General features: G+C 42.5%; 91 protein-coding genes and 3 pseudogenes (2 of these 94 cut by a window edge). 33 read left to right on the forward strand and 61 right to left on the reverse strand.

Annotation, left to right across the window (positions count from 1 at the left end):
• The 4 genes from aat to trxB all read right to left on the reverse strand — a co-directional run.
• Positions 1-577: the 5' portion of a leucyl/phenylalanyl-tRNA--protein transferase gene (aat, locus tag PluTT01m_RS08310; RefSeq protein WP_041380764.1), read on the reverse strand. The gene continues 116 nt to the left of window position 1, outside the view; only the first 577 of its 693 coding nucleotides appear in the window; it begins with the start codon at positions 575-577; the stop codon falls past the left edge of the window.
• A gap of 6 nt (positions 578-583) precedes the next feature.
• Positions 584-2332, reverse strand: a complete 1749-nt coding sequence (gene cydC / locus PluTT01m_RS08315; protein WP_011145893.1) for a heme ABC transporter ATP-binding protein/permease CydC — start codon at positions 2330-2332, stop codon at positions 584-586.
• Between the two features lie 2 nt (positions 2333-2334).
• Positions 2335-4104: a heme ABC transporter permease/ATP-binding protein CydD gene (gene cydD, locus PluTT01m_RS08320; protein ID WP_011145894.1), complete on the reverse strand. Its 1770-nt coding sequence runs from the start codon at positions 4102-4104 to the stop codon at positions 2335-2337.
• Between the two features lie 134 nt (positions 4105-4238).
• Positions 4239-5198 carry a thioredoxin-disulfide reductase gene (gene trxB, locus PluTT01m_RS08325; RefSeq protein WP_011145895.1) on the reverse strand — a complete coding sequence of 320 codons (960 nt, stop codon included), beginning with the start codon at positions 5196-5198 and terminating at the stop codon, positions 4239-4241.
• A gap of 498 nt (positions 5199-5696) precedes the next feature.
• On the opposite strand from trxB, the gene lrp reads away from it, so the two are divergent.
• From lrp to serS, 5 genes are all read left to right on the forward strand, one after another.
• The gene (gene lrp / locus PluTT01m_RS08330; protein WP_011145896.1) at positions 5697-6191 is read left to right on the forward strand and encodes a leucine-responsive transcriptional regulator Lrp; all 495 of its coding nucleotides are present in this window, start codon (positions 5697-5699) and stop codon (positions 6189-6191) included.
• 130 nt (positions 6192-6321) lie between these two features.
• A complete protein-coding gene (locus tag PluTT01m_RS08335) occupies positions 6322-9756 on the forward strand; it encodes a DNA translocase FtsK (protein WP_011145897.1) in 3435 nt (1144 codons plus the stop codon).
• A 218-nt stretch (positions 9757-9974) separates the two neighbouring features.
• The gene (lolA, locus tag PluTT01m_RS08340; protein WP_011145898.1) at positions 9975-10586 is read left to right on the forward strand and encodes an outer membrane lipoprotein periplasmic chaperone LolA; all 612 of its coding nucleotides are present in this window, start codon (positions 9975-9977) and stop codon (positions 10584-10586) included.
• Between the two features lie 7 nt (positions 10587-10593).
• Positions 10594-11937: a replication-associated recombination protein A gene (locus PluTT01m_RS08345; RefSeq protein ID WP_011145899.1), complete on the forward strand. Its 1344-nt coding sequence runs from the start codon at positions 10594-10596 to the stop codon at positions 11935-11937.
• A 231-nt stretch (positions 11938-12168) separates the two neighbouring features.
• Positions 12169-13458 (forward strand): serine--tRNA ligase, encoded by a 1290-nt coding sequence (gene serS, locus PluTT01m_RS08350; protein ID WP_011145900.1) that lies wholly within the window; start codon positions 12169-12171, stop codon positions 13456-13458.
• A 95-nt stretch (positions 13459-13553) separates the two neighbouring features.
• Here serS and PluTT01m_RS08355 read toward each other — a convergent pair whose 3' ends face one another.
• Positions 13554-14258 carry a BPSS1780 family membrane protein gene (locus PluTT01m_RS08355; protein ID WP_202926091.1) on the reverse strand — a complete coding sequence of 235 codons (705 nt, stop codon included), beginning with the start codon at positions 14256-14258 and terminating at the stop codon, positions 13554-13556.
• 172 nt (positions 14259-14430) lie between these two features.
• On the opposite strand from PluTT01m_RS08355, the gene PluTT01m_RS08360 reads away from it, so the two are divergent.
• On the forward strand, positions 14431-16047 hold the full coding sequence (locus PluTT01m_RS08360) for an IS1634-like element ISPlu4 family transposase (protein WP_011144714.1): 1617 nt from the start codon (positions 14431-14433) through the stop codon (positions 16045-16047).
• A 1912-nt stretch (positions 16048-17959) separates the two neighbouring features.
• Here PluTT01m_RS08360 and PluTT01m_RS08365 read toward each other — a convergent pair.
• The 3 genes from PluTT01m_RS08365 to PluTT01m_RS08375 all read right to left on the reverse strand — a co-directional run bounded on the left by PluTT01m_RS08365 (position 17960) and on the right by PluTT01m_RS08375 (position 20045).
• Positions 17960-18562 carry a BPSS1780 family membrane protein gene (locus tag PluTT01m_RS08365; protein WP_049789764.1) on the reverse strand — a complete coding sequence of 201 codons (603 nt, stop codon included), beginning with the start codon at positions 18560-18562 and terminating at the stop codon, positions 17960-17962.
• An 8-nt stretch (positions 18563-18570) separates the two neighbouring features.
• Positions 18571-18882, reverse strand: coding sequence for a hypothetical protein (locus tag PluTT01m_RS27230; RefSeq protein ID WP_041380018.1), 312 nt, complete (start codon positions 18880-18882; stop codon positions 18571-18573).
• Positions 18883-19076: 194 nt separating this feature from the next.
• A complete protein-coding gene (locus tag PluTT01m_RS08375; protein WP_011145223.1) occupies positions 19077-20045 on the reverse strand; it encodes an IS30-like element ISPlu1 family transposase in 969 nt (322 codons plus the stop codon).
• A gap of 483 nt (positions 20046-20528) precedes the next feature.
• On the opposite strand from PluTT01m_RS08375, the pseudogene tssD reads away from it, so the two are divergent.
• Positions 20529-20810 (forward strand): annotated as a pseudogene (gene tssD / locus PluTT01m_RS08385) (type VI secretion system tube protein TssD); the annotation flags it as partial.
• Between the two features lie 498 nt (positions 20811-21308).
• Entirely contained in the window at positions 21309-22247 is a 939-nt protein-coding gene (locus tag PluTT01m_RS08390) for an Rpn family recombination-promoting nuclease/putative transposase (RefSeq protein WP_011145903.1), read from the forward strand.
• Between the two features lie 416 nt (positions 22248-22663).
• Here the strand turns inward: PluTT01m_RS08390 and pflA are convergent, their stop codons facing one another.
• From pflA to ycaO, 4 genes are all read right to left on the reverse strand, one after another.
• Positions 22664-23404 carry a pyruvate formate lyase 1-activating protein gene (gene pflA, locus PluTT01m_RS08400; protein WP_011145904.1) on the reverse strand — a complete coding sequence of 247 codons (741 nt, stop codon included), beginning with the start codon at positions 23402-23404 and terminating at the stop codon, positions 22664-22666.
• Positions 23405-23477: 73 nt separating this feature from the next.
• Positions 23478-25760, reverse strand: a complete 2283-nt coding sequence (gene pflB / locus PluTT01m_RS08405) for a formate C-acetyltransferase (RefSeq protein ID WP_011145905.1) — start codon at positions 25758-25760, stop codon at positions 23478-23480.
• A gap of 55 nt (positions 25761-25815) precedes the next feature.
• Positions 25816-26673, reverse strand: coding sequence for a formate transporter FocA (gene focA, locus PluTT01m_RS08410; RefSeq protein ID WP_011145906.1), 858 nt, complete (start codon positions 26671-26673; stop codon positions 25816-25818).
• Between the two features lie 319 nt (positions 26674-26992).
• Positions 26993-28756 carry a 30S ribosomal protein S12 methylthiotransferase accessory factor YcaO gene (gene ycaO / locus PluTT01m_RS08415; RefSeq protein ID WP_041380020.1) on the reverse strand — a complete coding sequence of 588 codons (1764 nt, stop codon included), beginning with the start codon at positions 28754-28756 and terminating at the stop codon, positions 26993-26995.
• Between the two features lie 138 nt (positions 28757-28894).
• Between ycaO and ansB the strand changes: the two genes are divergently transcribed.
• From ansB to PluTT01m_RS27455, 10 genes and pseudogenes are all read left to right on the forward strand, one after another.
• The gene (gene ansB, locus PluTT01m_RS08420) at positions 28895-29938 is read left to right on the forward strand and encodes an L-asparaginase 2 (protein ID WP_011145908.1); all 1044 of its coding nucleotides are present in this window, start codon (positions 28895-28897) and stop codon (positions 29936-29938) included.
• A 169-nt stretch (positions 29939-30107) separates the two neighbouring features.
• Positions 30108-30383: a type II toxin-antitoxin system TacA family antitoxin gene (locus PluTT01m_RS08425; protein WP_011145909.1), complete on the forward strand. Its 276-nt coding sequence runs from the start codon at positions 30108-30110 to the stop codon at positions 30381-30383.
• 8 nt (positions 30384-30391) lie between these two features.
• Positions 30392-30883 (forward strand): GNAT family N-acetyltransferase, encoded by a 492-nt coding sequence (locus PluTT01m_RS08430; protein ID WP_198408807.1) that lies wholly within the window; start codon positions 30392-30394, stop codon positions 30881-30883.
• Between the two features lie 171 nt (positions 30884-31054).
• The gene (gene serC / locus PluTT01m_RS08435) at positions 31055-32143 is read left to right on the forward strand and encodes a 3-phosphoserine/phosphohydroxythreonine transaminase (protein ID WP_011145911.1); all 1089 of its coding nucleotides are present in this window, start codon (positions 31055-31057) and stop codon (positions 32141-32143) included.
• A 249-nt stretch (positions 32144-32392) separates the two neighbouring features.
• Positions 32393-33679 carry a 3-phosphoshikimate 1-carboxyvinyltransferase gene (aroA, locus tag PluTT01m_RS08440; RefSeq protein WP_011145912.1) on the forward strand — a complete coding sequence of 429 codons (1287 nt, stop codon included), beginning with the start codon at positions 32393-32395 and terminating at the stop codon, positions 33677-33679.
• A gap of 304 nt (positions 33680-33983) precedes the next feature.
• The gene (gene cmk, locus PluTT01m_RS08445) at positions 33984-34667 is read left to right on the forward strand and encodes a (d)CMP kinase (protein WP_011145913.1); all 684 of its coding nucleotides are present in this window, start codon (positions 33984-33986) and stop codon (positions 34665-34667) included.
• A gap of 181 nt (positions 34668-34848) precedes the next feature.
• Positions 34849-36522 (forward strand): 30S ribosomal protein S1, encoded by a 1674-nt coding sequence (gene rpsA / locus PluTT01m_RS08450; RefSeq protein ID WP_011145914.1) that lies wholly within the window; start codon positions 34849-34851, stop codon positions 36520-36522.
• 65 nt (positions 36523-36587) lie between these two features.
• On the forward strand, positions 36588-36872 hold the full coding sequence (ihfB, locus tag PluTT01m_RS08455) for an integration host factor subunit beta (protein WP_011145915.1): 285 nt from the start codon (positions 36588-36590) through the stop codon (positions 36870-36872).
• Between the two features lie 454 nt (positions 36873-37326).
• Positions 37327-37545, forward strand: a pseudogene (locus PluTT01m_RS08460) (PAAR domain-containing protein); the annotation flags it as partial.
• Positions 37502-37744, forward strand: a complete 243-nt coding sequence (locus PluTT01m_RS27455; protein WP_109791439.1) for a bacteriocin immunity protein — start codon at positions 37502-37504, stop codon at positions 37742-37744. The pseudogene PluTT01m_RS08460 and the gene PluTT01m_RS27455, both read left to right, overlap by 44 nt.
• Before the next feature lie 91 nt (positions 37745-37835).
• Here the strand turns inward: PluTT01m_RS27455 and PluTT01m_RS08470 are convergent, their stop codons facing one another.
• The 4 genes from PluTT01m_RS08470 to PluTT01m_RS08480 form a co-directional block, all read right to left on the reverse strand.
• Positions 37836-38735 (reverse strand): hypothetical protein, encoded by a 900-nt coding sequence (locus tag PluTT01m_RS08470; protein WP_011145916.1) that lies wholly within the window; start codon positions 38733-38735, stop codon positions 37836-37838.
• Between the two features lie 63 nt (positions 38736-38798).
• Complete coding sequence (locus PluTT01m_RS26870; RefSeq protein WP_011145917.1) at positions 38799-38957, reverse strand: hypothetical protein; 159 nt, start codon at positions 38955-38957, stop codon at positions 38799-38801.
• Positions 38958-39467: 510 nt separating this feature from the next.
• Positions 39468-40103: a LysE family translocator gene (locus PluTT01m_RS08475; RefSeq protein WP_011145918.1), complete on the reverse strand. Its 636-nt coding sequence runs from the start codon at positions 40101-40103 to the stop codon at positions 39468-39470.
• 4 nt (positions 40104-40107) lie between these two features.
• Positions 40108-40920 (reverse strand): 2OG-Fe(II) oxygenase, encoded by an 813-nt coding sequence (locus PluTT01m_RS08480; RefSeq protein ID WP_011145919.1) that lies wholly within the window; start codon positions 40918-40920, stop codon positions 40108-40110.
• A gap of 908 nt (positions 40921-41828) precedes the next feature.
• Between PluTT01m_RS08480 and PluTT01m_RS08485 the strand changes: the two genes are divergently transcribed.
• From PluTT01m_RS08485 to kdsB, 6 genes are all read left to right on the forward strand, one after another.
• The gene (locus PluTT01m_RS08485) at positions 41829-44156 is read left to right on the forward strand and encodes a ComEC family protein (protein ID WP_011145920.1); all 2328 of its coding nucleotides are present in this window, start codon (positions 41829-41831) and stop codon (positions 44154-44156) included.
• 35 nt (positions 44157-44191) lie between these two features.
• Entirely contained in the window at positions 44192-45940 is a 1749-nt protein-coding gene (gene msbA / locus PluTT01m_RS08490; RefSeq protein ID WP_041380022.1) for a lipid A ABC transporter ATP-binding protein/permease MsbA, read from the forward strand.
• Positions 45937-46932: a tetraacyldisaccharide 4'-kinase gene (gene lpxK / locus PluTT01m_RS08495; RefSeq protein ID WP_011145922.1), complete on the forward strand. Its 996-nt coding sequence runs from the start codon at positions 45937-45939 to the stop codon at positions 46930-46932. The genes msbA and lpxK overlap by 4 nt, the downstream gene beginning before the upstream one ends.
• 581 nt (positions 46933-47513) lie before the next feature.
• Positions 47514-47729: a cold shock domain-containing protein gene (locus tag PluTT01m_RS08500; protein ID WP_041380023.1), complete on the forward strand. Its 216-nt coding sequence runs from the start codon at positions 47514-47516 to the stop codon at positions 47727-47729.
• A gap of 378 nt (positions 47730-48107) precedes the next feature.
• A complete protein-coding gene (locus PluTT01m_RS08505) occupies positions 48108-48287 on the forward strand; it encodes a Trm112 family protein (RefSeq protein WP_011145924.1) in 180 nt (59 codons plus the stop codon).
• Positions 48288-48290: 3 nt separating this feature from the next.
• Positions 48291-49040: a 3-deoxy-manno-octulosonate cytidylyltransferase gene (kdsB, locus tag PluTT01m_RS08510; protein ID WP_011145925.1), complete on the forward strand. Its 750-nt coding sequence runs from the start codon at positions 48291-48293 to the stop codon at positions 49038-49040.
• Between the two features lie 228 nt (positions 49041-49268).
• Here kdsB and elyC read toward each other — a convergent pair whose 3' ends face one another.
• Positions 49269-50108, reverse strand: coding sequence for an envelope biogenesis factor ElyC (elyC, locus tag PluTT01m_RS08515; protein ID WP_011145926.1), 840 nt, complete (start codon positions 50106-50108; stop codon positions 49269-49271).
• A 278-nt stretch (positions 50109-50386) separates the two neighbouring features.
• Between elyC and cmoM the strand changes: the two genes are divergently transcribed.
• The 5 genes from cmoM (at position 50387) to PluTT01m_RS08545 (ending at position 58638) form a co-directional block, all read left to right on the forward strand.
• Positions 50387-51166, forward strand: a complete 780-nt coding sequence (gene cmoM, locus PluTT01m_RS08525; protein ID WP_011145927.1) for a tRNA uridine 5-oxyacetic acid(34) methyltransferase CmoM — start codon at positions 50387-50389, stop codon at positions 51164-51166.
• Between the two features lie 10 nt (positions 51167-51176).
• On the forward strand, positions 51177-52499 hold the full coding sequence (mukF, locus tag PluTT01m_RS08530; RefSeq protein WP_011145928.1) for a chromosome partition protein MukF: 1323 nt from the start codon (positions 51177-51179) through the stop codon (positions 52497-52499).
• On the forward strand, positions 52480-53202 hold the full coding sequence (mukE, locus tag PluTT01m_RS08535; protein WP_041380024.1) for a chromosome partition protein MukE: 723 nt from the start codon (positions 52480-52482) through the stop codon (positions 53200-53202). Before mukF ends, mukE begins: the two co-directional genes overlap by 20 nt.
• Positions 53199-57647 (forward strand): chromosome partition protein MukB, encoded by a 4449-nt coding sequence (gene mukB / locus PluTT01m_RS08540; protein WP_011145930.1) that lies wholly within the window; start codon positions 53199-53201, stop codon positions 57645-57647. The genes mukE and mukB overlap by 4 nt, the downstream gene beginning before the upstream one ends.
• A gap of 307 nt (positions 57648-57954) precedes the next feature.
• The gene (locus tag PluTT01m_RS08545; protein WP_011145931.1) at positions 57955-58638 is read left to right on the forward strand and encodes an RES family NAD+ phosphorylase; all 684 of its coding nucleotides are present in this window, start codon (positions 57955-57957) and stop codon (positions 58636-58638) included.
• A gap of 38 nt (positions 58639-58676) precedes the next feature.
• On the opposite strand, the gene PluTT01m_RS08550 is transcribed toward PluTT01m_RS08545, so the two are convergent.
• Positions 58677-59297, reverse strand: a complete 621-nt coding sequence (locus PluTT01m_RS08550; protein ID WP_011145932.1) for a hypothetical protein — start codon at positions 59295-59297, stop codon at positions 58677-58679.
• A gap of 243 nt (positions 59298-59540) precedes the next feature.
• On the opposite strand from PluTT01m_RS08550, the gene PluTT01m_RS08555 reads away from it, so the two are divergent.
• The 3 genes from PluTT01m_RS08555 (at position 59541) to PluTT01m_RS08565 (ending at position 61161) form a co-directional block, all read left to right on the forward strand.
• Positions 59541-59780: a type II toxin-antitoxin system prevent-host-death family antitoxin gene (locus PluTT01m_RS08555; RefSeq protein WP_011145933.1), complete on the forward strand. Its 240-nt coding sequence runs from the start codon at positions 59541-59543 to the stop codon at positions 59778-59780.
• A 146-nt stretch (positions 59781-59926) separates the two neighbouring features.
• Positions 59927-60889: an Rpn family recombination-promoting nuclease/putative transposase gene (locus tag PluTT01m_RS08560; protein ID WP_011145934.1), complete on the forward strand. Its 963-nt coding sequence runs from the start codon at positions 59927-59929 to the stop codon at positions 60887-60889.
• Between the two features lie 44 nt (positions 60890-60933).
• Positions 60934-61161, forward strand: coding sequence for an Rpn/YhgA-type helix-turn-helix domain-containing protein (locus PluTT01m_RS08565; RefSeq protein WP_369931527.1), 228 nt, complete (start codon positions 60934-60936; stop codon positions 61159-61161).
• A 121-nt stretch (positions 61162-61282) separates the two neighbouring features.
• On the opposite strand, the gene PluTT01m_RS08570 is transcribed toward PluTT01m_RS08565, so the two are convergent.
• The 4 genes from PluTT01m_RS08570 to PluTT01m_RS27240 all read right to left on the reverse strand — a co-directional run bounded on the left by PluTT01m_RS08570 (position 61283) and on the right by PluTT01m_RS27240 (position 65588).
• Positions 61283-62239 carry a fucose-binding lectin II gene (locus PluTT01m_RS08570; protein WP_232507922.1) on the reverse strand — a complete coding sequence of 319 codons (957 nt, stop codon included), beginning with the start codon at positions 62237-62239 and terminating at the stop codon, positions 61283-61285.
• Positions 62191-63075, reverse strand: a complete 885-nt coding sequence (locus tag PluTT01m_RS08575; protein WP_011144786.1) for an IS982-like element ISPlu6 family transposase — start codon at positions 63073-63075, stop codon at positions 62191-62193. The genes PluTT01m_RS08570 and PluTT01m_RS08575 overlap by 49 nt, the downstream gene beginning before the upstream one ends.
• 309 nt (positions 63076-63384) lie before the next feature.
• Positions 63385-64182: a tail fiber protein gene (locus tag PluTT01m_RS08585; RefSeq protein ID WP_011145935.1), complete on the reverse strand. Its 798-nt coding sequence runs from the start codon at positions 64180-64182 to the stop codon at positions 63385-63387.
• 518 nt (positions 64183-64700) lie between these two features.
• Entirely contained in the window at positions 64701-65588 is an 888-nt protein-coding gene (locus tag PluTT01m_RS27240) for a hypothetical protein (protein ID WP_011145936.1), read from the reverse strand.
• A gap of 28 nt (positions 65589-65616) precedes the next feature.
• Between PluTT01m_RS27240 and PluTT01m_RS08595 the strand changes: the two genes are divergently transcribed.
• Positions 65617-66144, forward strand: coding sequence for a hypothetical protein (locus PluTT01m_RS08595; protein WP_228956787.1), 528 nt, complete (start codon positions 65617-65619; stop codon positions 66142-66144).
• A 467-nt stretch (positions 66145-66611) separates the two neighbouring features.
• On the opposite strand, the gene PluTT01m_RS08600 is transcribed toward PluTT01m_RS08595, so the two are convergent.
• The 39 genes and pseudogenes from PluTT01m_RS08600 to PluTT01m_RS08795 form a co-directional block, all read right to left on the reverse strand.
• Complete coding sequence (locus PluTT01m_RS08600; protein WP_011145938.1) at positions 66612-67598, reverse strand: hypothetical protein; 987 nt, start codon at positions 67596-67598, stop codon at positions 66612-66614.
• Between the two features lie 104 nt (positions 67599-67702).
• On the reverse strand, positions 67703-68605 hold the full coding sequence (locus tag PluTT01m_RS08605; protein WP_011145939.1) for a Pvc16 family protein: 903 nt from the start codon (positions 68603-68605) through the stop codon (positions 67703-67705).
• A 23-nt stretch (positions 68606-68628) separates the two neighbouring features.
• Positions 68629-70728 (reverse strand): ATP-binding protein, encoded by a 2100-nt coding sequence (locus PluTT01m_RS08610; protein WP_011145940.1) that lies wholly within the window; start codon positions 70726-70728, stop codon positions 68629-68631.
• Positions 70729-70737: 9 nt separating this feature from the next.
• Positions 70738-72702 carry a contractile injection system tape measure protein gene (locus PluTT01m_RS08615; RefSeq protein ID WP_011145941.1) on the reverse strand — a complete coding sequence of 655 codons (1965 nt, stop codon included), beginning with the start codon at positions 72700-72702 and terminating at the stop codon, positions 70738-70740.
• Positions 72703-72765: 63 nt separating this feature from the next.
• The gene (locus PluTT01m_RS08620) at positions 72766-73983 is read right to left on the reverse strand and encodes a tail fiber protein (protein ID WP_011145942.1); all 1218 of its coding nucleotides are present in this window, start codon (positions 73981-73983) and stop codon (positions 72766-72768) included.
• Positions 73984-74092: 109 nt separating this feature from the next.
• Positions 74093-77446, reverse strand: coding sequence for a baseplate wedge protein (locus tag PluTT01m_RS08625; RefSeq protein ID WP_011145943.1), 3354 nt, complete (start codon positions 77444-77446; stop codon positions 74093-74095).
• On the reverse strand, positions 77443-80151 hold the full coding sequence (locus PluTT01m_RS08630) for a baseplate J/gp47 family protein (protein WP_011145944.1): 2709 nt from the start codon (positions 80149-80151) through the stop codon (positions 77443-77445). Before PluTT01m_RS08630 ends, PluTT01m_RS08625 begins: the two co-directional genes overlap by 4 nt.
• Before the next feature lie 42 nt (positions 80152-80193).
• Positions 80194-80610 (reverse strand): hypothetical protein, encoded by a 417-nt coding sequence (locus PluTT01m_RS08635; RefSeq protein WP_011145945.1) that lies wholly within the window; start codon positions 80608-80610, stop codon positions 80194-80196.
• Entirely contained in the window at positions 80607-81098 is a 492-nt protein-coding gene (locus PluTT01m_RS08640; RefSeq protein ID WP_011145946.1) for a GPW/gp25 family protein, read from the reverse strand. Before PluTT01m_RS08640 ends, PluTT01m_RS08635 begins: the two co-directional genes overlap by 4 nt.
• Positions 81099-81110: 12 nt before the next feature.
• Positions 81111-82712, reverse strand: a complete 1602-nt coding sequence (locus PluTT01m_RS08645) for a phage baseplate assembly protein V (protein ID WP_011145947.1) — start codon at positions 82710-82712, stop codon at positions 81111-81113.
• Positions 82709-83392 (reverse strand): CIS tube protein, encoded by a 684-nt coding sequence (locus PluTT01m_RS08650; RefSeq protein WP_011145948.1) that lies wholly within the window; start codon positions 83390-83392, stop codon positions 82709-82711. Before PluTT01m_RS08650 ends, PluTT01m_RS08645 begins: the two co-directional genes overlap by 4 nt.
• Positions 83379-83558, reverse strand: coding sequence for a DUF5908 family protein (locus PluTT01m_RS08655; protein ID WP_011145949.1), 180 nt, complete (start codon positions 83556-83558; stop codon positions 83379-83381). Before PluTT01m_RS08655 ends, PluTT01m_RS08650 begins: the two co-directional genes overlap by 14 nt.
• Positions 83555-84013, reverse strand: a complete 459-nt coding sequence (locus PluTT01m_RS08660; protein WP_011145950.1) for a phage tail protein — start codon at positions 84011-84013, stop codon at positions 83555-83557. Before PluTT01m_RS08660 ends, PluTT01m_RS08655 begins: the two co-directional genes overlap by 4 nt.
• 13 nt (positions 84014-84026) lie before the next feature.
• Positions 84027-85262, reverse strand: a complete 1236-nt coding sequence (locus PluTT01m_RS08665; RefSeq protein WP_011145951.1) for a phage tail sheath C-terminal domain-containing protein — start codon at positions 85260-85262, stop codon at positions 84027-84029.
• A 47-nt stretch (positions 85263-85309) separates the two neighbouring features.
• Positions 85310-86743: a phage tail sheath family protein gene (locus PluTT01m_RS08670; protein WP_011145952.1), complete on the reverse strand. Its 1434-nt coding sequence runs from the start codon at positions 86741-86743 to the stop codon at positions 85310-85312.
• Positions 86744-86754: 11 nt separating this feature from the next.
• Positions 86755-87837, reverse strand: coding sequence for a phage tail sheath family protein (locus tag PluTT01m_RS08675; protein WP_011145953.1), 1083 nt, complete (start codon positions 87835-87837; stop codon positions 86755-86757).
• 53 nt (positions 87838-87890) lie between these two features.
• Positions 87891-88340, reverse strand: a complete 450-nt coding sequence (locus tag PluTT01m_RS08680) for a phage tail protein (protein WP_011145954.1) — start codon at positions 88338-88340, stop codon at positions 87891-87893.
• Positions 88341-89088: 748 nt separating this feature from the next.
• Positions 89089-90015, reverse strand: a complete 927-nt coding sequence (locus tag PluTT01m_RS08685) for an Rpn family recombination-promoting nuclease/putative transposase (protein ID WP_011145956.1) — start codon at positions 90013-90015, stop codon at positions 89089-89091.
• Between the two features lie 100 nt (positions 90016-90115).
• Positions 90116-90412 (reverse strand): hypothetical protein, encoded by a 297-nt coding sequence (locus tag PluTT01m_RS28235; protein ID WP_082302904.1) that lies wholly within the window; start codon positions 90410-90412, stop codon positions 90116-90118.
• Positions 90413-90442: 30 nt separating this feature from the next.
• Positions 90443-91417, reverse strand: coding sequence for a hypothetical protein (locus PluTT01m_RS08695; RefSeq protein WP_011145957.1), 975 nt, complete (start codon positions 91415-91417; stop codon positions 90443-90445).
• Between the two features lie 73 nt (positions 91418-91490).
• Complete coding sequence (locus PluTT01m_RS08700) at positions 91491-92501, reverse strand: hypothetical protein (protein WP_011145958.1); 1011 nt, start codon at positions 92499-92501, stop codon at positions 91491-91493.
• 330 nt (positions 92502-92831) lie between these two features.
• A pseudogene (locus tag PluTT01m_RS08710) lies at positions 92832-93731 on the reverse strand (hypothetical protein); the annotation flags it as partial.
• A 24-nt stretch (positions 93732-93755) separates the two neighbouring features.
• Positions 93756-95840, reverse strand: coding sequence for an ATP-binding protein (locus PluTT01m_RS08715; protein WP_011145959.1), 2085 nt, complete (start codon positions 95838-95840; stop codon positions 93756-93758).
• 9 nt (positions 95841-95849) lie between these two features.
• Entirely contained in the window at positions 95850-97529 is a 1680-nt protein-coding gene (locus PluTT01m_RS08720; RefSeq protein WP_011145960.1) for a contractile injection system tape measure protein, read from the reverse strand.
• A gap of 56 nt (positions 97530-97585) precedes the next feature.
• Positions 97586-98617, reverse strand: coding sequence for a tail fiber protein (locus tag PluTT01m_RS08725; protein ID WP_011145961.1), 1032 nt, complete (start codon positions 98615-98617; stop codon positions 97586-97588).
• A gap of 142 nt (positions 98618-98759) precedes the next feature.
• On the reverse strand, positions 98760-101639 hold the full coding sequence (locus tag PluTT01m_RS08730) for a baseplate wedge protein (RefSeq protein ID WP_011145962.1): 2880 nt from the start codon (positions 101637-101639) through the stop codon (positions 98760-98762).
• Positions 101632-104334 carry a baseplate J/gp47 family protein gene (locus tag PluTT01m_RS08735; protein WP_011145963.1) on the reverse strand — a complete coding sequence of 901 codons (2703 nt, stop codon included), beginning with the start codon at positions 104332-104334 and terminating at the stop codon, positions 101632-101634. Before PluTT01m_RS08735 ends, PluTT01m_RS08730 begins: the two co-directional genes overlap by 8 nt.
• Positions 104335-104410: 76 nt before the next feature.
• Positions 104411-104827: a hypothetical protein gene (locus tag PluTT01m_RS08740; protein ID WP_011145964.1), complete on the reverse strand. Its 417-nt coding sequence runs from the start codon at positions 104825-104827 to the stop codon at positions 104411-104413.
• On the reverse strand, positions 104824-105270 hold the full coding sequence (locus PluTT01m_RS08745) for a GPW/gp25 family protein (RefSeq protein ID WP_011145965.1): 447 nt from the start codon (positions 105268-105270) through the stop codon (positions 104824-104826). Before PluTT01m_RS08745 ends, PluTT01m_RS08740 begins: the two co-directional genes overlap by 4 nt.
• Positions 105271-105282: 12 nt before the next feature.
• Positions 105283-106884, reverse strand: a complete 1602-nt coding sequence (locus PluTT01m_RS08750) for a phage baseplate assembly protein V (protein WP_011145966.1) — start codon at positions 106882-106884, stop codon at positions 105283-105285.
• Positions 106881-107564, reverse strand: coding sequence for a CIS tube protein (locus tag PluTT01m_RS08755; protein WP_011145967.1), 684 nt, complete (start codon positions 107562-107564; stop codon positions 106881-106883). Before PluTT01m_RS08755 ends, PluTT01m_RS08750 begins: the two co-directional genes overlap by 4 nt.
• Positions 107551-107730, reverse strand: a complete 180-nt coding sequence (locus PluTT01m_RS08760) for a DUF5908 family protein (RefSeq protein ID WP_011145968.1) — start codon at positions 107728-107730, stop codon at positions 107551-107553. Before PluTT01m_RS08760 ends, PluTT01m_RS08755 begins: the two co-directional genes overlap by 14 nt.
• Positions 107727-108185 carry a phage tail protein gene (locus PluTT01m_RS08765; protein WP_011145969.1) on the reverse strand — a complete coding sequence of 153 codons (459 nt, stop codon included), beginning with the start codon at positions 108183-108185 and terminating at the stop codon, positions 107727-107729. Before PluTT01m_RS08765 ends, PluTT01m_RS08760 begins: the two co-directional genes overlap by 4 nt.
• Positions 108186-108220: 35 nt before the next feature.
• A complete protein-coding gene (locus PluTT01m_RS08770; RefSeq protein ID WP_011145970.1) occupies positions 108221-109396 on the reverse strand; it encodes a phage tail sheath family protein in 1176 nt (391 codons plus the stop codon).
• A 55-nt stretch (positions 109397-109451) separates the two neighbouring features.
• Entirely contained in the window at positions 109452-110837 is a 1386-nt protein-coding gene (locus PluTT01m_RS08775) for a phage tail sheath family protein (protein ID WP_011145971.1), read from the reverse strand.
• Positions 110838-110848: 11 nt separating this feature from the next.
• Positions 110849-111931 (reverse strand): phage tail sheath family protein, encoded by a 1083-nt coding sequence (locus PluTT01m_RS08780; RefSeq protein ID WP_011145972.1) that lies wholly within the window; start codon positions 111929-111931, stop codon positions 110849-110851.
• A gap of 175 nt (positions 111932-112106) precedes the next feature.
• Positions 112107-112556: a phage tail protein gene (locus PluTT01m_RS08785; RefSeq protein WP_011145973.1), complete on the reverse strand. Its 450-nt coding sequence runs from the start codon at positions 112554-112556 to the stop codon at positions 112107-112109.
• 930 nt (positions 112557-113486) lie between these two features.
• Positions 113487-114434 carry a hypothetical protein gene (locus PluTT01m_RS08790; RefSeq protein ID WP_011145974.1) on the reverse strand — a complete coding sequence of 316 codons (948 nt, stop codon included), beginning with the start codon at positions 114432-114434 and terminating at the stop codon, positions 113487-113489.
• Positions 114435-114625: 191 nt separating this feature from the next.
• Positions 114626-115343, reverse strand: partial view of a hypothetical protein gene (locus tag PluTT01m_RS08795; RefSeq protein WP_011145975.1) — the 3' portion only. The gene runs 212 nt beyond the window's last position; the window shows 718 of its 930 coding nt (coding positions 213-930); the start codon falls outside the window, past its right edge; the stop codon is at positions 114626-114628.

Genomic DNA, 115343 nt, shown 5'->3' on the forward strand with positions numbered 1-115343 from the left:
TGTGATGGTTAAGCACTTGGCAGTCCAGTAATTCACCACCGTGTCGCAGAAAATGGTGATAGAAGGCAATGAACGCACATTTGGATGCATTCTCCATTCTGCTGAACATAGACTCACCGCAGAATAGTGTGCCAACGCTGACACCGTACAAACCACCAACAATCCGCTCATTGTGCCAGACTTCTACTGAATGTGCTTGTCCTGTCTGATATAATTTTTTATAGCCTTGTTGGATATCTTTGCCTATCCATGTTCCTTCCTGCCGTTGAGCGCAGAAATGGACCACCTGTTCAAAAGCATGATTCACCGTAATATGGTATGGGGTATTGCGCAGAAACCGGCGTAGGGTTCGGCCGATATGCAATTCACCCGGAATGATTACCGCACGTGGATCGGGGGACCACCAAAGTGGCATTTCACTGGGTAAAAACCAGGGAAAAATACCTTGATGGTAGGCTGCATTTAATCGCTTAGCGGATAAATCTCCCCCGACTGCCAGTAAGCCGTTAGGCTCCGTTAATGCTTCTTTCGGGTGAGGGAAATCATATGAATCAGCATTCAATTGAATTATTGGCATCATGTGCTACTGCCCCGGTTCAAGACGAATCTGATGTTGCCGCTGATAAAACTGATAATAACGACCCTGCTGAGCCAGTAATTCATTATGCTGCCCTTGTTCAATAATAGTGCCGCCATCCATGATGTAAATACAGTCCATATGGTCAAGCCCGTACAGGCGGTGGGTGACAATAATCAGTGACTTATGCTGACAATGCTGACGCAATAGAGATAGAATTTGCTGTTCAGTATCCGCATCGAGCCCTTCCGTAGGTTCATCCAGTAACATCAGTGGTGCCGAGTGCAGTAACGCTCTGGCAATTCCCAAGCGGCGCTGTTCACCGCCTGACAACTGACGACCGCCTTCGCCCATCCAGCAGTTTAGGCCCTCATTGGTTTCCAGTAGATTGCTTAAACCTACCTGTTTCAGCACAGTTTCTAGTTCATTATCGGTTGCATTTGGTTTTGCCAGTAATAAATTCTGTCGTAAAGTATGACTGAACACATGAACACGTTGTGAAACAACCGATATCATACTGCGCAGAGTTGATTCGTCATAAGCAGTAATAGCATGCTGATTCAGACAGATTGAGCCTGAATCAATATCCCAGGCCCGGGTCAGTAATTGTAGCAAGGTAGATTTACCACAACCGGTTTTGCCTAACAGTGCGATATGTTCCCCTGCTTTCAAACAGAGAGAAACATTTTTCAGGACGGCCATTGGCTGATCAGGATAAGTGAAACTGATATTTTTGATATCAATACTGGCTTGAGCTGAACTTTCCGGCCCTGATGTAGGAAACATGACTTCCGGTTCTTGTTGCATCAATTGAGAAACACGGGTTGCAGAGGTAATGACCTGTCCTAGATGTTGGAATGCAACAGTGACAGGGCCCAGGGTTTCAAATGCGGCAAGAGAGCAGAAGACAAACAGTGCAATTAGTGCCCCCGGCTGGCTGTTTCCCCCCACGCCGTTAGCTGCCAGCCATAATATCAATGTGACAGTCATACCGGTGGCAAAAATCATGATTGCCTGTGACAAGCCGGTTAGGTTCGCTTGCTGTTGCTGGCATCTTAACCAACGTGACTCGATATCAGCCATTGACTTGCGGAAACGGCCAACAGCACTGAATACCATCAATTCGGCTTGCCCTTGTAATGCCGCTGTGAGTTGGGTGCGGTATTGACCACGCAGAATAGTCAGATTGCGACCAACGGATTTACCTGCGTTATAAAATACTGATGGCAGCAGGATCAACAGAGCCAGCATAATACCGCCAAGGGTATAGGCTAATGTGAGATCGAGAAAGCCAAGGCCGAAAGTGAGGACCATGATAACGATAAAAGCTGATAATATCGGCGAAATCACTCGTAAATAGAGGTGATCCAGTGTTTCAACATCAGCAACTAGTCGGTTTAATAATTCGCCTTGGCGAAAACGAGCTATTCCTCCCGGTGAAAGTGGCAAAATTTTCTGAAAGGCAAAAACCCGTAAATGTGCCAATACCCGGAAAGTGGCATCATGGCTAACCAACCGTTCAGCATAGCGTCCGGCAGTTCGAAGAATGGCTGAGCCACGGACACCGGCAGCCGGTAGCATATAGTTGAATGTATAACCGGCAAGACCTGCTAGTGCTGCGCCTGCAAGGAACCAGCCAGAGAGGGTCAGTAAACTTATGCTGGCGAGTAGTGTAACAGTGGCCAGAACCATGCCTAAACTGATAAGAAACCAATGACGACGATAGAGCGCCAGAAAAGGAAGCAATACCCGCATAACTACAGCTCCTCACTTCGATGGGATAACAGGCGGGTGAATACCCCTTGAGATTGGCTTAGCGTCTGGTAATCTCCCTGTTCAATAATCAACCCCTTTTGCATGACCCAAATCTGATCATATTCCAGCGTTTCTTCCACTTGATGGGTAACTAGCAGGGTCGTCTGATGATGAGATGCCTGATTGAGTGTTGCCATCACCTGTTGTTCGCTATGCGCATCCAGGCTGGCACCAGGCTCATCCAGTAATAATAACCGGCAAGGTTTCAATAGGGCACGGGCAACCGCGATACGTTGGGCCTGACCAACGGATAATCGTGCTGCATTATCACCGATAATGGTATTCAGCCCATCGGGTAAATCGTGAATAAATTCGGTGACGCATGCTTGTTCCATAACCTGATGGATTTGTTGTTGATTGGCATTAGGTTGGTTCAGACGAATATTATCAAGCAAAGTCTGCTCAGGCAGATGTGGATTTTGTCCAACCCAGCTCAGTTGGTTACGCCATCTCTGTTGATCCAACTCACGCAGTTCGGTGCCATTAATTTGTATTGAACCACGATAGGGCAGAAACCCTAACAGTAAATTCAAGAGGGAACTTTTACCTGCTCCGCTTTGACCAACTAATGCCACCCGTTGATTTTTCTCTATAGTAAAATTCAACGGGCCAGCAAGCCGGTTGCCGTCGTGGGCCAAAATTTCCAGATTATTAGCAATGATGGTCAACGGATCTTGGGGGGGAAGTGTTTTATCACCACTAGCAGGTGCATATTCACCATCACTGCTCAATAAAGTCACTAATGCTTCGGCGGCCCCAACCGCTTGGGCTTTAGCGTGATAATAAGTACCCAGATCGCGTAATGGCTGGAAAAACTCTGGGGCGAGGGTTAACACCAGAAAACCGGCAAACAGAGTAACGCCCATCCCGTAACTGCCAAAATTAAGCTCCCCCAAATAGGAGAAACCGAAATAGACAGCGACAACGGCAATAGAAATGGCAGCAAAGAACTCCAGCACCGCAGAAGAAAGGAACGCTAATCTCAGCACTTCCATCGTCCTGTAACGGAAGTTTTCGGTGGATTCGCTGATTTGTTGTGTTTCTGCTTTGCCGCGATAAAACAGGCGCAACGTTTCTAACCCACGTAGCCTATCAAGAAAATTACCGCTTAACCGCCCTAGTGCGACAAAATTACGCCGATTAGCGTCTGCGGCACCTAAACCAACCAGTGCCATAAATAGCGGGATCAGAGGAGCAGTAGCGAATAAAATTAGCCCGGCAGCCCAGTTAACAGGGAATAGGGTGATCAGAATAAGAATCGGGATTATGACGGCAAGAGACATCTGTGGCAGATAGCGAGAGTAATAATCCTGCATATCTTCTATCTGCTCAAGAATAATGGTTGCCCAGCTACCGGCTGGTTTGCCTTTAACCCACATTGGGCCAAGTTGTTCCAGCTTATCCAATACCATAGCGCGAATTTTCTGACGCACGATTTTGCCACAAATAAAACCGATTCGTTCCCGAATAGCACTGATGATAGCTCGTAACGCAAAGGTGGCTGCTAGCAACCAAAATTCGTTCGTGATGTGCTCGCGTGGAAGATTATCCATGATTAAAGCTTGCAGAATTGAGGCCAGTAGCCAGGCTTGAGCAATAATCAATAATCCACTGATTAAGCCAAATAACATGGACAGGCGGAGCCAGCGTTGGGCCGGGGCACTTTGCTGTTTCAGCCAGCGAACCAATTCATACTGTCTTGTTTTATCCATAAGGAAAAATTCTAATTCAACAGGTGAGGGTAATGGTGTACCAAAAGGCTGGACATATCCTATGTGTCAGCATCCTGCTGATATGTTACATGTTAAAAAGCGCTACCGAAATAGCGCCTTGAAAGAAAAAGAATTTATTTAGCGGCTAGCCCATCCAGGAAACGTTCTGCGTCGAGGGCTGCCATACAACCTGTACCAGCGGAGGTAATTGCCTGTCGGTAAGTATGATCCATGACATCACCGGCGGCGAATACACCGGGAATGGAGGTCTGAGTGGCGTTACCCTGTAAACCGGATTGAACTTTAATGTAACCATTATCCAATTCTAATTGGCTTTCAAAAATAGCGGTATTGGGAGTATGGCCGATGGCAATGAAGGTGCCGGTAACAGCCAATTCTTCTGTAGCGCCACTTTTGGTATCGCGTAGGCGAACACCGGTAACGCCCATATCATCACCGAGTACTTCATCCAGAATCCGATCAGTATGCAGGATGATATTGCCATTTTTGACTTTATCCATCAGGCGACTGATCAAGATCTTCTCTGAACGGAATGTATCACGGCGATGAATTAGGTGAACTTCCGCTGCAATATTTGCCAGATATAAGGCCTCTTCTACCGCGGTATTACCACCGCCGACAACGGCGACTTTTTGGTTACGATAAAAGAAACCATCACAGGTTGCACAGGCTGAAATACCACGACCTTTGAATGCCTCTTCAGAAGGTAAACCTAAATAACGGGCAGAAGCACCTGTTGCGATAATCAGTGCGTCACAGGTATATTCTTGCTCATCACCATAAAGGCGTAAAGGCCGGCTTTGCAGATCAACTTTTTGAATATGGTCAGAAATGATTTCGGTTTGGAATTTTTCAGCATGTTGGTGCATGCGTTCCATTAACCCTGGGCCGGTCAGACCTTCTGGATCACCGGGCCAATTTTCGACCTCGGTGGTTGTAGTCAATTGACCGCCTCTTTCAACCCCGGTAATAAGAACCGGATTTAAATTTGCTCTGGCAGCGTAAACCGCGGCAGTATAGCCTGCTGGACCGGAGCCAAGAATAATAAGTTTGTGGTGTTTGGCGGCGCTCATGAATACCTCATTTCCATATTATCACCTATCGAATATCGAACGATTGTAGGAGAAATAGGAGGGTAAAAAAAGTTAAAAGACTCATGTTACTAACGATTTTACCGATAGATATTAACTAACAATGATTTTAACCTGAGAAAAGTGTCCTTTTAGTGCGGTTTGGATTTTATTTGCTCATTTTCAATTAATGGTAGACTATCGAAACGATTAACTGAAAATTTGTTCCACAGGTTGTTCTGATTTTTGCTCATTTACTTTGACAATCGGCTGTGCATTTGCGAAAACATCACTGTAAGAGATAATTATCCACCTCGCTAAATTCGTTTCTATAAAAATCGACATGCGGATAATTCCCTCTAGTAGCATTAAAAAAATGGCCTGTGAGTTGCTTTACGCTGTATAGAGCGAGGCTTTAACTTTAAGACATCTTTTCCAACTCAAACTCAAGAGATAGGGGAAAATGTTATGGGTGTAGGAAAATAAAGAGAGATCAACAAGATGATAGATAATAAAAAACGTCCGGGAAAAGATCTTGATCGCATAGATCGTAATATCCTAAATGAGCTACAGAAAGATGGGCGAATTTCTAACGTAGAACTGTCTAAACGGGTAGGTTTATCTCCAACCCCATGTTTGGAGCGAGTTCGTCGTCTGGAACGTCAAGGGTTTATTACTGGATACACGGCATTGCTGAATCCTCACTATTTGGATGCATCTTTGCTGGTATTTGTTGAAATTACCTTAAACCGCGGCGCTCCAGATGTTTTTGAACAATTCAACGCTGCTGTACAAAAATTGGAAGAGATTCAGGAATGCCACTTAGTTTCTGGTGATTTCGACTATCTATTGAAAACTCGCGTACCAGACATGTCAGCTTATCGTAAGTTGCTAGGCGAAACTTTGTTGCGTTTGCCAGGTGTTAATGACACTCGCACATATGTTGTGATGGAAGAAGTTAAGCAGAGCAATCGTCTGGTCATTAAGACTCGCTAAAATCTTACCAAAAATGTACAGGTGCAAAACTGGAAAAACTTAGGTACACTCCTGTTTATGCATACAGTTCCAACGCTGAGCTATCTCGGCGTTGTTCCGTTAAATCAACAGGAAACCTGGAGAGCCTTTCTTGAGCCAGGAATATACAGAAGATAAAAATATTAAATTAAAGAGACTGAGTAGTGGGCGCAGGCTGTTAGAAGCTGTGCTGCTTGTCATTGTTATCCTAGCAGCTTATCTGCTGGTCGCACTTGTCAGTTTTAACCCTTCTGATCCCAGTTGGTCTCAGACTGCATGGCATGAGCCGGTGCATAATTTGGGGGGTGGTGTGGGGGCATGGCTGGCCGATACGCTGTTTTCTGCATTTGGCATTCTGGCTTATGTCATCCCCCCAGTGATGATATTGGGTTGCTGGACTGCTTTTAAGCAACATGATGACCGAGAGTATGTTGATTTCTTTGCGTTGGCTTTGCGCGTTATTGGTGCATTGGCAATCGTTTTGACTTCATGTGGATTAGCGGCACTGAATGTTGACGATCTCCATTACTTTGCTTCCGGCGGTATTATTGGCAGTCTGTTTAGTAGTGCGATGTTGCCTTGGTTTAATGAATTAGGTGCAACTTTGGTCTTGCTGTGTATTTGGGCAATTGGGTTGACGTTATTTACTGGTTGGTCATGGTTAACCATTGCTGAAAAGACGGGAGCAATCATTCTGGGAGCAATAGGATTGATTACCAACCGCAGCCGTAATGAACAAGAATATACGCCATACGATGAAACGGCTATTGCGCGGGAAGATCTCGCCGATGATAAAACAGAACCTGAATTCACAGCGGCTGGTATTGATCATGATGATGTGCTATTTACAGCACCTTCAGCCGTAGAGTTAGCAAAAGCTGAACTGGACGAACCCGAATCGGTGAAAGCAGAAATCGAAATCGAACAAGAACAGCCAATAGATATTCCTACCACTAATATGGCTAATATTGATGCTGAACCTGAAATTCGGGTTAATACATCAGATGATGGTATTGTCCAGTCTCAGCCATTAGTGGAAGAGAGTGAAAAGAATAATAACGACGAACCTGTTCGTTATACGTTTGAAATTCCTGCTGAGTACCATTTTGAGCCTATATCTGAATTTAACCGTCAAGGGACGCCGACATTTGAACCCGTCGAAAATAGCCGGAACAGCAGCGACACCTTCACTTTTATGCCTGAAACAGAACCAAAAAATGTTGTAGCAGCAACTTCTGCAACGGTTATAACAGGCAATTCTCAGGTTAAGCAAGGAATCGGGCCAGAACTGCCTCGTCCTAATCCTGTCCGTATTCCAACCCGCCGTGAACTGTATGGCATTAAAGTGCCTTCACAACGTCTTGCAGAACAACAGCGTGAAGAAGAGGTCAAACAACAAGTCGGTGGAGCGGATGATGATATTGAGTCTGATAAACAGCAAGAAGTGTTGCTGAGTCAGCAGTTTCTTGAACAACAGCGCGAGCGTTATCGTATTACGACGGATACAGAAGAACAGGCCCCAATCCAGCCTCAGATAAGACAGAATCCATTTGAGCCGGAAAATCAGCCTTCGGTGGAAGAACGGGCTCAAACAGCGACCGAGACTGTTAAACAGACAGTTGAGCAGCCGCAATATAAGCGTTATCAGGAGCAAGGTCATCAGGAGAAAAAAGAGCTTTCTGCTCTGGAGAGTTTATCGATTTTAAATAATTTTTCACCGGTTGAAGATTTAGTTGAAAAAGAGCCAGCAGAGCCGCTATTTATGCCTTCTGTTCACTCAGCACCGGAAAATCAATTAGAACGGCCTACAGAAATTGCTTTTGCGCCAGCACCTGTACACAATGTTGTGCAGCAACCGCAGCAACCGCAGCAACCGCAGCAACCGCAGCAACCGCAGCAACCGCAGCAACCGCAGCAACCGCAGCAACCGCAGCAACCGCAGCAACCGCAGCAACCGCAGCAACCGCAGCAACCGCAGCAACCGCAGCAACCGCAGCAACCGCAGCAAGATAGCTTATTTCATCCGTTTTTGGTTCGTAACGATCAACCGTTGCCAAAACCGACGACACCAATGCCTTCGCTCGATCTGCTAACCAGTCCTTTAGCGGAAGAGGAACCCGTTGATATGTTTGCCCTTGAGCAAACGTCCCGTTTGATTGAAGCGCGTCTGAGTGATTATCGAGTTAAAGCTGATGTCGTGGGTTTTTCACCCGGTCCGGTGATTACCCGGTTTGAATTGGATTTGGCTCCAGGTGTTAAAGCATCACGTATTTCCAACTTATCAAGAGATTTAGCACGTTCTCTATCAGCGGTTGCTGTGCGTATTGTTGAAGTGATTCCGGGTAAACCTTATGTTGGCTTGGAATTGCCGAATAAAAAGCGCCAGACGGTCTATTTGCGTGAAGTATTGGATTGTGAAAAATTCCGCGATAATCCATCCCCACTGACAATTGTGTTGGGTAAAGATATTGGCGGCCAGCCGGTTGTTGCTGATTTAGGTAAAATGCCGCACTTGCTGGTGGCGGGTACAACCGGTTCGGGTAAATCTGTTGGTGTTAACGCCATGATCCTCAGTATCCTCTATAAAGCAAAACCAGAGGATGTCCGCTTTATTATGATTGACCCGAAAATGTTGGAGTTGTCGGTTTATGAAGGCATTCCTCACCTGTTAACCGAAGTTGTTACCGATATGAAAGATGCCGCTAATGCACTGCGCTGGAGTGTCGGTGAAATGGAACGCCGTTATAAACTGATGTCTGCATTGGGTGTGCGTAATCTGGCGGGTTATAACGAAAAAGTTAAGCAGGCAGAAGAGATGGGACGCCCAATTCCTCATCCATTCTGGAAGCCGGGTGACAGCATGGATGTTATTCATCCGGTGCTGAAAAAAGAGCCGTACATTGTTGTCATGGTCGATGAATTTGCTGACTTAATGATGACCGTCGGCAAAAAAGTTGAAGAGCTGATTGCCCGATTAGCACAGAAAGCACGTGCTGCTGGTATTCATCTGGTTCTGGCGACTCAACGCCCATCTGTCGATATTATTACCGGCTTGATTAAAGCGAATATTCCGACTCGTATTGCCTTTACGGTTTCCAGCAAAATCGATTCCCGCACCATTCTTGATCAAGGCGGAGCTGAATCCCTGTTGGGCATGGGAGATATGCTTTATCTGGCACCAAACTCCTCGATTCCGGTGCGTGTTCATGGTGCATTTGTTCGGGATCAGGAAGTTCATGAAGTGGTGAATGATTGGAAAGCCCGCGGCCGTCCAGAGTATGTTGACAGCATTCTCAGTGGTGGTGATGATGCTGAGGGGGGCTCAGGTTTTGATAGTGATGAAGAGCTAGACGCCCTGTTTGATCAGGCCGTTCAATTCGTGACGGAAAAGCGACGAGTTTCGATTTCTGGTGTCCAGCGTCAATTCCGTATTGGTTATAACCGAGCGGCGCGTATTGTGGAACAGATGGAGGCACAGCAGATTGTCAGCGCTCCGGGTCATAATGGTAATCGTGAAGTATTAGCGCCACCACCACATGAGAGCTGATATACCCGTTATCTTTCAAGTTGCCTCTTTGTTGGCTGCACTCGCTCACCCCGGTCACATAGTTCGCTATGCTCCCGGGGATTCGCTCCCTTGCCGTCGCGATGCATCTTGAAATCCATAGGGTATATGAATATTGAACGTTGAAGACCCTGATAATGGATCACTTGAAGTAATAACGTTGAGAAAGAAGTAATAACGCTGAGAAAGGTATCTCTGACATGAAAAAGCTGATATTGATTGGTTGTTTAATGGCTGGCATGAATATCAATGTGGCATGGGCGAATGCTAGCCAAAATTTGCAGGAACGTTTGGGTAAAGTAAATAGTTTTCATGCTAGCTTTACTCAAACCGTCACCAGTGATGATGGGGCAACAATTCAGGAAGGTGAGGGGCAATTATGGGTTAAACGTCCAAACCTATTTAATTGGCATATGACATCACCTGATGAAAGTGTTTTGGTATCGGATGGTAAAACATTGTGGTTCTATAATCCGTTTGTTGAGCAGGTAACGGCTAATTGGTTGAAAGATGCCACAGGTAATACGCCATTTATGCTAATTACTCGTAACGATGCTAAAGAATGGTCTCAATATAAAATTAGCCAGCAAGGGAATGATTTTGAACTGACGCCGAATAATGTCACTGGTAATCTGAAACGTTTCTCGATTACCGTTACGACGGATGGCACTATCCAAAAATTTTCTGCTATTGAGCAGGATGGACAAAAGAGTGCTTATCAACTAAAAGGGCAGCAAAATACCCACGTAGATGCGGCAAAGTTCAGTTTTACGTTACCGAAAGGCGTTACGCTGGATGATCAGCGCCAGTGAGGTTTAAGTGAACAACCTGTCACTCGATTTTTCTCAAAATGAATTCCGGCCATTGGCCGCGCGTATGCGGCCGATGACATTAGAGCAATATATCGGCCAGCGGCATTTACTTGCTGAGGGAAAACCTCTGCCAAGGGCTATCCGGGCTGGACAACTGCACTCCATGATTTTATGGGGGCCACCGGGGACGGGCAAAACAACATTAGCTGAAATTATTGGGCATTATGCTCAGGCTGATGTTGAACGGATATCTGCGGTCACTTCCGGCATCAAAGAGATACGTGAATCGATTGAAAAAGCGCGTCAGAACCGGAATGCAGGGCGTAGAACTATCCTGTTTGTTGATGAAGTACATCGATTTAACAAAAGCCAACAGGATGCTTTTCTGCCACACATTGAAGATGGCACGATCACCTTTATCGGCGCTACGACAGAAAACCCCTCTTTTGAACTGAATTCTGCATTACTTTCACGGGCACGTGTCTATCTGCTTAAATCATTGACAACAGAAGAGATTGAGCAGGTGCTTGAGCAGGCCATGAGTGATAAAGAGCGCGGTTATCATGGTCAGAATATCGTTTTGCCTGAAAATACCCGTCACATGATCGCGGAGCTGGTTGCTGGCGATGCCCGTCGTTCATTGAATTTGCTGGAAATGATGGCGGATATGGCAGAAACCAATGCTCAGGGACAGAGGGTTTTGACACCGGCGCTATTGAAAGAGGTCAGTGGAGAGCGAAGTGCTCGTTTTGATAATAAAGGTGATCGTTATTACGATTTGATTTCAGCATTGCATAAATCCGTTCGTGGCTCTGCCCCTGACGCTGCGCTTTACTGGTATGCGCGGATCATTACCGCCGGCGGTGATCCGTTATATGTAGCCCGTCGTTTATTGGCTATTGCTTCCGAAGATGTTGGTAATGCCGATCCTCGGGGAATGCAGGTAGCTATTGCTGCATGGGATTGTTTTACGCGTGTCGGGCCGGCAGAAGGTGAAAGAGCGATTGCTCAAGCTATTGTTTACCTTGCCTGTGCGCCGAAAAGTAACGCGGTTTATACCGCTTTTAAAGCAGCGATGGCTGATGCGAAAGAAAAACCTGATTATGATGTTCCTGTGCATTTGCGCAATGCACCGACAAAATTGATGAAAGAGATGGGGCTTGGCGAAGAATATCGTTATGCCCATGACGAACCTAATGCTTATGCGGCGGGTGAAGTTTATTTTCCACCTGAGATACGGGAAACCCGCTATTACCATCCGACTAACCGAGGGTTAGAAGGTAAAATAGGCGATAAACTCGCCTGGCTTGCTGAACAGGATCAAAATAGCCCGATAAAACGCTATCGCTAACGTTATTGTTGCGGTAAGGTTGACGGGTAAAAATACCTTATGGCCCATCAACTTGTGTGGGCTTATTCATATCATCTATACCCTATGGATTTCAAGAAGCATCGCGACGGCAAGGGAGCGAATCCCCGGGAGCATAGCGAACTATGTGACCGGGGTGAGTGAGTGCAGCCAACAAAGAGGCAACTTGAAAGATAGCGGGTATAACTTAATAACGACAAGCACAGGACTAGCATGCTCGATCCAAACATACTGCGTAATGAGCTAGGCGCAGTCGCCGAAAAACTGGCTCGCAGGGGCTATACCCTTGACGTGGATACGCTGCGCAAACAAGAAGAGCGCCGTAAAGTTTTACAAGTTGAAACTGAAACCCTGCAAGCAGAACGTAATTCCCGATCGAAAGCTATTGGTGCAGCAAAAGCCCGTGGTGAAGATATTGATCCACTGCGTCAGGAAGTGAACCAGTTAGGTGAAAAGTTGGATACAGCGAAAGCTGAACTGGAAAAACTTCAGGCTGAAATCCGTGATTTGGCTTTAAGTATCCCTAACATTCCAGATGATTCTGTACCGGTAGGTAAAGATGAGAACGATAATTTGGAAGTGAGCCGTTGGGGTGAGCCAGGTAAATATGATTTTGAGATTCAAGATCATGTTTCATTAGGTGAACTGACCAATGGTCTGGACTTTGCTGCCGCGGTTAAACTAACGGGTTCACGTTTTGTGGTGATGAAAGGGCAAATTGCTCGTCTGCATCGGGCGTTGGCGCAATTTATGCTAAACCTTCACACAGAACAGCATGGCTATTTGGAAACTTATGTTCCCTATTTGGTAAACCATGAAACCTTATATGGTACGGGTCAATTGCCGAAATTTGGTGAAGATCTTTTCCATACTAAGCCGCTGGAAGAAGAGGCGGAAAGCCATTACGCGCTGATCCCAACTGCTGAAGTTCCGATAACCAACTTGGTTCGTGGTGACATTCTGGATGAAAATGAACTGCCATTGAAAATGACCGCTCATACCCCCTGTTTCCGTTCAGAAGCGGGTTCTTATGGTCGTGACACCCGAGGTCTGATTCGTATGCACCAGTTTGATAAAGTTGAACTGGTTCAGATTGTTCATCCTGATGAATCAATGGATGCATTGGAAGCATTGACAGGGCATGCAGAGAAAGTGCTGCAATTACTGAATCTGCCATATCGTAAAGTTTTATTGTGTACCGGTGATATGGGTTTTAGCGCGTGTAAAACTTATGATTTGGAAGTGTGGTTACCGGCTCAGAACACATATCGTGAAATCTCTTCCTGTTCTAACATGTGGGATTTCCAGGCGCGCCGTATGCAAGCACGTTTCCGTGGTAAAGAAGATAAGAAAACTCAATTACTTCATACCCTGAATGGCTCTGGTTTGGCAGTTGGCCGTACTCTGGTTGCCGTTATGGAAAACTATCAGCAAGCCGATGGTCGTATTGAAATACCGGAAGTATTGCGTCCATATATGGGTGGTTTGGAATATATTGGTTGATTATTGTATTAATGGAAAGCGCCAGATTTGGCGCTTTTTGCTTCGTTTTTATTGATTTTTTTGTTGAAAATAAAATTATTAGATTTAATAAAGAGTTAAATAATTAAAGAAGATAATTTCTCCTTTCCAATAAAAATGCTACGGTATGAGGAATAATAGCTGACTAAAAATAGGGGAATGGTTATTAAAAGGCCCAAACCCAAAGTCATGATAGAAATTATGAACATTACTGCCATGACCATGAAGAATAAGAAACCGGGTAATAAATTCTTCTTCACAGCTTCCAAACTCATTGACACGGCAGCCCCAAATTTCAAATTATGAATGACGATTAATGCTGGTGCGAACCAGGTTAAAGCAGTACCAAAAATGTTAAAAATAATCAGAACAAAAGCACCAAGGTATAATGGAGAGAGATCATTTGGGAATACTTCAACCGGGATCTCATCATATTGGTTATCTAACAATATATGAGCCATTGTACTACTGCTGATAATAAACATTGCGACAATTCCAAGAAGCATGATGCCAAATGATAAAGCACCAATGCCAAGCAGTGATACAAAGTTTTTCTGAAATCCGCTGAATAACAGCCCTGGTTCAAATTCTCCGGTAGTTCTCTGTTTTTCACACATGGCAATAATACCACCCAAAAATACTGGACCAAAAAGTACAGTAAATACCCCAAGGAAAGGAATAAGCTGTAAAACAAATATGATAATGAAATAAATGATACTAAGTAGTATCCACATACCCAATTTACGTTTGACGATACCCCATGCTTGACTAATCCATTCCATACTTTCTGTGCTACTGAGGGATTGACCACTAGGGATAAATCCGTCATTCCGCACCGTATTTCTGATTTAAAAATAATGTGATCTTACACAGGTTTTTTGTATTGATGACATCGGTGGGGTTGACGGTAATCGCCAATTTTGATCTATTACTTTTATTTGCCGGAAAGCGAATATGTCCACACCTATACCTGCCATTAAACGTCTCGATCATCTTGGCCTTATCGCCGCTTTTTGTCATGAAGCCGGTTTACCCCGCATGATTGATGCCATTATCCCAAAATATTCATCGCATACTGTCTCTCACGGCGACGCTTTTCTGGCGATGATCCTTAACGGGCTGGGGTTTCACAGCCGGACATTGCACATGTTTTCCGGCTTTTTTCAACATAAGCCGATTGCGCGTTTAATTGGTGCTGACATTGAAGCTGAACACCTTAATGATGATGTGCTCGGCCGTACACTGGATGCCTTATATGAAGCGGGGGTGTCGGAAGTTTATCAGGTGCTTGCTGAGCAAGTGGTTGATAAATTAGGGTTAAATCCCGATTCCGTTCATTTGGATATCACGAGTTTTCATGTCGATGGTGACTATGACAGCGCATTGGGAGATGACACAAAACGTATTGCACTGGTGCCGGGTTATAGCCGGGATCACCGGCCTGAACTGAACCAGGTTGTCCTTGAACTGATTTGCGAAAATCAGGCAGGTATCCCTGTCTATATGCAGGCTATGAGCGGGAATACGAATGATGCCAAAGCCTTTGCCCAGACGATCAAAACCCATATTCAATGCCTGAAAGCAGCACAAAACAGCCGCTACTTTGTGGCCGATGCCGCCCTTTATACTGAAGCCGCGATCGCTTCGCTTCATCAGCAAAAACAACGATTTATTACGCGTGTTCCCCTGACGATCAAGGAAGCTAAACAGTCTCTCCTGAACGTGACAGCGGAGCAATTCAGCCCCATCAGTGAGGGCTATTCAGGCTGCTGGGTGACGTCATCATATGGCGGCGTTCCTCAGCGTTGGTTACTGGTGAACAGTACGGCGGCAGAAAAACGTGAAAACCAGACTTTCCGGAAAAACACACTCAGGGAAACAGAAAACGAGTCTAAACAGTTCGACAAACTGGGCAAAAAGCCCTTTGCCTGCCGGGAGGATGCCTTACAGGCACTGCATGATTTTGAGTCTCAATGCCAGTTTATCGGCATCGCCTCGCCGGAAATTCAGGCGATTACCGCGTATGCGGGGCGCGGGAAACCCGGCAAGCATCAACCCCCCAAATCGGTTCATTATCAATTAGCCGGTCAGGCTTATACCCGGTTAGACAAGGTGAAGCAGGCCAGATTGCGGGTCGGGAGGTTTATTTTAGCGACCAATGAACGGGATGAAGGACGGCTTGATATGGCGGCGTTACTGGCTAATTATAAGGCACAACAAAAGGTGGAGCGGGGTTTTCGCTTCCTGAAAAGTCCGGAATTCCTGACGTCTGCCATTTTCCTGAAAAAACCGGAGCGGATAGAAGCGCTGTTAATGGTGATGACATGTTGTCTCATGGTTTATGCGGCGCTGGAACATAAAATTCGCCATGAATTGAAACAAAATGTGCCGTTTTTCCCCGATATGAAGAACAAACCGACACAATCCCCCACCGCGCGTTGGGTATTTCTGGCCTTTGAAGGGATCAGCACCTTTGAATTTCAAGAACATAAAATGGTGACAGGAATGCAATCTTACCACCATGAGCTTTTGAGTTTATTAGGTGCACAATATAAAGCGGTTTATTCCTGAATTAGGTGCGGAATGAAGGATAAATACCTCCTGATTGTTGTATATACCCGTTATCCTTCAAGTTGCCTCTTTGTTGGCTGCACTCGCTCACCCCGGTCACATAGTTATCTATGCTCCCGGGGATTCACTCCCTTGCCGCCGCGATGCATCTTGAAATCCATAGGGTATATAGCTTTGGAATTAAAACTTAGGTTCTTATTATCCATGTATTTTTCAATTTAAATATTGATTTGTAATTTATTTGGTTTCTTTTTCTGTCTGCACCTTGAAAGTCACGGTCATCCGTAAAAAGCTGGCAAGTATATTATAATGATTTTATTAAATAACAAGTACTAAATAGGAGTAATTACCTGACAATGTGGTGGGTTTATAAGCAATACTTTGCTATTTATTTTTTTAACTTGATCAAATGGTTTTACCATTGCCTAAATAACTAAGTTATCTCTGTAATATATTGTATCTTATTTTATAGAATTTAATTAATGTTTATATTTCAATGCTGGTTTTTGATAGTCAATTATTTAACTGGTTATGAAAAAATTACTCTTGTGGTTGAAAACGCGATTAAAGCCGTTTCCTTTGGAAAAATAGATTGTTTGATCAAACTATTCACACCCTTATTTTCTGGGTTATATAAGCATTAATAAATTAATTTTTGTTTTCACTGATAAGCTTTATCAAGGGAAGGTTTTGTGCTGTTATTAAAAACCATTGTTTTAATCTTAGGTTTTAATTGACATAAGGTTTTAACCATTTTTTACTACTTTGAATATCTGCTTTTTATTAAGTTTAATCATTATGAAATATCGTGTTTTACGGTTAAACAACATTAATCATACTTGCTTTATCTTTACTGACTCTGTTTTACCTTTATTTTATCTTGATAAATCAGCCAGTAAATAGCTTGATGATATATCCCCGTCATCTTTCAAGTTGCCTCTTTGTTGGTTGCACTCTCTCACCCCGGTTACATCGTTATCTATGCTCCCGGGGATTCGCTCCCTTGCCGCCGCGATCCATCTTGAAATCCATTGGGTATAAAGATATCCCTATATGTTATTCTCGAATAATCCTTTTCTTTTTTAGGGTTTAAATCCTGATACATTAACCGTTTTATCCATTTTTTATTAAGTTATCTCTATGGCTTGCTGCATAAAATAATGGCGAGAAAACACCTTAATATCAATCTATTCGGATAATATTCCTTTGCATGCTGATTTCTTTTCAATTCTCTATTAATAGTTAATAACCTTCGATTAAGTATGACTAATTGCCTTTATAAAAAATTGCACTATAGTTAAATCTTCCTGCCACATAAAAACCTTAATCTCTCTGTGTTCGTGCTTTTAAATGGTTATGGCAGTTTAAATAAATGTAAAATGAGAGGGGGATAAAATCGTCGATAAATGCATTAAACACGACGGGGAATAGGCTGTTTTTAGCGCCTGTACTTTTTGAAAATCTGGCATTAATGGTATTAAAATCAAGGCCCATTTCTTTAATAGTTTTTAATATTGTTAAACTTTTTTATTTTTTGCGGTTAATCTGGTTAATCTAAGGATTTTCCGGCTTCTTTTAATGATTTATCTGATTTTGCGAAAATGTATTACGACTACGTAAAATCTTTTGGTTAAGCAAGTTTGCTTAATGCGGTGATTTGTTGTTTTTCCACTTTGTTAAAAAATTTAGACCTTGTTTTTCCTGATGTTTTTTCTTCTAATATTAGTATAACCTCGGATTTTTTTACTCGTTTTAAACGATCCTTAAGTGGTTGACGCTCTGCGGTAAAAATGTAGCCTCTAATAGCAATCAAACGAGTTAAATCGGGAAAATGGCAGGAGTTTTCCCATCATAAAAAAACAAACCTCGTTTAAAATAGCGAGGCTTGTCAACCTAAGTATTTTTTAGTCGATTAAAATGTGGATGATTTCTCCTTACTGATAAAAATGCTGCGGTAGGAAGAATAATAACTAACTAAAAGTACTGGTATAGAGATTAGAAAACTTAAACCAAAAGTCATTACCGAAATTATGAAAATGAGCGCGGAGGTGATAAAGAATAATAAACCAGGTAATAGATTTTTTTTCACTGCGGCCAGGCTCATTGATATGGCGGCCCCAAATTTTAAATTATGGATAACAATTAGCGCTGGTGCAAACCAGGTCAATGCGGCATTCACAATTGAGAAAACCATCAGAATAAAGAGACCAAGAAGTAATGAGAACAGGCTATTTTGAAGCATTTCGACTGAAATTTCACCATGTTGAGCGGCTAATAGAATATGAATTACGGCACTACCACCGGCAATAAACATTGCGATAACACCGAGGAGTATAATACCAAGCGTTAAAGCACCAATGCCGAGCAGTGATGCAAAGTTTTTCTGAAATCCGTTGAACAACAGACTTAGCTCGAATTCTCCGCTAGTCCTCTGTTTTTCGCACACGGCAATTATACCGCCGATAAATACTGGGTTCAGAAACAAGGTAAATATTCCAATAAAGGGAATAAGCATGAAACCAGCTATACATATAGAATATACCCGTTATCTTTCAAATTGCCTCTTTGTTGGCTGCACTCACTCACCCCGGTCACATAGTTACCTATGCTCCCGGGGATTCGCTCCCTTGCCGTCGCGATGCATCTTGAAATCCATAGGGTATAGATAATATAGAGTAGTATCCACATACCCCACTTGTTCTTGACAAGTTGCCATGCTTGACCAATCCATTTCACACCCTCTGTGCTACTGAGGGACTGACCATTAGGAATAAATACTTCCTGATGGTCATTAGTCATAGCGTTGGAGTTAAAATTTAAGTTTTGATTATCCATATAATTTTCCAATTAATGTGTTGATGCATGATATTTAAAGTCACCGGCTTGACTTTATCTCGTAAGATACAGTCAGATTGAGAGATTAGGTAAATATATTATATTAATTCTATTGTTCAACAAGCATTAAATATAAGTAACGACCAGAAAAGATAAATAATTTCCCTTGGATTCACATAATAAGTGCAACATCGTTAATCTGGAAGTAAACATGTTCGTATTCCTTTAAATAATTCATTCGGTGTTTTCCCACCCCGTGTTTTTCGAGGACGATTATTTAATCGGTTTACCACAAAATTTATTTCCTGATCAGAGATTTCATTAAAATTGGTTCCCTTTGGAAAGTATTGTCTGATTAACCCATTGATATTCTCATTGATCCCTCTTTCCCAAGGCGAATAAGGGTGAGCAAAGTAAATTTGGGTTTCTAATTCTTCACCGATGATTTCATGATCTGCGAACTCCAAACCGTTATCGAACGTGATGGTCTTAACCTTTTGTTTTAACGGGTATAATACTTTCACTGCTGCTTTCGCGACTTCTGATGCCTGCTTGCTATCAAGTTTAACGATAATTGTATACAGCGTCTTGCGGTCAACCAATGTTAATAAGACACTTTTTTTATCTTTCCCTATTATCGTATCTCCTTCCCAGTCCCCAATACGTTCTTTTTTATCAACAATTTCCGGGCGTTCATCAATACTGACCCGATTTTTAATTTTACCTCTTCTTTCATAGCGACCATAGCGTTTGCGATAGGGTTTTCTGGCTATTCGCAGATGTTGCCATAAATCACCCCCCTCTCTTTTATCTTGATAAATCAGTCTATAAATCGTCTCATGATGCAAAGATATCCCTTTATGTTGCTTCAAATAATCAGCCACCTGTTCAGGGCTTAAATCTTTCCAAATTAACCGTTTTATCCATCTTTTTACTTCCGGCGTTATTTTCACGGCCTTTTTAGCAAAATGACGACGCGCCAATACCTTCAAATGAGCCTGTTCAGGGCAGTATGTCTGGACTTCTTGATTTCTCTTCAATTCTCTGCTGATGGTCGATGGGCTTCGCTTAAGTGACTTCGCAATAAAAAGCTGTGAAAAACCCGCTTCTCTTAAACTGGAAATCTGGTATCTTTCTGTTTCGGTCAGTTGTGTATAGGCCATAGTGCATTTTCCTTTGGCGAGAAAGATGCCTACTATAGCAACTGACCGCCCTTCTGAAAAATTGCACTTATTAGTCGAATCCGCCTCCTACAAAGTATTGCTAAGTGTTTTTAATTTTATCAAATTGATAATAATTGTAATAAAGTGTTTCAATGTTAACTGACGGCTGAATTTAATTAACTTCTACCCCATGTAATCGGAATAATTTTAATTCCATTGAGTGTTTTTTTCTGTAGAATGAAAAGCACTACTAATAGTTAGTAGTTGGCATTTTAACGCTGAGAAGGAGCATATATGTCAGGCTTAGTGCCTATCCCAATAGGCGTAATTGTTGTAGGCCATTCTTATCAATGGACAGTGAACACGGACAGCGCGGAAAAACCGGAGCGTACACGTAGTACGTGAGGATTTTGAGCACTGCCTAGGTTCGCTCTTTATGGCAAAGAAGGGCAAATAAAATAGCCCTATTGGGATAGGCCGTTAATCTATTTAACTTTAAAGGGCTATAAGCAGGGCTTGATATCGGCAGGTTGTTCGTCGATAGATTCAATAGGAAATAAAGGCCAATTAGATCATACAGACCAGATATTCATATATAATCTCAATCATTCTTTAACTTGGGATCAGCATGTCAAGCACCATCCCATAACATTTAAAAAACCTGTTGATAAATCGTCACCGCTTTTGGGAATAGCGATGTCAGAAAATGAAGTATTGGACGGTATGTTTGGTACTGTTATCCAAGTATCCTCTGGCGGAAGGGTTTCTTTCGTAAAATTCATCTAAAGCATCCATAATGAGTAACCTGTTGTTTGGAATTTAGCTTAAAATAGTGTTATGAACTAAAAATATACAATTAAAATTATAAGTCAAGGTTTGTTTTCACTTGTAAGGATACTTTTTTAGCGTGTTTTAAGACGTAGGGTTTTAGCAAAATCCATTGTAAATTTTTCTTCTAATGAGAGTGGCAATTATTATGTGAGTCCAAGATTAACAGAAATATAAATAATCGATATTTTGATAACGGGATTATTATTATTCGAATACAAGTTAAAAACTCATTTAAATAAATGGCTTTCATTGAATGGTTGTTGTAAATATAATGTTTTCTCTTTTTTTCTTTTCTGATATTTGGTTCTTTAGGCTCTTCTATTAATGCATTCGGTAAAGATTTGCCTGAGAAAATATGGGAAGATGTTTTTTGTAGCTTGGTAGAAATACTATAAATGGTAATGACTAACTAATAATACAGAGAAACAGATTGTGGCAAAGAAAGAAAAACGGCCTCACCATGACGGATTATTTAAATATTTTTTAACGCAGCCTGAAACGGCCAGAGAGTTTCTATCCCTTTATTTGCCCGAAGAAATCCAGTTGTTGTGTGATTTAGCCACATTGAAACTGGAGCCCGGCAGTTTTGTGGATGAGCATTTACGTCAACTGCACAGTGATGTGTTGTACTCGGTCGAAACGGCCCGGGGACAGGGCTATATCTATTGCCTGATTGAACATCAGTCCACCCCTGACCCGTTAATGGCCTGGCGGCTGATGTATTATGCCATGTTAGCCATGGCGGCTCACCTGAAAAAAGGCCATACTGAACTCCCGTTGGTGGCACCTCTGCTGTTTTATCATGGTGAGATTCGGCCGTATCCTTACTCAAACCGGTGGCTGGATTGTTTCACGCTCCCCGAACAGGCGGCTCGCTTATACCGTCAGGCGTTTCCGTTGGTGGACGTCAGTGTGCTCAGCGATGAAGAGATCCTGACGCATAAAGGGGTTGCCCTGATGGAGCTGGTGCAAAAACATATTCGCTGTCGGGATATGCAGGAATGGCTCCTCCAATTGGTGGAACTCTTGAATGCAGGGTATAATACAACCGAGCAGCTCAATGTGGTGTTACTCTATATTTTACTGAATGGACATACGCTGGATCTCTCACATTTTGTCCATCAACTGATTGAACAATCTCCGGAGCATGAAACGATGTTGATGACTATTGCAGAACAGCTTGAACAAAAAGGGCTTGAGCGAGGTATCAAGCAAGGTATTGAGCTAGGTCGAGAGGAAGGTCGAGAAGAAGGCCGAGAGGAAGGTAAACTGGAAACGGCTTGTGCCTTATTACGGCATGGCGTGAGTTTGGACATTATTGTCACCAGTACCGGCCTGAGCCGGGATAAAATCGAAGCGTTAAAGCATTAAATTAATCTCCTCTTTCACAGCAAAATGCCGATATTCAAGTTCGGCATTTTTGTTCTTATTCAGGATGATGGTTATACAAGGGATTTTTACGTTTGCCCGGCGAAGCTGAAACCTATCAGACGGAAGCAGCTTTATAGGGGCCATAAGAGCATGGGGAACGCGATTAAGTGAGTTGTTTGCGGAAACAAATAACTCGTTCTGTTTCGTCAAAACCTCAATGTTCATGTGCCTGATGTGACCTTTTATTACTGATTTTGGCATCCGAACAGAGTTCGTGAACCCCTTTGTTGTAAGGTATCAAAGCTTAAAAATTCTAGTACCGGGGAACTTGCCACATAATGCAATGATTAAAAGCCATTGATATTCTGAAGGTGTTATTGCGACTTTATTTCAGAGATAAAAGTTAAATAATTTAATTAATAGATAACCTTATGACCATAACTTTCCAAAATGTTTTTCACTCTCTCCATAGTCTCTTTTGCAGGCGGTTTTACACCTTCCAACTGATATTTTTCCCCCATAGTCGTCCATTTATGTTTACCCAGTTCGTGATAAGGCAGAAGTTCTATTTTTTCAATATTTTTCATATCGTTGGTAAATTCACCTAGCTTATGAGCGGACTCATTATCATCGGACCAGCCGGGAACTACAACGTAACGGATCCAAGTTTTCTGGTTACGTTTAGCCAGATAGCGGGCAAACTCCAAGGTGCGATGATTGGAGACACCGACTAATTTCTGATGAATCTCATCATTAAGTTGCTTCAAATCGAGCATAACGAGATCTGTTGCATCCATCAATTCATCAATAACTGGACCATAGCGGCGGACAAATCCATTAGTGTCAAGACAAGTATGAATACCTTCGGCATGACAGGCTCGGAACCAGTCACGTACAAATTCAGCTTGAAGAACGGCTTCACCACCCGATGCAGTAACCCCGCCACCGGATGCGTTCATAAAATGACGATAGGCTGTTGCTTCTTTTATCAATTCTTCAACGGTCACGTCTTTGCCGCCGTGGGTATCCCATGTGTCGCGGTTATGGCAATAGAGACAACGCATCAGGCAACCTTGAAAGAAAACAATAAACCGGATACCGGGGCCATCAACGGTGCCACAGGATTCGAAAGAGTGGATACGACCAAGTACGGACATAACAGGTTTACTCCAAAACTGGCAGGATAAACGAATAGAGGCCCTAAAATTCAGGGCCTGTGCTAACAAATTATTACATAGATTGGGTGAAAGTACGGGTAATTACATCCTGTTGTTGCTCTTTAGTCAGTGAGTTGAAACGTACGGCATAACCTGATACCCGGATAGTGAGTTGAGGATATTTTTCAGGGTCTTCCATGGCATCAAGCAGCATGTCACGGTTCATCACATTGACGTTCAAATGCTGACCACCTTCAATTTCTGCTTCATGGTGGAAATAACCATCCAGCAAACCAGCCAGATTAGTTTTGCGTGTTTCATCATCTTTGCCTAACGCGTTTGGTACGATAGAGAAGGTATAAGAGATACCATCTTTTGCATAGGCGAAGGGCAATTTAGCCACAGAAGTCAATGAGGCGACGGCACCTTTTTGATCGCGACCATGCATTGGATTGGCACCGGGTCCAAATGGTGCGCCAGCACGACGTCCGTCAGGGGTGTTACCGGTTTTCTTACCATATACCACGTTAGAAGTGATGGTCAGAACGGATTGTGTCGGTACCGCGTTGCGATAAGTATTCAGTTTCTGGATTTTTTTCATGAAACGTTCAACCAAATCACAGGCGATATCATCAACACGCGAGTCGTTGTTACCGAATTGTGGATATTCACCTTCAATCTTGAAATCAACCGCTAAACCATCCTCATCACGGATCGGTGTCACTTTGGCATACTTGATGGCAGACAATGAGTCAGCAGCGACAGACAGACCGGCAATGCCACAGGCCATAGTACGGTAAACATCACGGTCGTGCAGTGCCATCAGTGCCGCTTCATAGCTATACTTATCATGCATATAGTGAATGATGTTTAGTGCAGTAACATACTGTTTTGCCAGCCAATCCATAAAGTGATCCATGCGGGCCATAACCTTGTCGTAATCCAGCACTTCATCTTTTATTGGCTCTTCTTTCGGGCCAACCTGCATTTTCAGCTTTTCATCTACACCGCCGTTAATGGCGTACAGCATCGTTTTAGCCAGATTTGCGCGAGCACCGAAGAATTGCATCTGTTTACCCACAATCATAGGGCTGACGCAACAAGCAATAGCGTAATCATCGTTGTTGAAGTCAGGGCGCATCAAATCATCGTTCTCATATTGCAAAGATGAGGTATCGATGGAAACTTTTGCCGCGAATTTTTTGAAATTTGTCGGCAGTTTTTCGGACCATAGGATGGTCATATTGGGTTCTGGTGATGGGCCCATTGTGTATAGGGTGTTCAGGAAACGGAAACTATTTTTAGTCACCAGCGTGCGACCATCTATCCCCATACCTGCCAGCGATTCTGTTGCCCAGATTGGGTCACCGGAAAATAGTTCATCATATTCAGGGGTACGCAGGAAACGAACCATACGTAATTTCATCACCAGATGGTCAATTAATTCCTGAGCTTCAACTTCTGTCAGCTTACCCGCTTTCAGGTCACGTTCGATGTAGATATCCAGGAAACTGGAAACGCGACCGAAGGACATTGCGGCACCATTTTGAGACTTAACCGCCGCCAGATAAGCGAAATAAGTCCACTGTATTGCTTCCTTAGCGTCAGTGGCGGGGCCAGAGATATCATAGCCGTATTTAGCCGCCATCTCTTTAATTTGGCTCAGAGCGCGGTGCTGTTCAGCGATTTCTTCACGCAATTGAATAGTCATTGCCAGATCTTCACCGTTTTCCAGCTTTTCCTGCAATGAATTGAACTGAGCTAATTTATCATCACGCAAGAAATCGATACCGTATACTGCAACACGACGGTAGTCACCAATAATGCGACCACGGCCATAGGCATCAGGCAGACCTGTCAGAACACCAGATTTTCGGCATTTAAGAATATCTGGTGTGTAAACATCGAAAACGCCTTGATTATGCGTTTTGCGGTATTCAGTGAAAATCTGTTTCAATTTAGGATCGAGTTCACGACCATAAACTTTACATGAGCCTTCCACCATTTTGATGCCACCAAATGGGATTAGGGCACGTTTTAATGGAGCTTCCGTTTGCAGGCCAACAATGGTTTCCAGATCTTTTTCGATATAACCTGCGTCGTGGGAGGTAATAGTAGCAGCAACATCAGTATCAAAATCAACTGGCGCATGAGTGCGGTTTTCGATTTTGATACCTTCCATGACTTTTTCCCATAAGGTATCGGTCGCTTTTGTCGCACCTGACAGGAAAGATTCATCACCCTCATATGGCGTATAGTTTTTTTGGATGAAGTCACGAACATTGACTTCGCTTTGCCAATCACCTTGGTTAAAATCTTGCCATGCTACAGAGAACTTTTTATTTAATTCAGTCATGATACTTCTACCTTTGTAATAATCGAACTTTTAAGAAATCAGGCGAGAGAGCTAATTAATGTTTTTGCTCACTACGCAGATAAATTGACCAGTAAGTTAAACCCACCAAAATAGCGCCACCGATAATGTTACCAATAGTGACTGGAATTAAATTGTTAGTAATAAAGTGTGAAATGGTGAGTTGAGAAAATTGTTCAGGTGTTGCTCCCACGTTAATCCAAAATTCAGTTGGTGCGAAATGCTTAATAGCAATGCTAAGTGGGATTAAAAACATATTCGCAATACTGTGCTCAAAGCCGCTGGCAACGAACATACTTACTGGCAAAATCATGACGAATATTTTGTCCATTAAACTACGTCCGGCATAACTCATCCAAACAGCGAGACAAACCATTAAATTGGCGAGAATGCCTAAAAATAGCGCTTCAATAAAAGAGTGGTGTATTTTATGGTTTGCTGTTTGCAAGACATTCAGGCCCCATAATCCATCGGCAACATGGTATTGACCAGCAAACCAGATAATGGCGACGAAAAATAGTGCGCCAATCAAATTACCAAAATAAACGTTAATCCAGTTTATCATCATTTGATACCAGGTTATACGCCCGGTGGCTTTGGAAATAATCGTTAACACAGTGGAAGTAAATAAATCTGCTCCGCAAACGACGACTAACATTAATCCAAGGGAAAAACAGATGCCGCCAACTAATTTAGCTAGCCCATAAGGGACAGATGTGGTTCCTGTAGTCGCGGTAATATAAAAGACGAATGCAATGGAAATAAAAATCCCGGCAGTTATTGCTGACAGATAGGTAATGGCAACAGGTTTAGTCGTTTTATAAACACCAATGTCATTGGCGATTTGTGTCATTATCGCAGGGGGTAATAGGTTAAAGGGGGTGTCAGCTTTCATACCAACATTCTCTTTATCATTAATAAGTTACGGTACGTAATGATAGTAACAAAGGCGTGAAGGGGAGAATTTGATATAGATCATAATTCCCTAAGAGTGGACTCTGTTTTGGGGAGTGAAAACGGTTTAAATTCAATTTAACCTATTGATTTTAATAAAATAAAAAAATTTTAAAAATTATAATATTTTTTTATTTAACCCATTAGTAGGACGTTTAGTAAGTAAAATTACAGGTCAAATTGTTGTTTATTTGTTGTTGCAAATAAATTTAATTTAACCTGGATTTTACTTTTAATTATGAATTGTCTTTTCTACAATTTTATTTTGTGTTCCAGAAATCGCATTTTGCTTTTTGCAGCTTCTCATAAGCAGCCAATAAAGCCTGATGAGCGGGCAGTGATTTTAAATCTGCATCGACTGACCACAGACCATAAAAACAGTGTTCACCAGAAATAGCTGCTGATGCTGCTTCAACAGCATCTTGCCCATACATTTTTATGAATGCTTGATAATATTGTGCAGGCGCTTTATTCGCTTCCAGAGCAAGTAAAAGCAGTGTTTGCAAACAGCGATAATAATTAGCGCGTTCGGCCGTAAAGATTGAGGTGTTAAAATCTTGGGTCCATTCTACCCAAATTAAAGCCTGCTCCAAATCACCGCCCGCCAGCGCCAACATGGATTTCAGCTCACCAATTCGTAAATTGCTCCAGCCATTATCTTTACCTACCGCAATGCCAAGTAACTCACGGATACGGGTAAAATCGTCCAAACCTTCTTCATCTAATTGCTCAATCAGCGCCAGATATTCTTCGGCTTGCCACTGGCTATCCGGTAATGCTAATAAAGCTTCCCGCAGATGGATTCCCATCGTGTTATTAGCAAGATGTAAATCTTCCACAGGATAAATATCAGACATTCCCGGAACCAAAATACGGCAGGCATAAACACCAAGGTGCTCGTAGTCAGCAATATAAACTTCGGCATCCAATTGTTTGAAGATAGCCATCAAAGTGGCGAATTCTTCTTCGGTCGTGCCGCTGAAACTCCAGTCAGCGAACGCATAATCAGCATCTTGTTTGAATAAATCCCAACTGATTAAACCGCTCGAATCGATAAAGTGAGTTTCCAGATTAGTATGTTCTGCCACTTCTTCATTATCAAAAGTCGGCGCATTGAACACATCCAGATCTTTCAAACTGCGTCCTTGTAATAATTCGGTCACAGTACGTTCCAGTGCTACACCAAATTCAGGATGTGCACCAAAAGAGGCGAAACAAGTCCCGTTATTAGGATTAAACAGCACGACGCAAATAACCGGGAACTGCCCACTGAGAGAGGCGTCATAACAATAGAGTGGGAAACCTTCATCTTGTAATTTGCTGACTGCGGCAACAACGTCGGGATAACGATTCATCACTTCCTGGGGAATTTCTGGCAGGCTGATGCCTTCGGCGATAATACGATTTTTCACATAGCGTTCAAAAACTTCAGATAATCCCTGAACTCTGGCTTCATTCATCGTGTTGCCGGCTGACATACCATTGGAAACATAAAGATTGCCAATAATATTCATCGGAATATAGACGGTATGATGATCAGATTGACGAGTAAACGGCAGTGAGCAGATACCACGCTCTTCATTACCTGACTGCAAATCGACTAACTGACTGGCGCATAACTCATTTTCAGGATTATAAAATTGGTGTAACCGGTCATCCAGAATGCCTGCTGGCAAAGAATTATCGTCCGGTAAAGCAAACCATTTTTCATTCGGATAATGGACAAAATCACCGTTAGCGATAGCTTCGCCTAAATAGAAGTCAGCAAAAAAATAGTTGGTTGACAGGCGTTCAAAATACTCCCCTAAAGCAGAAGCTAAAGCGGCTTTTTTGCTAGCACCTTTGCCGTTGGTAAAACAGAGAGGACAATCGCGGTCACGGATATGAACCGACCAGACATGAGGAACCGGATTCAGCCATGAGGCTTCTTCGATATTAAAACCAAGATGTTGCAGTTTTTGCTGAAAACGGTTGATTGAATCTTCCAGTGCGGCATCTTTGCCGGGAATAAAGGTTTGCATCATGGTATTCACTTATGAGTGCTCGTTATGGGGCGCTCATCATACGAGTTTTTTTTCAGTAGCTAAAGTCTGGTATGTATCACAGATTTATTGTTATCATCATCCATAATTTAACAGGATATTTTTTATTAAGGAAGAAGCATGAAAAAGATGAAACACACAGCTTTAGCCAGTTTATTGGCATTAATTAGTGGTTCTGCTTTTGCTTTACCAAATATTACACTTTTGGCGACGGGAGGGACGATCGCGGGTGGCGGGAAGTCTGCAATCCAATCCAACTATGTTGCTGGAAGGGTTGCCATTGATGAATTAGTCAATGCTGTTCCTGAGATCAAAAATATCGCCAACCTAAAAGGTGAACAGGTGGTGAGTATTGGCTCGCAAGATATGAATGATCAGGTGTGGTTAACGCTAGCGAAAAGAATCAACGCTGATTGTGACAAGACCGATGGTTTTGTTATCACCCATGGTACTGACACGATGGAAGAAACCGCTTACTTCCTCGATCTGACTACCCACTGCCAGAAACCCATTGTCATGGTTGGAGCGATGCGTCCATCTACAGCGCTTGGTGCTGATGGCCCGTTAAATCTGTATAACGCTGTGGTCGTTGCCGGTGATACAGCATCAGCCAAACGCGGTGTGTTGATGGCAATGAATGATGCGGTTATCAGTGGGCGCACCGTGGTGAAAATGAGCACCACCGAAGTTCAGGCGTTCCAGCCAGTTAATGCGGGTGCTGAGGGCTTTGTTCATAATGGCAAAGTCAATTATTATGCTGACGCGAAGCCGAGAGCCAATAAGGCTATTTTTGATGTCAGTAAACTCGATAAGCTACCGAAAGTAGGTATTGTTTATAACTATGCCAATGCGTCTGATCTGCCGGCGAAAGCTCTGTTGAAAGATGGTTACCAAGGCATTGTCAGCGCTGGTGTGGGCAACGGTAATATGTACAAGGCGATTTTCGATACTCTGGCCTTGGCGGCTAAAGATGGGGTTGTGGTCGTCAGATCAAGCCGTGTACCGGTGGGATATGTTACTCAGGATGCGGAAGTAGACGATAGCAAACATGGCTTTGTCGCTTCTGAACGTTTGAATCCGCAAAAGGCCAGAGTACTTTTACAATTAGCTCTGACTGAAACACGTAATCCGGTGAAAATTCACGAGATGTTTGTGAAATATTGATTTGTGATTCAGAGATAACAAATAGGGCGTGCGGGTGACGGAGTTTCGCGCGCTATAGCGAGGAAACGCGCTGATTAAAACTAGCAGTTGAAAGTAGCATTCTGCTCAAAAAGTAGCTAAGATATTATTTGTACGGAAATTTGCCGGATAATTTTAGTCGAGGTCTATTATGGCTACTTCCACCGCGCGTTTTGAGGCGCGTATGAATCCTGAACTACATGCCCTGATTAAACGGGCCGCTGAAATTCAAGGACGTACTATGACTGATTTTGTTGTGTCTGCTGCACAGGATGCGGCGCAACGCGCAATTGAGCAGTCAGAAGTACTCCGTTTGTCTCTGGCCGATCAGCAATGTTTTGCGCAGGCATTGCTGAATCCACCGGAATCGACTCCGGCGCTTGAACGTGCATTTGCACGGCACCGCTCTTTGTTACGATCAGAATGAGTTCCACGATGTTTGATGTTATGCAACTCAACGAAGAACACGATCGTGATTCGTTCTACAGTGGTTCAGAATTTCTAGATGGTTACTTTCAGAGACAGGTTGGTCAGGATGTTAGGTGCCGCGTAGCAGCTTGTTTTGTTGCGCTTCATGATCACCGTGTAGCGGGATATTATACTCTGGCTGCTGCCGGTATCCAGTTGGCCAACCTCCCGACAGCTACTATTAAGAAATTGCCACGATACCCAACAGTGCCGGCAGTACGGATGGGGAGGTTGGCCGTTGATCAGGCATTTAGAAATCAGGGACTCGGTGGAGCATTGCTAGCTGATGCTATTGAGAGGACCATTCGTGCCGAAATTGCATCTTATGCGCTGCTTGTTGACGCAAAAGATGATAATGCAGTGCAATTTTACCGACATCATGGTTTTATTGCTTTACCCGATTCGCCATTCACATTATTCCTTCCTCTCATCGCTGTAGATAAAAAAGGTAAAAAATAAGCGGTTCACCTGTAATAGCGCTGAATGAATAAGTTTATTGGCTATTTTTGCGATAGTTTTGTTCAACGTTTGAATAACCATTGCAGCAATGAAATGGGAATGGTACAACCGGTATATCAGATTATTTATTGTTATCAATCATTGTTATTTCGTCAGAATAAGGTGAGGTAAATGAATCAGGTATATAATTTCAGTTCAGGTCCCGCTATGTTACCCGTTGAAGTATTGCGTAGAGCTGAACAGGAGCTCTGTAACTGGCATGGTATTGGGACTTCAATTATGGAGATCAGTCACCGGGGTAAGGAATTTATCGCAGTGGCAAAGGAAGCTGAAAATGATCTGCGGGATTTATTATCAGTGCCTGAAAACTATAAAGTATTGTTCTGTCATGGTGGTGCCCGCGGTCAATTTGCCGCTATTCCAATGAACCTATTGGGTGACAAGGTTAAAGCCGATTATATTGATGGCGGTTATTGGGCGGCATGTGCAGTTAAAGAAGCCAAAAAATACTGCACACCGAATGTGATTAATATCAAAACCGAAATTAATGGCTTGAAAAGCGTTAAACCAATGCGTGAATGGTCATTGAGTGATGATGCGGCTTATGTTCATTATTGCCCGAATGAAACTATTGATGGTATCGCTATTCATGAACAGCCGGATTTTAGCGATAATAAAATTATTATTGCTGACTACTCTTCCTCTATTCTTTCCGGGCCATTGGATGTTAGCCGTTACGGTATGATTTATGCGGGAGCGCAGAAAAATATTGGTCCTGCTGGTATCACATTAGTTATTGTGCGTGAAGATTTATTGGGCAAAGCCCGTAAAGAAACCCCGTCCATTTTCGACTATGCTGTTTTGGCAGAGAATGACTCCATGTTCAACACACCGCCAACGTTTGCCTGGTATCTCTCTGGTTTGGTCTTCAAATGGCTGAAAGAGCAAGGTGGAGTACAAGAGATGGCAAAGCGCAACCGAGCTAAGGCTGAACTGCTTTATGATGTGATTGATAAGAGTGATTTTTATCGCAACCAGGTTGCCCCTGAAAATCGTTCTCTGATGAATGTACCGTTCCAGATGGTGGATGCCTCACTGGATAGCAAGTTTCTGGCGGAGGCTGATGCACAAGGGTTGCAGGCACTGAAAGGGCACCGGGTTTCCGGTGGTATGCGTGCTTCTATTTATAATGCGATGTCGATAGAAGGGGTTCAGGCTTTAGTTGATTTTATGGCTGATTTTGAGCGCCGTAACGGCTAATTTGTCAATCATTACCGGGAACAATGGTTCCCGGCTCATTCAAGTAAAAAATATTTCCTCAAACGTAAAAATGACTCACTTATACCCAATGGATTTCAAGATGGATCGCGACGGCAAGGGAGCGAATCCCCGGGAGCATAGAGAACGATGTGACCGGGGTGAGTAAGTGCAGCCAACAAAGAAGCAACTTGAAAGATGACGGGTATATAATTAAAACAATGTAATCGAGAACCGGAGAGCCCGTTATTTATGCAATCCCTGATGCTACAACCTATTTCCTACATTAACGGAACTATTAACCTGCCAGGGTCAAAAAGTGTTTCTAACCGTGCGCTATTACTGGCGGCTTTCGCCAAAGGTGCTACTTGTTTAACTAACTTGTTGGACAGTGATGATATTCGTCATATGCTCAATGCTTTGGCTGCGTTGGGTATCAGTTATCGTTTATCTGATGATCGTACCTGTTGTGAAGTTGACGGTATTGGTGGATTGATTACCCATCAAGGCCCGATAGAACTGTTTCTGGGTAATGCCGGTACGGCAATGCGCCCCCTAACCGCCGCGTTATGCTTGGGCAAAAATGACGTCGTTCTTACCGGCGAACCTCGGATGAAAGAGCGTCCGATTGGTCATCTGGTGGATGCTTTGCGTCAGGGGGGGGCAGAAATTGATTATCTGGAGCAGGAAAATTATCCGCCGTTACACGTCAAAGGGGGTTTTGTTGGCGGCAAAGTGATGGTAGATGGCCGGGTTTCCAGCCAATTTCTGACCGCATTGCTGATGGCTGCGCCATTGGCGGAAAATGATTCTGAGATTCATATTCAGGGGGAATTGGTTTCCAAACCCTATATTGATATCACTCTGGCATTGATGAAAAGTTTTGGTATTACCATAAATCACGATCAATATCAGATTTTCCACATTAAAGGCCGACAGCAATACGTTTCTCCGGGGCACTATTTGGTTGAAGGTGATGCCTCTTCTGCTTCCTATTTTCTGGCGGCCGCAGCAATTAAAGGTGGCACTGTGCGTGTGACTGGAATTGGTAAAAATAGCCTGCAAGGGGATACCAAATTTGCCAATGTGCTGGAGAAAATGGGGGCGAAAATTCGTTGGGGTGATGACTTTGTTGAATGCGAACGTGGCACTCTCACTGGCATTGATATGGATATGAATGAGATCCCTGATGCTGCTATGACCATTGCAACCACTGCGTTGTTTGCGGCAGGGGAGACCGTCATTCGCAATATATACAACTGGCGGGTAAAAGAGACGGATCGGCTGCATGCGATGGCAACTGAATTGCGTAAAGTCGGTGCAGAGGTGGAAGAGGGGGTTGATTACATTCGCATCACACCGCCACCAAGATTATTACCTGCTGAAATTGGCACCTATAATGATCATCGAATGGCGATGTGTTTCTCGTTGGTGGCGTTGTCCGATACACCGGTTACCATTCTCGATCCAGGTTGTACAGCAAAGACCTTTCCTGATTATTTCAATCAATTGGAGAGATTAAGCCAGCGAAAGTCATAATTATCGATTATTATGATTTAATAAAGCGTATTTCTTTGATCAAAATCTATACCCAATGGATTTCAAGATGGATCGCGACGGCAAGGGAGTGAATCCCCGGTAGCATAGATAACGATGTGACCGGGGTGAACGAGTGCAGCCAACAAAGAAGCAACTTGAAAGATAACGGGTATATCTACATGGCATGCGCTTATTTCGTTCACTCTGTGAGTGCGTATAATCAACGGCAGATATTGATTATTTTATCGAGTAAATATTCAGCATCTGGTGACGTGTTAACTTGCCATGCTAAAGGAGAACAATAATGGTGGCGATAGCCCCAGTAATAACTGTTGATGGGCCAAGCGGTGCAGGTAAAGGAACATTATGCCAGGCACTGGCAGAGGTTTTAGGCTGGCAACTGCTTGATTCAGGTGCTATTTATCGAGTGTTGGCACTGGCCGCGATTCATCATCAGGTGGATATCCAGTCTGAAGACGCGTTAGTTCCTCTGGCTGCTAATCTTGATGTGCGTTTTGTCCCTAGAAAAGGGAAGCTCAGTGTGATGCTTGAGGGCGAGGATGTCAGTAATGAGATCCGGACCGAGGCGGTCGGCAATACTGCCTCGCAGGCGGCTGCTTTCCCACGGGTTCGTGAAGCCTTGTTACGGCGTCAGCGTGCTTTTCGGGTTGCACCGGGCTTGATTGCCGATGGCCGTGATATGGGAACCGTGGTGTTTTCTGATGCTCCGGTGAAAATATTTCTTGATGCCAGCGCAGAAGAACGTGCACGCAGACGTATGCTACAGTTGCAGGAAAAAGGCTTTAGTGTTAACTTTGAATGTCTTTTGTCCGAGATACAGGAGCGTGATTACCGCGATCGTAACCGGGCAGTTGCGCCGTTAGCGCCGGCTAAAGATGCATTAATATTGGATTCAACCAGTATGTCTATCGAAGAAGTCATCGACAAGGCGCTAAATTATGCGAAAAAAATTCTCTCAATTACCTGAGCGATTTTAAGTTTTTAGCTTATAATTGATGACGATGTACTAAAAATTAGGTACGCGGGTATCAAATTTTTTCGCAAACCAAACAACCTTGTTACAGGGAAATAGTAGCAGGGCATGTAAAACAACCCCATTCGGCGGGAAGCTAAATGGACGTTAAATTAAAATCTTGAAGATCATTAACATGACAGAATCTTTTGCTCAACTCTTTGAAGAATCCCTGCTATCTATTGAAACTCGTCCAGGTGCTATCGTTCGCGGCATCGTTGTTGCTATTGATAAAGACGTTGTATTGGTTGATGCAGGTCTGAAATCAGAATCCGCAATTCCTGTAGAACAGTTTAAAAATGTTCAGGGTGAGCTGGAAATCCAGGTCGGTGATGAAATTGATGTTGCGTTAGACGCTGTTGAAGATGGTTTTGGTGAAACTGTTCTGTCTCGTGAGAAAGCAAAACGCCATGAAGCGTGGCTGATGCTGGAAAAAGCTTACGAAGACGCAGAAACAGTTACCGGCATCATCAACGGTAAAGTAAAAGGCGGTTTTACTGTTGAACTGAACGGTATCCGCGCATTCCTGCCTGGTTCTCTGGTTGATGTTCGTCCAGTTCGTGATACAACTCACCTGGAAGGTAAAGAGCTTGAGTTTAAAGTCATCAAACTGGATCAGAAACGCAACAACGTCGTGGTTTCTCGTCGTGCTGTTATTGAATCTGAAAACAGTGCAGAACGTGATCAACTGCTGGAAAACCTGCAAGAAGGTATGGAAGTTAAAGGTATCGTTAAGAACCTGACTGACTACGGCGCATTTGTTGATCTGGGTGGCGTTGATGGCTTGCTGCACATTACTGATATGGCTTGGAAACGTGTTAAACATCCAAGTGAAATCGTCAATGTGGGCGATGAAATCGCAGTTAAGGTACTGAAATTTGACCGTGAGCGTACCCGTGTATCTTTGGGCCTGAAACAACTGGGCGAAGATCCTTGGGTAGCAATCGCTAAGCGTTATCCAGAAGGCACTAAACTGACTGGTCGCGTAACTAACCTGACTGATTACGGCTGCTTCGTAGAGATCGAAGAAGGCGTTGAAGGTCTGGTACACGTTTCAGAAATGGACTGGACCAACAAAAACATCCACCCATCCAAAGTGGTTAACGTTGGTGACGTTGTGGAAGTTATGGTTCTGGATATCGACGAAGAACGTCGTCGTATCTCCCTGGGTCTGAAACAGTGTAAAGCTAACCCTTGGCAGTTATTTGCTGAGACTCACAACAAAAATGACCGCGTTGAAGGTAAGATCAAGTCTATTACTGACTTCGGTATCTTCATTGGTCTGGATGGCGGCATTGATGGCCTGGTTCACCTGTCTGACATCTCCTGGAACGTTGCTGGAGAAGAAGCCGTTCGTGAATACAAAAAAGGCGATGAAATCGCGGCTGTTGTTCTGCAAGTAGATGCAGAGCGTGAGCGTATCTCTCTGGGCATTAAACAACTGGCAGAAGATCCATTCAATAACTACCTGTCCGTGAACAAGAAAGGTGCTATTGTTACTGGTAAAGTTACCGCAGTTGATGCTAAAGGTGCGACAGTAGAACTGGCTGACGGCGTTGAAGGTTACCTGCGTGCATCAGAAGCTTCTCGTGACCGTGTTGAAGATGCAACGCTGGTTCTGAACGTGGGTGATGCAGTTGAAGCTAAATATACTGGAGTTGATCGCAAAAACCGCGTTATCAACTTGTCTGTTCGCGCTAAAGACGAAGCTGACGAAAAAGACGCTATCGCTTCTGTGAACAAACAAGAAGACGCAAACTTTGCAAACAATGCGATGGCTGAAGCTTTCAAAGCAGCGAAAGGCGAATAATTCAAGTGAATAACGGTGGATAACACGTAAGTGTTATCCAAGTGCGGTAGTTTAGGGAGGTACTCATGACCAAGTCTGAATTAATTGAAAGACTTGCTGGCCAGCAATCTCATATTTCGGCCAAAACCGTTGAAGATGCAGTGAAAGAAATACTCGACCATATGGCAATAACATTGGCAGATGGTGAACGTATAGAGGTGCGCGGATTCGGCAGTTTTTCTCTTCACTACCGTGCTCCGCGCGTAGGTCGTAACCCTAAAACCGGTGATAAAGTGGAGCTGGAAGGTAAATACGTTCCCCATTTTAAACCTGGGAAAGAGTTGCGTGATCGCGTGAATATCTACGATTAAGTTTGAAGATAACAAGTTATTGCTTATTCTAAACAGTGTTTCGATACTGTTTTAGATTCATAACAAAGTGCTGGCCTTTTGGTCAGCGCTTTTTTGATCTAATCAAGGCTCATATAAAAAGAGCTAACTTTTATACTTAGAAAACCTTCCCCATAATCCTGTCAATCTGACGCTGTGTCCCCAGAAATCACTCGTATGCAAAATTAATATCGTCATTGGTTTTAAATTTATTCGTGATATTCGCTTTTGATAAATAAATGTATAAAAGTTGTTAAAAATATAAGGTAATACCGGCATCAAGCCACTTAATTTCGATAAATTTCGGAATATTCCTATATATTTTTAGGTGAAATCCATTGCATCATTGAATATTTATTAATCCATAAGTGGTGAAAACATGATGATTTCAGTTAGAACCACTCTTCATGCTATAAATCAATGGAGAAGTGAATAGATGGCAATAGGGTATTTCCTGCTGGTTGGTGATAAAACAACGTGTGGCGGCCAGATTATTACTGGTGACCACACCATGACATTTGATGGGCGAGCAACGGCTCGTGAAGGAGATAAGGTTACTTGTGGTAAACATCCCGGCACTTACATCATTGTCGGTGGTGTAACAGATATGTTTGACATGGGGCGTAAGTTGGCTGGCACATTGGATAAAATATCAGAATACCGCCTCTGGTGGTGATTTAATATTTTATCCTGAGGAAGGCATTGAAGATAACCCAGAAGGTGTTCTTAAAGTTATATACCCTATGGATTTCAAGATGCATCGCGGCGGCAAGGGAGCGAATCCCCGGGAGCATAGCGAACTATGTGACCGGGGTGAGAGAGTGCAGCCAGCAAAGAGGCAACTTGAAGGATAACGGGTATAAAAGAATGGCGAGCCAGAAGAGATAAACCGGGCTTTAAAAATAGCGGTCTGAAACGCCCAATAAGGCGTTCGTTCTTATAAAGTTATTGGTCTAACTGTAATTGAGCTCTTAGTCTAATATATTGATTCTTATGATGATCAGCCATTCGCCTTAACTCTTCATCAAGAAACATATCCGGCAACTCGTAATCATCCCTGTGTTCAGAGAGATTAACTTGAAGTGATTCAAGAACTTTATGGAGTTCAATCCCATATTTTACAAGACAATGACGCCGTGATCGTTCTTGTAGCAGATAACCAAAGTCTTCAACATATTTTCTGGCTGTTCGAAAATCTTCATGCTCAAGTTTTTCTAACAGAAAGTAATAAGTAGGGATCATCAGGCTTCTGATGCGCTCTTTCTCGACCTCAATATCGTCTTTGACTTTATTCACAATGTTGGCGAGGCGAGATCGAATACAAGCGATAGGATTCAAAATACGAACGAGCTCATGAGAGCCTGGCGCTGCATTAATCATAAAACGTTCTGTATTCAAGTATAGTTTGTCGCCAGATAAATCGTCGTGTTCAAAACCTGCTGGCCGGTCAATGATATCAACAAGGTTACATTCATCATTGTTATCAGGGTTAGAGAACAACCGGCCTTCATGCTCTTTAATTGTCTTTGTGTCCTTATCGGTCAGAAGGCATATTGCAATAGATGGGAAATCAAGTGGATTGTTATAGTGAGGTTCAACGTTGAATGCTCTGGCGATGTTTTCAACATTGTTCCGTTTTGTTACATAATCAACATCAACAGAAGTTATGAAAACTTCATTAGGTAAATTATCTTTCGAGTATTTATGAAGGTATGTATTTACCCAGTAGCGCACAGCTTGACCACCAACAGTGATTGCTGGCCCTGCTAAACTATCAGCGTTTTGGACTAGCTCTTGATTGAGTAAATAAATTTGTTCAGAAGGCGGTATGTGTTCAACAGTCATAAAAAAAGAACCAAATATTATAAACACTGGCTCATTATATCATGTGCGGTATAGGGGGAAGAATCAGAAGCTTGGAGCCATACCAGCAACGAAACTACCTGATGGCACACTTAAAGCAGGTCTTTGTATAACAGGCTGTGGAGCTGCATGACTACTCTTCTGCTCTTTTACACGTTGAGCGTATGCAACATGTTGTGCTTTCTTAATATCAGGTGCATTCATCTTGAAGTGCTTCCTACAAGGGAATTAATTTTAAAAAATCTTGCATAAAATATATACCAAAGTCACAGCAACTTCAACTAGGTTTGTTTGATCATGTTTTTTAATAACGTAAATGTCTTATCAGATAACACGACGAAACGGGGGCAGAGAATTGAGAATATCTTTGCCGTAGTTTTGAATTTAATGCGCGTGTCGAGAATCGTTACTGCTCCGGTATCCTCTGTTTAGTACGGATAAGATGTCCCACAGCTTGATGTACCCGTTATCTTTCAAGTTGCCTCTTTGTTGGCTGCACTCTTTCACCCCGGTCACATCGTTATCTATGCTCCCGGGGATTCACTCCCTTGCCGTCGCGATCCATCTTGAAATCCATAGGGTATATAGTCTTTCTCGTTTAATTAACAATAAGTAATGAAAACAGAGAAGTTATTTTAATTATGCCTAAGGATCTCCATGAAATTTCGTTTGATTAAAAACGTTATTGGATCCTCAGGCATAGCATTTCCTGACTTAAGAAAATTTCAGATTAAATAGTGTTATTGAATATGAAAAGAAATAGATTCCAAGCATAATAAGAACGACGCCGCTGGTGTAATTAATAAATTTGATAACACGGTGACTGAGCATTTTCCTGGAGAAGAATATCACAGTATTAATAAAGGCAACCCAAACAATAACGCCAATAATTGTCCCTGCTGCACCAATAGCTAAACTATATTTACCTGATGCAATATTGTTGAGTTGTGCGCTGACAGACAGCCAAAAAATAACATTGTATGGATTTAATAATGTCAACAATACACCATCAAAAAATTGCCTATGATAGGGTTTGGATATGATATTGATATTTTCCTCATTTTTCTTATTTATGAAGCTGGTAATACCAAACCAAATGACCATTAATGCGCCTAAAAACCCCAAAATAGGCATAAAAATAGTATTGGAAAAAAATTGCAATATACCAAAACCTAAAAGTAATAAATAAATTATATCGGCAAAACAAGCACCTAAACCAAAAACGACTGCGTGAAGACAACTGATATTCAAGTGTCTACGCATAATTTCTATATTTATAGGGCCAACGGGAGCCGCAGCTCCCAATCCTAAAAGAAAAAATGTTCCTAATGTACTGATTACATCAACCATATAATTAATTCCATAACATGAGATGTTTATTTAGTGATAATCCAATGAAGCTTTGTAATGATATTCTGCCCCCCTCGGGAAAACTACGAATAGCATGGGGTTTCCTGGTGTTTATTATAATTAAATCTCCTTGCTCTGGTTTAATGAGGACAGATGGCGGAAGCGTGCCTCGCCAATCATTTTCTGCATTATCTTCAATTAACTCGGTGATAGGGATTTCAGGAACATCCCACAGTTCCAGCTCTCCTCCAGTTGCAGGCATTTTTATATAGATATTCACTGAGAATTGCCCCAACAAATTGACAGATTGTTGTTGAAGACCATCGAAATGGGGTTGTTTTTCAACCATGAAAGAACGTTCTGGTCTGTTCATCACTCTGGCAATCCCCGCATGCATCTTTTTACCTTCAAAGTTGGCAATGCTAGCCCCGGCAGACCATACTTCATCCAGTTCTAAACGAAATTTATCGAAAGGGGCTAACATGGGAGCACAGAAATTTCTGACGTTTCTGATGGCAGGTAACGCATTTTCAAAATATTTTTTATAGCTATCGCTATCTTTGGATTTGCCAAAAGTTGTGTTGTAAGACGGGCCAATTCTATCAACACCATAATCAACTAAAACAACTTCATCTCCTTTTTTCAAATCATGAGGATGACATTCTAGATTTTCGTGAGAGAGGAAAAAATCAGAGAGCTTGTCTGCAAGAGAGATATCAACATATTTCTTTATATGGATTGCTAACACTTCATCATTAAATAATTTAGTAAGATGATGTTCTTGCAGAGAGTCAGATACAATTATTTTGTTTTTCATAAAAACCACCTTATTGTATTTAACATGATTTTTTGATTACTTTCCATATAAAAATAGAATGGAAATATTAATTTAATATTATTTAAATTTAATCAATGCGATCTTAATCACAAAACAAAAAGTGGACAGTCATTTAAGTAGTTTCACTAATTTAGTGCTCAACAACTGAGGTAATGTCTGATAATAATTATTTTTTTACATATGGTTAGATTGATTGTTCTATTAATTCATAGGCATGGTTAATAATTTCAAAAATGAATTTAATATTTAATTATAATAATAAGTGGATAATGTAACTTCTCGTAAGTTCATAATGACTTACTGCCTATCCCAATAGGGCTATTTTATTTGCCCTTCTTTGCCATAAAGAGCGAACCTGGGCAGTGCTCAAAATCCTCACGTACTACGTGTACGCTCCGGTTTTTCCGCGCTGTCCGTGTTCACTGTTCATTGATAAGAATGGCCTGCAACAATTACGCCTATTGAGATAGGCTCTTAGAATGTTTATACCCGTTATCTTTCAAGTTGCCTCTTTGTTGGCTGCACTCACTCACCCCGGTTACATCGTTATCTATGCTCCCGGGGATTCGCTCCCTTGCCGTCGCGATCCATCTTGAAATCCATAGGGTATATTTATGTCTGTAATGAAGATACGGACAAAACCTTACGAGATATTTTATTTGATATCAGTATCGCAATGTTACATTTTCAACCAATATAACATTTGTTGGGTAATTAGCAGGTGGAAATTTCTGTATTTGCGAAGCTGTTCGCATATATTTGTGAAATGATTATTAGCCTGAAATTAATTTGCGAAGGTGTTTGATGATTTTTCTTGTGCTTCTGGCTGCTTTGTAAAAAATAAGCAATACTCTGCTGGAAAAATAAAAGGGTAAGGATGAATAAGGATGTGGTTTTCAGTTGTGATAAATAAGATAACAATAAATTGGAAACAACCTATACCAATTATTAGCGTGAATCAGGCTGCAATAGCTATTATTGTCGGTATTGTACCCTTGTTTTTTCTGCCTGAGTTACCACAGAAATGGCAGATGATGGCATTGCTATTACTGGCTCTATTCTACTTATTCTTGCCATTTTGTCTTTGTCGGATGGTTTCAATTTCGTTACTGGCATTTCTTATTGGGTGCTGGCAAGGAAATCATCTGCTCGAACAGATAATCTATTTTAGTGAAAAAGCGCATTTATCACGGGTTATTATTGAAAGTTTATCATTAGATAATGAAGAGAATGGCAGAGTTATCCTGCGTATTATTGAGAATGAAAACAAAGTTATTTTTCCGCCACTGTATGTTTCCGCTTATTGGGATATTTCGCCTGAATCTCTGTGTGCTGGTCAAGAATGGCGGCTGAAAATGAAATTACGGCCAGTTCATAGTCAGCTAAATCAAGGTGGATATGATAGCCAGCGTAGGGCATTAGCTATCCGCCGACCTTTAACAGGAAAAGTCATTCACGCTGAATTAATTGATGGGAAATGTAATTTACGTCAGCGATTGGTCAGTCATATTGCACCGGATATTCGTGAATTGAAGCATAGTGGCATTGCGATGGCATTAGCATTCGGAGAACGTCAGTGGTTAAGTAAGGAGGATAATTTATTATTACAACAAACAGGTACGGCTCACCTTATGGCTATTTCAGGGTTGCATATTACGGTTGCCAGTATGTTTGGTTGGTGGATGGCAAGATTATTACAACTCTTCTTTCCCGTGCACTGGATAGGGCACAGATTCCCACTGATTGCCGGTTGGATAGTGGCAATAAATTACGTCTGGCTATCGGGTTGGGGTATTCCGGCTATTCGTGCATTACTGGGTTTAACGATCTGGTTATATTTACGTTATAGAAATATTCTCTGTTTCCCTTGGCAGTGGGCATTGTGGACAGCCGCAATGATTCTCTTATTTGATCCCCTGACGGTGCTTTCTGACAGCTTCTGGCTCTCTTTCTTTGCTGTGATGGCGCTAATGTTCTGGTTCTGTTGGGCACCGTTAATTGAGCCATTTCGTTATGGTTGGAAATGGTTATGGCTGCGAGGGTTATATATGCAAATGGGTATGATGCTGATGCTTATTCCTCTCCAGCTATTATTATTTCATGGTGTCAATTTTGCCGCTTTATTTGCTAACTTCTGGGCCGTGCCAATCATCTCTTTTATTACTGTGCCGTTGATTATGCTGGCATTAATCAGCAACTTTTGTTCTTTTATTCACGCTTTATTATGGCAATTAGTTGATTACTCTGTAACCCTCTCTTTAATCCCTTTGCCAGTTTTGCAACAGTCATGGAGTGAAACTGGCCGTTTTCCCCCATTAATAACGTTTATTGGTTGGTTTGTTGTCATTATTTGGCGATTCGCTTGGTGGCAATCATATAAATTACTGATTACTATTTTTTTAGGGGTAATGCTCTGCTATCTGAGGCGCAACGAAGACTATTTGTGGCGATTTTCTATGCTGGATGTTGGGCACGGGCTTGCGGTTATCATTGAAAAAGATGGCAAAGCGCTGATTTTTGATACCGCTAATCGTTGGGAGACTGGCAGTATGGCTGAAAGGGTGATAATCCCTTATTTGCGTTGGCATCGATTAACGCCAGAGCAAATTATTATCAGTCATGATCATCTTGACCATACCGGTGGGTTAGCATTCTTACAACAAAAATATCCAGGTATTGCGGTGAGAAGTTCTTTAATCAATCAGCAACATCTTCCATGTATACGCGGTGAACAGTGGCTCTGGCAGGGGTTGAGCTTCCGTGTATTATGGCCGCCGGTAAGATCATTACGCGCAGGTAATGACGAATCTTGTGTCATTCGGGTAGAAGATGGTAAACATAGCTTGCTTTTGACCGGAGATCTGGAAAAGCAAGGGGAATATAAGCTATTGGGAATAGAAAAAGAGAATTTAAGATCGACCGTATTGCAGGTTCCACATCATGGTAGTAACACGTCATCTACAGCCGCTTTTATTCATACCGTCTCACCACAATATGCACTGGCCTCTGTTGCACGTTATAGCCCGTGGCGACTTCCTTCGGTTAAAGTGCAGCGACGCTATCGTAAAATTGGGGCAGAATGGCGTAGTACCGCGGTATCCGGGCAGATAACGGGTTATTTTTATGGCGATCATGTTGAAATGATGAGCTATAGGCAACAAATTATGTCACGTTGGTATCATCAGTGGTTTGGTATTCGTAGTGATCATGAGTAGAATAACCCGCTATTTCTTTTTGTGTTGGTAACTCAATAATGAATGATAAAGACCTTTCTACCTGGCAGACGTTTTGCCGACTATGGCCAATTGTCTCTCCGTTCAGGATTGGGCTGATAGTTGCTGCGGTTGCACTGATCCTTAATGCTGCCGGTGATACGTTAATGCTTTCGTTGCTTAAGCCTTTACTTGATGAAGGTTTCGGCAAAGCAAGCAGTGATGTACTGAAATGGATGCCACTGATTGTGATTGCTTTAATGATTATGCGAGGGCTATCCGGGTTTGTATCAAGTTATTGTATCTCTTGGGTCTCCGGTAAAGTGGTAATGCAGATGCGTCGTCGTCTGTTCAGCCATATGATGGGGATGCCGGTGTCATTTTTTGATCAACAATCTACAGGGACGCTGCTTTCCCGTATCACTTATGATTCTGAACAAGTGGCCTCCTCCTCTTCCAGTGCACTGATTACCGTGGTCAGGGAAGGGGCATCCATTATCGGCCTGTTTGTTTTGATGTTTTACTATAGCTGGCAATTATCTCTGATCCTGATTGTGATTGCGCCGATCGTGTCATTGGTGATTCGTGTGGTATCGAAGCGATTTCGTAGTATTAGTAAAAATATGCAGAATAGCATGGGGCAAGTCACAGCCAGTGCTGAGCAGATGTTGAAAGGGCATAAAGAAGTGCTCATTTTCGGTGGGCAGAACGTAGAAACTGAGCGCTTTAATAAAGTCAGTAACCATATGCGTCAGCAAGGCATGAAAATGGTGTCTGCTTCATCAATTTCTGATCCCATCATTCAGCTTATTGCCTCGTTTGCTTTGGCCTTTGTCCTGTATGCCGCAAGTTTCCCGGATATTATGGAAACATTGACAGCGGGTAAAATTACGGTCGTATTTTCATCAATGATTGCGTTGATGCGTCCATTGAAATCGTTGACTAATGTTAACGCGCAATTCCAGCGAGGCATGGCCGCCTGTCAGACTCTGTTTTCGATTCTGGATATGGAACAGGAGAAAGATGACGGTAAGCTGGAGCTTAAAAAAGCGAACGGTGATATTGAGTTCCGTAATGTGACTTTCTGCTATCCAACCAAGGAATTACCGGCGTTGCAAAATATTTCCATGTATATCCCGGCGGGAAAAATTGTTGCTTTAGTAGGGCGTTCTGGCTCGGGTAAATCCACAATAGCGAATTTGCTGACCCGTTTTTATGATGTCAACGAAGGTAATATTTTTCTGGATGGGCATGACTTGCGGGAATATAAGCTCTCTTCCTTGCGTGGGCAGGTTGCACTGGTATCGCAGAATGTGCATCTATTTAATGACACGGTAGCGAATAATATTGCTTATGCCAGTGAAAACCGATACAGCCGTGAAGAGATTGAGAAAGCCGCTGAGATGGCTTATGCAATGGACTTCATCAGGAAGTTAGATAACGGCTTGGATACGATGATCGGTGAGAATGGTGTGCTGCTTTCTGGCGGTCAACGCCAGCGTATTGCTATCGCGCGTGCCTTGTTGCGTGATTCTCCGGTTCTGATTCTTGATGAGGCAACTTCGGCGCTGGACACGGAATCTGAACGGGCAATTCAGGCTGCACTGGATGAATTGCAGAAAAACAGAACCTCGCTGGTTATTGCACATCGTCTATCAACCATTGAAAACGCGGATGAAATTCTGGTGGTTGAAGATGGGCATATTGTTGAACGGGGTGACCATCTCTCTCTGCTGGAGCGAAATGGTGTTTACTCACAACTACATCGGATGCAATTTGGTCAATGATTGAGCGCATATGGTCAGGCCGCTCATGGCTTTATTTGCTGTTATTACCTTTTTCAGCCCTTTACGGGCTGATAAGTGGCTTACGGTGGTTGAGTTATAAAACAGGGTTGAGGCTACCCTGGAAAGCGCCTGTACCTGTTGTGGTGGTGGGTAATCTCACTGCTGGCGGTAATGGTAAAACGCCGGTGGTTATTTGGCTGGTGGAGCAGTTGCAGAAAAAAGGTTATCGGGTTGGTGTTGTTTCCCGCGGCTATGGAGGTAAAGCGGAAAGTTATCCTCTGTTGGTGACTGAAAATGTCACTACGGCTCAAGCCGGTGATGAACCGGTATTAATTCATCGTCGTACCGGCGCACCAGTGGCTGTTGCGCCAAAACGGGTTGCAGCAGTGAAAGCATTACTGGCAAACACGTCACTGGATATCATCGTGACTGATGATGGCTTACAGCACTATGCTTTGCAGCGGGATTTTGAAATTGCGGTTATTGATGGCGTGCGCCGTTTTGGTAATGGTTGGTGGCTTCCAGCAGGTCCAATGCGTGAACTATCTGGGCGGTTGAACAGGGTTAATACCATTATCACTAACGGCGGTACTCCTCAGCCAGGCGAACTATCCATGACATTAGCTGGCGAGTTAGCTGTGAATATGGTGAGCGGTGAAAAACGTGCAGTGAATCTGATACCTCACGCTGTTGCGATGGCTGGAATTGGGCATCCACCGCGGTTCTTTGCCACCTTGCAACAGTTAGGTGCTGACCTAAAAAAGGAGTATGCATTTGCCGACCATCAACTGTACACAGAAGATCAATTGTGTCATCTGGCTGACACCAACCAGAATTTACTGATGACAGAAAAAGATGCGGTTAAGTGTTTTAATTTTGCTCAGCCAAATTGGTGGTATTTACCGGTAGATGCTCGGTTACCCCAAGAAAAGGGAGAGATAATGCTGAACAAGATTTGTTCGTTATTGGAGACGAATAACAATAGTAAGTAAACATACCCTATGGATTTCAAGATGCATCGCGACGGCAGCCAACAAAGAGGCAACTTGAAAGATGACGGGTATATTATGTTTTAATCAAAATGGCCTCTGTGAGCCGATAGTAAGCCGATGATAGTCAACCGGGAGATTGCCTTTCTGCTCCTTGCCAAAGCGTACAATTTCAGTAATTTTTCAGATTTATTTGATTTTTCGCCATTGCTAACTGATATTAAAACTATCCATTTTGGATAAACAACCATTGTGTATTCTTGAGTCAAACATGTACGATTCTGGTAGGATATCCGCTCGTATCTGTTACTTAAACGATATATACCCTATGGATTTCAAGATGCATCGCGGCGGCAAGGGAGCGAATCCCCGGGAGCATAGATAACGATGTGACTGGGGTGAGTGAGTGCAGCCAACAAAGAGGTAACTTGAAAGATGACGGGTATACTACTCGAATGAAATGTATTTCAAGGTCAAGGTATTGAAACTGAGATGAGGTTCTATTCGAAAATTGAATAAAGGGTAAAAAAACATCAAAAACAATAAATTAAATTATTGTGAGATGGACAAATGGGGGAGTTATTATGACATTACAATTAAAGATGGGTAGAGTGAAATGGTTTGATGAGCGTAAAGGATATGGTTTTATTTCTCCACAGGATGGGGGACAAGACATATTCGTCAATAGAAAAGCGATTGCGAATACAAAAAACAAGTCACTCACAGAAGGGCAGGATGTGGAATTTTCAATTATTCGCAAAGGTTATGATTTAACCGCGGCAGATGTGATAGCATTCTAAAACCCTATCAAAATCAAGCTATTTTATTGCCATTCTTTAAATGGTAAAGAGGAAGCATTGAACCATGTGCAAACAGAGGTAATCGTTTTTTTGAACGCACTTTTGGTAAAATTCGGAGGGTAGCGAAGTGAGTCATTTTTGACAACAGCGTTTACTCTCCGGTTTTTGTTTGTTATCTATATTGATGATTTATTGGCAATTAGGGATTGTGTCAATTACGCCTACCGAGATAGTTTTGGACTTTCACCAACTTACCTGATTTTTCAGTGGATAATATTGGGAAAAGGATCGAAAGATCAAATAACAAGAGTTAACGATGATACCAAGCTTATGTTATTCTGAGCTGCATTAAATTAAAGCTCCATAATTGGAGGATGTATGGATCACCGTTTACTCGAAATTATTGCCTGTCCTGTATGTAACGGAAAACTCAGTTACGATAAAGAGAATTTTGAACTCATTTGTAAGTTGGATCGACTTGCGTTTCCTGTACGTGATGGTATTCCCGTCCTGTTAGAGCACGAAGCCCGCGAATTACCTCTGGATGAGGAAAAATAAGGCATGTTCACTGTTATTATTCCTGCTCGCTTTGCTTCAACCCGTTTACCCGGTAAACCTTTAGCCGATATTCACGGCAAACCAATGATTGTTCGTGTTATGGAGCGGGCGAAACGTTCAGGTGCTGGACGTGTCATTGTGGCAACAGATAATCACGACGTTGTTGATGCCGTTGTGGCTGCCGGTGGAGAGGCTTGTCTGACCAACGAAAATCACCATTCTGGTACTGAACGATTAGCTGAGGTTATCAACAAATATCAATTTTCCGATGATGAAATTATCGTTAATGTTCAGGGTGATGAACCACTGATTCCCGAAGAGATTATTAAACAGGTTGCAGAGAATTTGGCAGGTTGTAAAGCGGGAATGGCAACGTTGGCCGTGCAGATTCATGATGCAGAGGAAGCTTTTAACCCTAATGCTGTGAAAGTCGTTATGGATAAACAGGGTTATGCACTCTATTTTTCCAGGGCAACTATTCCTTGGGAGCGTGGCCGTTTTATTCAATCACGGGAAACGATTGGTGATAATTTTCTGCGTCATATTGGTATTTATGCCTATCGCGCGGGTTTTATCCGTCGCTACGTGCAATGGGAGCCGAGCCCGTTGGAGCAAATTGAAATGCTGGAACAACTGCGGGTACTTTGGTACGGCGAAAAAATTCATGTGGGGATTGCATTAAAGGCACCGGGAGTAGGCGTTGATACGCCGGAAGATTTGGCAGCAATTAGAAAAGTGTTTACTGAAATCTGATTGATTGTTTGAACTTATACCCTATGGATTTCAAGATGGATCGCGACGGCAAGGGAGCGAATCCCCGGGAGCATAGATAACGATGTGACCGGGGTGAGAAAGTGCAGCCAACAAAGAGGCAACTTGAAAGATGACGGGTATATTTTAGATTAACGAAAGCGCATCATTTATTTATTGCTGTTTATTTCCATTGCGCTTTCGTTTTTCCATCTATCTTGCTGCTTTGTTTCAGGAAGTCACTTGAGGATTATTTAGCGGCTGAGAATGTTCTGATTTTTGTGGCTGTTCTGGATCTTTTGATGGCTTAATGCGTTGCCAGAGGGTGCCTAAAGTTTCATACCATACCCGATCTGAATGAGACAGATAGTAAGCTGAGGGTAGATATTTTTCCCAAGGATGTAATGGTGAAGTGATCGCTAATTGGTTAGCCGGGCCGGGGATGGGGTTCAACCCATGCTGTTGAAAGAAAGTGATTGCTCGCTGCATATGATTGGCGGAAGTCACTAAAATAAAGGGTTGGTTACCAATCAGTTTCTCAACCTCATTGGCTTCTTGCTCAGTATCCATTGGCTTTGTCAGTGCAATTGTATCTTCTGCGGGCACGCCGAGCGATTGGGCTACGATAGCGGCGACTTCAGCACTGCTTTTAACATTTGCCCCTTTACCACCGGTAAAGACCATTTTAGAGCCGGGGTTCAGGCGATATAAACGAATACCTTCTGTCACTCGTGGCAAACTGTTGTTAAGTAAGTTTGAACTGGGTGCCCAATTTGGGTTATAAGTGAAGCCGCCGCCAAGAACAACGATATAATCAACCGGTGGATTGATATGACTGGTATCAGATTGGTCGCTGTTAGCATAAACCGATTCCACCGGTAACAGCAGCTTATCGGCAACAGGTTGTAAACTTAGCAGAAGTAGCGTGAGCCAACTGAATGTTAGAATTGTTTTTCCTGTTTTTTGCCAGCGGGTAAACCACAGTAGTAATAAAGCAGCAAGTGAAATTAGCAATATTAATGGCAGAGGCATCACCATTGCACCGAGGTACTTTTTAAATAAAAATTGCATCTATTTGCCTTAATTTGGTTGAATTATAGCCATGTGGTTCACAGTTTGTCGTCAAAAGTGGTTATATACCCTATGGATTTCAAGATGGATCGCGGCGGCAAGGGAGCGAATCCCCGGGAGCATAGCGAACTATGTGACTGGGGTGAGTAAGTGCAGCCAACAAAGAGGCAACTTGAAAGATGACGGGTATATCAACGAATGCTGTGCCAAAATAGCATTCAGTATAATGAAATCTCAACAGATAAATCAGATCTATTCCATTAGTGAGGCAGTTTTTCATGCGGGATCGCAATTTCGATGATATTGCAGACAAATTCTCTCGTAATATTTACGGCACAACCAAAGGTAAAATCAGGCAAGCCGTTGTCTGGCAGGATATTAGCGAATTACTGGCTCAATTACCTCAACGTCCACTGCGTATTTTAGATGCGGGTGGTGGAGAGGGAAATATGGCATGCCAATTAGCTGAATTGGGTCATCAAGTGATATTGTGTGATTTATCAGAAGAGATGATCCAGCGAGCAAGGCTGGCCGCAGAAGAGAAAGGGGTCAGCCAAAATATGCAATTTATACAAAGTCCGGTACAAGAAATTAGCCAATATATAGAGCAGCCGGTAGATTTGGTATTATTTCATGCAGTACTGGAATGGATTACCGATCAGAAATATGCAATAGAAGTGCTAATGAATATCATTAATCCGGGTGGCGCTCTATCTTTAATGTTTTACAATGCCAATGGCTTAGTAATGCGCAATGCTATTTTAGGTAATTTTCATTTGGCGACGCCCAATATACAACGCCGCAGAAAACGTTCATTATCGCCTCAGAATCCGTTGGCACCTGAACAGGTATATCAATGGCTTGATGAATTAAATATGACGATTACCGGCAAAACTGGCGTGCGTGTTTTTCACGATTATTTGCAAAATCGCCAATTACAGAACGAAAACTTTCCGGCGTTGCTGGAATTGGAACAGCGTTATTGCCGACAGGAGCCTTATATCAGCTTGGGGCGCTACATTCATGTCATGGCACGCAAGCCCGCTTTAACAGTTTAAAGGACAAATTATGAGTGAATATTCCCAGACTGTCCCGGAACTGGTGTCTTGGGCCAGGAAAAACGATTTTTCCATCTCCTTGCCTGTAGAAAGACTGGCTTTTCTGATGGCAATTGCGGTGTTGAACAGCGAGCGTTTGGATGGCGAAATGAGCGAAAGCGAGCTGGTTGATGCCTTTCGTGAAGTTTGCAAAGGGTTTGAGCAGACCACAGAATCGGTCGCGGTGCGGGCCAACAATGCCATCAATGATATGGTGCGTCAGAAACTTCTTAACCGTTTCACCAGTGAATTGGCCGATAACAATGCAATTTATCGCTTAACCCCGCTTGGGATGGGTATCAGTGACTATTACATTCGTCAGCGGGAATTTTCTACCTTACGTCTTTCGATGCAACTTTCGGTGGTGGCGAGTGAATTGCACCGGGCAGCAGAAGCGGCAGAAGAAGGGGGAGATGAATTTCATTGGCACCGTAATGTTTTTGCGCCGCTGAAATATTCTGTTGCAGAAATTTTCGACAGCATCGACATGTCTCAGCGCGTAATGGACGAGCAGCAAAGCTCGGTTAAGGAAGATATTGCGGCGTTGCTGAATCAAGATTGGCAAGCCGCGATTGCCAACTGTGAGCAACTGTTATCCGAAACATCGGGTACGTTGCGGGAACTCCAGGACACACTGGAAGCGGCTGGAGATAAATTACAGGCTAATTTGCTGCGCATTCAGGAAGCCAATATGGACAGTGGTGGATCAGAACTGGTTGATAAACTGGTATTTGATCTGCAAAGCAAACTGGACCGTATTATCAGTTGGGGTCAGCAGGCGATTGATTTATGGATTGGCTATGATCGTCACGTTCACAAATTTATCCGTACGGCGATTGATATGGATAAAAACCGTATTTTCTCTCAGCGTTTACGTCAATCAGTTCAACACTATTTTGATAACCCGTGGACCCTTACCATTGCTAACGCCGAACGTTTGCTCGATATGCGGGACGAAGAATTAACGTTACGTAATGAAGAGGTGACGGGTGAACTGCCATTAGCACTGGAATATGAAGAATTCAGTGAAATAAACGAACAACTGGCAGAAATGATTGAAAAAGCGCTGTTGATATATCGGCAAGAACAGCGCCCATTGGATTTAGGTGCAGTGTTAAGGGATTACCTTGCTCAGCATCCGCTCTCTCGTCACTTTGATGTGGCGCGTATTTTGGTGGATCAGGCTGTGCGGTTGGGTGTGGCAGAAGCGGATTTCTCTGGGTTGCCAGCGGAATGGTTAGCGATTAATGATTACGGAGCCAAGGTACAGGCACATGTCATCGACACATATTGAACAATTTATGCCAGTTAAACTGGCACAGGCGTTAGCCAATTCACTTTTCCCGGAACTGGATAGCCAACTTCGTGCGGGTCGTCATATCGGGATAGATGATCTTGATAATCATGCTTATCTGATGGATTTTCAGGAGCAATTGGAGGAATTTTACGCCCGCTATAATGTGGAGTTGATCCGTGCGCCAGAAGGTTTCTTCTATCTGCGTCCCCGTTCGACCACATTGATCCCGCGCTCGGTATTATCAGAGCTGGATATGATGGTAGGAAAAATTCTCTGTTATCTCTATCTCAGCCCGGAACGGCTGGCTAATCAGGGGATTTTTACTGCTCAAGAGCTGTACGAAGAGCTGATCTCACTGGCCGATGAGGGCAAGTTGATGAAGTTTGTCAACCAGCGCTCTTCCGGTTCCGATTTGGATAAACAGAAATTGCAGGAAAAAGTGCGCACGACACTGAACCGTCTGCGTCGTCTGGGGATGGTCTATATCCTGCCAAATGACAACAACAAATTTACCATTACTGAGGCGGTATTCCGTTTTGGTGCGGATGTGCGCAGTGGCGACGATCCTCGTGAAGTACAACTGAGGATGATCCGTGACGGTGAGGCAATGCCGATTGAAGGCGGCTTGTCGCTTGATGATAGTGAAAATGATGAAACATCGGATAACTCAGCAGAAGGTACGGGAGATGAACAACCATGATTGAACGCGGTAAATTTCGTTCACTGACGCTGGTTAACTGGAATGGTTTTTTTGCCAGAACATTTGATCTTGATGAATTAGTCACAACCTTATCAGGCGGTAATGGCGCGGGTAAATCTACCACGATGGCGGCTTTTGTCACCGCGCTGATCCCTGATTTAACCTTGTTGCATTTCCGTAACACCACCGAAGCCGGTGCCACTTCCGGTTCTCGTGATAAAGGTTTGCACGGCAAATTGCGGGCGGGGGTCTGTTACTCAACCTTGGATGTGATTAACTCCCGCCATCAGCGGGTGGTGGTCGGGGTGAGATTGCAACAGGTGGCGGGACGTGACCGTAAGGTTGACATCAAACCCTTTATGATCCAAGGCTTGCCAACTGCTATGCAACCTACGCAGCTATTAACTGAAAATGTGGGTGAAAGACAGGCACGTGTATTGCCACTGAATGAACTGAAAGATCGCCTTGATGAAATGGAAGGCGTGCAGTTCAAACAATTTAACTCTATTACCGATTATCATGCGCTGATGTTTGATTTGGGGGTGATACCCAAACGCTTGCGTTCAGCCAGTGACCGTAGTAAATTCTATCGTCTGATCGAAGCTTCCCTGTACGGCGGTATTTCCAGCGCCATTACCCGTTCCCTGCGTGATTACCTGTTGCCGGAAAACAGTGGTGTTCGCAAGGCATTTCAGGATATGGAAGCGGCACTGCGTGAAAACCGTATAACGCTGGAAGCTATCCGGGTAACTCAATCTGATCGCGATCTGTTCAAACACTTGATCACCGAAGCAACTGCTTACGTTTCTGCTGACTATATGCGCCACGCCAATGAGCGGCGTACTTATTTGGATCAAGCACTGGCATTGCGTGGAGAGCTATTTGGTAGCCATAGGCAACTGGCAACCGAACGGTATCGTCATGTCGAAATGGCGCGGGAACTGGAGGAACAGAGTGGAGCTTCTGTTGATTTAGAAGCTGATCATCAGGCCGCCAGTGATCACCTGAATCTGGTGCAGACAGCCATGCGCCAGCAGGAAAAAATTGACCGTTATCAGGGAGATCTGGAAGAACTCTCCTACCGTCTGGAAGAGCAGACTGAGGTTGTTGAAGAAGCAGCGGAACTTCAAGCTGAATATGAAGCCAGAGCGGAAGCGGCAGAACAGGAAGTCGATGAGCTGAAAAGCCAGTTGGCAGATTACCAGCAAGCACTGGATGTTCAGCAAACCCGCGCTATTCAGTATCAACAGGCGTTACAAGCGCTGGAACGTGCTCGTGAGCTTTGTCGGCTACCGGATCTTGCCGCTGATAATGCAGAAGCATGGTTGGAAACTTTTCAGGCTAAAGAGCAACAGGCGACAGAATCCCTGCTGACATTGGAACAGAAATTAAGTGTTGCAGATGCGGCTCATAGCCAGTTTGAGCGGGCATATCAACTGGTTAAAAACATGGTGGGTGAAATCAGCCGCAGTGAAGCGTGGCAGAGTGCTCGTGAATTGCTGCGTGACTGGCCGTCACAGCAACATCTGGCGGATCGGGTGCAACCATTGCGGATGCGATTGGCTGAATTGGAGCAACGCCTGACCAACCAACAAAATGCAGAGTTTTTATTAAACGAATTTTGTAAACGTCAGGGGCAGCAATATCAGGCCGAAGATCTGGAAGGGTTACAGAGTGAACTTGAAGCACGGCAGGAAGCACTAAGCTTAAGCGTTAATGAAAGCGGTGAACGCCGTATGGAGATGCGTCAGGCGCTTGAACAACTGAAACAGAAAATTCAGTCACTGACTGCCCGTGCCCCGGTCTGGCTGGCTGCGCAGGATACCCTGAGCCAACTGTGTGAACAGAATGGTGAAGCGCTGGCGAGCAGTAATGACGTGACGGAATATATGCAGCAGTTGCTTGAACGTGAACGTGAGGCAACGGTAGAGCGAGATGAAGTTGCGGCGCAAAAACGTGAGTTGGAAAAGCAGATCGAGCGCCTCAGTCAACCGAGCGGAGCGGAAGATAGCCGGATGATTGCGCTGGCGGAACGTTTCGGTGGAGTTTTGCTGTCAGAAATTTATGACGACATCACCATTGATGATGCACCGTACTTCTCTGCCTTGTATGGGCCAGCTCGACATGGCATTGTGGTGCCCGATCTTTCCTTAGTACGTTCACATCTTGAAACGCTGGAAGATTGCCCGGAAGATCTTTACTTAATAGAAGGTGATCCACAATCCTTTGATGACAGCGTATTTAATGCCGAAGAGCAGGCAAACGCGGTATTGGTCAAATCGTCTGATCGTCAATGGCGTTATTCCCGTTATCCTGAATTGCCATTGTTTGGTCGTGCCGCCAGAGAAAACCGTCTGGAAGCCTTGAATCTGGAACGAGATACCTTGGCAGAGCGTTATGCCACGCTATCTTTTGATGTGCAGAAAATTCAGCGTGCGCATCAGGCATTCAGCCAGTTTGTGGGTAAACACCTCTCTGTGGCATTTGATACCGATCCGGAAGCGGAAATCCGTGAACTAAGGCAGCGTCACACGGAACTGGAACGTGAACTATCCCGGTTTGAAGAGCAGACCCAACAACAGCGTCAGCAATATACTCAGGCTAAAGAGAGCCTGACGACATTAAATCGCCTGATCCCTCAAGTTACGCTATTGCTGGATGAAACCTTAATCGATCGCGTAGAAGAAATACGTGAAGAGCTGGATGAAGCGCAGGAAGCAGCTCGTTTCCTGCAACAACATGGCTCGGCACTGGCGAAATTGGAGCCGATGGTTGCGGTTCTGCAAAGCGATCCACAGCAGCATGAACAGTTGCAACAGGACTATGAAACAGCCAAACAGAGTCAGCATCAGGCTAAACAACAGGCTTTTGCGCTGGTGGAAGTGGTGCAGCGCCGTGCGCATTTTAGCTACAGCGATTCTGCCGGTATGCTCAGTGAAAATGCGGATCTGAATGATAAACTGCGTCAGCGTCTGGAACATGCAGAATCGGACCGCAGTCGCGCCCGCGAACAATTGCGTCAACAGCAAGCGCAGTATTCCCAATTTAACCAAGTGCTGGCATCGCTAAAAAGCTCTTACGAAACCAAACAGGATATGCTGAAAGAGTTGCACCAAGAGATGAAAGAGATTGGTGTGCGGGCGGATGCCAATGCAGAAATGCGCGCCCGCGAGCGTCGTGATCAACTGCATGAGGCACTTAGCGCTAACCGTTCCAGAGTCAACCAACTTGAGAAACAGATCGCCTTTTGCGAAGCGGAAATGGATAGCTTGCAGAAAAAACTGCGTAAGCTGGAACGTGATTACTATCAAATCCGTGAACAGGTGGTTTCTGCCAAAGCGGGTTGGTGTGCGGTGATGCGCATGGTGAAAGACAATGGCGTTGAGCGTCGTCTGCATCGCCGTGAACTGGCGTATATGGAGGGTGGCGCGTTACGTTCCATGTCGGATAAGGCACTGGGTGCGTTGCGTCTGGCGGTGTCCGATAACGAGCATCTACGCGATGCGCTGCGTTTATCCGAAGATCCAAAACGCCCTGAACGTAAGATTCAATTCTTCATTGCGGTTTATCAGCATCTACGTGAACGTATTCGTCAGGATATTATCCGCACTGACGATCCGGTTGATGCCATTGAACAGATGGAAATTGAACTGGCCCGTCTGACGGAAGAGCTGACCGCTCGCGAGCAGAAATTGGCTATCAGTTCGAAGAGTGTGGCGAATATTATCCGCAAAACCATTCAGCGCGAGCAGAACCGTATCCGCATGCTAAACCAAGGGCTGCAAGCTGTTTCCTTCGGACAGGTTCGTGGTGTGAGGTTGAATGTCAATGTGCGTGAAAGCCACGCACTATTGCTGGATGTACTTTCTGAACAGCAAGAACAGCATCAGGATCTCTTTAACAGCCAGCGATTAACCTTCTCGGAAGCAATGGCAAAACTTTATCAGCGTCTGAATCCGCAAGTGGATATGGGACAGCGCTTGCCGCAAACCATTGGTGAAGAGTTGTTGGATTACCGTAACTACTTGGAACTGGACGTTGAAGTTAACCGTGGATCGGATGGCTGGTTAAAAGCGGAGAGTGGTGCGCTATCGACAGGTGAAGCGATCGGTACCGGCATGTCGATTTTGGTGATGGTGGTGCAGAGTTGGGAAGAAGAATCCCGCCGTTTGCGTGGTAAAGATATTTCCCCTTGTCGATTGTTATTCCTTGATGAAGCGGCGCGTTTGGATGCTAAATCTATCGCTACTTTGTTTGAATTATGTGAGCGTCTGCAAATGCAGTTAATTATCGCCGCCCCGGAAAATATCAGCCCTGAAAAAGGGACCACCTATAAACTGGTGCGTAAGGTATTTAAAAACCACGAACATGTGCATGTGGTAGGGTTGCGAGGATTTGGACAGGATGTACCGGCAACCCAATTGATTTCAGATGCTACCGCTTAATTAAATGGATGCTTTACGGTAATTGTAAGTAGGGAAAATAAAGAGAGTGCGCCACGGATGGCGCAATGGATATTTAGCTTGAGGTTGTACCGTTATTTTTTGCTTATTAGATTCGGTATTATTAATACGAGAAATGTAGTGGTCTAATAAACCCCAAAAAATCAATCAATTTAAAACCACCTTAATTGTCGTATAATTATCGAGCCAATCACGGTATAGCGGTGTCAGTGGGCAAGCACACGGCACCATTTCAAAAAAACATTAAGGAAAAGCCTATGGCGAAACTTATTTATGGGGGTACCTCACAATGCAAACAAAGGAGACTTCTCTTTCAAAGTTTGACTATCCAAATTTAGATCAAGAAATTACGGCAATCTTTGAAGATGATTCATTACCGACGCATTCACCTGGTAATGGGGACTTAAAACGCTGGCAGAGGAAAGAATGGCCATCGGCTATAAATTTCTCCACTGGTGACGGTCGATATAACGCTCCTGATGATACTTTTGGTGTTTGCTACATGGCAGACAAGGCCGTTTCAGCGCTTGCTGAAAGTTTTGGGCACCTGATACATAAAGATGGGCGGAAATTCGTTGAGGAGTCTGTTATTGAAAACTCACGAATGTGTCTGATTCGCCCACTCCGGCCACTCGTTTTTGTCGATGTGGGGAAACTTCTGGGAATGCTGCACATTACGTTAGACGTCTCAGTCGGAGATGACTACACGGTGACACAGAGAGTAATTGCGTGCCTCTACAAGCTCGCCAGAGATAAGTTTGACGGTGTTTGTTACTTATCGAGGCATTTTCCTTCCACTGATTTCTGCTATGCAGTCTGGGAATCGGATGAAGAAAGGTTTGAAGATGTAGGAATGAAGAATCTCGCGGAATACCACGATTCAGAATACATGCCATCGAACTGGAAATACTCCAGCATCACGGCTGAAGAACTGCTCGAAGACGTGCTTCGATTCAAGGTTGTCCCGCTTTAAGTTTGTACTAGGCGTGTCCTTTTCGAAAGGACACGCTTTTAACTGGCGATCTGTTCGCCCATCTGTTTCGCTGCACGAAGCATTTTTGAAACATCATCAATGCTGCTATCTTCTTTCATGATCTCGATAGGGGTTTTCCCTTTACCGTTCTTGTCGCTCAAGGGGGTAGTCAAAAACGATATTCTGGAAATAGGCCCGATATCATTGCTCATTGTTTTCATGACGTCTTCAAAGTGAGGTAACAGTCCCCCCTCTTTGAATTGAAAGAGCGGGAAGACATGATCACTATTCTTCTTGAAAGCGAGCAGCTTATTTCCCTTCACTCGCAAATTAACGGCCTGACGCGTGATACCGAGAATATCAGCAACATCTACTGCTTTAATTACGCCACCCATGCGCTCAATTTCCTTATAAAAATTGGACAGGTTCTCAGCGCGACGCTTTAGTTTGCGGAGTTCGCGATCGGGAGTCCTGGCACTCTTTTCAAGTACGGTTGAGTACAGCAGCCCAAAAAGTTCGCTATCCGGAAGAACAAGAGCATTGCTGGCCTTCGCCTTTTCAGCAAACTCAGGCATCAATGAGCCGAATATTATGTCAAAGCGTTTTTGCAGTAACACCTGTAGCTCATTCAAATTACGTTGTTTGGTTGCGGTGTTCATAAAACCTCCTATTTCTTGACCATTATTTTATTATTTTAACTAGAATTGGTCAAGTAACATAGTGCAAATCAAAGGTGATTTGCAATCAGATAAAGCTATCAACTTTTACATATGGGCGGATAGGGATCGTGCGAATAAAGAGATTGGGCCACGGATAGCACATATAGATGTTTAGCTTGATATTATACTATTTTGTCATACAATCTTTGTACGATATTTATACTACGGTGGAAAAGGCATATTATGCGGAAGACAATATATAGCGTTGCAAAGGGAAATCTTGCTTCGATAATGGATCAAGTTGTTCAGGATTGTACACCAATATTGATTACCAGACAAAACGGCGGTGATTGCGTTATTATTTCAAGTGCAGAATATGCAAGCCTTGAAGAAACTGCTTATTTACTACGTTCATCCGCTAATGCAAAACATTTACTTAAATCATTGGAGCAGGTAAATAGCGGAAATTTGCAGGAAAGGTAACTAACCTGAACTTCGCTTAAGAAGGAAATTAAAGTATCTGAGATACGATCAAAGTTTTTGTCAAAGAAAATTCAAGACATCTCAGTCCTCTTGGTTTCTTGCTTAATATTCCTTCAATATAAAAGAAAGTATGCTACCATTCACCGATGAAGAGAAAAAATACACCAACGCCACATGACGCTGTTTTTAAACAGTTTTTAAGTCATATTGATACTGCCAGAGACTTTTTGGAGATACATTTGCCTGCGACATTACGGGCAGTTTGTGATCTGGATACACTGCGGTTGGAATCAGGGTCGTTTATTGAAGACAATCTGCGGGCGCATTATTCCGACATTTTGTATTCATTGAAAACGGCTCAGGGTGACGGTTATGTGTATTGTGTGATCGAGCACCAAAGTTCCCCGGACAAAATGATGGCATTTCGATTAATGCGCTACGGTATTTCAGCCATGCAACGGCATCTGGAGCAGGGACATGAAAAATTGCCGCTGGTCATTCCGGTGTTGTTCTATCACGGTAAAATACAGCCGTATCCTTGGAGTACCAATTGGCTCGACTGTTTCGATGATCCGGCCCTGGCGGAGGAAATCTATTCCAATAAATTCCCGCTGGTAGATGTGACGGTAATCCCGGATGATGAAATCTTGACGCACAAACGGGTCGCGCTACTGGAAATGGTGCAAAAGCATATCCGGCAGCGAGATATGGCAGAGCTGCTGCAAGAGTTGGTTATACTGCTGACGTATGATTACTATACGGATGAACAGCTAAAAAGCGTGCTAAACTACTTATTACAGGTGGGAGATACCGCCGATCCAGAGGGTTTTATTCGGCGACTGGCAGAACAGTCCCCGAGGTATGAGGAGGTACTGGTGACAATAGCACAAAGATTGGAACATAAAGCACGTCAAGAAGGACGTCAAGAAGGACGTCAGGAAGGACGTCAAGAAGGGCGTCAAGAAGGGCGTCAGGAAGGGCGTCAGGAAGGACGTCAAGAAGCAACGTTAAAAATTGCTCATGCATTGCTGAACAGCGGAATCGATTGTGAAACAGTGATGAAAACCACCGGTCTGAGCCAGAACGAACTGGAGCAAATACGCCACTAACTCGTCTTGAGAGTCCTCAATCAGCATTCAACGATCCGTGTGAGATGAGGATCTTACGGCGACTGGCAGAACAGTCCCCGAGGTATGAGGAGGTACTGATGACAATAGCACAAAGATTGGAACATAAAGCACGTCAAGAAGGACGTCAAGAAGGACGTCAAGAAGGGCGTCAAGAAGCAACGTTAAAAATTGCTCATGCATTGCTGAACAGCGGAATCGATTGTGAAACAGTGATGAAAACCACCGGTCTGAGCCAGAGTGAGCTTGAATAAATGTCCGGCAAAATTACTGTATTTCTTCCAAATACTACTATTTATTTTACGGTAGTCATATGAGTAGGAAAAAAAGCGCCACGGAGGGCGCAATAATTATTCGAAACCGAGTATTTTTAGTTTATGTCAGAGGCCAATTCAAGAACACCACGCTATCATTGTAATGACTATTGGTACCATTTTCAGCGCTGATAATAGCTGTTCCCGGTTTTCCATCAAATATATTATCGAAATAACGTAGCTTACATGGTTTGCCATCCCCTTCAATCTCAATACAGATTTTGCCTGTACCTGATGTGTAGGCTTTAGTCGCCATTAAATTATTTTGCCCTTTACCGGTTAATGTATCTACCAGAAGATCGTCAATATATACTTTTACAGTTTGCGAAATATTTGTATTAGCGTAGGCTATCAAACCAAATCTAATACTTTGAGGTAACTGGAAACAATATTTACCCGTGTCATTAGTACCACATGTTCCATTACAGACTTTACTATTGCCTCCACTATTGTCTCGGTTGCTGCCTAATAAATCAGTATCGACCGATACCGCCGCTTGAATATTTTTGAAGGCTAATCCTCTCCAACCCTCATTATCGCTGGAGATGATGATTGGCCCGGCATCAAGTGCATTCAAATTTGGGTCGAACCGAATAAAAGAATCCCCTTTGAAAAAATAAATAAAATTTCCATCGATATCTGGCCATGAAATAATGGCATCCAGATTGCTACTAAATGCTGCATATTTCCCGGTCATTCCCCACCGGTCTGAAATAGTATTCATCTTAATTGTGTGTGAATCGATGGTGTAATCTACACAATATTTTCCTTTGAAAAAACAAACGGTGTTGGTGGTCAATTCTATAGCTGCATCTATTCCATTTTCAAATTCTGTTCCTTCTAACCCAGGCCAGCCATCCACAATGAAATTTGGCCTATCAACGACCTCTGCTTTCGCGATATCAAATTTAAGATACAGTGAACCTTTGAAAAAATATAAAAAACCATTTAAATTAACCCGAATTCTGCTTAATCCGTCATTGAAAAATCGTCTTCTGAGTAGAAAACTTTCAGTGATGGCTTCTTCAATTTAAGGCAGTAAGCAATCAATCCACCTAAAACGCACAACAGAAAGCCTTTTATACTTCGGTGGCGGGAATGCTCTATTTGAGAAAGAGTTTTTAATTGCCCATTAATCGTTTCAATGATAAAACGCTTTTTTAACATTATCTTATCCCACTCAGCTTGCATACTCGCTTTCATGTTACGCCGTTTTTTCGTGATGAAAGTGACATCGGTTTTAGCTAAATCGTCCGCCAATTCCTGGCTGAGGTAACCTTTGTCACCGTAAAGAGAACCCGTTAATTCTTTTGATAATTCACGAACAGGTTCCCGATCATCCACATTACCCGGAGTCACTTTAAGCGCGAGAATTTCACCCTGATGATTGACAACCAGGTGTAATTTGAAACCGTAAAACCAGCCCATTGAATTTTTTCCGCGCTTTGCTATCCCCGCAAAGACCTTATGTCGAGGGATGCGAATGTTATGGCAGACACTCAAACGGGTGGAATCAATAAAAGCAATGCCTGTGGGTTTCCCTTTTAATTGAGTCAGATAGCTGCATAATGGCACCAAAACGGAAGGAGCCACACTGACAAAACGAGGATAGCTAAGCAAGGTTGGAAAATCCTTATGGTGATATTTCCAAATATGTTCTAGATAAAAATGTTTAAAATCACGGTAATGCGACATATGAAAAAGGATCAAAATGGTCATGATTTCACTGGGATACATATGACCTTGTCGGCGGCGTAAACGATGCCCGCTATCGAGACAAAATTGTTCCCATTGAGGGATGAAAAAACGGCAAAAATCATCGACATCACAGAAAATTTCAACTAAGTTGTCCATAGCCTGTTCCCCCCTCGGAGCTGTTTTTGGTGCACACCAAAACTTTGCTCCTGGAACAGGCTTCTCGTCAATTTCTTATCCAGAATTCGGGTTAAATTAATAATATCGTCAATATATCTTTGGAACCCGGCAAGCAGGTTGGGCCAATCTTTACTGATGGGTTGGGGGTAGCCAATGTATGTATTTAAACATTGATTATTAAATCTAATGTTTTCTTCATTTAGGAAGAAATAACTAGATATATTCATTGCTATATATCCTTTGTGGTTAGAAAGTGATAAATGATTTAAATATTTTGGTGCAACGGAATTAAAGTTTCATAATAAAAGCCAGTAAATAATAAGGTGGAATGATATCAATACTATGATTATGTGATGGGGACGATGCTGTAGCCGGGTGATTATGTCCTTGTCCTCCTCCTGTGTTTGATGTATTGGCATAGCAATTAAGTCCGGATGAAGGTTTCATCCATATTGAGCTATCTGGTATATCATTTATTTGGCATTCGGTTTGGGTAGCACTAACAGCATCATATTTATTTCCAAAGCAAGAATAATAAGGCATACCTCCAATATGTTTATGACTGGGTATTTGTGATTCTGTTAATATTGTATTTTCCACAGTAACATTTACCGAAACCACAGTTAATGTTGTATCTATGGAAAAGTTTTTTCCATTCCCTCTCCCACTGGCTTTATTACTGCTTTTCCCTGTCTCAGAAATAGTTTCACCACACATGACAAAACGACTTCTTAAATCTGGGGTTCCATTATTGCCATCACAAAAAGCCCAGCCCGTAGGGGCATCTCTACCGGAGAACATCATAATCATTCCTTTTGGCAATACATTATTGGGATCAATACTGATGCCGCTACTGTCTACCTTAATACCATTACCCACTTTAATTTTTACACCTAATCCATCTTTATCTGCTGTTAAGCCGCCGTCAGGGTTAATTTTTATTGCTTGTGTATAGTCATCACCCGGTTTTAGCGCTGAATTTGGCTTATCAGTTTGACAGGGCGTTTTACCAACTTCATGGCGATCCATAGTATTGATATTCTCTGTATTGGATTCTGAAGTGGACCGGTTATATTTTTTCTCCATCTTTATCACCTTGTATATAATGTTGGGTTGTTTTATTTAACAATGAAATTGATGATTTTTCCTTTGTTTACTATTTGTATTTAAAATATAAAAATGTTTATTGCTTTGTTTTCGTTAGTTTTTATTGAAGGATATATCTACTGCAATAACATGATTTATAGATGTTATTATTTATATTTGAAAATTTAATTCAATGGTTATTTAAATAAGTTTACATGAAAAAACAATTATTGGAGGTGGATTTTTAGACTCAACATCAATTGATAGCAGAGATTGTTAGTTGATGCTGATTTTTCTGGTCGTTCAATTTTAAGTATGACAAGTCGGGGATAATGAATAGGGTTATTTTTATTGCTTGGGATCAGTGGATTGGCTTTATTTTTAATGCTGGCCTTTTGCGACACCCTCTTTAGGATGAGGAAGATGTCAAAGTGGAGTTCTGTTTCATCACGAAGAGTGAAGGTGGATTACAGTAAGCTCAGTATGAAAAATAGAGCTTACAGTAATCCAATAATCGTTTATGGATTAATAACTTGATCTTTAATATTAAATTTGAATAATGCATCCTCATTTAAAGTTCTTGGTAGTAGCATTTTAACAATAGGCAAAAATTTACCTGTTGCGTTTTTATAATCACGCTGATCTTTTTGGGCATCAGCTAAACCTGAATTTTCTGAATAAAAAAGGGCTTCAATAGGTAATTTATTAGGATCACTTTCTTCCCAGGTTGAAATTCTGATTTCATTCTGTTTTGGTGGAGTATTAGGAGTACGTGGAAGTTTTTTGATACTTTCTAACATTTGATAGAAAGCTATAGCCGGATTATTGACATCTTTAGTAACATTAAATCCACATTGAAAAAAATCTTGAGAGTTTACTTTCCTATAATTTTTTATCCAATCATCGGAATTCGTCACATTTTGTTCTTGGCAAGATTTACCTTTATCTTTCGCCTTAGTAATATTTTCACCACAACCTTGATTCGCCCTCTCATTTGTATAGCCATCAATAGGAAATGCACACAATACAGAAAAGTCGACTCTATCTTCAGGTGCGATATGTTCAGGGAAAATAATAAATCCATTTTTATATCCATAAGCTAAGCGTTTAAACTTAGCGTCTTTCCTTAAATATGAAAAAGAGACACCACCACTTTTTATAGATGATGGGCTAGGTTGCCAAAATTTATAATCATTTGAATGTATAGTGCCCCGTAATATAACGCCAGAGCAAAGAAAAGCAGGTGATTGAGTATCACCTGCTTTTCTTTGTTCTGGAGTTTTGATGAGAGGGACTCGGCCTGGATTTAAATTTTGGAAGTTAAATCCATCTTCTATAAAAAATAATGGAGTTTCTTTTTCATATTTAAGAAAAGATGCTAAATTTGGCAATACATTTGCTAGCATTAATGGTTTTATTCTTTTTCCTGAACAGATGGCCCCTGAAGATAAGGTTAAAGTTCCTGTATTATGCTCCTATGTTCTTGATGCCAATACTTGGGCGCGTCAGGGAAATTACTGTGGTGCACCGCCTAAACCTTCAGATGGGAAATCATGCCAAGATTTTGGTGTTTTCACCGCTCATCAATTAAATAAAGCGATTGCAAGAAAATCGGCAGGGGGAATCTGTGCATTTGATGTTAGACCGACGGCCAAAAATCCAGCAGATGCTTTTTATCAAACATTGCTTGCAATGCCTTATCATGGTAATGGTTTAAATTATAATGAGATAGTCGTTCAACCTTGGGATGAGAATAAGCCACAAACAATACCTATTGAAGCCCTTTTTTATTCAGAAAATCCAGGTTTAGTTAATGCACAAAAAGATCAACGTGATTATAAAGATGCGACAGGTAAATTTTTACCTATTGTTCAAATTAAATTACCTAAAGGTATAAATGTAAAACAGGCAACAGATGCTGTATTTACATTTAACCCTAAAGATCAAGTTGTGAGTCAGTAGTATAATATCTTAGTTATATACCCTATGGATCTCAGATCCATCGCGACAGCAAGGGCGTGAATCCCCGGGAGCATAGGTAACTCTGTGACCGGGGTGAGAGAGTGCAGCCAACAAAGAGGCAACTTGAAAGATGACGGGTATATATTATTTTCTGTATAGCGCTTGTTTATCAGGTTTATTTTAGGTGAATTTTAAAGGTAACTTATTGTTGGAAATGGTAAAAGAGGGGGAAAAATTGCTGGCGGGATTATTTTTACTGGCAACAGAATGATAATATACCCAATAGATTTCAAGATGGATCGCGATGGCAAGGGAGCGAATCCCTGGGGGCATAGCAAATTATGTGACCGGGGTAAGAGAGTGCAGCCAACAAAGAGGCAACTTGAAAGATAACAGGTATAAGCTCGTTAAGAGGATTAACGAGCTTAACTCTGTGGTATTGGTAAATCTGAGTTAATACAGATTAATTATTCATTTCGACTTCTTGAAGAAACTTTCAATGTTTGTTTATTGATGCTATTAATTCTATTTTCTATTTCATTTTTTGTCTTTGCTAATGTATTCAAGGTTAATTTTTCTCTCTTTATTTTAGAAGAAAATCCAGAAAGACCCATTGCATTATCGCCATAATTCTTACGCATAAATGCAACGGCATCAGAATGGCTTTCCTTAAGAACTTCACGGATACTATTGGTGAAATCTAATATATGTCTGGCTTTATCGTCACTCAATCCTTCTAATGCCCTATGATGTGATACAGCCAGCTCAGCAAATTTATAGGCAGGAAATTTTATTGGTGAGGTGACTGTTCCTACAAGTTTCGATGTTAATGAACTGCCCGCCGTGACTTTTAAGTTGTCTTTGTTGACGTTTTTTTTGATTGCTTTAATGATCGGGTTTTTATCGTAATTATTGATATCAAGTATCATGTTTCTTGTTTTAGGGTAAGGATGAGCGATTTCAAGCTTCTTACTTAATTTACTCATAGCGGTGTCATTAAGGTAATTTAATCCGGTTCCGGCTAATGCACCAATACCCGCGCCAGCTATAGTGCCAACACCCGGTGCTATCGCGCTCCCTATGGCTCCTCCAATAGCGCCGCCGGCTATACTGCTTCCGGTATTTAATAGAGATTGCAGTGCAGTAACACCCATATTTTTGGCTACGTTAGTTCCGGCAGATTCAGGCGAATCCATTGATTTTAAGGTCCAGTCCAATTGTTTTAAATGAGATTCAACGACAACCATCCATTTGTAATATTCGGAAATGTTTTCTTTCCAAAATGAATAATCCTGGATTTGACTTAAACTGGTAGAGCTATTTACCAGCATGCTATTTAAATCCAATCCGATGCCTAATGGGGAATCTTGTAGATCATGTTCATTATTCGCCCCTGATTTCATTAGAGGATTTTTTCCTTGATGAGTATTTTCACTGTATTTTTTGTTTGGCATATTATCACCTTTATTGAATATCTAATGTATGGAAATTGAATGTTTAATGTATGGAAATGATTGTGATATAGTGCGTTTTACCTATCACAATAGGCTGGATAATGCTAAATTCCAATTAATTTATCAGCATTTTCTTCAACAATAATAATACCTATGCCGTTTATCTTAATTATGGCACTCTGACTATTTTTCCAGGTTGAGAGAATATCTTTTATTTTAGGTAAATAGGTTGAAAGGGTCATGCCGGAGACTTCAAGAACAACATTTTCATTTTCCTGATTATAATTATTATCTGTTGTTGGTTCGGTGATCAGATTAACTTTAGCCAGCGCAAGGCGAATATCTTCGGTGCCACCTAAATCGGTACACAATTTATCTGCCAGAGCTTGATTGATTTGTGAATTATCCAGGTTTGGCTTCTGATCCACAGAAGCGGAAATTTGGCTAATTGGTGTAATATCTTCTTTAATATCTTGGAGTTTCATGGGTGCGGTAATGGAATATAATAAAGAGAGGCGTGGGCGATTGCCAAGCGCTTGCCAAAAGTTACCCAAACTATTTAAATTTTCCTGTTGTGGAATAACCCGGGTATAGGCGCCGGGAATGCCGGTTAATTGACGATTATTTATCAAGGCATTTAAAACCCGTGTCATGACTTGTGCGGCTTGATTATTAGGTTGACTGTCTGGACTGGAGCTGTCGCTCGATGGTTTATTCGCATCCCAGTAAGTAATTAAATAGTTACAATTGATATTTACCCAGCCGGGTAATAATGAACGGGTTGCTGGATTATAACGTCTTGGTTCAGCAGAGCGTAATTGTAAATCTTCATGTATATTGTAAAGAAATACGCTTACTGTCGGTTCCGGTTGAATGGAGTTAATTTCGGGTAGATCAAAGCGGATATCAATTTTATTGCCATTAATATTTAAATACTGGGATAAAATAGTATTTAATGCTTGGTTAATTTCAATAATAGCATTGTCAGAAGCAATTATCGTTGTCATGTTGACTCCAATCTTGTTAGGTTTTAAAAAATTAGCCGGCCAGTTTTGTTTAATTCGAGAGTAACCGCTCGATCTATATGTTTGTTTTCGATTTGTTCGCAATGATCATTTTTCGCTAACATTGATGCTAATAAAGCAATATTTCTGATATTAGCACCGGTTAAATCAGTGCGTTTAACCAGATGTTCAAGATCAAGTTCATCAGATAATTGCAATTGTTCAGGCCAGATTGTTTGCCACATTTTTTTACGTAATATTTCGTCGGGATAAGTAAAGCGAGTAATAAAGGTAAAACGACGATTAAATGCGCTGTCTAAATGGCTGCGATTATTGGTGGCTAAAATGACTAATCCCGGATAATTTTCCAGTCGTTGTAATAGGTAAGAAACTTCAATATTAGCGTGTCTGTCTTGGGCGTCTTTGGTTTCACTACGCTTGCCAAATAGCGCATCGGCTTCATCGAAAAATAGTACGCCGGAATCTGCTTCGGCCAGATCGAAAATACGGGAGATATTTTTTTCTGTCTCACCAATATATTTATTCACCACGCTAGAGAGATCGACTTTAACCAGATCAACGCCAAGATGCCCGGCAATCACTTCGGCGGCCATGGTTTTGCCGGTCCCGGATTCGCCATAAAATAGCGCACTAATACCGGTACCATAACCGATTTTTTCCTGAAAGCCAGCACTAAGAATTTGGTCACGATAATGAATGGCGGCAATAATTTCTTTTAATTGTTGTGTTAATGCATCTGAAATGACTAAATCATTAAAGCGGCGTTTGGGGGTGATTCGCTGAGCTAATTTATCGAAATTTTGTTGAGCACGGAAACTTAATGCTTTACGCAGATCAGTTTCTTCCAATTGACCTGCTGGTTGTCGGAGTATTTGGTATTGATGTGCTTCTTTAAGAATGAGCGGTAATGTTTCTGCGGTGAATGAAAAACGTTGGCATAATTGAGGGATATTTATTTTCTGAACGATATTATCCGGTAAACTGGCTTCCAGCATGGTTTTTTTGTCTGCCAGAGTAGCAGCGGGCATATCAATTTGTACCATTGGCAGATGTTTAATCCAGATTAATGAGTCTTGTGGTTCTGCCAGACAAACCACGCGTAATTTGGGTTGATTTAGTAAAGTGGATAATTCGTTATTTAATATTTTCTTTTTCTCTGTGAATAAAGAAAAGTTGCGAATTAATAAACAGCCATCATATAACCGGGTTTCCCGCACGGCATCCGTCAGTAAGTTAGTTATTACCGTTATATTGTCTTCGTCGGGCAGGCGGGCTAAATCAAGAGTTAAAGTCCTTATGTTATGAGATGCCATAATATGGCTTACCGCTAATTCCCTGGCGCTGTCCTGTTTTCCTCTAAGTATCACCAATGGACGTATTTCGTCGGTTTGATTCAATAATATTTTTTCGAATGAATGATAAAGGGCTTGAGGATACCAACGATGTGAGGCAGGAGAATGCCAATAAGCACAGGTTATTAGCGGTGGTAGAATGACCTGCTGGCCTGATAGAAAATGCCAGACCGCGTTGTGAGTTAAAAATTGCGTCTGTAGCCAGATAGATTCTTCGTGATTATTGAGCCGTAATAGTTGATGACTGATTAATGGTGTTTGCGGTAAGAAACTGTTTTGCAGTAATTGTCGATCACTTTGGCGTTGGCTGAATAGGTTAATTGCTAAAGCAAAAGTAGGCCACTGTTTTCTACTGCTACCGTGCAGAGCAGCAAATAGCGCATGATAGCGGCTGTCAAAATGGGGTAATAAACCTAATAGTAAGGCATCTCGCTCAAATTCAGTCAGTTCAAAACGATCAACTAATATTGACAATAGATCAATTGATAATGGATCAATAGTTGGGCTTTTTTCTGTTTCTGGCGGAATAACAATATTATTTGGTTTAGTTAGCCAATGGGGAATGCCCTGTGGTTTTTTCAAGCGCTGATCTAATTCATCTTCGGTAAGTAAAAAACTTTCCGGTAAGGAATCGTATTTGTCACTCTTTTGGTAATAATAATGCTGTAACCGCAGATCAATACGTTCCAAATGGGGATAAATCCAATGTGATTCTGCCACTATATGGTGGTTATGGGTAGGTAGGTAATCCATATAAACCTTCTAAATATTTTGCCAGTCGATGCGTAAAGGGCGATCCAACCAGGGAAGTCTGGCGATATTTAATGGCCACGGCCAATCAATCAGTAGCGCATCAAATGGCTGTTGCTGTATTGTGATTTTGATTTCTTGCTCATCTGTCAATAATTCACCCGGTCGTTGTAAAAACAGTTGCCGGACATCATTACGGCTTAATTTTTTCCAGCCGGTAAGTTGGCCAGTCACCGCATCCAGCCATTGATCTGCTATCAATTGTTTTTCTGGCTCGATAGGGATTGATTCAATATCTTTATCGGCTATTAGCCCACACAGAACATAATTCAGTAATTTTCTTTCTGCTGGTTTCTCCTCGGTTCCCCAAATTAGATGGTCAAGTAAATCAACAGCATTGAGCTGAGCTTGACGATGAATGAATTTCTGTTTCTCAAGTAGACCAAGCTGGTTAAATAGTGTGGGTAGCATCGGCCACAGAATTAATATGCCGGCATTATTTATCTGGTATGGCAGGGATTGTTCCGATAATAAAGTCTGTCCAGAGTATGGCCTATTGATAGTTTGATGTGGGTTATAATGATTGCCTGTAATCGGTGTCTTATCCGGTGCTGATACTATTTTTTGATCATCGGTGATGACTTGCTGATTAGCCTGATGTTGGTATGTCTGAATATTAGCAATATCAATGGGAGTAATGGTTGATTTTTTATCGGATGTATTTTTATCCGTTAATAAAGCCCATCCAGAGTGTGACTTATTGCTAGTTTGATGTGGGTTATAATGATTGCCTATAATAGGTGTCTTATCGGGTGCTGATACTATTTTTTGATTGGTCAGATGTTGTTGAACATTTGAAAAATTAACGTTATTCATGGTTGATTCTGTATCAGATTTATTCTTGCCTGCATTGTTTGCAGTAAAATATTTCGGCAAGTGTTGGTATGCCTGAATATTAGAAATATCAACAGGAGTAATGGTTGGTTTTTTATCGGATATATTTTTATCCGTGTGGTTTAGCGTAAAATATTCCAATAGATATTGATATTCGTCAGCGGGCAGATGCTTTTTGCAAAGCTGTGAAACAGAAACGGTTTGCCAGAGTTGTTTTAGCCAACGATTTAATGGGATATTGTTTAATGGAATATTGTTTAATGGAATATTGCGGGTTATAGCTTGGCGGAGTAATGTAATAACAGGTGCCGCGTTAAGTACACCGTTATCGAGTTCAATGGTAATACGTGAGATGATTTTCGCATCGGGTTTAGGTATTTCCTGAGTATTATGCCGCTGTATATATTCCAGTGCATTAAGTATCAGTTGCCCGGAGGAGACTCGCTCCTCCTGATGTTGTGGTTTGTTTATTCTTGCGGATAATCTACGGTTAATGGCGACTAATAAGACTGGTTGTCTGATAGCTAAAAGCCGTTGTAGACCCTGTTCAGATAAACAGCCTTTCGCTAATAATAATGCTGATTGGTTTTCTATCTGCATTAATTGATTGATTAATGGCTTAATCTTGATGTCACTATTTTTATTATTCGTTATGACCTCCATTGGATTGAATTGCGGACCTTTTTGAGATAAGAAATGAATGAAATTCTCTGCATTAATTAAATGATTTTCACTGGATAAAGAGGTCCTATCGGTAAATTTATTGGATGTTGGTTTATTCAGTAGAGTTTCTTCCCTATGGTTATTTGTCTGATATTGGCTGAGCGCTTTATTCAGAGCAACTTTGAGACGAGCCGGGAATAATGAATTAAAATCATGGAAACTTATTTCACCAAGGTCCAGCGTTAATTTCTCTAAAGCGATATTCTGATGAATATGATATTCATCAAAATATGAATTGAGTAATTTATTTATATTGGTCTGATTAAGCAGGGAGCCATGCAATACTTTTTTAGCCACCTGTTGATTATTAGCTTCAATAGTAATGGTAATCCGATTTAACAGATTTGGCTCCGAAGTCATATCAATATATCCTTGGTAATGAGTAAAAAATAGAAAATTTAGGTCTTTCTGTGTGGGGTGAAGTTAGAGTTTCATAATAAAAGCTAAAATATAATAAGGCGGAACGACATCAACACTGTGAGTATGTGAAGGCGATGATGCTGATGCATTATGATTATGTCCTTGTCCACCTCCTATATCTGATGTGTATGGATGATAGTCTGGCCCAGATGTCCTTTTCCATATAAGTCCGTTAACTGAGTTATCTATTTTGTTGTTAGTTGCTCCTATAGTCGTATGATCATATGCGAATCCCAGAGTGGTATAATAAGGCAGGCTCTCAATGTGTTTATGCTTGGGTATTTGTGATTCTGTTAATGTTGTGTTTAGCACGCTAACATTGACCGAAACCGCAGTTGATGTTGTATTTCTGGAAACGTTTTTTCCACTCCCACTTCCACTGGCTTTATTACTGCTTTTCCCTGTTTCAGAAACAGTTTCACCGCACATGATAAAACGGCTTCTTAAGTCTGGGGTTCCGTTATTACCATCACAAAAAGCCCAGCCGCTAGGAGCACTGCTACCAGAAAACATCACAATCATTCCTTTGGAGAGTAATTTATTGGCATCAATATTAACACCGTCTGAATTAACCGTGATACCGAAACCGGCTTTGACTGAAACACCATTACCATCGACTTTAATCCCATTACTGGCTTTAATATCTAATCCTTCACCCCCTATTTTTACTCCCCAACCAATTCCTACCGATATCCCCGAGGATTCGACTTTAATCGTGGAATTTTTTGATTTTACCGAGACACCATTAGTATCAACATTGATGCCATTATTGGGTTTGATTGCCACACCGCTACCATTAACGGTAATACCGTTAGCCGCCTTGACCGCGACATTATCATTATTGACAACAATACCATTACCTTGACCAACACATATTCCATTGGGTTTATTAATCAGACCGCTACCAAGATCTACAGATAAAATATCCTTTTCGAGTATTAATGGAGAAAAGTCTGGGCTGGAAAGCGTGCCCATTTTTAAATTCAGTGTACCGTCATCAGCCAGTTTTAATCCTGCTCCTGGCCCATTTTGTTGTGGTGCCTGACCACAGGCTTTACGACCGATATCGGCAATATTAATCAAATCGGCATAATCGGTCTGTAATGGAATACTGCCCTCTTTAAAACGGTTTTTCAAATCACCGACGGAAGGTCCTGTTGATTGAATGTTCGTACTTTCCAGATTAGCGTCTGAACTATATAGGTTATATTTTTTTACCATTTTTATCACCTTATATTATGTTTGCTATTATACTAAAATATATTCAAATAATAGCGAGATTATTGAAATGTTTTGAGGTATTAATCAGTGAGATATTTATTTTATATTATTAAGGGTTATTGCCATCATAAGTAAAATTAAAGCTGAATTTTGTCCGTATTTCTCCTTTAAGGTCATTAGGGTCAGATATGTAATTGAGTGATAAAATAAGCGGTTCTTCGGTGTGGAATAATGCACCAGACAGATCTGGGTTATCGCCTAATACAAATCCATAATAGAATGACCAGCGACTATCTGCATCAAGATCATATAAATTCATTGCTGTCCATGATAAATTAAGTCCAACTTTTTTTCTTCCTTTAATATGCAATATTTCATCGGTAATAACCCCATTTTTATTCTTTTTCACTTTGATATGGTAATCTGTCCATACATTATCTGATTTCAGTACGGCATATTCAGGGCCTATTTGACTGTTATCAGTTAAAAATACCAATTTTCCTTTATTCTCTACCGGTTGATACAGAAGTTCTGAAACAGTCGTTTCTTTATTATTCTCTTTATTGAAGTCAATATTTACCAATACTACCGTTTTAGTATAAGGAACATATAATAGCTGATTATCTTTTATCACGTCTTCATGCCATTGATCGCCCGATTCACCAATGACTTCAATACGTTGCTGTTCGGTGGCAATTCGCATACTGCCAATACCGGCTGTAGCGGAAGGTAATCTTCCCAGGGTTAAGGTCTCTAAAATATGGTATGCCTCATCCCCTAAAGGCGCATTATTGTTTTGCCAGCGTTTATAGGTATTGGCAAAATCTTCAAAATGTTTCGGTGATAACCAGTGAATAATCATCGAAATATGTGCGGGAAATTCAGAGAGAATCTCCGTTTTTACCCAAGCTTCCAGTTTATAAGGGTCAACTTTGTTGCTCTCAATTAACAGGCGATTCACTACCACGCTAACCACAAATGAAAAACGATCAGCCAGGGCATATTTTTCACTGGAGAAATACCAGCGATAGCGCCATGCTTCTGTCTCGGAAGGAAAATTATCCCGTGACTCTTGGTTGCGTTTAATTAATATCTTGCCTTGAATACGATCAAATTTAATGACACGTGCTTTGAGTTCATATTCGGGTTTCGGTTCAGCTTGAACTGTACGGGCTAATGTTTTTTGGGATGGTCCAGATGGCGTAATGATATATTTCAGGGTGATTTCGTCATTTTCTTCAATCATGGCCGGGAAGGGGCTTTGGGCGCTGGAGGTGATCCAACGTTGATCTTCGGTAGCATTTTGATATGTGGCATCGGCATAAACCAGTTGATAATCCATATCTTCCAACCACACTGGGCTGTTTTGCCAGAACAATTTGTTTTGCTCAAATGCCTCCAGTATTCTTTCCAGATTGTGCTTTAAACCCGTGCTATTGCGTGTGTTAAGGGAGAATGTCTCTCCTGACACTTCAGTGATCATCTGACCCCGCAAGGTAAATTCTCTATCATTGTCAGTGATGATCAGGTTAATGACCTGCCCTTGCAATAAGCGGCCTGCTGTCCCTTTTTGGGTGATTCTTAATTGATCATCTTCAACCACCAGAGAATCAGGCTTTTGCTTAGTATTAAATTGGATATCGGGTTTTGCCGGTAGTAATTGGCGATGTTCAATTAAATAGAATGGCAAATTAGCCAGATCAGGCGTGTCACTGAAACATTCCCCGCCTAAACCTAACCGGGCAGCAATCCGTTTTTGTAGTGCCGATATTTTATCAATCCGAATATTATTACGTTGATAGGTCAGTTCCGGTTGTTGGGCTAAATAACCGCGTTGGGTATCCAGAAAATCCTGAAAATCGAGGGTAAGTGGTCTGGCGGCAAGTTGAGCGCCAAAATAACCCAATAGATGATCTAAGATTTCCAGCTCTTTTATATAGTTGGACCTCTGAATGTCATCATTAATATAGATTTGTGAATCGTAGTTTAGTTTTGCGGTTAAGTCAGAGGTGATCTGTTGATGAACGTTGTAATTGACCGTGCCCGCTTTAAAAGGCCATTGCACACCATATACGGTCTCCCCCCGTTGTTTAAAAGCCAGGAGTTTCGGTAAGAGGGCAAGTTCAGCGCAGCCGTTAGCCAACATCTGTTCAAAAGGAAGCATAAATTGGTGCAGTTGTACTTGCTGTGGCGTAGGTTTTTTGGCCTGTAATCCATAGCAGGCGGGTAATTTATTACTCACCGGATAGTAATCCAGAACTTTACGATATTTACCCCAATCCAGTAATTCCGGCTGTGTATCGATCAGCGGCTCTGCAATAAGCTTTTCCTCGATATCTTGTTTAGAAACAACAATTTTAACGCCGCCTTTGGCGGTAATAGTCAGTGGGCTATCTGGTGAGGTAATTAATGCCAGTGGATCGTTACCCCATAATCTCGGGTAATATCCCTGAGCAATCTCCCAGGACCAATTATCGTTCGACAATGGCGTAATAGTTGTGTCGTGATGAGCTAATGCTAGCCGGGTGACACTCTGAATACCGTTAATCGCCAATAATCGGTTAACCAGATGGCTGAGATTTAATACCGTAGCGCCGGTGTAATTTTTGGTTTGAGGTAATGTCGGTATCCAGCCGTGATGTAAATAAGGGCCGGAGAATATCTTTTCATTACTGTAGCCCAGATCTTTCATGGCTTGAGTGGTATAGCGCCCGGGCTTTTCCAGCACCATCTGTTCCGCCGCCATATAAACCTGAGCGAAGATATCAGGAATATCGATGACGTTATCATTAAGTTCAATATCAATCTGCAAGAGGAAATTGATGGGTTGCAGCCAGATAATTTTGCTGACGGATTCCCCCAAGTTACGGTTATTTTTTAGGAAATCGTTGAGCTTCTGCTGAGCCAGCTTATTATCGGCCTGAGTTTCCTGACCAGGAAGTAAATAAAGCCAATAATTTCCTCTCAAGGTTAATTTGCCGTCGGCACCCAAATCGTTAAAGGTATATTTACGTTCCTGTTTGTTATACCAATATTTATAGCGTTGTTCTTCAGGTTCACGGATCAGTTGGACATCATTAAAGAAAAAATAACCGTTGTTTGTTTCATTAACTGTGTCGCTGCTATGTAAATCCAATAAAGCCCGGCGATAATCCTCCGCCGTGATCGGGCCACAGGTCAGTGTTTGTTGTGGGCCGAACTCCTGAGGGAAAATACCGTCGCCGGGTATCTGTTCCGCGGGTTTGGGGGTTAGAAGATCTTTCAGAGGTAATGAATGACGGTAAGCCAGATCAGATGCACCATAACAACAGGCTTCCAATAAAGTGACACCGGGATCATTTTCACTGGTATTGCTCCAGCATTGGCCGGATTGCTGCTCGATGACTGTTTTGGCCTGAGTGAGTAAGGCATCGAAGGTAATATCATCTTTGACGATGGGAAACAGGGCATCCTGATGACTCATGAGTTAACTCCTTGGTTTAAGGGGTGCCTCTCTGGCCAGACCAAAATCAGCACTTCATCATCGGCGGCTTCGATACTTTCACCTATGGCACCTGTGGTCCGGTTAGCAATGGTTATACTTAAATTGGTGACACGTTCCACCAGCGGGGATTGTTGGATGTTGGCTAACAGTTGGTAGTAGTCAATATGGTTACCGGTTGTCACGCCGATAGTCGGATTTTCGCCCCACGGCATATATTTTCGGCGTAATTGCTGTTGTAGCTGATGATGGCCGTAGTCGGGGTTAATCCCTGAGATAAAGGTCACTTGGTAGTCCACATTAACGTCAACGTAGGTGGGGTTATTAATTTCAATCGTTGCCCAGGGACTGCTAAGTTGTTTGATCCATTCGACCATCTCTGCCAGCCGGGCAGGGTTTAATTTTGGTCGTAGTACATCATCGTTATCTTTGTAACGGCTGTTAGGGATCACAATCAGTCGTTGTATTTCTGGTGCCGGAATTTTGGTTAATTCATTGGCAGAAGGATATTTGACGTCAAACAGGCTGACAAATTGCTCTTTTAATAAGGTGACAATGTTGCCCCAACTCAGTACCCGATTACGGTGAGATAACCGGGCAGGCAGACGTGTCAGGAAAGCGTGCTCGGTTTCTGGCGGGCGACCGTTCCAGGAGGCCCAAGGTTGGGTGACGTTGCTGATTGCGACTAATGTGCTGGTTGGCTGTTTAATGCTGCCAGCGGCCAATCCGTTGATAAAATGAGCTTGTTCAATGGCTTGGGCATTTACTAAAGTCGCTGTCGTGGCGTTATATAGCGGACTTTTAATGCTGGGGTAATCCTGAGGATCGGTCTGAGCCGTTATCTCAGCTTTCAGCCAGTAGCGTCCCGGCGGCATCAGAGCGGCCTGATTTGCCGCATCTTGGGGCAATAAGGTACGCCAGATACCCCGGTCAAACAGGTTATGGGTTTGGTCGTCAACTAATTCATCTAATTTGTTCCAGCTATTGCTCTTGTCGAGATAAAACCAGGATAAAGCGAGGGCTTGAATCCCTGCTAATTGCCAATATAAGGATAGAGTTTGTCCCGGTGATACGCCTGTAAAGCCTAAATAGAAGGCTTCATGGGTGAGTGTCGGCATTTTTGCTGTTGCCTCGGCCCGGCCAAAAGGGGTCAGAGGATAAACGGTGAATTGCTCAGGTTTGGCTTTAGCGTTGAACTGTACCTGCAATGCACTGATTTGCGGGGTATAGGGGACATTTTTATCCGTGGGATTTTGCCAGTATTGGGCGTGCATAAAATCCTGTTCAGCCAGTTCTATGCGCACGGATGCCGGCCATTCGTTGGGGGATGGGCTGTCTGCAAGGGGATAATTCATCACCGGTAAGGTCAATGTCAGACTTTGTCCTTGTGGGGTACCTGTTCCACCAAATAATGACTGAGATTTAGCGTTATTGAGAGCGTCTCTCTTTTGAGATGTGACTAAGTAACCTTGTACTTTGAACACCCCATTACTGGCAGGTTTCGGATTATATTTGTCATACCATGTTGAAAAACTGCTTGTCGGTAAGCCAACCCATTGAGGCGTAATCGTTAATGTTGCGTTTTCAGAGCCATACCATTCCGGGGCAACCAGATTAAAACCGGAACCCAGCGACGGGGATTGACCAAACGGGAAGCTGGCGGTATCCGTCTGTTCAATACCGTTGTCAGAGGCATAGCGCACGCTGCGGTTGCCATTAACACTGACTTCGATGCCTTTAATCTCCGGCAGAATAGGGCCTTGAGTGGTACCCAGTTTTAATGCCGGTACATTAAACGCCATATTATCTAGGGCATCAGGGGCGGTGACAGCGGCATCACTGGATGATAATCCAAGCTCTATCGTGGTTTTGTCGATAGATTTTATTGACAAGGAGAGCCAATGATCTCCAGCGCTGATTGTAGCGGTGATGTGATCAGTATTACCCGCCCATTCGCTTGCCAGAGTCACTTTAATGCGGCGTTCTCCTGCCGGCATGGCAAACAAGGAGCAGGTAATCAGGTAACCGGACAGCACAGGAGTATCATGGGATGTTGGGCTAAAAAGTCGAATACCGTTTTCGGGTAATGCCAAATTATCTGAGTGGTTCAGTGGGGTTGCTGATTGCCAGCCATCTTTATCTCTTCGGTACCAATATAGGTCGGTCAGTTCCCCTTGGTTCGCCAGTAAATCCGTATCTGATGCATAGTGTAATGGATTGCCAGCGCTGTCTTGCCCGGCATCAAATAGCGTGCCTTGAGCTATCAACGATTCTGTGCTGTCAGGATTGAGAGTAATTCCTAGCGCAACCTTATCCGCTTGGGCTTTTTTAGGTTTCAGCCCCAATAATTCCCGGTAATAAAGATCACGGTGCCGGGCCGGAAAGGTATTTAACAATCGGTTGGTTGTTTCTAATAACGTTAAGAAAGCCAAAACAAAAGCTTGATGAGCGGGTAATCGGCCATCGGCTTTATTTACATTTTGGTAAATATCCGCTAATTGTTGCGGATTATTTGCTTGAATAAAGTAAAAACTGTCCCAGAACTGTTTTTTCTCTTGATCGAAAGGGATTTTTTTAGCGTATTCTTGTAGCCAGTTTAAAATATCCAGCGTACTTCTTTCATCAAGTTTAAATGCAGTATCCGGCACAATAGCAGAGAGTTTATTTTCTAACTCGGCCTGTCCCATATTTATATCACCTGTTATTTAAAATAAAGTTGAAGAGGTTATTTATCCGGCAGTGACCGCATATTGACTGGCAATAAACCGGCCTTTACCCATACTGGGGACCGTTACATCCGGGCCACTCGATGGATTATTAGCGGGTTGGGTTGGGGTAAATCGGGCGATAAATTGTTGCCCGACAACAATTACCGTGGCAGGGCTGCGGCAAAAGTTGACTTGTTGACTGGCATTTAATTGAGCAATGGTGACCATCCCCATGCCGGGCACCGGGTGGCTGGGAGTAATATATTGCGCCTGAAATTGCACCTTTTTTTCATCACCGATCATAACGATCTTTTTGCCCTGGATTTGGGCGTGTCCGCTACCGCGGATGGTTGCCAGCCCCAGAATGGTGACTTGCCGGTTGCCAAATAATGGTTCGAACAGCAAGAAATCGCCATCCACCACCAGTTGTTTGCTCATAAACTCACCTGTACCCGGCCTTCATTCACTTCGAGGACGCCTTCAATCTGCTGGCTGATTTCGCTGCCTCTCAGCGTGTAGGTGACCTGAATATGCAGGGTATTGGGCAGGTCGGTTCTCTGGTTGACCTGGATTTCGCTGATATCGGCGCGGGGTTCATAACGCAATACCCGTTCTTCAATCCGGGTTTGAATTTCTGCCATCATTTCGTCACGAATATTGGCAAACAGATAATCATTCAGGCCGCAGCCATAATTTTCTCGCATAATTCGTTCACCGGGTTCGGTGAGAAAAAGAATTTTCATATTTTGGCGGACATTTTCGGCCCCTTCCGCCATGGTGACGCCCGTGGGTATTTCAGGATGCGTGCTATCTTTATACGTACTATCTTTAATAGAAAATTGCGGCGGAAAGGCCCAACCCCGACCGTAAATGTCGGCTAATACTTTATCGGCTGATGCTTTATTGGCTAGTGCTTTGTTTGTCATCTCATGACCTTATTATTGGGTTAAGTTAATCTTCGCACCTTTAATATCTACGCCGGATTTACCGGCGGCGGACAGAGATTTTTGCGCCTCTATTTTAATTTCCTGAGCATGGGTAATAAGATTCTTAGCGGAATTAAGCGTGATATCTTTATCCTGTTGCAGAGATAAGGTATGTTTTCCGCTATTCAATGCGAGTGTTTTATCTTTATGATTAAAGAGTAATGCTTGCTGATTTTCTCCCTGTTTAATCACTAAGGTTTTCACCGGATTTTTTTCACTCGGTTCTAATGGCGCTTTGTTTTTAGGATTGTGCATCGAGCCTAATATCACCGGGAAGCGTGGATCACCTTCAAAGAAGCCGATAATCACCTCATCTCCCGGTTCAGGGTAGAAGCAGAAACCACTTTCGTGGCTGGCATAAGGTTTACCCAGCCGGGCAAAAAGGGTGCCGTTGGTTAAGTTTAACGCCGGGATTTTGACCGGAATACGCCCCAGCGACTGGTTATCTTTTTGGTATTTTTCCACGATCCCGACATGCAGCTCTTTAACCGGTGGTACAACTTGCTCTGTTTCCGGTAATAGCCCCAGCGTTAGCCGGGTACGCCAGCCTTGCCGTTGATTGAGGGTGTGACTGACACCGGTGATAATCGCCTGACCATCCATCCCCTGACCAAAGCCGCTTAACGCCAGCACATCCCCCGTTTGATAACGGTTATCGCCTTCGACTTCAAAATTACCGGAGACGTTGTGACTTCGGCGGTTATTCAGGATACCTTGAGCAAGCTGTTTGGCCTGTTCATTGTCCAATGGATAGCTGAAAGCCCATTGCCATGCTTGGTTGGTCAATGATGTCAGACTATCTGTGGCAAGTTGATTGCGACCCAGACCACTGCTTTTTGCCTGATGGGCTGGAGACAGTTTTTGTTGGGCGATATCCCAGGATTGCACACTCACGGTTTTGGGACTGCGTTGGTTATCCCATTGCAGATTCGCTTCAAATAACACCGCATCCTGATGGCTGGCTCGCTGGTGGAGGGTATGCACGGTTGACCGGTTCAGGGATTCCGGGGTGACCAGCGTCACGCTATCGTTGCCGGGCAGCAGCCAGGTATGGGTCGCGAGCAGCCGATTTTTTAGAAACGTCCAGTCATTACAGCGGAATTGCACCATTTGTTCATGCACCGTTTTAAGCTGAGGCGCTGGTTTTATCGTGACAGGGATACCAGCCTGACTGAATAGTTTTTTGAGAATTGCCTCATCACTTTGTTTGTTGAACAGTTGCGAATGGAAGTTGTGAGTTAATTTTTGTAACGAGTGTTTAGCGGTTAGGGTAATGAGGTTGTCCTGACCTTTAAGCCCCAATGTTTGCCGAACGATGATCCCCTTAAACACCACGTTTTTTTCGATCTGCACGCTAAGCTCATGATTCGGACGGCAGCTTACCAGTTCAGCTTGCGCTTTGGCGTCAAAAATATGGCTGGCATCACCGGCGATCCCCAGCGTGATGTTAGCCGAGGGGATGCCATTGATTTGATGGTTAATTGTCAGACTGATAACCGTAAATTGACTGAGGGCTTTACCCCCTATTTTGATGATTATTGCGGGTATCTTCATGCTTCCCCCTGCGCTTGCAGTGTTTGCCCGGGGGTGAAGTCATCAAGATTATCCAGACCGTTTTGCCAGGCCAGCGAGAGATAATCAATACCCCCAGCCAAAGAAGCGCCGGCACCTAAGGCGATCAACGGCAGGGAAAGCATATCAGTTACATTGACTGCGGTGACGGGTGGTGATTTTAACTGTTGCTCGGTGGCTTGAATCACAAAGCTTTCATCTGCCACTAGGGATAAGGTAGCGCTGGCCCGCAATGGCGTGGCATCCCGGTCAAACAGGGTGTAACTGATGCTAAGGCCACTGGCACGGCAAGCAAAATAGCCTTTGTTTTCCCAACGCATTTTGCCCCATTTAATTTTAAGAAAGTGGGGAACGTTGGTACTGGCATCCACGGCACACAGGGCTTTCAAAATTGCCAGCTGCGTTTCTACTGCGGTGTTGTTGCCGGGCATGGTGGCATCAAATAACAGAACTAATGACAGACCCGCCGGTTGGGATAATACATAGCGGCTGCTTTGACTGGCACTGTTAATGCTTTCATCCTGCTGATAACGGGTTTGATAATCGAGCTGGATGGCATCGGGGTTATACATGGCTTGCAAACTGCCTACCGAGATTTTCCCCTCGCGGTCCTTGAAAGCGGTGAGGGTGAGTTTGGACAGGCTGCGTTCAATTAAGCTCATAATGGCCTCCTGTTTCACGCAAGGCATCTAACACGGCTTGTTTCACCTTTTCAATCAGTTGGGCGTTATCCAGCGCTTCCTGCGCCAGCGTGCGTGGTGTGCTGGAGTGACTGGCTGAATCGGTCACTTTAGCCTGAATAATCAGCTCCTTAATTTCTACGGTCATGCTTTCACTCCTAACCAGCGCATATCCTGATAACGTAACTCCAAGGTATTGACTAGCACCGTATTGCTATTGGCATCAAAATCCCCGGTAGACCAATGGACTGGCAGCGCATTACTTAGCGTCCAGCTTGCCACGGGAACTGAATGTTCATTCAGTAGAATGATAACCACATCGGCATACACGGCTTTCTCACCACGCAGGACGCGGTCAAACGTCAGAGTGAGTGGCGTAACGGTCATAACGCCGCGCTCCAGTACCAGACTGCCATGCTGGATCTTCTCGGCCAGCCAGGTATTTCTGGCGTTTTCTCCCCCCTGACTATGTTGGCTAGTTTGCAACTCACGGCTGAGGCCAGATATCCGTTGAAAGGCAATGTCGAGTGGGCTGGGGATATTGTTAAACAGAAAACTGGCGATAAAACGGTGTGATACCGACGGGGTGTATAAATTGTTCATATTTTGCCCCTGTTTAATGGGTGATCCCGGTGCGGGTATCAAATGTCAGATTCAGCTCGATAAATTCCGCCGGAATTAACAGTGCCAGCCTGATCTTCATGATCATTTTCCCGGCCCGTAGATCCGCTTCACTCATCGATTCGTCAATCCCCAGTAACACCTCAAATGCCTGATCTTCCTGCGTACCGCGCAGTCCACCGTTTAGCCATAACTGACGTAACCAGTTGTAAGCCTGACCTTTAAACTTCATCCAGGTGATGGCGTTATTGGGTTCAAACACAAAGGCCCGGCCCAGTTGAGTCATATGGGCTTCGATATAAGAAACCAGACGGCGCGTCTGGATATAACGCCAGGGAGAACCGGGCGTATTGTCCAGCGTGCGACATCCCCAGATCTTTGTCCCTTTGCCGGGGAAGCTGCGAACCAGATTCAACGAAGTGCCGTTCTGATTAAACAGGTCATCAGCTTCAATATAAGAGCGTATCGGGTTGATGACTTTGGCTAACGCAACGTTCGCGGGGGCATGCCAGACGACCATTTGGTTATCGTTACGCTGGATGACGGCGGCCACTGCGGCGGTAGGTGAAAGTACAACAGGCTGATTTTGCTCCTGATAAGCACTGTTCAACCTTGGCCAGTATACGGCACCCCATTGCCGATCATTGGAAGAGAACCGGGCTAAACATTCAGCGGCCAGGGCGGGATCATCGGGGGCATCCAGTAATCCCATGATGCCGCGTCGGCTGTTGCAAAGGTTGAGTACTGATTGCCAAAACTGTTGCCAGAATAGAATCTTATCGTGTTGATCGATTTCTGAATCGGGAGCATCCATCTGATTCAGATAAACAATATCGGGAACCACAATCAACGTGATAGCACTCTGTGCCGAAATCGCTTGTTTAACCCAATCTTGTTGTAGGGTGGTAGTCAATGATTGAAAATCGCCTCGTGGTTTATCCGATCCTAGCGACAGCACATAGGCTTGTTGACCCCCGTTTTCAAAAAAGTGGCGCACGGAATAGTACATTAATCCTGATTCACCAAATGACAGGGTAAAATCGGTCAGGCTGTGGATCTTGACGGGGGTTTTGTCACTAATACGATTGTTTTTAGCATGATTCTTTTTAGCATGATTGTTTTTAGCCGGTTGGGTATAGCCGATAAAAACCGGTACACCGATAAATGCCTCATCTTGTTGCTGGGATATCAGGTTCTCCGTGATGGTGACGCCGGGCTGTTTTATTTCCATTCTCGGTTCCTCACTAGAACAGGCGCGGTGAACCGCGCCCCATACGGTTACGGTGTTACATTTTGCGAAAATTGCAGAATAATAAATTCAGCCGGACGGACCGCCGCCATGCCAACTTTCACCACCATTTTGCCTTGCTTAATATCGTCGTCGGACATGGTGACACCTTGACCAATCTGGACAAAATAGGCTTCCTGTGGGCTGTTACCGGCCAGTGCCCCTTGCTGCCAGAGTTGATGGAGATAGTTATCAATCGCTGAGCGGACGCGTTCCCAGGTGGGCTGGCTGTTGGGTTCAAACACGGCAAATTGCATGGCTTGCTTGATATCCCGTTCTGCCGCATTAAATAAACGCCGAACTGGAATGTAGCGCCAGTTATCATCATTTTGCAGAGTACGCGTACCCCAGACGACAAAACCTTTGTTACTGAAATAACGGATCGCATTGATACCATTTTGATTCATGGTGCCTTGCTCATCTTCCGTGAGTCGATCCGCAACATCACTAATCCCACTCAGCGCAACATTAGCGGGTGCTTTCCAGACACCCCGGCTGGCATCGGTGGCGCAGTAGACACCGGCTATCACTGCACTGGCGGGAATCGTTTTACTTATGTTCTGTATTGCAATCACCGCTTGCTGATAGACATCGGGATTTTTCTCTTTGAGCTGTACCAGATTAGTCACTTTGTCTGGGGTTGTATTGGCATCTTTATAGCCTGAAACAGCGACGAGAGCCTCTTCCGTTTGCATCAGCTGTGAGACTTTCACTGCGGGATAATACGTTGCAGTTTGTGAGGAGACATTAGCGCTGATAGCGGTTGCTTTATCTTGGTTATCGGCGATAAGAAAATAGCCGTTATTTAATAATGAAGGGGTCAGGTTGTTATATATCTGGCTCTGATAATCAGCATCCTGTTCAGGACAGACAATTAACGTGATTTCTAAAGCCTGCTCAATCAACGCCGGGATTAATGCCAGCGTGTTAGCCTTGCTGGTATCAGCAATTGGCAGGATATAACAAGGTCCGCCGCCATTTTGGAAATAAAGTTTTAAAGCATCACTGCTTACTGTGTAGATATCAACGGCGACCTGGTAAGTGTAGCCGGGAGGAGTTTCATCTGCATTGGGTGTTGTGGCCTGTGTCGTGGCCGCAACTTCTGTATCGTTTTCAACTCCTTCGTTGTTTTTGACTGATACATCGTCTTCGACTGTTTGAGGTTTTTCAGGAGGAGTCGGTTCGGGTTTGGGAGGCGTGGGTTCGGTTGATGTGATTGCTATTGATCTAACACAACCTACGTTAAATAGGTTAGTAAAATCCAACCAGCTACTCACGCGGGTTATTTCAGGTGTTGCGCTGGTTTTTTTCGGTAAGAAACGCCCAATAAAAACGGGTATTGCGGTATTTCCCTGGCTAACAGAAAGTGCCAGTGATGCGTCTTCTTCAATATAGACGCCAGGAAAAGTTGGTATTGTTGGCATATTTCCTCCGGTTATTGAGCGATATTCTGTGTAAGCTGCAAGATAATAAACTCGGCTGGACGAACCGCCGCCAGACCCACTTTGACAATCATTTTGCCCTGCTTAATATCGTCATCAGTCATGGTGACGTCTTTACCGATTTGAACAAAATAAGCCTGCTCAGCTTTGCTGCCCATCAAGCCGCCTTGCTGCCAGAGGGTGTGAAGATAGTTATCGATAGCACGGTGGACCGCTTTCCAAGTGGGTTGGCTATTGGGTTCGAAGACCGCGAAACTCATGGCATTTTTAATATCCCGTTCTGCGCTATTAAACAGGCGGCGAACCGGGATATAACGCCAATGATCATTGTCCTCAAGTGTGCGAGCGCCCCAGACCAGCGTCCCGCTCTTAGGAAAAGTGCGGATCATATTTAGGGCTTTACCCTGGTTATATTTCCCTTGCAGGTCGTCAGTCATCGGATATTTAGGTTGCAATCCGCCTTGAACAGCGACATTTGCTGGCGCTTGCCAAACACCCCGGTTGTTATCGACACGGGCATAAATACCGGCCATGACGGCGCTGGGTGGAATATCAATGGCGGCTTTATTTTCTCCCCATTCAGCGATCAGCCAGGGATAATAAACTGCGCCATAGGCTGTAGCGGTATAGGGTTTAAGTACGTCATCGGGTTTTTGGTCTGGGGTTATTTGAGCGATTGGACCATCAAAAATGGCGAATAATCCTTTGCCAGATTTGCAAAGGGCGTCTGCGGCAGTGATGATTTCTTCTCCGGCAGCAACCAGCAATGTCACATCATCGAGTTTTGGCACATGTTTTTCTAACTCTGCGGTTTTAACCAGATAGCCATATCCACCGCCATTAATAAAATAAGCGCGTAGTGCGATATCAAGCTTATCGGTGGCAGTAAATTGTCCCCCTTTGAGCGACAGATATTCCAGCCAGCTGTTAACACGAATATAAGAATCATCGGTTATTAATGAATTGTCTTTTGCGACGGCAAAGACAGGTACTGCTGTTGCACCGGACTGAACAGAGAGTGCGGGTGAGGCGTCCTCTTCGATATAAACGCCGGGATAGGTTGGTACCGTTGGCATGTTGCCTCCAATTATTGTGCAATATTCTGAGTAGACAGCTTGATAAATGAATCTTAAGCCGCTTGAATGGTCACTCGATCTGCGGTCAGGGTAATTTCCTGCACGGCAACTTCGTTGCTGGTGGCATCAAAAGAAGGAGAAATTAATGAGGTTGGGAAGGCATTTGCCACGCTCCAGGTCATTAAAATTTCAGTGCCGGCTTCGTTGGTTAAACTGATTGAAATATCTTTTTTCTCAACCTGATTAAGCTGAATAGAGTTAATCCAGTCAAAAAGTTTAGTATCGCCAGAGAATACCCCTTTACGCAGTGAGATATTAATCGCCTGACGTTGACCGGGCATTTTATAGTAATTGCCGGTACCATCTTTGTATTCTATGACATCATGAGAAATATCGAGGCCAGAAACGCTGTTAAAAGGGATTTGCTCATCACCGATCGAGACAACAAATCGGTAAGTAGGAATGGGATATTCAACAGCAATTTGTTCTGGAGTTGTAGACATGATTTTTTCCTTGATTGTTTACATTTGAAATATAAGAAAAACATCTATTACTTTGTTTTCCTTAGCATCTAACGATTGGGTATAGCTACCGCAATAACCTGATTTATGGAGGTCTTTGTTCGTATTAAAGAATGTGTTCAATGATTATTTAAATCACATTTGATAAAGCGAGGTGATTATAGAGAATGGATTCTTAAGCGGTAGCATCAATTAATAATGATATTTATTTTTAATTGATGTGGCGGGTTTTGATGATTTTGTGTATCAGCGTTAATTTATTACTTTCTGTAAACATGAAAATAAATAACAGGTGTGATTTTCATGTTGAATAATATCACGCGATTATGGGGTTTTTCATTGCCAGGTATTTTTATTCTTTAATAATTTCAACGATAAATTAATTGTTGAATAAAAATATAATCATGAAAATGATTGCTAGTGAAATGAGTTAGAATGCTTATTGGGGTGAAAAGAGAGAACAGCGATTTCAGAAGCACGTGGATTTAAACCCAGTCTTTGGTTTGGCATGTAAATGTGCCACTTCTATGCGTTTTGTGCATTGACTCAAGCATTTTTATGCCGATAACGTATTAATAGTAAGTGTGTCGGACGTTTGTTCAAATTCACCCTGGTGATTTCCATCACCGTTTCACGGTCGAGATTCATACTTCGGTGACTGTTTTGCCAGTCACCGTAAGATTTTCTTTTAACACGAATCGTTGAATACTGAAAGAATTCCCAGCACGAGTTAGTGGCGTATTTGCTCAAGTTCGTTCTGACTTAGACCGGTGGTTTTCATCACCGTTTCATGATCGATTCCGCTGTTCAGCAATGCATGAGCAATTTTTAACGTTGCCTCCAGACGTCCTTCCTGACGCCCTTCTTGGCGTCCTTCTTGGTGTCCTTCTTGACGTGCTTTATGTTCCAATCTTTGCGCTATTGTCATCAGTACCTCCTCATACCTCGGGGACTGCTCTGCCAGTCGCCGGATAAAACCCTCTGGATCGGCGGTATCTCCCGCCTGTAATAAGTAGTTTAGCACGCTTTTTAGCTGCTCTTCCGTATGGTAACCATACGCCAGCAATATGGACAGTTTTTGCAGTGACCCCATCATATCACGCTGCCAGATATGCTTTTGTACCATTTCCAGTAGCGCGACCCGTTTATGCGTCAGGATTTCATCATCCGGAATTACCGTCACATCTACCAACGGGAATGGACCGGAATAGAGCTCCTTCGCCAGAGCTGGATCATCGAAGCAGTCTAGCCAATTGGTACTCCAGGGATACGGCTGTATTTTCCCGTGATAGAACAACACCGGAATGACCAGCGGCAATTTTTCATGTCCCTGCTCCAGATGCCGTTGCATGGCTGAAATACTATAGCGCATCAATCGAAATGCCATCATTTTGTCCGGGGAACTCTGGTGTTCGATCACGCAGTACACATAACCGTCACCTTGCACCGTTTTCAGTGAATACAAAATGTCGGAATAATGCGCACGCAGATTGTCTTCAATAAACGACCCTGATGCTAATTGCAATGTATCCAGATCACAAACTGCCCGTAATGTCGCAGGCAAATGTATCTCCAGAAAGTCTCTGGCCGTATCAATATGACTTAAAAACTGTTTGAAAATAGCGTCATGTGGCGTTGGTGTGTTTTTTTTCTTCATAGGTGAATAATAGCATACTTTCTTTTATATTGAATGAATATTAAGCAAGAAACTGAGCGGACTGTGATGTCTTGAATTTCCCTCTTAATCGAAGTTCAGGTTAATTATCAACATAACTTGTTACTGGATTTGTATTGGTATAAAAGCGCAAAGCCTGATCATTGCGACTAAAAAAATAGCCTAAAATAACATGATAATCCGGGGAATTAATAATTTCTTCCATCTCCTGATAGGTCATTTTTCTGACATCTTTGATATGTATTGGCTTACTTTTATAATAACTTCCTTTTCTATCATCTTTGTCTTCATTAAAAAATAGCTTTTCACGTAAGTTATTTTTCTTTCCACCTTTTATGTGAGCCGAAAGTGTAGGGTTTCTATCTCTGGTAAATATAATTTTATGTTTGAAATTATATTTACCCTCATTTTATTTCTTACAAAAATCTATGACTTGCTGCTGATTTAAAATAAAATCGCCATAATCCATTTCCCCAATAGATGCAGGTATTGCACAGATTTGACCTTCTTGATTAACAAAATTAAGTTCTTCTGTAGATAATGCTCCCTTATATCTGACGGCCCCATGAGGTTCTTGTGGATCTTGTTCTAATCCTTTTTCGGTGAATATGTCCTCTTTGACTGCTAATATAAGAAATAGATTTTTTTCTTCCTGTAAATGTTTCATATATTCCAAAAGTGTGTTTTTGTGTGGGGCAAGATAGATATATCCTTCTGTATTTTCAGCTTCTCGTTGCTGTATCATTTTTGCTCTGCTTGAAATAATTTCGTTAATCCTTTCATCTTGTTGCAGAATAGCTTCTCTCTCATTGTTGATAATAGTTTGCTTACGGTCACTGTGCTTCTCCATAAATTTATTTTGGTCAAGTTTGTCGATACTTTCCGTAATGGATTTTTTTAATAATTGATCATCGATATTTGTTTGAGTGGGGATGTTCTGATAAAAATTTTTGAACTCATGCCAAAATTCTTGAGGCATAAGGAAATTATCTTTAGAGATTTTCTTTGCTTTACGGTTTTTATTAATAGTCGTGGCTATAATAGAGTAGATAAGCTTTATGATACCAATTTTTCTACGTGAAAAATCTTCTTCAGATAAGGTTGGGCCAGGTGAGCCTTGCGGTTTAAATCCGTTTTGTAGGAAGCTTTGTAAATTATTTCCTCTGGAAATATGATAGTAATATCCATCTTCGGGTTTTTGAGGGGCATTTGTTAAGGTGGAAGACGTATTTCTTATCATTTGATCTAAATCTAGCCCAACTCCTAAGGAATTATTTTTTATATCCTCATCATCTTGAGTAGAGTTTTCTGGTTGTATTGAGAATTTTTTTTCTCTATTTCTTGGGTGTTTAGTATCTTTATTGTGTTTTTCTGTGGATAACATATTATCTCCTATTAATATTTTGGTGAAAAAATGTGTGAAAAGAGATGATAATAAAATATCGATGATTAAATTTTTATTTCTCGACTTTTTTCCATTCCTTCACTTTCACGTTTCCTGGGATTTTTATTTCAAGACTGCCATTAAACTTACTATCTATACGTTCCAGAATCCCTTTTGCACCTAAAGACTGTAATTGAACTGGTTTTATGCCAGATTGTTTTAATAATAATGATTTTAAGTCAGATAGTTTCCCTTTTACAGCAGGGGCTTGGGAAAGATTTTTTTCGTGAAGCAAATCAGGAGAAGCAAAGAACTCAGTTTCATCTAACCCAAGTTCTTTAAGTTCAGCAGGGTTTTCTATATCAATTTCTGCAAAGTGAGTCGTATTAGACAGGAATTTTCTATCAGATACTTCTCCATCTATTGCTAACAAGAAGAAAGTAAATGCCGTATTTCCTAGACGGTTCCAATCATCTTCATTAGTGTTGCTTCCTTGAGTACGCTTTAATGTTTTTATTCCTTCATTTACCAAATTAAAGTTTGATCCAATCTCATTAAATGTAGGTTTTTCCTGCCCATTTCCAGAAGTATAATGCCTCAGCGTGAATTTCTTATCTTTTACTTTATCTAAATGACTTTCGGGTGCTTTTTCAGAGGAGAATGCTATTCCATTATTGGTGATTTCATTCATTATTTCAAATGGTAATTCTCTATCGGAAGGAGAAAATCTATCTTTATACCGATGGAAAATATCTTCAGCTTTGATTTTCTCATTCGGACTTTTGCGAGTGTTCGGTGTTACTGAGCTTTCTTTTTTCATCACCAAATCTGGTGTATGCGCCTGTGCTTTACTTTTATTGCCACCATTATTTACTTCGGTTTCCAGTTTTTTGGTGTGCTGTTGATTTGGGGTGGCTTGTGCATTTAAATCTTTTCTATCTCTTCTATTTTTAGATGTATCAAGTTCAAGGTGTTCAGTTTGGTGCTCAGCTTGTTTACTGCTATTTGATCTTGCAGGAGCACCAATAGCTTGAGCTGCTTGAGGGCTAATTTCGAATTTTTTTTTAAGGTCATTTATTGGCATGATATTACCACCTATGGATTGGATTGGATTGATTGAATAGTAAATAATATATGGATTAAATTAGTGTTTCACTGTTTTAGTTTTATTAACACTAACACGGTAACACGGGAAAATAAAATAAAAATATTAAAAATAATTAATTTTAATAAATAATTATTTATTAGGTGAATGATTGTTTGTTATTTTAGTATAAAAATTAATTTTAAATCCCAATTAACTTATCCGCATTTTCTTTAGAAACAACAATGCCGACACCATTTATCTTAACAATAGCCTCTTGACTGCTTTTCCATTTGGTAAGTGTATCTTTTATTTGTGGTAAATAAGTTACGCTAGTAATACCCGAAACTTTAACAATAACATTTTGATTTTCCAGGTTTTGATTGTTTTCTGTATCAGGTTCAATTGTCAGATTCACTTTAGCAAGGGCAAGACGCACATCTTCTGTATCGCCTAATTCCACGCATAATTTATCTATACCCGTTATCCTTCAAGTTGCCTCTTTGTTGGCTGCACTCGTTCACCCCGGTCACATAGTTATCTATGCTCCCGGGGATTCACTCCCTTGCCGTCGCGATGCATCTTGAAATCCATAGGGTATATTAAAGCTTGGTTTATTTGTGAATTATCCAGACTGGGTTTTTGATCCACAGAAGCGGATATTTTACTGACTGGGATTACATTGTCTTCAATATTTTTCAGTTTCATAGGTACAGTAATGGAATAAAGTAAAGAGAGGCGAGGGCGATTACCAAGAGCCTGCCAAAAATTACCTAAGCTATTTAAATTTTCCTGTTGGGGAATAACCCGGGTATAAGCACCGGGAATACCGGTTAATTGGCGATTGTTAATCAATGCTCTTAAAACACGCGTCATGACTTGTGCCGCCTGATTATCTGGCTGGCTGTCCGGGCTGGCGCTGTCGTTCGATGGTTTATTCGGCTCCCAGTAAGTCATTAAATAATTGCAGTTAATATTTACCCATCCCGGTAATAATGTATTGGTTGCCGGATTATAACGTCTTGATTCGGCAGAGCGTAATTGTAGATCTTCATGTATTTCATAAAGAAATACACTGACTGTCGGTTCTGATTGAATGGAATTAATTTCGGGTAGATCAAAACGAATATCAATGTTTTGACCGGGAATGTCTAAATATTTAATTAGAATATCATTTAATGCTTGATTAATCTCAATAATCGCATTGTCAGAAGCAATTATAGTTGTCATATTGACTCCAATTCTACTTAATTTTTAAAATACCAAGCGGCCAGTTTTATTTAATTCAAGTATCACGGCACGTTCTATATATTTATTTTCAATCTGTCCAATATTGTCATTTGCTGCCAATATGGATGATAATAAGGCGATATTTCTGATATTCGCTCCGGTTAAATCAGATCTTTTAGCCAGATGTTCAAAATCAATTTCATCGGATAATGTCAGTTGTTCAGGCCAAATTTTTTGCCACATTTTCTTACGTAATGCTTCATCGGGATAAGTAAAACGGGTAATAAAGGTAAAGCGGCGATTAAACGCGCTGTCCAAATGGCTGCGGTTATTGGTGGCTAAAATCACTAACCCCGGATAATTCTCTAGACGTTGTAATAAATAAGAAACTTCAATATTAGCATGTCTGTCTTGAGCGTCTTTGGTTTCACTGCGTTTACCAAATAAAGCATCCGCTTCATCGAAAAACAGCACCCCGGAATCCGCTTCGGCCAGATCGAAAATACGAGAGATATTTTTTTCCGTTTCACCAATATATTTATTTACCACGGTAGAGAGATCCACTTTAATCAAATCAACCCCAAGATAACCAGCAATGACCTCAGCAGCCATCGTTTTGCCGGTACCTGATTCACCGTAAAATAATGCACTAATACCGGTACCGTAACTGATTTTTTCCTGAAATCCTGCGCTTAGAATCTGGTCACGGTAATGAATGGCAGCGATAATTTCTTTTAACTGTTGCGCTAATGTTTCTGAAACCACTAAATCATTGAAACTGAGTTTTGGGGTTATGCGTTGGGCTAATTTACCGAAATTCTGTTGGGCGCGAAAACTTAATGCCTTACGCAGGTCTATTTCTTTTATTTGATCTTCTGGTTGTCGAATTATTTGATATTGATGAGCTTCTGCAAGAATGAGCGGTAATGTTTCCGCGGTAAAGGAAAAGCGCTGACAGAGCTGAGTAATATTGATTTCCTGAGCGACATTCTCCGGTAAATTTGCTTTCAGTATTGTTTTTCTCTCTGCTAAAGTCATTACTGGCATGTCAATTTGCACCATTGGTAGATGTTTAAGCCAAGCTAATCCATTTCCCGATTCTACCAGGCAAACCACGCGTAATTTTGGCTGATTCAGTAAAATAGATAATTCGTGGTGTAATATTTTCTTTTCCGCTGCAAGCAAAGAGAATTTGCGGATTAATAAACAGGCATCATGTAACCGAGTTTCCCGTATTACATCCGCTAATAAGCTGGATATTTTGACACTGTTTTCTTCATCGGGCAGGCAGGCTAAATCAAGGATTAAGGTATGAATACCATGATATGCCATAATATTACTGACCGCTAATTCTCTGGCGCTGCCTTCTTTTCCTCTGAGTATGACCAATGGACGTATTTTATCGGTTTCATTCAATAATATCTTTTCCAGTGAATGATAAAGAGTTTGTGGATACCAATTATGTGAGGCGGGAGTATGCCAATTAGCATAGCTTATCAAAGGTGGTAAAAGTGTTCGTTGTCCCGATAAAAAATGCCAGATAGCGTTATGAGTTAAGAATTGTGTTTGTAGCCAAATAACTTCTTCGTGATTATTAAGCCGTAATAGTTGGTTATTGATTAACGGTGTTTGCGGTAAAAAGCTGTTTTGTAGTAATTGCCAGTCATTTTGGTGTTGGCTAAATAACTCAATCGCCAATGCGAAATTGGGCCACTGTTTTTTACTATTGCCATTTAGCGCGGCAAATAACGCATGATACCGACTGTCAAAATGGGGTAATAAACCTAATAATAAAACATCACGCTCAAATTCAGTCAGTTCAAAACGTTCGACCAACAATGATAATGCATCAAGGGAAGGGTTTTCCTTAATTTCTGGATAACAAATAGGATTATTGACTTTAGTTAACCAATGAGGAACTCCTTGCGGTGATATTAAACATTGTTCGACTTCATCTTCGGTCAATAAAAAACTTTCCGGTAATGAATCGTACTGGTCGCTCTTTTTATAATAGTATTGCTGTAATAGTAGATCGATACGTTCCAAATGGGGATAAATCCAGTGTGATTCAGCCACAATACAGGGGGTATTTGTCAGTAGGTAGTCCATATAAACCTTCTAAATGTTTTGCCAGTCAATATTTAAAGGGCAATCCAGCCAGGGAAGTTTGGCGATATTTAATGGCCACGGCCAATCGGCTAACAGAATATCAAACGGTTGATGTTGTACCGTGATTTTGATTTCCTTTTCGTCTATTAGTAACTGACCGGGCCGTTGTAAAAACAGTTGCCGCGCGTCATTGTGGGTTAATTTTTTCCAGCCGGGAAGTTGGCTGATAACGGCATCTAGCCATTGATCTATGATCAATTGTTTTTCTGGTTCAGTGGGGGCTAATTCAATCACTTCGTCAGCCATTAATCCACACAGAACGTTATTCAATATATTTTGTTTTATCTGTACTTCTTTATCTCCCAAAATCAGATAATTAAGTAAATTAACCGCATTAAATTGGGCTTGATGATGAATAAATCGTTGTTCTTCAAGTAAGCCAAGTTGATTAAATAATGCGGGTAGCATCGGCCATAAAACCAATATCCCCGCATTATTTACCTGATAGGGAAGAGTTTGTTCGGATAATAAAACCGATTTATCGCGTGCTTTATTGGTAGTCTGTAATGGGTTAGAGTTATTTCCTGTAATATGTAGGTTATTCGATGCTGAAAATATTTTCTGGTTCTCTGATATTGTCTCCTGATTTATTGAATATTTATATCTATGAACATTTTTAATATCAACATGAGTTACGGCTAATTTCTTGCTAGATTTATCTTTATCTGCATGGTCTGAAATAAAATGCTCAGATAAATATTGATATTCTTTAGCTGATAGATATTTTTTACTAAATTTTGCAACAGTAATAGTTTGCCAGATCTGTTTTAACCAATTATTTAATGGAATATTGTCAGTAATAATCTGGCGAAATAACGTAATAATAGATGTTGCATTAAGTGTACCGTTATCTAATTCAGAGGTGATATGTGATAGCACTTTCGCATCCAGTTTAGGTATCTCCTGTGTATTATTTAGCTGTATATATTGCAACGCATTGAGTATCAGTTGTCCGGGGGAGACAGGCTCCCCCAAATATTGTGATCTGTTTACTCCTTCGGATAGTCTGTTGTTAATAGCGCTTAATAAGGCGGGTTGCTTGAGCGCTAATAACCGTTGCAGACTTGGTTCAGATAAACAGCTTTTTGCTAAAAACAAAGTCCATTTATCTTCTATTCCAGCTAATTGATTAATTAATTGTTGAATATTGATATCAATATTTTTATGATTATTTTTAATCTCTACTAAATTGAATGCGGAGTTTTTTTGATTTAAATAATGAATGAAAACTTCAATATTAATTGAGTTATTGACATATAATAAATAAGGTTTGTTGGTTATTTCTTGTGATTGTGATTGTGATTGTGATTGTGATTGTGATTTTATTAGGGATATTTTTCTCTCCTGATTATTAATTTGATATTGGTTTAATGCTTTATTTAGTGCAATATTAAGTCTTACAGGGAATAGTGAATTGAAATTATGTAAATTTATTTCACCAAGATCCAGAGTTAATGTTTCTAAATAGATATCCTGATTAATGGGATATTGAGTAAAGAATGTATTAAATAAATTTTTTATATTGGTTTGATTAAACAGGGAGCCATGTAATACTTTTTTAGCCACCTGTGAATTATTAGCTTCAATAGTAATGGTAATCCGGGTTAACAGATTTGGCTCCGAAGTCATATTAGTATATCCTTTGTGATTAATAGATAATTAAAACTTTAATTGATTAGTAAATTTCAAGTTTTCATGATGAAAGCAAGTATATAATAAGGAGTTGTTATTTGGTTCTTGTGGAAATGATTGCCTGTGTTTGTTAAATTAATATCATGATCGTGTGTTTCAGGACTGTTTTGGCCGATCGTTCCATTAGAGGAGAGTATTCCTGATGAATAATAGAGATATCTCTCGCTGGTATTCTTTGATGAGGCTACAGCTCTATCTGTTTTGCCGATCTGAGTAGCGCCATATTGAGCCATGATATTTGTATCAATATTTATTCCACTAAGATGGCTATGATTAGGTATTTGTCCAATAGATAATGATCTCTCACTTGTTTTACCATTGATATTTAATGTAGCTTCATTAGAGTTAAAATTAAATGATTTGCTGTCTTTAGGACCTGAAACGGTAGTACTGCTCTTTCCATCAATACCAGAAAAATTTCCTCCTAAAATAAATCGGTCAATTAAATTTGGTGTGCCATTATTACCATCACATAATGTCCAGCCTGTAGGAACACTTTTACCAGAAAACATTACAATCATTCCTCTAGGGAGTACTGTGTTAGGATCAATACTGACGCCGCTTGAATTAACCGTGATACCATTCCCAGCTTTAACTTTTACACCTCCGGCAACTATTTCAATACCGTCATGACTATTGATTGTAAGCTTATTGTCATTATCTTTATCAAGTTGTAACCCTTTGCCATAATTTACTGATAATCCGTTATTATCAGCTAATAGGCTTTTATCCTTGATTTTTACACTGACACCATCTTTATCCGCTTGTAAACCGCCGCTAATGTTAACCTTTACTGCTAATCCACTATCATTATTCAGCACTAAGCCTGAATTTGGATTATCGATTTGATTGGGTGCTTTACCAACTGCCTGGCGACCGATATCAGCAATATTAATCAGGTCTGAATAATCAGTTTGTAGGGGGATACTGCCTTCTTTAAAGCGATTTTTTAATGCATCTACTGAAGGTCCTATTGATTCAGGATTGGTGTTTTCTATATTGGATAGATTATATTCTTTTTCCATTTTAATTACCTTGTATATAATATTGATTGATTTTTTTCAAATATCATTTAAATACTGCCATATCACAAAATGGCAATCAGAGAGGATATTTTATTTAACAATGAAATTGATGACTATTTTTGTGGTGCTATATAATCTTAGGTTAGATTTTTGGAACATATAATAACTGATTGTCTTTTATTACCTTTTCATTCCATTCGGTACCTGACTCACCAATTACCTCTATTCTTTGCTGTTCGGTGGCAATTCGCATATTACCCGTACCGGTTGCCGCTGAAGGTAAACGCCCTAACGTTAAGGTTTCTAAAATATTATAGGCTTCATCACCCAGAGGCGCGCCATTGTTTTGCCAACGCTTATAAGTATCAGCAAAATTATTGAATTGTTCCGGTGATAGCCAATGGAAAATCATGGAAAGATGTGCCGGGAATTCAGCTAAGATCTCCACTTTTACCCACGCCTCCAGTTTATAAGGGTCGATCTTATCATTCTCAATAAGCTGACGATTAATCACTACACTGACTATAAATGAAAAGCGGTCAGCCAATGCGTATTTTTCATTGGAAAAGTACCAACGATAACGCCATGCGTCTTCTGATTTTGGGAAATCATATTGTTGCCCTGATATTTTTTTAATTAATATCCAGCCCTTAATTCGGTCGAATTGGACTACGCGTGCTTTAAGCTGATAATCGGTGGGAGAATTACTATTAGCCAATATTTTTGTGGATGACTCATCGGGTGAAATAATATATTTCAGCGTAATTTCGTCATTCACATCGATCATGGCGGGAAAGGGGCTTTGGGTGCTAGAGGTGATCCAGCGTTCATCTCTTGCGCCAGTTTGATATGTGTCACTGGCATAAACCAGTTGATAATCCATATCTTCCATCCATACTGGGCTATTGCGCCAGCGTAAATTACCTTGCTCAAATGCTTGTTCTACTCGATTTAGATTGCGCTCTAAATCAGTGCTATTGAGAGTGTCAAGCGAGAAGGTATCTCCCGTAATATCGGTAATCATTTGGCCTCGTAGTGTAAATTCTCTGTCACCCTCAATAATAATCAAGTTAATGACCTGACCATGCAATAGCTGGCCCGTTGTCCCATTTTGGGTAATGATTAATTGTTGGTTTTTAGAATTGGGTACGCTTTTTATTTCCAGCTTATCGGGCTTCTGTTCACTATCGAATTTATTGTCAGGTTTGACCGGTAATAGCTGACGATGTTCAATTAGATAGAAAGGTAGATTAGCCAAGTTGGGTTTTTCTTTGAAACATTCTCCTCCCAGACCAATACGGGCGGCAATCCGTTTTTGTAGTGCTGACACTTGATCAATACGGATATTATTACGTTGATAGGTTAATTCGGGTTGCTGTGCTAAATAACCACGTTGAGTAGAGAGAAAATCCAGAAAGTCTATGGTAAGTGGCCTGGCTGCGCGATGGGTACCAAAATACTCCAGCAAATAATTCAGGATTAACAATTCTTTTGCATAGTTTTGCCAATGCATACCGTCATCATTATTGATTTGGGCATCATTATTTAGCTGTTTGATTAAATTAGGCATGATTTGCTGGTGGACTTTATAACCAACAGTATTGTCTTTAAAAGGCCATTGTGCGCCATATACCGCATTTCCCCGTTGTTTAAAGGCTAACAGTTTCGGCAAGATGGCAAGTTCAGCGCAGCCATTAGCTAGCATTTGTTCAAAAGGCAGCATAAATTGATGCAAGTGGATTTGTTGTTGGGTCTCAGCGTAGGTTTGTAATCCATAGCAAGCCGGCAATTTATTGCTGACCGGATAGTAGTTCAGGATCTTACGATGTTTTCCCCAGTTTAATAACTCTGGCTGTGTTTCAATTAATGGCGCTTTAATGATCTTATTTTCTATATCTTGCTTAGAAATGGAGACTTTTATTCCACCTTTGGCAGTAATAATGAGCGGGCTTGTTGGTGAAGTTATTAAGCTTAATGGATCATTACCCCATAATCTGGGGTAATAGCCCTGAGCGATTGTCCAAGACCAATTGTCATTTGACAGCGGGGAAATGTTTTTATCGTGGTTATCTAATGCTAACCGGGTAATATTTTGTATCCCTGGGATAGCCAATAAGCGATTAACTAAGTGACTGAGTTTTAATTCTGTAGCCGTGGTGTAATCTTTGGCCGTGGGCAATTCAGGTATCCAGCCGTGATGTAAATAGGGTCCGGCAAATATTTCTTCATTACTGTAACCTGATTCTTTCATGGCTTGGGTGGTATAACGTAATGGTTTTGCTAATACCGTCTGTTCTGTTGTCATATAGACTTTAGCAAAGATGTCAGCGGTATCTTTAACATCATCATTCAGTTCAATATCAAGCTGTAATAAGAAATCCGTCGGTTGTAGCCAGATAATTTTACTGACAGATTCCCCCAGGTTACGGTTGTTTTTTAAGAAAGCGGCCAGATTTTGTTGAGCCAGTGTATTGTCAGTCTGAGTTTCCCGGTTCGGGAGTAAATAAAGCCAGTAGTTTCCTCTTAGTGTCAACTGTTGACTGTCTGGAGTTTGAGTGAAACTGTATTCACGTTTTTCTTTGTTATACCAGTATTCATAGCGTTGATTCTCAGGTTCACGAACTAGCTGTACATCGTTAAAGAAAAAATAACCTTCACTTTTGTTGTTAATATTATCGCTGCTATGCAAATCCAATAAGGCCCGGCGATAATCTTCCGCAGTAATTGGGCCGCAGGTCAGCATTTGTTGTGGGCCGAATTCCTGTGGAAAAATGCCGTCGCCCGGTGTCTGTTCTTGCTGTTCAGGGGTAAGGAGATCGATGAGAGGCAGCGAAAGGCGATAGGCCAAATCAGACGCGCCATAACAACAGGCTTCTAATAAAGTTATACCGGGATCGCTTTCACCTGTATTGCTCCAAAGTTGGCCGGATTGTTGCTCAATCACTGTCTTAGCTTGAGTGAGTAAAGTATCAAAGGCAATATTGTCTTTAACGATGGAAAACAGGGCGTCTTGATTACTCATGGTCAGCTCCTCTATTTGATGGATTCTTTTTTGACCAAACTAAAATCAGCACTTCATTATCACCAGCTTCTACACTGTCACCCACTGCTTCTGTGGTTTGGGTGGATTTTTTCAACGTTAAGCTGGTGACTCGTTCAACTAGAGACGACTGTTGAATCGTGGCTAATAACGGGTAGTAATCAAGGCGATTACTGGTGGTTACACTAATTGCAGCGTCTTCTGCCCACGGCATATATTTCCGGCTGAGTTCTTGCTGTAACTGATGATGACCAAAATCGGGATTAATCCCCGCAGCAAACACCAGTTCATAACTGATCAGCACGTTAGTGTAGCTGGGATTGTCAATTTTAAGCGTGGTCCAGGGACTGCTTAACTGGCTTAACCATTTGGCCATTTCTGTCAGCCGGGCAGCGTTGAGCATTGGGCGCAGCGCATCATCGTTATCTTTGTAACGGCTGTTAGGGATCACAATCAGTTGTTGTTCTTTCGGTGCCGGGATTCTAGTTAATTTATTGGCGTCGGGATATTTGACATCAAATATGCTGATGAAATGCTCTTTCAGTAGCGTGACAATGTTATCCCAACTTAAAGCACGGTTACGATGGGACAACCGAGGTGGAATTCGCGCGAGAAACGCGGGTTCTGTTTCTTTCGGACGACCGTTCCAGGATGCCCAGGGTTGCGTCACATGACTGATGGCGTCGGACGCGCTGACGGTCTGTTTAATGCTGTCGGCGGCCAATCCATTGATAAAATGATCATTTTCAACAGTTTCTGCGTTGATTAGTGTGGCAGTGGTGGCGTTATACAGTATGCCTTGCATTTTTGGGTAATTCTCAGGGGCGGTCTGCTGAATTATCTCCGCTTTCAGCCAATATCGCCCTATCGGCATCAAGGCTGCCTGATTTGATGCGTCCTGTGGCAACAGCGTACTCCATGTCCCCCGGTCAAACAGGTTGTGAGTTTGATCGTGAACCAGTTGGTTTAATGGTTGCCAGGTGTTTTGTTGATTCAGATAAGACCAGAATAGCGCAAGTTCTTGAATACCGACCAATTGCCAGTATAGGGATAAGGTTTGTCCCGGTGACACATTGGTGAAGCCTAAATAGAGTGCGTCATTAGCGAATGAAGGCGTTTCAGCGTTCGTATTTCCCCAACCAAAAGGGGTGAGAGGATACACGGCATATTGTTCAGCTTTCATTGTGGCGTTAAATGTAACTTGTAATGCACTGATTTGCGGAGTGTAGGGTAAATTTTTACCGGTCGGATCTTGCCGGTATTGCGCATGCATAAAATCCTGCCCTGCCAATTCTATGCGTACTGACGCGGGCCAGTCATTGGGGGATGGACTGTCTGCAACAGGGTAGTTCATTGCCGGTAAAGTAAATGTCAGGCTTTGTCCTTGTGGTGCATCGGTTCCGCCAAATAATGACTGGAGGCCATCAATGGTCTTTTTTTCCTGAGGTGTGACTAAATAACCCTGTACTTTAAATACGCTGTTATCGGGTTCAGGGGTGTACCCTTTATACCACGCTTTAAAACTCTTTGTCGGCAAGCCAACCCATTGTGGAGTCAAGGTAAGCGTCGCGTTTTCAGAACCATACCATTCAGGGGCGACCAGATTAAAACCGGAACCCAACGATGGCAATTGGCCGAAGGGAAAACTGGTTTTATCTGTTTGTTCAGTTCCGTCATCAGAGGCATAGCGCACACTGCGGTTGCCGTTAACATTGATTTTAATACCGATAATTTTGGATAAAGTGGGTTGTTGAATGGTGCCTAATTTTAATACCGGTACGTCGAATGTCATGCCGTCAAGGTTATCTGGCGGGCTGATAGGATCATCAGTGGAGAGTAAACCCAGTTTGATATTCTTTTTGTCGATAAGATTTACCGACAACGATAACCAGTGATCTTTGGCGCTGATTTTAGCGGTGATATTTTTAGCTTTACCCTGCCAATCATTTTCCAGCGTTAATGTAATATGACGTTCTCCTGCGGGCATAGCAAACAAAGAGGAGGTAATCAGATAACCGGATAGCACCGGGGTATCGTTGGCTGTTGGGCTAAAAAGCTGGATGCCGTTTTTCGGTAATTTAATGTTATCTGAGAGGCTAAGTGGTATTGCCGATTGCCAACCATCGTTATTTTTTCGATACCAACGCAAGTCGGTTAATGCTCCCTGATTCGCCAGTAAATCCGTGTTTGATGCATAGTGTAACGGATTACCGGCGCTATCTTGCCCGGCATCAAATAGCGTGCCTTGTGCGACCAGAAATTCCGTGTTATTCGTATTCAGGGTAATGCCGATAGCAACGCTATCCGCCTGAGCGTTTTTGGGGTTCAGTCCTAATAATTCCCGGTAATAAAGATTACGGTGTCGTGCCGGGAGGGTATTAAATAATACCTTGGGTGTTTCTAACAGTTTTAAAAAAGCCAATACAAAAGCTTGATGTGCCGGTAAAAGACCATTCGCTTGATTAACATTCTGGTAAAGATCCGCTAATTGCTTAGTGCTATTTTCCTGCGTAAAGTAGAAACTGTCCCAGAACTGTTTTTTCTCTTGATCGAAAGGAATAATTGCGGCGTACTCTTTGAGCCAGTTTAAAATATCCAGTGCACTTCTTTCATCAAGTTTAAATGCATTATCCGGCACGATAGCAGAGAGCTTATTATATAACTCGGCTTGTCCCATATTTATTACCACCTGTGGTTTGAATATAGTTTTTCAGGAGATCGTTATTATTTAAAAATAAGGTTAAAGGCGTTATTTATCCGGCGTTGACGATATATTGACTGGCAATAAAATAGCCTTTTCCCATACTAGGTGTGGTGACATCCGGGCCACTCGATGGGTTATTCGCCGGTTGTGTCGGAGTGAAACGGGCGGTAAATTGCTGACCGACAATAATCACCGCGGCCGGGCTGTGACAAAAATTTGCCTGTTGGCTGGCATCTAACTGGGCAATGGTGACTATGCCTGTACCGGGCGTTGGGTAATCGGGAGTAATATACTGCGCTTGGAGCTTTACCTCTTTTTCATCGCCCACAATGGCAATTTTTTTGTTCTGGATTTGTGCATGCCCGCTGCCCTGGATAGTTGCCGGCTCCAAGATTGTCACCTGTCGGTTGCCGAAAAACTGTTCAAATAGTAGAGTGTCGCCATCCACCACCAGTTGTTTGCTCATAGGTTCACCTGTACCCGGCCTTCATTCACTTCAAGGACGCCTTCAAGCTGTTGGTTGATATCGCTACCTCTCAGGGCGTAAGTCACCTGGACATGTAAGGTATTTAGCAAGTCTGTTCTCTGATCGACCTGAATCACCGTGATTTCCGCGCGCGGTTCATAGCGCAGTACGCGCTCTTCAATCCGGGTTTTAATTTCAGCTATCAATTCATCATTGATATTAGCAAATAGATAATCATTTAGACCGCACCCATAATCTTCACGCATAATCCGTTCGCCTGGCTCGGTGAGAAAAAGAATTTTCATGCTTTGGCGAACATTTTCTGCACCTTCTGCCATTGTTACGCCGGTTTGTATTTTGGGATGAGAATTATCTTTGACAAAAAATTGCGGCGGAAATGTCCAGCCCCGACCATAAATATCGGCTAATATTTTATTTGTCATTTGGTTGCCTTATTATTGTGTTAGGTTAATTTCCTTACCTTTAATATCGACGCTGGATTCTCCAGTGGCTGATAGGGATTCCTTAGCCTGTATATTAATTTTCTGACCTGTGGTGATAATATTCTTCGCCGACTTTAGCGTAATATCTTTATCCTGTTGCAATGATAACGAATGTTCTCCGCTATTAATGGCGGCGATTTTATCTTGATGATTGAGCACTAATGCTTGTTTATTATCCCCTTGTTTAATGACCAGAGTTTTTATTGGATTTTTTTCACTGGGTTCGATTGGTGTTTTATTTTTCGGGTTGTGCATAGCACCTAATATCACCGGAAAGCGCGGATCGCATTCAAAGAAACCGATAATCACCTCATCCCCCGGTTCAGGATAGAAACAGAACCCGCTTTCATGACTGGCATAAGGTTTACCCAGTCGGGCAAAAAGCACGCTGTTGGTTAAATCTAACGCCGGTATCCTGACCGGAATTCGGTCCAGTGACTGCTTGTCCTGTTGGTATTTTTCCACAATCCCCACATGCAGCTCTTTAACCTGCGGGACCACCGGTTCTGTTTCCAGCAACAAACCCAAAGTTAGCCGGGTGCGCCAGCCTTGCCGTTGATTGATGGTCTGACTGACGCCGGTGATAATGCCTTGACCATCCATCCCTTGACCAAAGCCATTTAGAGCAAGCAGATCGCCCGGCTGATAACGGCTATCCCCTGCAACTTCGAAATTGCCGGAAACGTTATCACTTCGCAGGTTATTCAGGATGCCCTGAGCAAGGTATTTGGCTTGTTCATTATCTTGGGGAGAGCTGAAAACCCACTGCCATGCCTGATCGGTCAACGTCGCTAAACTGTCTGACGCGAGTTGACCGCTGCCAACCCCGCTGTTTTCTGCCTGATTGGCCTGAGACAGTTCTTGTTGTGTGATATCCCAGGCTTGTACGCTCACCGTTTTGGGGCTGTGTCGATTATCAAATTGCAGATCCGCTTCAAACAGCACAATGTCTTGATCGCCGGCACGTTGTTTAATTGTATGCACGGTTGACTGATTAAGTGATTCCGGCGTCGCTAATGTGACGGCCTCATTACCGGGCAACAGCCAGATATTGGCGGCGGCCAGTCGGCTTTTTAAGAATTTCCAGTCATTACAGCGAAACTGCACCATTTGCTCATGTTTAATTTTAAGCTGAGGCACCTGTTTTATCGTGACAGTTATCTTTGCCTGATCGAATAGCTTTCTGATAATGTCTTCATCATTCTGTTGGCTGAATAGCTGTGAATGGAAACCGTCAGTGAGTTTTTGCAGTGAATGTTTTGCCGTTAGGGTAACCAGACTGTCCTGACCTTTGAACTTAAGTGCTTGTCGAACAATGATCCCCTTGAATAACACGGTTTCTTGCAGTTGCACGATCAGTTCTTGGTTGGGCCGACAGCTTGTCAGTTCAGCCTGAGCTTGGGGGGCGAAAATTGCGTTGGCGTCACCGGCTATGCCGAGAGTGATCTTGGCTGAGGGAATACCGTTGATTTGATGGTTGACGGTCAAACTTATCACAGAAAACTGGCTGAGGGTTTTTCCCGCTATTTTAATGTCTACTGCCGGTATCTTCATGCGTCCCCCTGTGCCTGTAGCGTTTGCCCGGGAGTGAAATCATCCAGATTGTCCAAATCGTTTTGTCTGGCGAGGGCGAGATAATCAATACCACCAACTAGAGCAGCACTGACGCCTAATGCAATCAACGGCAGAGAGAGCATATCGGTCACGTTGACTGCGATAACCGGCGGTGATTGTAACTGCTGTTCCGTGGCTTGAATAACCAAGCTTTCGTCCGCGATCAGCGATAAAGTGGCGCTGGCTCGCAGCGGGGTGGCGTCCCGGTCAAACAGGGTGTAATGGATGGTGAGACCAGTGGCTCGGCAAGCGAAATAGCCTTTGTTTTCCCAACGCATTTTGCCCCATTTGATTTTAAGGAAGTGGGGCACACTGGTGCTGGCGTCCACCGCACACAGGGTTTTCAGGGTTGCCAATTGTGTTTCTACCGGGATGTTGTTGCCCGGCATAGTCGCATCAAACAACAGAACTAATGTCAAACCGGCGGGTTGCGATAGCATGTAGCGGCTGCTTTGGCTGGCATTATTAACGCTTTCATCCTGTTGATAGCGGGTTTGATAATCGAGCTGAATCCCATCAGGGTTATACATCGCCTGTAAACTGCCTACGGAAATTTTCCCTTCTCGGTCTTTAAAGGCGGTCAGGGTGAGTTTGGATAGACTCCGTTCAATTAGGCTCATAATGGACTCCTGCTTCACGCAACGCTTCTAACACTTCCCGTTTCACTATTTCAATCAGGCGGGCATTATCCAGCGTCTCTTGGGCTAAGGTTGGTGGTGAGGAAGAATTACTCGTGGAATCAGTGACTTTGGCCTGAATAATCAGTTCTTTAATTTCGACGGTCATACTTTTACTCCTAACCAGCGCATATCTTGATAACGTAATTCCAGCGAGTTCACCAAGACGGTATTGCTATTGGCGTCAAAGTCGCTGGTGGACCAGCGCACCGGTAGCGCGTTGCTTAATGTCCAACTTGCCGTGGGTAATGAATGTTCATTCAGTAACATAATCACGACATCGGCATAGACCGCTTTTTCGCCTCTCAGGACGCGATCGAACACTAGCGTGAGCGGAGTCACCGTCATCACGCCACGCTCTAGCAACAGGCTGCCATGCTGGATCTTCTCGGCCAGCCAGGTATTTCTGGCATTTTCCCCGCCCTGGCTGTGTTGGGTGGTCTGCAACTCACGGCTGAGGCCCGATATCCGTTGAAAGGCGATATCGAATGGACTGGGAATGTTGTTAAAAAGAAAACTGGCGATAAAACGGTGTGACACTGACGGGGTATAGAGGTTGCTCATATGTTGCCTCTGTTTAACTTTTGTTTCTGTTTAACTTAGCGGGTGGTGCCGGTACGGGTATCAAATGTCAGGCTCAGTTCAATAAATTCCGCTGGAATTAACACGGCGAGGCTGATTTTCATGATCATTTTTCCGGCCTGGATATCGGTTTCACTCATTGATTCACCCACACCCAGTAGCAATTCAAACGCCTGATCTTCCTGAGTACCCCGTAGCCCGCCGTTTAACCATAACTGACGCAGCCAGTTGTAGGCTTGGCCTTTAAGCTTCATCCAGGTGATAGCGTTATTGGGTTCAAAGATGAAGGCCCGGCCGAGTTGAGTCATATGAGCTTCGATATAGGAAACCAGACGGCGGATTTGGATATAGCGCCAGGGGGAACCGGGGGTATTTTCTAACGTTCGGCATCCCCAGATTTTTATGCCTTTGCCAGGAAAACTGCGAACCAGATTCAGCGAGGTGCCACTCGGGTTAAACAGGGCATTTGCTTCAATATAAGAGTGTACCGGGCTGATCACTTTGGCTAACGCAACGTTGGCAGGGGCGGTCCAGACGCCTTGTTGGTTATCGTTATTTTGGATAACGGCGGCGACCGCGGCAGTAGGTGAAAGCACAATAGGGTTTTGCGCTTGGTCCTGATAGGCGCTTTTTAGCCGCGGCCAGTATACGGCACCCCATTGTTGATCTGCGGAAGCAAACTGTTTTAAACACTCTGCGGCTAATGTGGGATTGTCCGGGGCATCCAATAACCCCATAATGCCGCGCCGACTTTTGCAAAGATTGAGCACTGATTGCCAAAATTGTAACCAGAGATCACGTTGGATATAGGAAACCTCTGTCTGATTAAATCGGATAGCATCCGGGGTGATAATCAGCGTAATGTCGTTCTCCGCGGAAATCGCTTGGGTAATCCACGTTTGTTGCAGTGCGGTGATCAATGACGAAAAATCGCTTAATTGTTGCTCCGTACCCAGTGACAGCACATAGGCTTGCTGGCCGCCATTTTCAAAAAAGTGGCGCACGGAATAGTACATTAATCCTGATTCAGGAAATGACCGGGCAAAGTCGGCCAGACTGTTGAGCTTGATAGCGATTTTATCGACCGGCGAGGGGGTATAACCGATAAAAACCGGTATACCGATGAATACATCATCCGGTTCTGGGGATATCAGGCTTTCGGTGACGGTGACACCCGGCTGTTTTATCTCCATTATCGTCTCCTTGTAAGACTTAATAGACGCGGCGTTCAACCGCGTCTCAGCACGGTTACTGTGCTACATTTTGTGAAAACTGAAGGATAATAAATTCAGCCGGACGTACTGCGGCCATGCCCACTTTGACAATCATTTTCCCTTGTTTAATGTCGTCGTCGGACATGGTGATGCCTTTACCAATCTGGACAAAATAGGCTTCCTGCGGTTTATTTCCCGCTAATGCCCCTTGCTGCCATAAGGAATAGAGATAGTTGTCAATGGCTGACTTCACCCGTTCCCAAGTAGGCTGGCTATTGGGTTCAAAAACGGCGGTGCGCATAGCTTGCTTAATATCCCGCTCTGCGCTGTTAAAGAGACGTCGAACCGGAATATAGCGCCAGTTGTCATCATCTTGCAGCGTACGAGCGCCCCACACGACAAAGCCACGCCCGTTGAAATAGCGAATAGCATTAATACCTAACAGGTTCATGGCACCTTGTTCATCGTCATTAAGTCGTTCAGTGACATCACTAATTCCGCTTAGCACGACATTCGCCGGGGCTTTCCAGACACCACGGCTGGCATCCGTGGCGCAGTAGACCCCCGCCATGACAGCACTGGCGGGAATAGTGTTGCTGCTGGATTTCATTTTGCCCTGTATTGCTTGGACAGCTTGTTGGTAGACAGTTGAGTTTTTCTGTTTGAGTTGTGCCAGATTTTTGACTTCGTTTGATGCTGCATCTTCATAACCTGAAACTGCGATCAGGCTATCTTCCGTTTGCATAAGTTGTGAGATTTTAACCGCAGGATAATAAGTCGCAGTTTGTGATGGCACATTAACTGTAGGTTTAGTTGTTTTACCCTGGCTGTCAGCGATCAGGAAATAGCCGGCATTCAATAATGCGGGGGGCAGGCTGTTGTATATCGCGAGCTGGTAAGAAGAATCCTGTTCAGGGCAGACGATTAGGGTGATCTCCAAAGCTTGTTCAATTAATTCAGGGAGTAATGCCGTAGTTTCACTATTTCCCGAATCGGCAATGGACAGGATATAACAAGGTCCGCCGCCATTTTGGAAATAAAGTTTTAGCGCATCACTGCTGGTTGTAGAGGTAACTGTATTTATAGCGTAAGTGTAATCTGTGTTTGTATCGTCGGCGTCAAGAGCAATATCGGCAGTGGCTGTATCGCCTGCAACTTTCCCGGAAGGAGAAGGGGGAGGCGGTGGCGTTGGCGTTGGTTTAGTCGATGTGATGGCGATTGACGTAATACAACCGACATTAAACAGATTGGTAAAATCCAGCCAGCTACTCACACGTATCGCTTTTAGAGTTGCGCTGGCTTTTTTAGGCTGGAAGCGGCCAATAAAAACAGGTATTGCGGTGTTCCCGTGGCTGATAGAGAGCGATAATGATGCATCTTCTTCAATATAAACGCCGGGATAGGTCGGTGTTGTTGGCATGATGCCTCCAATTATTGAGCGGTATTCTGGGTGAACTGCAAGATAATAAATTCGGCCGGACGCACTGCCGCCATGCCGATTTTGACGATCATTTTGCCTTGCTTGATATCGTCATCAGTCATGGTGACGTCTTTACCGATTTGCACAAAATAAGCCTGTTCAGCTTTGTTACCCATCAATCCGCCTTGTTGCCAGAGGGCATGGAGATAGTTATCAATCGCCCGGCGCACCGCTTCCCAAGTGGGTTGGCTATTAGGCTCAAATACCGCGAAACTCATGGCGTTTTTAATGTCTCGTTCTGCACTGTTAAACAGGCGGCGAACCGGGATATAACGCCAGTTATCGCTGTCCTCAAGGGTTCTGGCTCCCCAGACCAGCGTCCCGCTCTTAGGAAAGGTACGGATCATATTCAGTGCCTTACCCTGGTTATATCTCCCTTGCAGGTCGTCGGTCATCGGATATTTAGGTTGTAATCCGCCCTGAACAGGGACATTCGCGGGGGCCTGCCAGACGCCTCGGCTGTTATCGACATTGGCATAAATACCGGCCATGACGGCACTTGGTGGAATATCAATGGAGGCTTTATTTTCTCCCCATTCAGCAGTCAGCCAGGGATAGTAAACTGCGCCATATTGAGTTGCTGGATAAGGTTTAAGTACATCATCTGGTGCTTGTGTTGAGGCTATTTGGGTTGTTGGGCCGTCAAAAATAGCGAATAATCCTTTGCCTAATTGGCAAAGTGTTCCTACAGCGGTCGTAATATCTTCTCCGGCGGCGATCAGTAGTGTCACATCGTCAAGCTTTGGGATCTGACTTTCTAGATTTGTGGTTTTGACGAGATAAGCATATCCACCGCCATTAATAAAATAGGCGCGTAGTGCGATATCAAGTGTATTAGTGGGATCAAATTGCTTACCTTTTAGTGTTAAATATTCTAACCAGTTACTAATACGAATATAGGAATTGTCTGGTATTAATGAATTATTATTTGCGACGGCAAAAACAGGCACTGCCGTTGCACCCGAGCGAATGGAGAGGGACGGTGAGGCGTCCTCTTCAATATAAACGCCGGGATAAGTTGGGGTTATTGGCATTATTGTCTCCGAGTTATGATGCGATATTCTACGTAAACTGTGGAATGATGAATTTAGTTGGATGGATGAACCATGATAATGTTGGTCATCATGGGTTGGCATATTGGTAATTAATACCGTCAGATAATTATCTTCTGCAATATAAACATCGAGATAGCTCGTTATTGTGGACCTATTAAGGTGCTTGAATGGTGACTCGATCCGCGACCAGTGCTATTTCTTGAATAGCGATATCATTGCTGGCGGCATCAAAAGAGGGGGAGGTGAATGATGTTGGAAAGGCGTTTGCCACATTCCAGGTCATTAGAATTTGAGAGCCGGTTTCGTTGGTCAGGCTAATGGCAATATCCTTTTTCTCAACCTGATTAAGTTGAATAGAATTAATCCAGTCAAACAGTTTAGTGTCGCCAGGGAAGACCCCTTTACGCAGGGTAATATTGATCGATTGACGTTGACCCGGCATTTTATAGTAATTACCGGTGCCATCTTTATATTCGATAACATCATAGTGAACATCAAGCCCGGAAACATTGTTAAAAGGGATTTTCTCGTCACCAACCGAGACAACAAATCGATAAGCAGGGATAGGATAATCAACAGCAATTTGTTCTGGAGTTATAGTCATGGTTTTTTCCTTTATTGTTTATACCCGTCATCTTTCAAGTTGCCTCTTTGTTGGCTGCACTCGCTCTTGAAATCCATAGGGTATACATGTGAAATATAATAAAAATGTCTGTTATTTTGCTTCTCTTATTACTTAACAATTGGGTATAGCTACCGCAACAACCTGATTTATAGAGGTTATTGTTTATATTAAATAGTTTATTTTACGATTATCTAAATTGTTTTCCGTAAAACGAATTGATTATAGATAATGAATTTTTATACGGATTATCAATTAATAATAATGGTGGTTTTTAATTGATATAGCAGATTGTAATGATTTTATTTATCAACAATCTTTTACTGCTTTCTATCGCGGAAGAATAAATGACGAAATGTAATTTTAATGTTAAATGATATTTCACATCTATAAAATATTTTGTTGGTAACTATTTGTATTTTATTTTTTTAGGTTTTTTTGTTTTGCGGATGATAAAGTCAAGGTAATTGATTGGGGTTATTTTTTTATTGAGTGGGGTAAATAGGATGGTTTGATTTCTCTATTTATGATTTTACCGATAAATTAATAGCAAAGTGAAAGGGTAATCACACTAATGATTATCATAAAAATAAATTAAAATGTTTATTTGGTAGGGGTGGATTATTTTGATTATTTAATGACGTATTTAATCTATGGGAATGACCGTGTTGTATTTTGAGTATTGCAATAGTGAAATAGAATCAGAAATCTATTGATATATCCGTCATCTTTCAAGTTGCCTCTTTGTTGGCTGCACTCACTCACCCCGGTCACATAGTTATCTATACCCTTCATCTTTCAAGTTGCTTCTTTGTTGGCTGCACTCGCTCACCCCGGTCACATAGTTACCTATGCTCCCGGGGATGCGTTCTCTTGCCGCCGCACTGCAACTTGAAATCTATTGGGTATATATTAATTGTTATTGATATTCTTCCTACTATATCCAGGGACTTTCATATTTTTGAAGGTAAAGGTATCGGCTTCAATTGAAGGCTTACTGAATGGCAACCAACTAGATTTAGTTTTTATATTTATGATATTAGGGGCTGCGGCTATTTTCTGATAGTGAAGTTGCCACTGTTTTTTCTCTTGGTTAAATTTTAAGAATGCAAAACCATAGGTATTTTCTATAACTTTGTCATCAGCCTCGTGATATCCATAATCGCGGAATTCCATTGCCGTAATCATACCCATTCCGTGATCAATATTTTGGTTATTATATTCAACATCTTCTTGACCACCTTGTACGTGCCGAACCCGGAGAGTGTCTTCATTCATTTTATCGACTACAAATGAACATCCACTGAAATTTGGGGTAAATACATACTGTGGATGGCGGCTGATATCGGGTTGGGCCGGGATATCAACATATCCTCCTTGTGGGGCCCAATAAGCTGAAATAGACATGTCTTTATTCGGCATTTCTTCTTGATAGGTATCGACAATTTTTAATGCATTGAATGGCAGAGTTTCATCCGATGGTTTAATCTGTAGTGCCTTGAACACTAGATCTCCGCCTCCTTCTTTGTTATTTAAAATATTTTTTACGCCGTCTGACATTTTTATCTTTTGCGGATTAATTAAATCGGTAATAATTGGTTGTGAAGTCAGTGCGCTTTCATTTAATATATCAGCCATTGCTATGGGGCTGGTACTATATTGTTTTTGTTTCGAAGGGAATGGAATAAAAGGTTGTGCACCTTCTATATTTCGTTCATTCCCTGTTCTTAATTTTTTGTTTAAATCCAATCCTAACCCCAATGTACAGTTATTTATATTATATTGGTTAGAATGTATCGAGCATTTTTCCGCTCCATTTGCTGAGTGGTTAACTTTTTCACTATATTTGCTGTTTGGCATATTATTACCTGTTAATTTTTTGTAATAAATCTACTGGAATAGTTTTTTTCCAGATCACTCGGATTAAGACCTGCAATTTGTTTGATTTTCTCTGGGCTTTTATTTTTACTGTATTTATTTGTCGGCATATTATTACCTCTGATAATGAAAATATTAATGTAATATCAATATTAGTGATTATATATTTACTTTTAAATTTTATTCCATTTGTTCACTTTAACATTCCCTGGGATTTTGATTTCGAGACTATTCCCAAATTCATTGTCTATGCTTTTTAAAATTGCTTTCGCATCTAAACGCCCTAATTGAACTGAACTTATGCCAGATCGTTTTAATAATAATGATTTCAAATCAGACAGTTTTCCTTTTACCGCAGGGGCTTGTGAAAGATTTTTTTCGTGAAGTAAATCAGGAGAAGCAAAGAATTCAGCTTGATCTAAGCCAAGTTCTTTAAGTTCTTCTGAATCTTCTATATTAATTTCTGCAAAATGAGTTGTATTAGATAAGAATTTTCTATTGGATACTTCTCCATCTATTGCTAGCAAGTAGAAAGTAAACGCCGTATTTCCTAAACGGTTCCAATCATCTTCATTGGTGTTACTTCCTTGAGTACGATTTAATGTTTTTATTCCCTTATTTACCAAATTAAAGTTTGAGCTAATCTCATCAAATGTAGGTTTTTCTTGCCCAGTGCCGGCAGTATAATGTCTCAGTGTGAATTTCTTGTCTTTTACTTTAGCTAAATAATCATCTTTCGATTTTTCAGAAGAAAATTTTATTTCATTATTGGTTATTTTATTCATTATGTCGAAAGGTAATTCTCTGTCATAAGGATCAAATTTACTTTTAAATCGGTTGAAAATATCTTCAGCTTTGACTTTTTCATGTGAATTGTTTGGCGTATTCGAT

Origin of the sequence: Photorhabdus laumondii subsp. laumondii, from assembly GCF_003343245.1 — a bacterium.
GTDB classification, from domain to species: domain Bacteria; phylum Pseudomonadota; class Gammaproteobacteria; order Enterobacterales; family Enterobacteriaceae; genus Photorhabdus; species Photorhabdus laumondii.

Coding starts and splice junctions, on each gene's coding strand:
- cmk (WP_011145913.1), top strand. CDS start 33,984: ATGGTGGCGATAGCCCCAGTAATAACTGTTGATGGGCCAAGCGGTGCA.
- mukB (WP_011145930.1), top strand. CDS start 53,199: ATGATTGAACGCGGTAAATTTCGTTCACTGACGCTGGTTAACTGGAAT.
- PluTT01m_RS08555 (WP_011145933.1), top strand. CDS start 59,541: ATGCGGAAGACAATATATAGCGTTGCAAAGGGAAATCTTGCTTCGATA.
- cydC (WP_011145893.1), bottom strand. CDS start 2,332: ATGCGGGTATTGCTTCCTTTTCTGGCGCTCTATCGTCGTCATTGGTTT.
- rpsA (WP_011145914.1), top strand. CDS start 34,849: ATGACAGAATCTTTTGCTCAACTCTTTGAAGAATCCCTGCTATCTATT.
- PluTT01m_RS26870 (WP_011145917.1), bottom strand. CDS start 38,957: ATGAATGCACCTGATATTAAGAAAGCACAACATGTTGCATACGCTCAA.
- PluTT01m_RS08745 (WP_011145965.1), bottom strand. CDS start 105,270: ATGACAAATAAAATATTAGCCGATATTTATGGTCGGGGCTGGACATTT.
- ycaO (WP_041380020.1), bottom strand. CDS start 28,756: ATGATGCAAACCTTTATTCCCGGCAAAGATGCCGCACTGGAAGATTCA.
- PluTT01m_RS08755 (WP_011145967.1), bottom strand. CDS start 107,564: ATGAGCCTAATTGAACGGAGTCTATCCAAACTCACCCTGACCGCCTTT.
- PluTT01m_RS08635 (WP_011145945.1), bottom strand. CDS start 80,610: ATGAGCAAACAACTGGTGGTGGATGGCGATTTCTTGCTGTTCGAACCA.
- PluTT01m_RS08425 (WP_011145909.1), top strand. CDS start 30,108: ATGGCTACTTCCACCGCGCGTTTTGAGGCGCGTATGAATCCTGAACTA.
- mukF (WP_011145928.1), top strand. CDS start 51,177: ATGAGTGAATATTCCCAGACTGTCCCGGAACTGGTGTCTTGGGCCAGG.
- kdsB (WP_011145925.1), top strand. CDS start 48,291: ATGTTCACTGTTATTATTCCTGCTCGCTTTGCTTCAACCCGTTTACCC.
- pflB (WP_011145905.1), bottom strand. CDS start 25,760: ATGACTGAATTAAATAAAAAGTTCTCTGTAGCATGGCAAGATTTTAAC.
- serC (WP_011145911.1), top strand. CDS start 31,055: ATGAATCAGGTATATAATTTCAGTTCAGGTCCCGCTATGTTACCCGTT.
- PluTT01m_RS08615 (WP_011145941.1), bottom strand. CDS start 72,702: ATGACTTCGGAGCCAAATCTGTTAAATCGGATTACCATTACTATTGAA.
- PluTT01m_RS08375 (WP_011145223.1), bottom strand. CDS start 20,045: ATGGCCTATACACAACTGACCGAAACAGAAAGATACCAGATTTCCAGT.
- PluTT01m_RS08765 (WP_011145969.1), bottom strand. CDS start 108,185: ATGAGCAACCTCTATACCCCGTCAGTGTCACACCGTTTTATCGCCAGT.
- PluTT01m_RS08585 (WP_011145935.1), bottom strand. CDS start 64,182: ATGGAGAAAAAATATAACCGGTCCACTTCAGAATCCAATACAGAGAAT.
- PluTT01m_RS08655 (WP_011145949.1), bottom strand. CDS start 83,558: ATGACCGTAGAAATTAAGGAGCTGATTATTCAGGCTAAAGTGACCGAT.
- PluTT01m_RS08600 (WP_011145938.1), bottom strand. CDS start 67,598: ATGCCAAACAAAAAATACAGTGAAAATACTCATCAAGGAAAAAATCCT.
- PluTT01m_RS08625 (WP_011145943.1), bottom strand. CDS start 77,446: ATGAGTCATCAGGATGCCCTGTTTCCCATCGTCAAAGATGATATTACC.
- PluTT01m_RS08700 (WP_011145958.1), bottom strand. CDS start 92,501: ATGCCAATAAATGACCTTAAAAAAAAATTCGAAATTAGCCCTCAAGCA.
- PluTT01m_RS08610 (WP_011145940.1), bottom strand. CDS start 70,728: ATGGATTACCTACCTACCCATAACCACCATATAGTGGCAGAATCACAT.
- PluTT01m_RS27230 (WP_041380018.1), bottom strand. CDS start 18,882: ATGGATAATCAAAACTTAAATTTTAACTCCAACGCTATGACTAATGAC.
- PluTT01m_RS08575 (WP_011144786.1), bottom strand. CDS start 63,075: ATGGACAACTTAGTTGAAATTTTCTGTGATGTCGATGATTTTTGCCGT.
- PluTT01m_RS08560 (WP_011145934.1), top strand. CDS start 59,927: ATGAAGAGAAAAAATACACCAACGCCACATGACGCTGTTTTTAAACAG.
- ansB (WP_011145908.1), top strand. CDS start 28,895: ATGAAAAAGATGAAACACACAGCTTTAGCCAGTTTATTGGCATTAATT.
- PluTT01m_RS08365 (WP_049789764.1), bottom strand. CDS start 18,562: ATGCTTATTCCCTTTATTGGAATATTTACCTTGTTTCTGAACCCAGTA.
- PluTT01m_RS08770 (WP_011145970.1), bottom strand. CDS start 109,396: ATGGAGATAAAACAGCCGGGTGTCACCGTCACCGAAAGCCTGATATCC.
- PluTT01m_RS08665 (WP_011145951.1), bottom strand. CDS start 85,262: ATGGAAATAAAACAGCCCGGCGTCACCATCACGGAGAACCTGATATCC.
- PluTT01m_RS08360 (WP_011144714.1), top strand. CDS start 14,431: ATGTCCACACCTATACCTGCCATTAAACGTCTCGATCATCTTGGCCTT.
- PluTT01m_RS08505 (WP_011145924.1), top strand. CDS start 48,108: ATGGATCACCGTTTACTCGAAATTATTGCCTGTCCTGTATGTAACGGA.
- PluTT01m_RS08545 (WP_011145931.1), top strand. CDS start 57,955: ATGCAAACAAAGGAGACTTCTCTTTCAAAGTTTGACTATCCAAATTTA.
- trxB (WP_011145895.1), bottom strand. CDS start 5,198: ATGAGCGCCGCCAAACACCACAAACTTATTATTCTTGGCTCCGGTCCA.
- PluTT01m_RS27240 (WP_011145936.1), bottom strand. CDS start 65,588: ATGCTAGCAAATGTATTGCCAAATTTAGCATCTTTTCTTAAATATGAA.
- PluTT01m_RS08775 (WP_011145971.1), bottom strand. CDS start 110,837: ATGCCAACAACACCGACCTATCCCGGCGTTTATATTGAAGAAGATGCA.
- PluTT01m_RS08785 (WP_011145973.1), bottom strand. CDS start 112,556: ATGACTATAACTCCAGAACAAATTGCTGTTGATTATCCTATCCCTGCT.
- PluTT01m_RS08485 (WP_011145920.1), top strand. CDS start 41,829: ATGTGGTTTTCAGTTGTGATAAATAAGATAACAATAAATTGGAAACAA.
- lrp (WP_011145896.1), top strand. CDS start 5,697: ATGATAGATAATAAAAAACGTCCGGGAAAAGATCTTGATCGCATAGAT.
- PluTT01m_RS08750 (WP_011145966.1), bottom strand. CDS start 106,884: ATGAAGATACCGGCAGTAGACATTAAAATAGCGGGAAAAACCCTCAGC.
- cmoM (WP_011145927.1), top strand. CDS start 50,387: ATGCGGGATCGCAATTTCGATGATATTGCAGACAAATTCTCTCGTAAT.
- PluTT01m_RS08500 (WP_041380023.1), top strand. CDS start 47,514: ATGACATTACAATTAAAGATGGGTAGAGTGAAATGGTTTGATGAGCGT.
- PluTT01m_RS08670 (WP_011145952.1), bottom strand. CDS start 86,743: ATGCCAACAATACCAACTTTTCCTGGCGTCTATATTGAAGAAGACGCA.
- PluTT01m_RS08480 (WP_011145919.1), bottom strand. CDS start 40,920: ATGAAAAACAAAATAATTGTATCTGACTCTCTGCAAGAACATCATCTT.
- PluTT01m_RS08565 (WP_369931527.1), top strand. CDS start 60,934: ATGAGGATCTTACGGCGACTGGCAGAACAGTCCCCGAGGTATGAGGAG.
- PluTT01m_RS08735 (WP_011145963.1), bottom strand. CDS start 104,334: ATGGGACAAGCCGAGTTATATAATAAGCTCTCTGCTATCGTGCCGGAT.
- focA (WP_011145906.1), bottom strand. CDS start 26,673: ATGAAAGCTGACACCCCCTTTAACCTATTACCCCCTGCGATAATGACA.
- PluTT01m_RS08725 (WP_011145961.1), bottom strand. CDS start 98,617: ATGGAAAAAGAATATAATCTATCCAATATAGAAAACACCAATCCTGAA.
- PluTT01m_RS08355 (WP_202926091.1), bottom strand. CDS start 14,258: ATGGAATGGATTAGTCAAGCATGGGGTATCGTCAAACGTAAATTGGGT.
- PluTT01m_RS08720 (WP_011145960.1), bottom strand. CDS start 97,529: ATGACTTCGGAGCCAAATCTGTTAACCCGGATTACCATTACTATTGAA.
- aroA (WP_011145912.1), top strand. CDS start 32,393: ATGCAATCCCTGATGCTACAACCTATTTCCTACATTAACGGAACTATT.
- PluTT01m_RS08680 (WP_011145954.1), bottom strand. CDS start 88,340: ATGTCTACAACTCCAGAACAAATTGCTGTTGAATATCCCATTCCTACT.
- PluTT01m_RS08620 (WP_011145942.1), bottom strand. CDS start 73,983: ATGGTAAAAAAATATAACCTATATAGTTCAGACGCTAATCTGGAAAGT.
- PluTT01m_RS08645 (WP_011145947.1), bottom strand. CDS start 82,712: ATGAAGATACCCGCAATAATCATCAAAATAGGGGGTAAAGCCCTCAGT.
- PluTT01m_RS08675 (WP_011145953.1), bottom strand. CDS start 87,837: ATGCCAACGGTACCAACCTATCCCGGCGTTTATATCGAAGAGGACGCC.
- PluTT01m_RS08730 (WP_011145962.1), bottom strand. CDS start 101,639: ATGAGTAATCAAGACGCCCTGTTTTCCATCGTTAAAGACAATATTGCC.
- PluTT01m_RS08660 (WP_011145950.1), bottom strand. CDS start 84,013: ATGAACAATTTATACACCCCGTCGGTATCACACCGTTTTATCGCCAGT.
- lolA (WP_011145898.1), top strand. CDS start 9,975: ATGAAAAAGCTGATATTGATTGGTTGTTTAATGGCTGGCATGAATATC.
- cydD (WP_011145894.1), bottom strand. CDS start 4,104: ATGGATAAAACAAGACAGTATGAATTGGTTCGCTGGCTGAAACAGCAA.
- serS (WP_011145900.1), top strand. CDS start 12,169: ATGCTCGATCCAAACATACTGCGTAATGAGCTAGGCGCAGTCGCCGAA.
- PluTT01m_RS08430 (WP_198408807.1), top strand. CDS start 30,392: ATGTTTGATGTTATGCAACTCAACGAAGAACACGATCGTGATTCGTTC.
- PluTT01m_RS08780 (WP_011145972.1), bottom strand. CDS start 111,931: ATGCCAATAACCCCAACTTATCCCGGCGTTTATATTGAAGAGGACGCC.
- PluTT01m_RS08550 (WP_011145932.1), bottom strand. CDS start 59,297: ATGAACACCGCAACCAAACAACGTAATTTGAATGAGCTACAGGTGTTA.
- elyC (WP_011145926.1), bottom strand. CDS start 50,108: ATGCAATTTTTATTTAAAAAGTACCTCGGTGCAATGGTGATGCCTCTG.
- lpxK (WP_011145922.1), top strand. CDS start 45,937: ATGATTGAGCGCATATGGTCAGGCCGCTCATGGCTTTATTTGCTGTTA.
- PluTT01m_RS08790 (WP_011145974.1), bottom strand. CDS start 114,434: ATGCCAAACAGCAAATATAGTGAAAAAGTTAACCACTCAGCAAATGGA.
- PluTT01m_RS08595 (WP_228956787.1), top strand. CDS start 65,617: ATGGCCCCTGAAGATAAGGTTAAAGTTCCTGTATTATGCTCCTATGTT.
- PluTT01m_RS08760 (WP_011145968.1), bottom strand. CDS start 107,730: ATGACCGTCGAAATTAAAGAACTGATTATTCAGGCCAAAGTCACTGAT.
- PluTT01m_RS08695 (WP_011145957.1), bottom strand. CDS start 91,417: ATGTTATCCACAGAAAAACACAATAAAGATACTAAACACCCAAGAAAT.
- PluTT01m_RS08650 (WP_011145948.1), bottom strand. CDS start 83,392: ATGAGCTTAATTGAACGCAGCCTGTCCAAACTCACCCTCACCGCTTTC.
- PluTT01m_RS08685 (WP_011145956.1), bottom strand. CDS start 90,015: ATGAAGAAAAAAAACACACCAACGCCACATGACGCTATTTTCAAACAG.
- mukE (WP_041380024.1), top strand. CDS start 52,480: ATGTCATCGACACATATTGAACAATTTATGCCAGTTAAACTGGCACAG.
- PluTT01m_RS08640 (WP_011145946.1), bottom strand. CDS start 81,098: ATGACAAACAAAGCACTAGCCAATAAAGCATCAGCCGATAAAGTATTA.
- PluTT01m_RS08740 (WP_011145964.1), bottom strand. CDS start 104,827: ATGAGCAAACAACTGGTGGTGGATGGCGACACTCTACTATTTGAACAG.
- ihfB (WP_011145915.1), top strand. CDS start 36,588: ATGACCAAGTCTGAATTAATTGAAAGACTTGCTGGCCAGCAATCTCAT.
- PluTT01m_RS08605 (WP_011145939.1), bottom strand. CDS start 68,605: ATGACAACGATAATTGCTTCTGACAATGCTATTATTGAAATTAACCAA.
- PluTT01m_RS08715 (WP_011145959.1), bottom strand. CDS start 95,840: ATGGACTACCTACTGACAAATACCCCCTGTATTGTGGCTGAATCACAC.
- PluTT01m_RS08475 (WP_011145918.1), bottom strand. CDS start 40,103: ATGGTTGATGTAATCAGTACATTAGGAACATTTTTTCTTTTAGGATTG.
- PluTT01m_RS08470 (WP_011145916.1), bottom strand. CDS start 38,735: ATGACTGTTGAACACATACCGCCTTCTGAACAAATTTATTTACTCAAT.
- PluTT01m_RS08630 (WP_011145944.1), bottom strand. CDS start 80,151: ATGGGACAGGCCGAGTTAGAAAATAAACTCTCTGCTATTGTGCCGGAT.
- pflA (WP_011145904.1), bottom strand. CDS start 23,404: ATGTCCGTACTTGGTCGTATCCACTCTTTCGAATCCTGTGGCACCGTT.